At 70.9% G+C, this 112,741-nt stretch carries 97 protein-coding genes; 46 read left to right on the top strand and 51 right to left on the bottom strand.

Annotated features, from left to right (window positions below):
* Positions 1–128: 128 nt before the first annotated feature.
* Entirely contained in the window at positions 129–800 is a 672-nt protein-coding gene (locus AB0J64_RS26700; RefSeq protein ID WP_364032115.1) for a phosphatase PAP2 family protein, read from the bottom strand.
* Positions 787–1,509 carry a phosphatase PAP2 family protein gene (locus AB0J64_RS26695; protein WP_364032112.1) on the bottom strand — a complete coding sequence of 241 codons (723 nt, stop codon included), beginning with the start codon at positions 1,507–1,509 and terminating at the stop codon, positions 787–789. Before AB0J64_RS26695 ends, AB0J64_RS26700 begins: the two co-directional genes overlap by 14 nt.
* A gap of 74 nt (positions 1,510–1,583) precedes the next feature.
* Between AB0J64_RS26695 and AB0J64_RS26690 the strand changes: the two genes are divergently transcribed.
* Entirely contained in the window at positions 1,584–2,486 is a 903-nt protein-coding gene (locus AB0J64_RS26690; RefSeq protein ID WP_364032109.1) for a diacylglycerol kinase family protein, read from the top strand.
* Here AB0J64_RS26690 and AB0J64_RS26685 read toward each other — a convergent pair.
* On the bottom strand, positions 2,452–4,566 hold the full coding sequence (locus AB0J64_RS26685) for a SpoIIE family protein phosphatase (protein ID WP_364032106.1): 2,115 nt from the start codon (positions 4,564–4,566) through the stop codon (positions 2,452–2,454). The genes AB0J64_RS26690 and AB0J64_RS26685 overlap by 35 nt on opposite strands.
* 325 nt (positions 4,567–4,891) lie before the next feature.
* Between AB0J64_RS26685 and AB0J64_RS26680 the strand changes: the two genes are divergently transcribed.
* On the top strand, positions 4,892–7,405 hold the full coding sequence (locus AB0J64_RS26680; protein ID WP_364032103.1) for a hypothetical protein: 2,514 nt from the start codon (positions 4,892–4,894) through the stop codon (positions 7,403–7,405).
* A 140-nt stretch (positions 7,406–7,545) separates the two neighbouring features.
* Entirely contained in the window at positions 7,546–9,168 is a 1,623-nt protein-coding gene (locus AB0J64_RS26675; RefSeq protein ID WP_364032100.1) for an SMI1/KNR4 family protein, read from the top strand.
* A gap of 2 nt (positions 9,169–9,170) precedes the next feature.
* Here the strand turns inward: AB0J64_RS26675 and AB0J64_RS26670 are convergent, their stop codons facing one another.
* A complete protein-coding gene (locus AB0J64_RS26670) occupies positions 9,171–10,070 on the bottom strand; it encodes a hypothetical protein (protein WP_364032097.1) in 900 nt (299 codons plus the stop codon).
* A gap of 114 nt (positions 10,071–10,184) precedes the next feature.
* Entirely contained in the window at positions 10,185–10,553 is a 369-nt protein-coding gene (locus AB0J64_RS26665) for an STAS domain-containing protein (RefSeq protein WP_364032094.1), read from the bottom strand.
* Between the two features lie 222 nt (positions 10,554–10,775).
* On the opposite strand from AB0J64_RS26665, the gene AB0J64_RS26660 reads away from it, so the two are divergent.
* The gene (locus AB0J64_RS26660) at positions 10,776–11,117 is read left to right on the top strand and encodes a helix-turn-helix domain-containing protein (protein WP_364032091.1); all 342 of its coding nucleotides are present in this window, start codon (positions 10,776–10,778) and stop codon (positions 11,115–11,117) included.
* 9 nt (positions 11,118–11,126) lie between these two features.
* Here the strand turns inward: AB0J64_RS26660 and AB0J64_RS26655 are convergent, their stop codons facing one another.
* Positions 11,127–11,753 carry a helix-turn-helix domain-containing protein gene (locus AB0J64_RS26655; RefSeq protein ID WP_364032088.1) on the bottom strand — a complete coding sequence of 209 codons (627 nt, stop codon included), beginning with the start codon at positions 11,751–11,753 and terminating at the stop codon, positions 11,127–11,129.
* Between the two features lie 168 nt (positions 11,754–11,921).
* On the opposite strand from AB0J64_RS26655, the gene AB0J64_RS26650 reads away from it, so the two are divergent.
* Positions 11,922–12,422 carry a GNAT family N-acetyltransferase gene (locus tag AB0J64_RS26650; protein ID WP_364032085.1) on the top strand — a complete coding sequence of 167 codons (501 nt, stop codon included), beginning with the start codon at positions 11,922–11,924 and terminating at the stop codon, positions 12,420–12,422.
* Positions 12,423–12,438: 16 nt separating this feature from the next.
* Here the strand turns inward: AB0J64_RS26650 and AB0J64_RS26645 are convergent, their stop codons facing one another.
* Together AB0J64_RS26645 and AB0J64_RS26640 are read right to left on the bottom strand one after the other, a co-directional pair.
* On the bottom strand, positions 12,439–14,235 hold the full coding sequence (locus AB0J64_RS26645) for an alpha/beta fold hydrolase (RefSeq protein ID WP_364032082.1): 1,797 nt from the start codon (positions 14,233–14,235) through the stop codon (positions 12,439–12,441).
* Positions 14,232–14,828 carry a TetR/AcrR family transcriptional regulator gene (locus AB0J64_RS26640; protein ID WP_364032079.1) on the bottom strand — a complete coding sequence of 199 codons (597 nt, stop codon included), beginning with the start codon at positions 14,826–14,828 and terminating at the stop codon, positions 14,232–14,234. Before AB0J64_RS26640 ends, AB0J64_RS26645 begins: the two co-directional genes overlap by 4 nt.
* 293 nt (positions 14,829–15,121) lie before the next feature.
* Here AB0J64_RS26640 and AB0J64_RS26635 point away from each other — a divergent pair, with 293 nt between their 5' ends.
* Entirely contained in the window at positions 15,122–15,982 is an 861-nt protein-coding gene (locus AB0J64_RS26635) for an SAM-dependent methyltransferase (RefSeq protein ID WP_364032076.1), read from the top strand.
* 227 nt (positions 15,983–16,209) lie between these two features.
* Here AB0J64_RS26635 and AB0J64_RS26630 read toward each other — a convergent pair whose 3' ends face one another.
* Positions 16,210–17,046 (bottom strand): hypothetical protein, encoded by an 837-nt coding sequence (locus AB0J64_RS26630; RefSeq protein ID WP_364032074.1) that lies wholly within the window; start codon positions 17,044–17,046, stop codon positions 16,210–16,212.
* Positions 17,047–17,430: 384 nt separating this feature from the next.
* On the opposite strand from AB0J64_RS26630, the gene AB0J64_RS26625 reads away from it, so the two are divergent.
* A complete protein-coding gene (locus AB0J64_RS26625; RefSeq protein ID WP_364032071.1) occupies positions 17,431–18,687 on the top strand; it encodes a YcaO-like family protein in 1,257 nt (418 codons plus the stop codon).
* 36 nt (positions 18,688–18,723) lie between these two features.
* Complete coding sequence (locus AB0J64_RS26620) at positions 18,724–20,847, top strand: NACHT domain-containing protein (RefSeq protein ID WP_364032068.1); 2,124 nt, start codon at positions 18,724–18,726, stop codon at positions 20,845–20,847.
* Positions 20,848–20,883: 36 nt separating this feature from the next.
* Here the strand turns inward: AB0J64_RS26620 and AB0J64_RS26615 are convergent, their stop codons facing one another.
* Together AB0J64_RS26615 and AB0J64_RS26610 are read right to left on the bottom strand one after the other, a co-directional pair.
* Positions 20,884–21,159: a protealysin inhibitor emfourin gene (locus tag AB0J64_RS26615; protein ID WP_364032065.1), complete on the bottom strand. Its 276-nt coding sequence runs from the start codon at positions 21,157–21,159 to the stop codon at positions 20,884–20,886.
* A 6-nt stretch (positions 21,160–21,165) separates the two neighbouring features.
* Positions 21,166–22,572: a hypothetical protein gene (locus AB0J64_RS26610; RefSeq protein ID WP_364032062.1), complete on the bottom strand. Its 1,407-nt coding sequence runs from the start codon at positions 22,570–22,572 to the stop codon at positions 21,166–21,168.
* Between the two features lie 373 nt (positions 22,573–22,945).
* Between AB0J64_RS26610 and AB0J64_RS26605 the strand changes: the two genes are divergently transcribed.
* Positions 22,946–23,812, top strand: a complete 867-nt coding sequence (locus tag AB0J64_RS26605; RefSeq protein ID WP_364032059.1) for an LLM class flavin-dependent oxidoreductase — start codon at positions 22,946–22,948, stop codon at positions 23,810–23,812.
* 15 nt (positions 23,813–23,827) lie between these two features.
* On the opposite strand, the gene AB0J64_RS26600 is transcribed toward AB0J64_RS26605, so the two are convergent.
* From AB0J64_RS26600 to AB0J64_RS26585, 4 genes are all read right to left on the bottom strand, one after another.
* Complete coding sequence (locus AB0J64_RS26600; RefSeq protein WP_364032057.1) at positions 23,828–24,169, bottom strand: DUF1330 domain-containing protein; 342 nt, start codon at positions 24,167–24,169, stop codon at positions 23,828–23,830.
* 96 nt (positions 24,170–24,265) lie between these two features.
* Positions 24,266–25,762: a carboxyl transferase domain-containing protein gene (locus AB0J64_RS26595; RefSeq protein WP_364032054.1), complete on the bottom strand. Its 1,497-nt coding sequence runs from the start codon at positions 25,760–25,762 to the stop codon at positions 24,266–24,268.
* Positions 25,747–26,913, bottom strand: coding sequence for a CoA transferase (locus tag AB0J64_RS26590; RefSeq protein WP_364032051.1), 1,167 nt, complete (start codon positions 26,911–26,913; stop codon positions 25,747–25,749). Before AB0J64_RS26590 ends, AB0J64_RS26595 begins: the two co-directional genes overlap by 16 nt.
* Entirely contained in the window at positions 26,910–28,229 is a 1,320-nt protein-coding gene (locus AB0J64_RS26585; RefSeq protein WP_364032048.1) for an SLC13 family permease, read from the bottom strand. Before AB0J64_RS26585 ends, AB0J64_RS26590 begins: the two co-directional genes overlap by 4 nt.
* A gap of 97 nt (positions 28,230–28,326) precedes the next feature.
* On the opposite strand from AB0J64_RS26585, the gene AB0J64_RS26580 reads away from it, so the two are divergent.
* Positions 28,327–28,953 (top strand): GntR family transcriptional regulator, encoded by a 627-nt coding sequence (locus AB0J64_RS26580; RefSeq protein ID WP_364032045.1) that lies wholly within the window; start codon positions 28,327–28,329, stop codon positions 28,951–28,953.
* A 4-nt stretch (positions 28,954–28,957) separates the two neighbouring features.
* Here AB0J64_RS26580 and AB0J64_RS26575 read toward each other — a convergent pair whose 3' ends face one another.
* Positions 28,958–29,680 carry a hypothetical protein gene (locus tag AB0J64_RS26575; RefSeq protein ID WP_364032042.1) on the bottom strand — a complete coding sequence of 241 codons (723 nt, stop codon included), beginning with the start codon at positions 29,678–29,680 and terminating at the stop codon, positions 28,958–28,960.
* Positions 29,681–29,755: 75 nt separating this feature from the next.
* Between AB0J64_RS26575 and AB0J64_RS26570 the strand changes: the two genes are divergently transcribed.
* Positions 29,756–30,634, top strand: a complete 879-nt coding sequence (locus AB0J64_RS26570; RefSeq protein WP_364032039.1) for a LysR family transcriptional regulator — start codon at positions 29,756–29,758, stop codon at positions 30,632–30,634.
* Positions 30,635–30,744: 110 nt separating this feature from the next.
* Positions 30,745–31,668 carry an NAD(P)H-binding protein gene (locus AB0J64_RS26565; RefSeq protein ID WP_364032036.1) on the top strand — a complete coding sequence of 308 codons (924 nt, stop codon included), beginning with the start codon at positions 30,745–30,747 and terminating at the stop codon, positions 31,666–31,668.
* Between the two features lie 24 nt (positions 31,669–31,692).
* Here AB0J64_RS26565 and AB0J64_RS26560 read toward each other — a convergent pair whose 3' ends face one another.
* From AB0J64_RS26560 to AB0J64_RS26550, 3 genes are read right to left on the bottom strand one after another with little or no spacing between them, the layout of a single operon-like run.
* Positions 31,693–32,361, bottom strand: coding sequence for a response regulator transcription factor (locus AB0J64_RS26560; protein WP_364032033.1), 669 nt, complete (start codon positions 32,359–32,361; stop codon positions 31,693–31,695).
* Positions 32,358–33,530 (bottom strand): histidine kinase, encoded by a 1,173-nt coding sequence (locus tag AB0J64_RS26555; protein WP_364032030.1) that lies wholly within the window; start codon positions 33,528–33,530, stop codon positions 32,358–32,360. Before AB0J64_RS26555 ends, AB0J64_RS26560 begins: the two co-directional genes overlap by 4 nt.
* 23 nt (positions 33,531–33,553) lie before the next feature.
* A complete protein-coding gene (locus AB0J64_RS26550; RefSeq protein ID WP_364032028.1) occupies positions 33,554–34,138 on the bottom strand; it encodes a hypothetical protein in 585 nt (194 codons plus the stop codon).
* Positions 34,139–34,258: 120 nt separating this feature from the next.
* Between AB0J64_RS26550 and AB0J64_RS26545 the strand changes: the two genes are divergently transcribed.
* The gene (locus tag AB0J64_RS26545) at positions 34,259–35,383 is read left to right on the top strand and encodes an acyltransferase family protein (protein ID WP_364032025.1); all 1,125 of its coding nucleotides are present in this window, start codon (positions 34,259–34,261) and stop codon (positions 35,381–35,383) included.
* Here AB0J64_RS26545 and AB0J64_RS26540 read toward each other — a convergent pair.
* Positions 35,378–36,382 (bottom strand): hypothetical protein, encoded by a 1,005-nt coding sequence (locus tag AB0J64_RS26540; RefSeq protein WP_364032022.1) that lies wholly within the window; start codon positions 36,380–36,382, stop codon positions 35,378–35,380. The two genes, AB0J64_RS26545 and AB0J64_RS26540, sit on opposite strands and share 6 nt — an antisense overlap.
* A gap of 347 nt (positions 36,383–36,729) precedes the next feature.
* Between AB0J64_RS26540 and AB0J64_RS26535 the strand changes: the two genes are divergently transcribed.
* Positions 36,730–37,503, top strand: a complete 774-nt coding sequence (locus AB0J64_RS26535) for a trypsin-like serine protease (RefSeq protein ID WP_364032019.1) — start codon at positions 36,730–36,732, stop codon at positions 37,501–37,503.
* A 36-nt stretch (positions 37,504–37,539) separates the two neighbouring features.
* Here AB0J64_RS26535 and AB0J64_RS26530 read toward each other — a convergent pair whose 3' ends face one another.
* Together AB0J64_RS26530 and AB0J64_RS26525 are read right to left on the bottom strand one after the other, a co-directional pair.
* Positions 37,540–37,737, bottom strand: coding sequence for a hypothetical protein (locus tag AB0J64_RS26530; protein WP_364032016.1), 198 nt, complete (start codon positions 37,735–37,737; stop codon positions 37,540–37,542).
* A gap of 72 nt (positions 37,738–37,809) precedes the next feature.
* Positions 37,810–38,220, bottom strand: a complete 411-nt coding sequence (locus AB0J64_RS26525) for an organic hydroperoxide resistance protein (protein ID WP_364032013.1) — start codon at positions 38,218–38,220, stop codon at positions 37,810–37,812.
* An 83-nt stretch (positions 38,221–38,303) separates the two neighbouring features.
* On the opposite strand from AB0J64_RS26525, the gene AB0J64_RS26520 reads away from it, so the two are divergent.
* Both AB0J64_RS26520 and AB0J64_RS26515 read left to right on the top strand, forming a co-directional pair.
* The gene (locus AB0J64_RS26520) at positions 38,304–38,873 is read left to right on the top strand and encodes a TetR/AcrR family transcriptional regulator (RefSeq protein WP_364032010.1); all 570 of its coding nucleotides are present in this window, start codon (positions 38,304–38,306) and stop codon (positions 38,871–38,873) included.
* An 80-nt stretch (positions 38,874–38,953) separates the two neighbouring features.
* Entirely contained in the window at positions 38,954–40,396 is a 1,443-nt protein-coding gene (locus AB0J64_RS26515; protein WP_364032007.1) for a hypothetical protein, read from the top strand.
* A gap of 62 nt (positions 40,397–40,458) precedes the next feature.
* Here the strand turns inward: AB0J64_RS26515 and AB0J64_RS26510 are convergent, their stop codons facing one another.
* Positions 40,459–40,842 (bottom strand): VOC family protein, encoded by a 384-nt coding sequence (locus AB0J64_RS26510; RefSeq protein WP_364032004.1) that lies wholly within the window; start codon positions 40,840–40,842, stop codon positions 40,459–40,461.
* A gap of 214 nt (positions 40,843–41,056) precedes the next feature.
* Between AB0J64_RS26510 and AB0J64_RS26505 the strand changes: the two genes are divergently transcribed.
* Positions 41,057–41,983: an ATP-binding cassette domain-containing protein gene (locus tag AB0J64_RS26505; RefSeq protein ID WP_364032001.1), complete on the top strand. Its 927-nt coding sequence runs from the start codon at positions 41,057–41,059 to the stop codon at positions 41,981–41,983.
* On the opposite strand, the gene AB0J64_RS26500 is transcribed toward AB0J64_RS26505, so the two are convergent.
* Positions 41,980–44,547: a BTAD domain-containing putative transcriptional regulator gene (locus tag AB0J64_RS26500; RefSeq protein WP_364031998.1), complete on the bottom strand. Its 2,568-nt coding sequence runs from the start codon at positions 44,545–44,547 to the stop codon at positions 41,980–41,982. The genes AB0J64_RS26505 and AB0J64_RS26500 overlap by 4 nt on opposite strands.
* 504 nt (positions 44,548–45,051) lie before the next feature.
* On the opposite strand from AB0J64_RS26500, the gene AB0J64_RS26495 reads away from it, so the two are divergent.
* From AB0J64_RS26495 to AB0J64_RS26460, 8 genes are all read left to right on the top strand, one after another.
* Positions 45,052–45,663, top strand: coding sequence for a response regulator transcription factor (locus tag AB0J64_RS26495; protein ID WP_364031995.1), 612 nt, complete (start codon positions 45,052–45,054; stop codon positions 45,661–45,663).
* Between the two features lie 225 nt (positions 45,664–45,888).
* Positions 45,889–47,238 carry a MinD/ParA family protein gene (locus AB0J64_RS26490; protein ID WP_364031992.1) on the top strand — a complete coding sequence of 450 codons (1,350 nt, stop codon included), beginning with the start codon at positions 45,889–45,891 and terminating at the stop codon, positions 47,236–47,238.
* Positions 47,235–48,122, top strand: a complete 888-nt coding sequence (locus AB0J64_RS26485) for an ABC transporter ATP-binding protein (RefSeq protein WP_364031989.1) — start codon at positions 47,235–47,237, stop codon at positions 48,120–48,122. The genes AB0J64_RS26490 and AB0J64_RS26485 overlap by 4 nt, the downstream gene beginning before the upstream one ends.
* Positions 48,123–48,124: 2 nt before the next feature.
* Positions 48,125–48,943, top strand: a complete 819-nt coding sequence (locus tag AB0J64_RS26480; protein WP_364031986.1) for an ABC transporter permease — start codon at positions 48,125–48,127, stop codon at positions 48,941–48,943.
* Positions 48,940–49,449, top strand: a complete 510-nt coding sequence (locus AB0J64_RS26475) for a hypothetical protein (RefSeq protein ID WP_364031983.1) — start codon at positions 48,940–48,942, stop codon at positions 49,447–49,449. Before AB0J64_RS26480 ends, AB0J64_RS26475 begins: the two co-directional genes overlap by 4 nt.
* Positions 49,446–50,543, top strand: a complete 1,098-nt coding sequence (locus AB0J64_RS26470) for a peptidoglycan-binding protein (protein ID WP_364031980.1) — start codon at positions 49,446–49,448, stop codon at positions 50,541–50,543. The genes AB0J64_RS26475 and AB0J64_RS26470 overlap by 4 nt, the downstream gene beginning before the upstream one ends.
* Entirely contained in the window at positions 50,540–51,205 is a 666-nt protein-coding gene (locus AB0J64_RS26465) for an ABC transporter ATP-binding protein (RefSeq protein WP_344985854.1), read from the top strand. The genes AB0J64_RS26470 and AB0J64_RS26465 overlap by 4 nt, the downstream gene beginning before the upstream one ends.
* A gap of 74 nt (positions 51,206–51,279) precedes the next feature.
* Positions 51,280–52,470, top strand: coding sequence for an ABC transporter permease (locus tag AB0J64_RS26460; RefSeq protein WP_364031976.1), 1,191 nt, complete (start codon positions 51,280–51,282; stop codon positions 52,468–52,470).
* Positions 52,471–52,535: 65 nt separating this feature from the next.
* Here the strand turns inward: AB0J64_RS26460 and AB0J64_RS26455 are convergent, their stop codons facing one another.
* From AB0J64_RS26455 to AB0J64_RS26430, 6 genes are all read right to left on the bottom strand, one after another.
* On the bottom strand, positions 52,536–53,441 hold the full coding sequence (locus tag AB0J64_RS26455) for an oxidoreductase (RefSeq protein ID WP_364031973.1): 906 nt from the start codon (positions 53,439–53,441) through the stop codon (positions 52,536–52,538).
* A 7-nt stretch (positions 53,442–53,448) separates the two neighbouring features.
* Entirely contained in the window at positions 53,449–55,011 is a 1,563-nt protein-coding gene (locus AB0J64_RS26450) for an acyl-CoA dehydrogenase family protein (protein ID WP_364031970.1), read from the bottom strand.
* Positions 55,004–55,864 carry a MaoC family dehydratase N-terminal domain-containing protein gene (locus tag AB0J64_RS26445; protein ID WP_364031967.1) on the bottom strand — a complete coding sequence of 287 codons (861 nt, stop codon included), beginning with the start codon at positions 55,862–55,864 and terminating at the stop codon, positions 55,004–55,006. Before AB0J64_RS26445 ends, AB0J64_RS26450 begins: the two co-directional genes overlap by 8 nt.
* Positions 55,861–56,601, bottom strand: a complete 741-nt coding sequence (gene fabG, locus AB0J64_RS26440; protein WP_364031964.1) for a 3-oxoacyl-ACP reductase FabG — start codon at positions 56,599–56,601, stop codon at positions 55,861–55,863. The genes AB0J64_RS26445 and fabG overlap by 4 nt, the downstream gene beginning before the upstream one ends.
* Positions 56,598–57,920, bottom strand: coding sequence for a CoA transferase (locus tag AB0J64_RS26435; RefSeq protein ID WP_364031961.1), 1,323 nt, complete (start codon positions 57,918–57,920; stop codon positions 56,598–56,600). Before AB0J64_RS26435 ends, fabG begins: the two co-directional genes overlap by 4 nt.
* Positions 57,921–58,223: 303 nt before the next feature.
* Positions 58,224–58,991 (bottom strand): FadR/GntR family transcriptional regulator, encoded by a 768-nt coding sequence (locus AB0J64_RS26430; protein ID WP_364031958.1) that lies wholly within the window; start codon positions 58,989–58,991, stop codon positions 58,224–58,226.
* A gap of 114 nt (positions 58,992–59,105) precedes the next feature.
* Between AB0J64_RS26430 and AB0J64_RS26425 the strand changes: the two genes are divergently transcribed.
* The 4 genes from AB0J64_RS26425 to AB0J64_RS26410 are packed head-to-tail and all read left to right on the top strand — an operon-like array spanning position 59,106 to position 64,165.
* Entirely contained in the window at positions 59,106–60,455 is a 1,350-nt protein-coding gene (locus AB0J64_RS26425) for an extracellular solute-binding protein (RefSeq protein WP_364031955.1), read from the top strand.
* Positions 60,452–61,324 (top strand): sugar ABC transporter permease, encoded by an 873-nt coding sequence (locus AB0J64_RS26420; RefSeq protein WP_364031952.1) that lies wholly within the window; start codon positions 60,452–60,454, stop codon positions 61,322–61,324. The genes AB0J64_RS26425 and AB0J64_RS26420 overlap by 4 nt, the downstream gene beginning before the upstream one ends.
* A complete protein-coding gene (locus tag AB0J64_RS26415) occupies positions 61,311–62,243 on the top strand; it encodes a carbohydrate ABC transporter permease (RefSeq protein WP_364031949.1) in 933 nt (310 codons plus the stop codon). The genes AB0J64_RS26420 and AB0J64_RS26415 overlap by 14 nt, the downstream gene beginning before the upstream one ends.
* Before the next feature lie 20 nt (positions 62,244–62,263).
* Positions 62,264–64,165, top strand: coding sequence for a hypothetical protein (locus AB0J64_RS26410; protein WP_364031946.1), 1,902 nt, complete (start codon positions 62,264–62,266; stop codon positions 64,163–64,165).
* Between the two features lie 41 nt (positions 64,166–64,206).
* Here AB0J64_RS26410 and AB0J64_RS26405 read toward each other — a convergent pair whose 3' ends face one another.
* From AB0J64_RS26405 to AB0J64_RS26385, 5 genes are all read right to left on the bottom strand, one after another.
* Positions 64,207–65,412 (bottom strand): cytochrome P450, encoded by a 1,206-nt coding sequence (locus AB0J64_RS26405; protein ID WP_364031943.1) that lies wholly within the window; start codon positions 65,410–65,412, stop codon positions 64,207–64,209.
* Positions 65,413–65,479: 67 nt separating this feature from the next.
* Complete coding sequence (locus AB0J64_RS26400) at positions 65,480–66,985, bottom strand: glycoside hydrolase family 43 protein (RefSeq protein WP_364031940.1); 1,506 nt, start codon at positions 66,983–66,985, stop codon at positions 65,480–65,482.
* A gap of 19 nt (positions 66,986–67,004) precedes the next feature.
* Positions 67,005–67,826, bottom strand: a complete 822-nt coding sequence (locus tag AB0J64_RS26395) for a carbohydrate ABC transporter permease (protein ID WP_364031937.1) — start codon at positions 67,824–67,826, stop codon at positions 67,005–67,007.
* A complete protein-coding gene (locus AB0J64_RS26390) occupies positions 67,823–68,764 on the bottom strand; it encodes a sugar ABC transporter permease (RefSeq protein ID WP_364031934.1) in 942 nt (313 codons plus the stop codon). The genes AB0J64_RS26395 and AB0J64_RS26390 overlap by 4 nt, the downstream gene beginning before the upstream one ends.
* Complete coding sequence (locus AB0J64_RS26385) at positions 68,761–70,041, bottom strand: extracellular solute-binding protein (RefSeq protein WP_364031931.1); 1,281 nt, start codon at positions 70,039–70,041, stop codon at positions 68,761–68,763. The genes AB0J64_RS26390 and AB0J64_RS26385 overlap by 4 nt, the downstream gene beginning before the upstream one ends.
* A 201-nt stretch (positions 70,042–70,242) precedes the next feature.
* On the opposite strand from AB0J64_RS26385, the gene AB0J64_RS26380 reads away from it, so the two are divergent.
* The 4 genes from AB0J64_RS26380 to AB0J64_RS26365 all read left to right on the top strand — a co-directional run bounded on the left by AB0J64_RS26380 (position 70,243) and on the right by AB0J64_RS26365 (position 74,532).
* Positions 70,243–71,286 (top strand): LacI family DNA-binding transcriptional regulator, encoded by a 1,044-nt coding sequence (locus tag AB0J64_RS26380; RefSeq protein ID WP_364031929.1) that lies wholly within the window; start codon positions 70,243–70,245, stop codon positions 71,284–71,286.
* 141 nt (positions 71,287–71,427) lie between these two features.
* Positions 71,428–73,464, top strand: coding sequence for a family 43 glycosylhydrolase (locus AB0J64_RS26375; protein WP_364031926.1), 2,037 nt, complete (start codon positions 71,428–71,430; stop codon positions 73,462–73,464).
* Positions 73,465–73,807: 343 nt separating this feature from the next.
* Positions 73,808–74,161: a hypothetical protein gene (locus AB0J64_RS26370; protein ID WP_364031923.1), complete on the top strand. Its 354-nt coding sequence runs from the start codon at positions 73,808–73,810 to the stop codon at positions 74,159–74,161.
* A 17-nt stretch (positions 74,162–74,178) separates the two neighbouring features.
* The gene (locus tag AB0J64_RS26365; RefSeq protein WP_364031920.1) at positions 74,179–74,532 is read left to right on the top strand and encodes a YbaB/EbfC family nucleoid-associated protein; all 354 of its coding nucleotides are present in this window, start codon (positions 74,179–74,181) and stop codon (positions 74,530–74,532) included.
* Positions 74,533–74,540: 8 nt separating this feature from the next.
* Here AB0J64_RS26365 and AB0J64_RS26360 read toward each other — a convergent pair whose 3' ends face one another.
* Both AB0J64_RS26360 and AB0J64_RS26355 read right to left on the bottom strand, forming a co-directional pair.
* A complete protein-coding gene (locus AB0J64_RS26360; protein WP_364031917.1) occupies positions 74,541–75,452 on the bottom strand; it encodes a hypothetical protein in 912 nt (303 codons plus the stop codon).
* A 64-nt stretch (positions 75,453–75,516) separates the two neighbouring features.
* The gene (locus tag AB0J64_RS26355; protein WP_364031914.1) at positions 75,517–76,572 is read right to left on the bottom strand and encodes a LacI family DNA-binding transcriptional regulator; all 1,056 of its coding nucleotides are present in this window, start codon (positions 76,570–76,572) and stop codon (positions 75,517–75,519) included.
* 278 nt (positions 76,573–76,850) lie between these two features.
* On the opposite strand from AB0J64_RS26355, the gene AB0J64_RS26350 reads away from it, so the two are divergent.
* From AB0J64_RS26350 to AB0J64_RS26335, 4 genes are read left to right on the top strand one after another with little or no spacing between them, the layout of a single operon-like run.
* Positions 76,851–78,104, top strand: coding sequence for an extracellular solute-binding protein (locus tag AB0J64_RS26350; protein WP_364031911.1), 1,254 nt, complete (start codon positions 76,851–76,853; stop codon positions 78,102–78,104).
* Positions 78,101–79,030, top strand: coding sequence for a sugar ABC transporter permease (locus AB0J64_RS26345; RefSeq protein ID WP_364031908.1), 930 nt, complete (start codon positions 78,101–78,103; stop codon positions 79,028–79,030). Before AB0J64_RS26350 ends, AB0J64_RS26345 begins: the two co-directional genes overlap by 4 nt.
* Entirely contained in the window at positions 79,027–79,854 is an 828-nt protein-coding gene (locus tag AB0J64_RS26340; protein WP_364031905.1) for a carbohydrate ABC transporter permease, read from the top strand. The genes AB0J64_RS26345 and AB0J64_RS26340 overlap by 4 nt, the downstream gene beginning before the upstream one ends.
* Positions 79,855–79,861: 7 nt before the next feature.
* A complete protein-coding gene (locus AB0J64_RS26335; RefSeq protein WP_364031902.1) occupies positions 79,862–82,426 on the top strand; it encodes a glycoside hydrolase family 78 protein in 2,565 nt (854 codons plus the stop codon).
* Positions 82,427–82,470: 44 nt separating this feature from the next.
* Here the strand turns inward: AB0J64_RS26335 and AB0J64_RS26330 are convergent, their stop codons facing one another.
* The 3 genes from AB0J64_RS26330 to AB0J64_RS26320 form a co-directional block, all read right to left on the bottom strand.
* On the bottom strand, positions 82,471–84,720 hold the full coding sequence (locus tag AB0J64_RS26330; RefSeq protein ID WP_364031899.1) for a hypothetical protein: 2,250 nt from the start codon (positions 84,718–84,720) through the stop codon (positions 82,471–82,473).
* 104 nt (positions 84,721–84,824) lie between these two features.
* Entirely contained in the window at positions 84,825–85,025 is a 201-nt protein-coding gene (locus tag AB0J64_RS26325; RefSeq protein ID WP_364031896.1) for a ferredoxin, read from the bottom strand.
* The gene (locus AB0J64_RS26320; protein ID WP_364031893.1) at positions 85,022–85,642 is read right to left on the bottom strand and encodes a helix-turn-helix domain-containing protein; all 621 of its coding nucleotides are present in this window, start codon (positions 85,640–85,642) and stop codon (positions 85,022–85,024) included. The genes AB0J64_RS26325 and AB0J64_RS26320 overlap by 4 nt, the downstream gene beginning before the upstream one ends.
* Positions 85,643–85,929: 287 nt before the next feature.
* Between AB0J64_RS26320 and AB0J64_RS26315 the strand changes: the two genes are divergently transcribed.
* The 4 genes from AB0J64_RS26315 to AB0J64_RS26300 all read left to right on the top strand — a co-directional run bounded on the left by AB0J64_RS26315 (position 85,930) and on the right by AB0J64_RS26300 (position 89,950).
* Positions 85,930–86,541 carry a hypothetical protein gene (locus AB0J64_RS26315; protein WP_364031890.1) on the top strand — a complete coding sequence of 204 codons (612 nt, stop codon included), beginning with the start codon at positions 85,930–85,932 and terminating at the stop codon, positions 86,539–86,541.
* A 304-nt stretch (positions 86,542–86,845) separates the two neighbouring features.
* The gene (locus AB0J64_RS26310; protein ID WP_364031887.1) at positions 86,846–87,517 is read left to right on the top strand and encodes a response regulator transcription factor; all 672 of its coding nucleotides are present in this window, start codon (positions 86,846–86,848) and stop codon (positions 87,515–87,517) included.
* Complete coding sequence (locus tag AB0J64_RS26305) at positions 87,514–88,842, top strand: HAMP domain-containing sensor histidine kinase (protein WP_364031884.1); 1,329 nt, start codon at positions 87,514–87,516, stop codon at positions 88,840–88,842. The genes AB0J64_RS26310 and AB0J64_RS26305 overlap by 4 nt, the downstream gene beginning before the upstream one ends.
* 190 nt (positions 88,843–89,032) lie before the next feature.
* Entirely contained in the window at positions 89,033–89,950 is a 918-nt protein-coding gene (locus tag AB0J64_RS26300) for a DinB family protein (RefSeq protein WP_364031881.1), read from the top strand.
* 57 nt (positions 89,951–90,007) lie between these two features.
* On the opposite strand, the gene AB0J64_RS26295 is transcribed toward AB0J64_RS26300, so the two are convergent.
* Positions 90,008–90,991 (bottom strand): hypothetical protein, encoded by a 984-nt coding sequence (locus AB0J64_RS26295; RefSeq protein WP_364031878.1) that lies wholly within the window; start codon positions 90,989–90,991, stop codon positions 90,008–90,010.
* A gap of 250 nt (positions 90,992–91,241) precedes the next feature.
* Here AB0J64_RS26295 and AB0J64_RS26290 point away from each other — a divergent pair, with 250 nt between their 5' ends.
* Positions 91,242–94,130, top strand: coding sequence for a hypothetical protein (locus AB0J64_RS26290; protein WP_364031875.1), 2,889 nt, complete (start codon positions 91,242–91,244; stop codon positions 94,128–94,130).
* Between the two features lie 45 nt (positions 94,131–94,175).
* Here AB0J64_RS26290 and AB0J64_RS26285 read toward each other — a convergent pair whose 3' ends face one another.
* Positions 94,176–94,955, bottom strand: a complete 780-nt coding sequence (locus AB0J64_RS26285; protein WP_364031872.1) for a phytanoyl-CoA dioxygenase family protein — start codon at positions 94,953–94,955, stop codon at positions 94,176–94,178.
* Positions 94,956–95,051: 96 nt separating this feature from the next.
* Here AB0J64_RS26285 and AB0J64_RS26280 point away from each other — a divergent pair, with 96 nt between their 5' ends.
* The gene (locus tag AB0J64_RS26280) at positions 95,052–95,912 is read left to right on the top strand and encodes an AraC family transcriptional regulator (protein ID WP_364031869.1); all 861 of its coding nucleotides are present in this window, start codon (positions 95,052–95,054) and stop codon (positions 95,910–95,912) included.
* 42 nt (positions 95,913–95,954) lie between these two features.
* Positions 95,955–97,217, top strand: a complete 1,263-nt coding sequence (locus AB0J64_RS26275; protein ID WP_364031866.1) for an extracellular solute-binding protein — start codon at positions 95,955–95,957, stop codon at positions 97,215–97,217.
* A 28-nt stretch (positions 97,218–97,245) separates the two neighbouring features.
* Here the strand turns inward: AB0J64_RS26275 and AB0J64_RS26270 are convergent, their stop codons facing one another.
* Entirely contained in the window at positions 97,246–98,115 is an 870-nt protein-coding gene (locus AB0J64_RS26270; RefSeq protein ID WP_364031863.1) for a LuxR C-terminal-related transcriptional regulator, read from the bottom strand.
* Positions 98,116–98,200: 85 nt separating this feature from the next.
* Here AB0J64_RS26270 and AB0J64_RS26265 point away from each other — a divergent pair, with 85 nt between their 5' ends.
* Entirely contained in the window at positions 98,201–99,817 is a 1,617-nt protein-coding gene (locus tag AB0J64_RS26265; RefSeq protein ID WP_364031860.1) for an AMP-binding protein, read from the top strand.
* Between the two features lie 3 nt (positions 99,818–99,820).
* Here AB0J64_RS26265 and AB0J64_RS26260 read toward each other — a convergent pair whose 3' ends face one another.
* Positions 99,821–101,122, bottom strand: a complete 1,302-nt coding sequence (locus AB0J64_RS26260; RefSeq protein ID WP_364031857.1) for a M28 family peptidase — start codon at positions 101,120–101,122, stop codon at positions 99,821–99,823.
* 44 nt (positions 101,123–101,166) lie between these two features.
* Entirely contained in the window at positions 101,167–102,024 is an 858-nt protein-coding gene (locus AB0J64_RS26255) for an alpha/beta hydrolase (protein WP_364031855.1), read from the bottom strand.
* 148 nt (positions 102,025–102,172) lie between these two features.
* Here AB0J64_RS26255 and AB0J64_RS26250 point away from each other — a divergent pair, with 148 nt between their 5' ends.
* On the top strand, positions 102,173–102,781 hold the full coding sequence (locus tag AB0J64_RS26250; protein ID WP_364031852.1) for a TetR/AcrR family transcriptional regulator: 609 nt from the start codon (positions 102,173–102,175) through the stop codon (positions 102,779–102,781).
* Between the two features lie 52 nt (positions 102,782–102,833).
* Here the strand turns inward: AB0J64_RS26250 and AB0J64_RS26245 are convergent, their stop codons facing one another.
* The 6 genes from AB0J64_RS26245 to AB0J64_RS26220 form a co-directional block, all read right to left on the bottom strand.
* Positions 102,834–104,603, bottom strand: a complete 1,770-nt coding sequence (locus AB0J64_RS26245) for a CBM35 domain-containing protein (RefSeq protein WP_364031849.1) — start codon at positions 104,601–104,603, stop codon at positions 102,834–102,836.
* Between the two features lie 15 nt (positions 104,604–104,618).
* Positions 104,619–106,343, bottom strand: a complete 1,725-nt coding sequence (locus AB0J64_RS26240; RefSeq protein ID WP_364031846.1) for a carbohydrate-binding protein — start codon at positions 106,341–106,343, stop codon at positions 104,619–104,621.
* Entirely contained in the window at positions 106,340–108,472 is a 2,133-nt protein-coding gene (locus AB0J64_RS26235) for a discoidin domain-containing protein (RefSeq protein ID WP_364031844.1), read from the bottom strand. Before AB0J64_RS26235 ends, AB0J64_RS26240 begins: the two co-directional genes overlap by 4 nt.
* Before the next feature lie 10 nt (positions 108,473–108,482).
* A complete protein-coding gene (locus AB0J64_RS26230; protein WP_364031841.1) occupies positions 108,483–110,462 on the bottom strand; it encodes a glycosyl hydrolase family 28 protein in 1,980 nt (659 codons plus the stop codon).
* The gene (locus AB0J64_RS26225) at positions 110,459–112,348 is read right to left on the bottom strand and encodes a glycosyl hydrolase family 28 protein (protein ID WP_364031838.1); all 1,890 of its coding nucleotides are present in this window, start codon (positions 112,346–112,348) and stop codon (positions 110,459–110,461) included. Before AB0J64_RS26225 ends, AB0J64_RS26230 begins: the two co-directional genes overlap by 4 nt.
* The coding region (locus tag AB0J64_RS26220; protein ID WP_364031835.1) for a CBM35 domain-containing protein at positions 112,345–112,741 on the bottom strand (397 nt) is incomplete at its 5' end. The genes AB0J64_RS26220 and AB0J64_RS26225, both read right to left, overlap by 4 nt.

Raw genomic sequence — 112,741 nt, 5'->3', positions numbered from 1 at the left:
GGATGTCTTGGAGTGACACACCTCTTCTACAGCGGCTCCGCTGCTTTGTTCACCGGCTTTGACGAACAGCCCTAACTCTTAACTGAACGGCGTTGGTTCTAGGGCCGCCTGCCTCAGAGCCGCCCCGGTCACGCCGATCGGACGAGATCTGAGTGCGGGGTCCGGGCCGGCTGCCTCAGTATCGCCCGGGCGACCGCCACGACACAGGCGACCCCGAGCAGCAGCCCCCAGGTGACATCGGTGAGGAAGTGCATGCCGCGGTACAGGCGGGAGAAGGCGACCGTGAGCGGGGCGGCGATCCCCAGCACCCAGATCACGACCTGGAGCGCCCTGTTGCGGACGTGCATGGTCAGGACGAGCGCGACCCCGCAGTAGAAGGCGACGGCGGCGCTGACGTGTCCCGACGGAAAGCTGGAGGTGGGCGGGGCGGGGTCGAGGTGCTGTACGGGAGGCCGGTGCCGCCCGACGGCCTCGGTGACGGCCAGGAAGACGAGCGACTGGCTCCAGACGGCCGCGACCAGGAAGATCGATTCCAGCCAGCGCTTGTACACGAGCCTGAAGACGATCGCGGCGACCGCGGTGAGCGCCACGATGTAGGGCGTGTCCGACAGGCTGCTGCCGAAGTCGGTGAGCGTGTTCCACAACGAGGTGCGATCGGCGGCCAGCGACCGGCTCACCGCCGCCTCCCCGGTGGGCCAGGCGAGGATCAGCCTCCCCACGCCGTATGTCACCCCGCCCAGCACGAGCAGCGGTAACAAGAGCATCAACGCGTAGTACTTCACCAGCTCAGTCCTCGACATGCGTCACCCTCACCGACTCCGGTTCGACTCCTTCAGCCAGCGGCGAGGCGGGCCTGCGGCCCTCATCGCGCCGCCACGTCTCAAATCCCGCCACGGTGGCGGCGATCACCGCCGCCCCCAGAACGATCCCCGCGACCACATCGCTCACCCAGTGCACGCCGAGCGCGATCCTGGTATAGCCGACCGACAGCACGACGAACGAGGCGAGTGCCCAGGCCACGTACCTCCCCCATCGGGGCAGCACGGGCAGCAGCAGCAGGACGAGCACCCCCGCGCCGAGCGTCACGTTGACGGCGTGGCCCGAGGGAAAGGAATCGCCCGGGGCGAGTGCGACGGGGTCGGGCAGATGCGGCCTGGCCCGGGCGACGATGATCTTGAGCGCGAGGCCCAGCAGCCCGCCCACGGTTATGGTGGTCACCGCCCAGACGGCCAGCCGCGGCGCTCCCTTGTACAGCAGCCAGGCGGCGTACGCGATGACCGCGATCCGCCATGGCCACGGCCCGAACACGTCCGTCCACACGATGAGCAGCCGCGTCACACCGGGGTGAGCCAGCGCGTACCGGTGCAGTTCGTCGGCGACGTGTGCGTCCAGCCCGTTGACCGGCATCTTCGCCACGACCAGCAGCAGGCTGAACGGGATCATGATCAGCGCCACCGCCAATGAGGCTATCGCCAGCCGGAGCCCCAGCCGCCTTTCCTCGTTGCGCATTCCATGCTCGGTACCCGAGATGGAGGACTTGATTCCTCGGTCTGAACGGCGGCGCCGAGGGTAGTCCGGAGCGCATGTCCCCCACCAAGTCCCCCACCGTGGCGGTCGTCGCGCACCGCAAGAAGACTCTCGGCGCAGGCCTGGACAGGCTGCGTGTGCTCATCACCGAGCAGGACGTGGGCGATCTCCTCTGGTACGAGGTCGGCAAGAGCAGGAAGGCGCCCAAGAAGGTCCGCGAGGCGCTCAAGGAGGGCGCCGAGCTGGTGTTCGTCTGGGGCGGCGACGGCATGGTGCAGCGCTGCGCCGACGTGCTGGCCGGCTCGGGTGTGCCGATGGCCATCCTCCCGGCGGGCACCGGGAACCTGTTCGCCACGAACGTGGGCATCCCCGTCGACCTCGAGGAGGCGGTGCGGATCGGCTTCCACGGCCGCCGGGAGCGGCTGGACTTGGGCCTGCTGAACGGCGAGCACTTCGCGGTGATGGCGGGGGCGGGGTTCGAGGCCGAGATGATCGCCGACGTCGACGGGCAGGCCAAGCAGCGCCTCGGCAAGCTGAGCTACGTCAAGGCGGCCGTCCGGCACGTCGGCGGACCGCTGGTGCCGATGAAGATCAAGATCGACGGGGCAACCTGGTTCGAGGGAGAGGCGAGCTGCCTGCTGCTCGGCAACGTGAGCACGATCGCCGGCGGCATCGAGGCGTTCGACGATGCCCGGCCGGACGACGGCTGGCTGGAGGTCGGCGTCTCCACCGCCAAGGGCCCGATCCAGTGGGGGCGGGTGCTCGGCAGGATGTCCGCGGGACGCTCCGACGAATCCCCGCTCGTCCGGATCTCCCGCGCCAGGAAGGTGTCCGCCCGGTTCGGCGTTCCGCTGACGTACGAGCTGGACGGCGGAGATCGCGGGCGCACGAGCCGGCTCAAGGTCAAGGTGGTCCCGGGCGGGCTCACGGTCTGCCTTCCCCCGGACGCTCGCCCCTGAGCCGGTGGGCCGCCGGCCTGACACGGTGTTCCAGGAGAAGCAGTGCGATGTCGTCGGCGTGCTGACTGGTGTGCGGGGCATGGTCGAGGAGCGTCCTGCCGAGCTGCTCGATGCCTGTGGAGCCGTAGACCAGGTGGCCGGCCAGGTTGGCGATGGCGTGGTCCAGGTCGACGCCGGGCGTCTCGACGAGGCCGTCGGTGTACAGGGCGAGGAGGGCGCCAGGGGGGAAGGGCACCTGAAGCGTCGGGTAGTCGGCGTCGGGGTCGACGCCGAGCAGCAGGCCGGCCGGCACGTCGATGATCTCGGCGGGCATGTTGGGCGGCCGCAGCAGCGGCGGAGGGTGCCCGGCGCTGGCCGCGCGGAGCGTGCGCAGCTGCAGATCGACGTAGATGAGCAGGCAGCTGGTGAACAGCTCGGTGTCCACGTCGATGAGCAGGCGGTTGGTGTGCTTGAGCACGTCGCCGGGGCTGGCGCCGGCGACCGCGTTGGCGTGGATGGCGGTGCGCACCTGTCCCATGAGGGCGGCCGCCGTCATGTTGTGGCCTTGCACGTCGCCGATGACCGCGGCGGCCGAGGTGTCGGTGAGGCGGATCAGGTCGTAGAAGTCGCCGCCGATGCCGACGCCGCGGGTGGCTGGCACGTACCAGGCGGCCACGGCGAGGCCCGAGATCTCGGGCAGGCTCCGCGGGAGCAGTGCCTTCTGCAGGGAGTGGGCGAGCCGGTCCTTGCTGTCGTACCGCAGGGCCCGGTCCAGGGCGTGGGCGACCAGTCCCGCCAGGGCGGTGAAGGTGGCGCGCTCCTCGACGGTGAACGGGTGGGGCTCGTCGAAGGCGAGCAGGCAGATGCCGACGCCCTCGTCGTTGACCTCCAGCGGCAGGCACGCCCAGGCGGCCATCCGGTCGCACTCCTCGGCCTGCGGGTATCTCCGGCGCAGCTCGTTCACGTCGGCGAAGAACGCCGGCTCACCGGTCCGCGCGGCGTCGCCGGCGGGTGTGCCCGAGGTGATGGGCAGGCCGTCGAGCCGTTCGAGTGCGTCCTGACCATAGCCGCGGGCGCCGATGACCCGCATCCTGCTGCCCTCGGCAATCAGGATCGCCATGGCCTTGACCTTGAACATCGGCATGACATGGTCGGCGACCAGATCGATGATCTCCGGTACGTTGAGCGCCCGGGTCAGAGCCACCGCCAGCGGGAGGAAGCTGTAGAAGACCTCCGCCCGCGTCTGGGCCGCCCGGTCCGATTCCGGCTCGCTCATGTGGGCGGGGCCGACCTGGTCCACGTCGAGGGGAGCGACACGCAGGCTCATGCCGCTCGGGTCCGGATACATGCGGAACTCCACCATTCGGCCGTCGGGACATCGGACAACGCAGGAGGTCGTCTGCTGGCTGACCACGGCGGCGCGGCTGCGGTCCTCGAACAGGGGGTCCTTCAGCCAGGGTGCCACCTCCCACAACGGCCTGCCCAGCAGGCCCGTCACGTCCCCGTCGAAAAGCTCGGCCGCCGCGGCGCTGACGAACGTGATGCGACCCTCCAGATCCAGGGCGAGACAACCCACGTGGAGCTGATCGAGATAGCCGCAGACGACCGCCTCGGGATGTCGTTCGAGCGCTCGACGCGGCGGCGGCGCCAGGACGCGTGGTTCGCCGGCGTGGCTCGGCGCGCGATCGACCGACTGCTCGAGGATGGCGGCGATCTTGTCACAGGCCGAGATGAGGGTCTGCCTCTCATACGGGGTCAGCTCGCAGGCGTGCGACTCCGGCCAGATCAGGTAGAACACCCCCCACAGGCGCGAGCCGGTCGTGATGGGGGCGGCGGCGATGGCGAAGGAGTACGGCGCGGCGAGCGCGGTCGCCGGGAAGCGCCGGGCGAGATCTTCGTGGTCGGGCACCCAGACCAGCCGGCGTTCGCGGGCGGCGGCCGCCACCGGGGCGCCGGCGTCCAGCCTGACCCTGGTCCAAGGCTTGACGATCTGGGCCGGCAGGCCGACCTCCACGTCCATGACGAGGAGGTCTTCGGTTTCGGACAGGAGGTAGACGACGCCGATGTGGGCTCCGGACTCGCGTACCGCCTGGAGGAGCACCTCATCCGCCTCGTACCCCTGCCGTGGCGCCGGATAATCCGCTCCACCCTGCGACAACGGTGCCGCATGCGAAGAAAAACCCATATAACGACCGTAAGAGGGCCGCGCCTGAGGCAAGAGTCCCCATTGCCAGATCCTGGCCGCCAACTGGGTGGAAAATGGGCGATTTGCAATGTTCCACACATGCCTCCCAGAACCTCCGCGTAACAATCTTGCAAAGGACTCTTCACCAACCGTGTGTGACCGGTCACACTGATGTGACCGGTCACATGTCTCGTTTGACTTCCCTCGGGCGAATCCGTCCTGTTGCAGGAGAGAACCACCCATGCACCGACCCCCCGACGTCGTCACCGTCGACTTCGCGCAGCGCACCGGCCCCGTCCACGGCGGAGCGACCGGCATGCTCTACGGCCTGTCGGACCCGGGGGTGCCGGGAGATCCGCTCCTCGCCGGCGCCCGGCCGCGCACCGTCGCGCAGAAGGCGCCGGACGGCGACCAGCACCCCAACGGCGACGCCCTCGTGATCGCGGACGGCTTCTTCGCCGCGGGCGGCGAGGAGATCGTCGTCTACATGCAGGACGTCTACAGCCAGTGGCCCTATGAGAACCGCGGCATCGACGACTACCTCGCGAAGATCGACATGATGGTCCGCAAGGTCGTCCGGGAGCGGCCGCAGGACAAGGGCAGGTTCGTCTGGGTGCCCTTCAACGAGCCTGACGGCATCTGGTACCAGGACTGGGCGACCACCAAGGAGAAGTTCTTCAGCGACTGGCAGGTGGTGTTCGAACGCATCCGCTCGATCGACCCCGACGCCAGGATCGTCGGCCCGAACGAGGCCGACTACAACCCCGGCCGGCTGCGTGACTTCCTCACCTGGGCCAAGGACGCGAAGTGCGGCGCCGGGAACTGCCTGCCGGACATCATGAGCTGGCACGAACTGTCGCGCAGCCGGCTCGCCGACTACCGGGGCCACTACGAGCACTACCGCCAGATGGAACGCGACCTGGGCATCGGCCCGCTACCCATCAACATCGACGAGTACGGCAACCGCCGCGACATGTCCGTCCCCGGCCAGATGATCCAGTGGATCTCCCTGTTCGAGGACACCAAGGTCGACGCCGACATGGCGTACTGGACCTATGCCGGCAACCTCGACGACCACGCGGTGCGCACCCGGCAGGCCAACGGCGGCTGGTGGCTGCTGAAGTGGTACGCGGACCTGACCGGGCAGACGGTCAAGGCGGTCCCGCCGCAGCTGAGCGTCGCCGACACGGTCCAGGCGGTCGCGGCGATCGACGAGTCCGCCAGGCGCGGCACCATCCTGGTCGGCGGCGGCTCGGAGCCCGTCCGGCTCGACATCTCCGGCCTCGACCCTGCCCTCTTCGGCAAGCAGGTCGACGTCCTCGTGTCCAGGACCACCTGGACCGGGTACGAGGGCGACGCGCTCCAGCCGCCGGTCATCGCGGCGCGGCGCACCAGCGTGTCCGCGGGCAGGCTGCAGGTGGACCTGCCCGGCGGGGACGCGATGGCCGCCTACCGGGTCACCGTCGTCCCCGCCGGCGGCGCCGCGCCGGCGCCGGACGCCCCCTGGACGGTCTCGGTCGAGGCGGAGTCCGCCACGCTCCACTCGGCCCAGGCCTTCGCCCAGGACACGACGGCGGACCCCCAGCTGTACGCCACCTCCGGCAAGCGGGACGTCGGCGCCATGAACAAGGTCGACTCCGCTGTGACGTTCGCCGTCACCGTGCCCCGCGACGGCCGCTACCGGCTGGGGATCTACCAGGGCGCGAACAAGGTGCCCGGCAGGCACGCGCTGTTCGTGGACGGCGCTCTCGACCAGATCGTCCAGTACTCCGCGAACCTCGGCTGGACCTACCGCGGCCGCACCGACGTGGAGCTCCAGCTGACCGCCGGCACCCACCAGCTCTCCCTGCGCACCAGTGCCGACGGCACGAACCTGCTGCCGGGCAGCGACATCACGCTCGACAGGTTCGACCTCACCGAGGCCGGCGCGGCGGAGCGGGCGGCGTATCCCGCCGACGAGGCGCGCCTGTCCGGCGGCGCGCGGATCACGCGGCACGGCACGGGCCCCGCCATCGCCCTGGGCGGCGGCGCGCGTGCCACGTTCTTCGTCGCCGCGGGCGAGTTCGGCTACTACGACCTGGAGCTCGCCTACCGGGCACGCGAAACGGGCGGCCTCCGGGTGCTCGTGGACGGGCGTGAGATCCCGGGCCTGCGCGCACCGCATCCTGGCGAGGCTTCCTCGCGGGCCCGGGTGTATCTCCCGGCCGGCATCTCCGAGGTCGAAGTCGGCGGCCCGGCCGGCCTGGAGCTGCGCGGCCTCACCCAGGTACGGGCCGGGCAGGCGGACACGGCCGTCCACCGGGTCCAGGCCGAGCAGGCGCCGCGCGCCGGAACCGCGCAGGTGGTCGACGTCCCGGCCACGAGCGGCTCGAACGCCTCGGGGAACGCCTATGTCGGGCAGATCGGCAACGGCGCGGGCAACACCGTGACCCTCCCCCGCCCTGACGGGTTCGGTCCCGGCGAGTACGTCCTGACCGTGCATTACGCCAACGCGGACCGGAACAGCGGCCATCCGTACAACACGGACGTCATCAGCCGGTTCCTCGACATCACCGAGACCGGCGGCTCGACGACGCGCGGTGTGTTCCGGCACACCTACGCGTGGGACAACTTCTGGCCGCAGGCGACACCGCTCACGCTCACGACGGAGAAGGGCGCGATCGTCCTCGGCAACGCGAAGGCGTACGGGCCGAACATCGACCGGCTGGAGCTCGCGCGGCTGGTGCTGGAGGTCGACAACCGGCCGCACAACTGACCCGTACCGTCACCCGGCACACCCCTGAGGGACCTTCTCCCGGTTGTAGAGGGATCTTCTGTTCGGCAAGCACAGTCCTCACAATGATCAACCCATGTTAGAAAGGGGCTCGCGTTTCTGGGGACGAGGTGTGCTGGGTGATGGACGACGTGCTCCGTGCGATGGCCGAGAAGATCTCGGCGGGGGCGCCTTCCGGGTGGCGGCGGGCGGAGCTGCGCGGGTTCGCGACGGGCCGTGGTGGGTCGGGGCACCGCGGCCTGAGGTTCGAACCCGAGGGCGCGGGGGACGACATCGACGTGCACCCGGAGCTGACCGCGCTGCACGACCTCGCGGGGGCGCCGAACGGGCGGCTCACCGTCGAGCTGGTCGTCGAGGCCAGGGGCCGGTACGAGGCGGTGATCAGCCGGTCGCTGGAGCGCGATGAGGGAGAGGGCTTTCTGTACGTTCTCGATCCCACCGCGCTGCCGGCCGAGCCGGGCACGTTCCAGGAGGGCCCGGCGAACGCCACCCCCGCCGGAGACCCGCGCGAGGCGGTCGCCCTGCTCGGGGCGTACTTGAGCGAACGCGACCGGATCCTGGGATGGGACACGTACGCGCCGCCGCCCGCGCTTCCCGGGGCCCGCCGGGCCCGGCTGGAGGCCCGCCTGCCGGCTGCGCTCCCCGATGACCTGCGCGCCCTCTACACGCGGGTGGACGGCGACGGGGGCGAGGGCCTGCTGGACCGGCATCCGTGGTTCGGCCTCGAACTGCTGGAGAACCAGAGCAGGCGGGAGAACCGGTGGTGGGCGGCGGGCCGCGCCTGGCGCGACCACCTGGAGAGCCCGGTCATCAGCAGCGCGGGCGCGCCGCTGGCGGTGCGCCGGATGTCGGACCATCCGCGCTGGATCCCGTTCGCCACCAGCACCGGCGGCGACTTCCTGGCGGTGGACCTGGCGCCGGGACCGGGCGGGCGGCCCGGCCAGGTCATCCGCATGGGGCTGCACCACGACGCCGGCCCGGCCTACGTCGCCGATTCGGTGACCGGCCTGCTGCGGCAGCACGTCGACGCGCTGCGGGCGGGCGCCTATGAGGTGATGCCGAACGGGCTCTGGATCGACCTCGGCAAGGCGGGCCCGGACGCGCATGAGGAGTCGCGCTCGCTGACGGTCGCGGGCGCGGACGCGGCGTCCCTGCGGGGCATGCACCACGGGATCGAACGGTTATCGGTGGTCAACGCCCCTTGGGCCGATTTCGGGGCGGTACGAGGAGCGCCGGCGCTGTGGGAGGTGAGGGTGGAGAACTGCCCGGGAGCCGACCTGGCGCCGCTCCGGGACACGCCGGTGGAGCTGCTGGACCTGTCCATGGACACGATCGACCTGACGCCGCTGGCCGGCCACCCCACGCTGCGGATGCTGGTGCTGAGGACCGGGCGACCGGTGGACCTGACGCCGCTGCTGTCATGCCCCCGGCTGTACGGGCTGGATCTGTCCAGGGCGCCGATCCGCGACCTCAGCGTGCTCGGCGAGCTGCGGGGGCTGCTCTACCTGCGGCTGCGCCGCGGGCAGTGGCAGGAGCTGTGGAAGCGGGCCGGTCACCCGGCGGGGCTCGCGGCGGCCGGGCTGGCCGCGGAGCCACGCCGGGAGAAGGCCTGGTGGTGGTCGGTCGACAGGGCCTACCACGCCCGGGAGCCGTCACCGCGGACGGCGGCGGGCTGGGCGATGGACCTGGCCGGGGAGCACGCCGACGTGCTGGTACGCACGGGCCGCTACACCCGGTCGCGCTGAGGTCAGCCCCTCGTCGAGATCAGGTCCAGGGCGCGCTGGTGCTGCTCCGGCGAGGGTGCCCTGGTCCAGGTGATGCCGGGCTGGTTCTCGGCGAGCATGCGCGCCAGGACGGCGGACATGACGTCCGAGGGCTCGGCGTACGCCATGTGGGGGCGCATGCCGCGGTAGCCCTCGAGCACCCGGCCGTAGTCGTATATGAGCGTGTTGGTGAAGCGGCTGCGCTCGGCGTCGGCGCGCTCGAGCCCCTCCACGAACTCGGGCTCCGGCTCCTCGATCACCGCCTTGTAGATGTCGAGCCGGTTGCGGATCTCGCCGGGCGAGGCGTGGCTGTGCGCGTCGTCGTACATCCTCGACACGTGCCGCGGCATCTCCGTGAGCACGGTGAGCATGCCGTAGCCGCCGTTCTCGTCACCGTAGCCGCCGACGCCGCCGTCCACGCCCTGCGCGTGCGTGGCGTCCATCATCGCGCTCGAGAAGGCGTACTTGTCCAGGGCGTCGACCGGCTCCTCGAGCCAGTCGTCGTTCAGGTGCAGCACTCCCCCGGTCTCGGACTGCGCGGCACGGTCGAGGAGGTGCCGTACGGCGCCCGCCGGGTCGGCGAGCGCCTGCGGCCCCAGCGCGGCGAACTGCTCGGCCAGCAGGAACAGCGAGACCATCATCGACGGGTGGTAGACGCGCAGCGCCCCCTCCTCCCGGAACGGGTAGACCGTGCTCTCGTTGTCGTACGCCTCCAGCCCGGCCATGAAGGCCTGCTCCTGCTCCTCGGTGAGGATGAGCTCCCAGGCCCACTTGCGCTCCACGTGGAACTTGTAGAAGTCCTCGCCCCTGAGCGGGTCCCTGAACTTCCACCACAGGGCGACGCCGACGACGAGGGCGACGACGACGCCCAACGCTATCCACATACGAGATCGTCTCTCTTTCCGGTCCGGGGATCGGCCATAAAGAGCGGATCGTAGCGGCGAAGATCACCGCCCTACCGGAAAACCTGAGAAAACGATCAAATGGGGGCATGCGGGTCAGGGAGCCTCGGGCAGGCTCGCCACGTCGCCGTTGAGCGCCGCCGTGACGGCCTCTTCCACGGTGGGATGGATGTTCATGACGTCCTCCACCTTGGTGATCTGCAGCACGCGAGCCGGCATCGGATGCACGGCGGCCAGGTAGAGCCCCTGCGGGTGGGCGGCGGCGTTGAGCCTCAAAAGCGTGTGGAGGCCACTGCTGTCCATGAAGCTCAATCCACTCAGATCGAGCACCAAGGGCTGTCCGGACCGGCGCATCCGCGTGGTGTACGACTCGAGCCGGTCAGCGTTGCTACAGTCGATCTCGCCGGCCACGGTGATCAGCACACCCGTGATGAGCTGCCGGCACTCCAGTGTCAGAGGGGTCATGGCGAATCAGTGCGCCGGTAGCGCCTGCACAGCAGTGACGAGCATGGCGTCCTCGCAGTAGGTGGTCAGCATGGGATTGACGACGGCGAAGGGACCGTGTGGCAAGAATAATCCCCGAAGGGGGTTACCGGAAACCCGTTTCGCCATAAGATCTTCGGGTAAGCAGTTTTCGCCCGCTCCACGGGTTCGGCATCCCCTGGCGCGGAGGAGGCGAAGTGAGCCGTGAGTACATTCGATGACCGTCCCTCCACCTGGACATTCCTCACCCATCACGCCCGCGTGCTGGTGGAGATCGCCCGAGACCCCGAGGTACGACTACGCGACATCGCCGCCAGCATCGGCATCACCGAACGCACCGCCCAGAACATCGTGCGCGACCTCTACGAGGCCGGCTATCTGACCCGCACCCGCATCGGGCGGCGCAACCACTACACCATCAACCTCGAGCAGCACTTCCGCTACCCCACCGAGGCCGGCCTGCCCATCAGCCTGCTCATCGACATGTTCACGCAGCACGACATGCCCACCGCCGAGGCCACCTCCGGCGAGCCGCCCGCGTCCTGACCGCCGGGCTCAGCTCAGCAGTTCGCGGGCCAGCGCCTCGCGCCACCACCGCTCGACCCGATCGGGCGACCAGCCGCGCTCGGCGGTGAGCGTGGTGTAGACGTCGATGCTGCACAGGCCCGCGTAGACGTCGACCGCCGCCGCCACGTCCAGGCCCTCCCGCAGGACGCCCGCGGGCCACGAGGAGAACACCGCCGTGCGGGTCTCGTCGGCCCGCCTGCGACCGTCGCGGTAGACCTCCGCCAGCTCCGGCTCCGTACGGCCGGCCTCGCGCAGCAGCGTGATCACGTCGCCGGCGCGCTCGTACAGGCGCCGGTCGAAGCCTGCCATCGCGGCCAGCTGCCGCGCGGGATCGCGCTCCGCGGCCTCCAGCTCCGCGAGTTGCTGCGACGGATCGGCCGACAGGTCGGCCGCGTCGGCCAGCGCCCGGGTCAGCCCGCCCTTGTTGCCGTACACCGCGTAGACCGTCGGCACGGAGACCCCGGCCTCGCGCGCCACGTCGCGCACGGTGGTGGCGGCCCAGCCTTGATCGACGAAGAGCCGGCGCGCCGCGCGGGCGATCTCGGCACGTGTCTCCAGCGCCTGCGTCGTACGGCGCAACGAGTCGTACCGACGCCGGCCCACCTCTGCATCCATGCTCAGCACCCTAATGATTTACGCTAGTTATATTGAATATAGGACATGCATGGAGGCATCGTGCGCTTCTCCAGGATCAGCGGCGTCGCCGCCATCTGGTGGTCTGGATCGTGGGTGTACGGCATCCGCCTCGTCCGCGCGGCATGATCGCGGCCCTAGGGTGGGCTCATGGACCATGTCCTGATGACGGAGCGCCTGATCCTGCGTCCGGTGACCGTAGACGACCATGCCGAGCTGGTGGCTCACTGGACCGGCGCGGAGGTGCGGCGGTTCCTCTTCGACGGGGCGGTCCTGTCCCCGGCGGAGATCGGCGAGGTCATCGAGGACAGCGTGCGGGACTTCGCCGCGGCCGGCCACGGCCTCTGGCTGGTCCGGCAGAAGGACGGGACCGAGCTGGTCGGCACGGCCGGGCTGCGTCCGCTGGAGGAGCTCGGGCTCGAGGTCTTCTACAGCCTGGAGCCCGCCGCCTGGGGCAGGGGCTACGCCACCGAGGCCGCCCGCGCGGTGGTCGAATATGCGCTCGGCCCTCTCGGGCTTCCCGAGGTGCTGGCCGAGGTCGACCAGGGCAACGCCGCTTCGGTAGCGGTCGTCGAGCGGCTCGGCATGACGCCGTTCGCGGTGGTGCCCGGCCTGCTCGGGCCGATGACCCGTTACCGGCGCACCCCCTGACAGAGGCATTCGCGCGTCACGGCAGCTCCCGGATCGCTCCGGCCAGCTCCTCGGCGTGGGTGAGCTGGGGATGGTGACCCGCCCCCTTGATCGTCGTCACCCTCGCCCGGGTGCCGAGCGAGTCGAGCAGCGCGCGACCCTCACCGGTCAGCGGGTCGTCGGCTCCCACGATCACGTGTACGCGGCCCTGGTAGCGGGCGAGCGCGGCCCGGAGTTCGCCGCGCCGGCGCGTGCGGCCGGCGGCGGACAGCAGCCGCGCCACGTGGGCGGCCACGCGGCCTCGGCGCAGGTCCTCGGCGCTGGACGCGAGCCGTCCCGCATGGGCCGCGTCCCCGGTGAGCAGCCGCGACAGCGCGGCAGGACGCGCCCGGCCGAGGGCCAGGCGGGTCAGCGGGGCCACCCGGGTGGCGAGCCCACCGCGAGCCTGGAGGAAGAAGGGCGATACCAGGGTGAGCCGCTCGACCCGGTCGGGCCGCGCCAGAGCCGCCTCGACAGCGGCGGCGGCGCCGATGGAGTGGCCGACCAGGTGCACGCGGCCGGCCTCCTCGACCAGGGCGCTCAGCCAGGCGGGCAGGTCCCGTGGGCGCCCCGCGCTCATCCCGAGGCCCGGCAGGTCCACCACGCGGGCGTCGCCGAGCGCGGCGGCGACCGGGGCCCAGGTGTCGGCGTTGACGGGCAGGCCGGGCAGCACCAGGGTCGGCGCGCCCGGCTCACCGATCCCGAACGTCCGCACGCCCGCGTGCCACGTGAACCGCCGCACCGGCCCGGCGGGCGCGGCCCCGAACCGGTGGGCGGCCAGGTGGTCGGCCCATCGCAGGATCGACTCGGTGGTGGCGGGCAGCGCGAGCCCGTGACGCCCGGCGAACGCACGGGCCGGCCCCGTGGGATAGCGGTCTGACGACAGGAAGGTCAGCGTCTCCGGGTCCGTCCTGGTCAGCGCGGCCGGCAGACGCCGTATCAGAGACACGGGGACCTTCAGGCGCGGGACCTCGACCTGGTAGTGCCGCCCCACGAGCGAGAGCACCTCCGGCAGCGGCGGGGTGCCGTCGTCCAGGATCCAGTACGAGGCCCGCGCGGCTGCCGGGTCCTCGGGGAGCAGCGTCATGAAGCGCGCCAGGTAGTCCACGGGGATCACGGGGACGAACGTCCGCTCGCTCCCGGGCAGGGCCGCGAGCGAGCCACGCCAGATCTCCTTCAGGCTCGAGGCGAGCCCGATCTGCTGGTCGGACTCGCCGCTCGCGCTGTCCCCGATCACGCTGGAAGGGTTGACGACGGACCAGGGCACGCCCAGCCGGTCGGCGGTGGCCTGGAAGACCGCGTCGGACTCGACCTTGGACGCCTCGTAGGGGCCGAGGCGCTGGTAGGCACGTCGTACGAGGTCATCGCCCCACGGCACCGTCGCGGGGTCCTGGCCTCCCACGCGGTAGCCCGAGACGTGCACGAGCCGCCGCAGGTGAGGCAGCCGCGCGGCGAACGACACGATCGCCCGCACGCTGCCGACGTTGGCGTGCCGTGCCTCCTCTGCTGTCATCCCGAACCGGTAGGCGCCCGCGCAGTTGTAGATCTCGGTGACGTCCTCCCAGGCCGGCGCGTCGCCCTCGATCAACGCCGGCGCGTCGAAGTCGACGCGCACGTCGGCCGGGGCGGTGCGGCACCCGTGCTCGGCGAGCCACTCCCCCAGCCGGACGCCGGACCCGCTGTCGCGGGTCGCGGCGGTGACCCGGACACCGGCCTCGTCCAGGGCGAGGATGAGATGGCGGCCGACGAACCCGGTGGCGCCGAACACGAGAGCGTGCCTGTTCGCAGCACTCACGGGGTCTCCTTCGCGGGCGGCTGGTCGAGCAGGTCGCCGAGCACCTGGGCGGCGTCGCGCAGCGCCTTCACGTCGCGCCGGGCACGGGACACGATCACCGCGCCCTCCAGCGCGCTGACGACGGTCGTGGCGAGGGCGCGCGCCGCCGGAGGCGTGTGGCCCCGGCCCGCGAGGTGCTCGGTCATCGGCCCGATCCACGACTCGAAGGCGGCGGCGCAGGCGGTGCGGAGCCGTTCGCTGTGCGCGCCCATCTCCAAGGTCACCACGGAGACCGGGCAGCCGAGCCGGTAGTCGCTGCCGGCGAGGATCCCGATCAGGACGTCGACCACCCGCCGGAGCACGTCTCCCGGGCTCGCCGCCTCGGCGACCGTTTCGGTCACGAGCCCGCGGAACTGGTCGGCCGCCAGCTCGACGGCCTTCTCGCCCAGCGCCTCCTTGCCTTCGGGGAAGTGGAAGTAGAGCGACCCCTTCGGAGCCCGGGCATGCTCCGTCACCGTGGTGAGCCCTGTGCCGCTGTAGCCGCGCGCCTGGATCAGCTCGAGCATCGACTCCACCAGCCGCCCGCTCGTCCGCGCGCCCTTGTCCGTGACCATGGGTAGAAAATAGACCGGTCTATATATTCTCTGCAACCCGTGGCCGCCGGCCCGCCCTCCACCGGGCGCCACCCGACCCGCCCCGCCTGCGGGAACAGGGCCGCCAGCGGGCTCGACGATCAACGACCCAAGATCCCGACACGAAGATTCTGGTCACAAACATTTCCTGAAATAACCGGTCTACCGTATTGCCATTGACTGGAATTGTTGGAACATATGGTCATAGTCATCGAGTGAGGTCCAAAGATCGCTTACCGCAATCAGGTGGCGGCGAGGGGAAAGGGGCAACGCTCATGCACCAACGTGCTGTCCGAAACCTGGCCAAGCTCGATACGACGCAAGCCAGAATCACGCGGATCTTCGACGCGGCGGCGGGCGGGAAGAACAACTTCCTGGTGGACAAGGACATGGTGCGCCATTTCGATCAAGTAACTCCCGCCCTGACCACCGCGGCCCGCGCCGTGCTCCAATTCCTGTCCCGCGCGGTACGCCATCTGGCCGCCGCCGAGGGCGTGGACCAGTTCCTGATCGTGGGCAGCGGCGTCCCCAGCGGCCTTCCCGCCGGGCACCGGCTGCACGACATAGCGCGCCGCGCCTCGGCCGGCCCCGGCCCGCGCGTCGTGTACGTGGAGAGCAACCCGATGGTGATGACCATGGCGCAGGCCACCATCGAGCCCTTCAACGACCTGGTCCGCGTGGTGGACGGCGACGTGCGGGAGGTCGACGAGCTGCTCCGGGACCACGTGGTCCAGACTTTCCTCGACTGGGACAGGCCGCTGGCGGTGCTGCTGGTGTCGACGCACTGTCTCGACGACGACGAGAGCGCCCATTTCGCCGTCAAGCGGCTCCGGCACGCGGCGCCGAAAGGCAGCTTCCTGGGCCTGCTGCACACCACGTTCGACGGCATCCCGCCGGAGTTGCTGCCCGCCATCCGGAGCATGCTCGCCATGACGCTCCCCCGCCTGGCCATCCGCACCCGCGAAGAGGTCCGAGCCCTGCTCGACGGCCTCGACCTGATCGAGCCCGGGCTGGTGTGGGTCCCGCAGTGGCGCCCCGGCGAGCGCGACCTCGCCTGCCCGACCGAGCGCGATCTCGCCTGCCGCGACGAGCCCGCCTCCTCAGGGAATTACGGCGCCGTGGCCCGCATCCCCTGAGGACGGCGCACCGGCCAACGCTCTACCCGATTTATCGGCATATTTCATGATTGTTCGGGCCAGCACATCAGCCCCACCGGTCACGACCGTTACCGGAACGAGATTTCCGACGCCAGTGCGTCAATTGATGTCTATCTTATCGGTGGTGTATTCAGGCCATCCGGAAATTTTCATATGTGCGGCGTCTGAGGTCAATTGCCCGCAAGGCAAATGCAAGGATTTCCCGCCTATGATTCCGCCATGACAAACCGCGGCAGATCCAGCGCGTTGCCTCCATTTTGGCAACTGGGCCCTCGCCCGGCCGCGGCCCGTCGCCGTGGTCCACGTGGGCCCCGAGGAAGGGCGGTCGGCTCTGCCTGGCCTCCTGTCCGGAGCCGCCGCCACCGTCCTGGGGTGCGCCGGCGCCCTGATCGCCGCCGCCGCTGTCCGGCGGATGCGCAGGCGCGCTTCGGAGGATCCGACCGCCGTCGACGAGAGGGAATCCGCCTCCAGGTCCCGTCCGTCCGGTTCCTATCCGCCGTACCAACGCTCCGGCGCCGTTTCCGACCCGGCGTACCGCGCGCGCTCGACCAGCACGTGGGACGCGGCGCACCGCGAGCAACCCGGCACGGATCCCGCACGCCGCGCCGCTCGATGAAGTACTCGCGGGCGCCCTCCAGATAGGCGAGCGTCGAGTTGAGATCGCCGCGCAGGCGCCTGTCCTCGGCCTGGAAGGTCCGTTTGACGCCCTCCGCGAGCAGCGTCAGCGCGTGCGCCTCGATCTGGGCGGCCCGCAGCCGGTCCCGGTACTCTTCGCCGGGCGGCGGCTCGGCGCGGTCGAGCTCGCGCCCGCAGATCTCGCGCAGCCGCCGGTTCAGCTCGATGATCTCGTCGAAGGCCTCGCTCGCGGTGCTGAAGTTGAGGTATCCGGCGCAGAGATCGGCGAACGCGGCGATCCTGTTCTCCAGGTCTGATTCGACGGCGAAATAATCGTCGAACTCCGCCGGGGTGAGCGCGGCCATCAGCTCGTAAGAATTGACGCGCTCCTGCAATCGTTCGATCTCGTCGTAGTCAACTTCGGTCACGCGCCGCCTCACCAAATGGTCAACGACCCGAGCCCCCGCCCCGGGAATCAGAAATACATAATCGGCTCACGGCCGCGAAAAGTCCACCGGTTCCCCCACTCGGAAAAACACGATCAAGAAATGGCGCCCTAATCCCCCAGAGAGGCAAATATACCGACAAGTCACTTTTATGGCGCTTTGTCCGGGCCGGGATAGAATGGCGGCGAAAGACCCAAGGGGGAAGTCTCATGGGAAATCGGGTGGACTTCAAGACGTCCGAGTCGCTGGACAGAAGTGTCCAAGACCTGACCCAGGCCGAGCTGGACCGACTCGAAGAACTGCTGATCACCAACGATGGCGAACCTCGGCCGGTACCGGCATCCATGCGGTGAAGTGGAGCGGGCAGTGCCGCTGCGCGAGGCCGGAAGGCGCGCGGCGGCGGCACTGGCCGCCCTTGGGCTGCGGGCGGAGTCCGTGGACGTGAGCCCGGGCCGCGATCCGACCGCCTGGTGGTGCGAGCTGCTCGACGGCACGCCAGAGGGCCCGCCGGTCGCGTGCGGGATGGGCAAGGGACGCCCGGCGGAGGCCCGCGTGGGCGCGCTGTTCGAGGCCGTCGAGCACTACCTCACCGGCCCGGCCGGGTTCGACCCCACCGCCGTGGAGCCGGCCCTGCCCGCCGGGATCGCCGCAGGACCGCTGCGCGAGGACGCCTGCGCCCTGCTGCTGGGCCGGATGCCGGGGCGGCGGATGGCCTGCCTGCGCTATCGCGCCCTCGGCGGGAGACGGGAGACGCTGGTGCCGCTGTTCCTGTCCGCCCCGTGGTACGTGGAGACGGACGCCGTACGGCTGCGCGAAGTGGCCGGGGACGACTGCGACTACGCCCACCTCATGCGCTACAGCTGCAACAGCGGCTCGGCCACCGGCGTCACCGCCGCCGAGGCGCTGCTGCACGCCCTCAACGAGGCGATCGAGCGGGACTGCCTGTCCCTGCTCCTGGCGCGGGCCTTCCTCGCCGGGGACGGCTTCCGGCCCAGGCTGATCGACCCGGAGACGCTCCCGTACGGCCTGGCGCGAGCGCACGCGACGGCGGGGGAAGTGACCGGATCACCGGTCCACCTGCTGGACATCACCAGCGACGTGGGGGTGCCGACCATGCTGGCGTACACGGCCCCCACCTCCCGCCATCCGCACCGGCGCGGCGCGGGGACCTCGCTGAGCCCGGCCTACGCCGCCTGGCGGGCGCTCACCGAACTCGTCCAGACCACCCTCGGCGGGCGCCTCCCGGGAGTCCCTGCGCGGAGGGATCTGGCCGGGCTGGCGGCGTACCCAGCGCTGCACGCGTGCGGCCGGTTCGATCTCACCGGCCCCCTGCGCGAGGCGCACGTGGTCCCCTTCCCCCGGACCGCCGAGCCGGCCGCGCCGCCGTCCGGCCAGTTGCGGAAGGTGGCCGCGATGCTGGCCGCGCGGGGCCATACGGCCTACCACCGTAAGGTGCGCGCGCTGCCTGGTGGGGTCACCGCCGTGCATGTGATCGTGCCAGGCCTGGAGCGGTTCATGCTCGTCACGGACGGCAACCTGGTCCTGCCTGGCCGCAGGGGGCTGGCCGCCGCGGCCGGGAAGATGCTCGAATCAATACCGCCCGATCGACGGTCCCCTCAATAAGGTTTCCGGTTCATCGACCTTACGCGGGAGGTTTTCATGTCGGCACGATACTGGCAGCAGAACCGAAAAGCGAAGACGTCGGTAGTGCTGGTAGTCCTGCTCCTGGCCCTGGCCACATTCTTCCTGTCCAAGGCGAAGGAATGGGGGGTAGCGGCCGGATGCGCGACGCTCCTGGCGGCTGTGACGAGCACGGTAGTGCTGGGTAACCACCTGGTGCAGTTCCTGTCCTGGTGGCGCAAGCTTGGCGCGGCCGCGGCCGCGCCCACGTCCGCCGACGTCGCCACCGCGAAGGACGTCCTCGGGGGGCTGGTGACCCAGCGATGGCGCGACGAGACGGTCCTGCGCTCGCTGGGCGATCCCGAGCCCATGCCGCTGCCCTGGCGCTCGGCCACGCGCCGTGAGCTGGCCGACCGCCCCGAGATCATCGCCAAGGACACCGAGGCCTTCCCTGGCTCGGACGTGCACATCGCGGACATGGCACGTAACTTCCGCGCCCTGCCTTGTCGCCGGCTGGTCATCCTGGGCGGTCCGGGCACCGGGAAGACGACCCTGGCGATGCAGCTCATGCTCGAACTCCTGCGCACACGGGAGCCGGAGGAGCCCATCCCGGTGCTGCTGTCGGCCGCGCGCTGGGACGACCGCGTCCATCGGCGGCTGCAGGACTGGCTGGCCGCGAGTTTGGCGATGGACTATCCGGCGCTGTGCACCGAGGGCCTCGGCGTGGACATGCCGGACACGCTCGTGGCCCGAGGCGAGGTGCTGCCCGTCATCGACGGGCTGGACGAGCTGCCCGACACCGCCCGCGCGGACATGCTGACCGCGCTGAACCGGTCGATGTACGAGACCGACCAGCTCATCCTCACCTGCCGTACGGAGCAGTTCGCCGAGTCCGTCGAGGAGATCGGCGACGCCCTCACGGCGGCGGCGGTCATCGAGCCGCAGCCCATGTCCCCCGCCGCGGCGGCCGACTACCTGGAGGCCTGCCTGCCGCCGGTGCCCCATTCCGTCTGGCCCCACGTCCTGGAGGAGCTGCGTAAGGGCGCCGCTCCCGCCCTGTCCGAAGTCACTTCGACGTCTCTGGGGCTCTGGCTGGTCCGCGCCACCTACATCGGCCCGCGGGTGGATCCGAGTCCGCTGCTGGAGCTCGGACGCGGCAGCGCGGCCGAACTGCACGACCATCTGTACGACCAGCTCATCCCCGCCCTGGTGAGCACCCGCACGCCCGCCGACGGCCCACCCCAGCCGTTCCGGCCGCAACACGCGTGGACGGCGAAGCAGGTCGACCGCTGGCTCACGTACCTGTCCCGCCAGCTAGCGCGCAACGAGGAGGACCCGCGCGACGTGGCGTGGTGGCATCTGGCCCGCTACGCGTCCAGCCGCACGGTCCGGACCGGGGCCGCCATCGCGATCGGGGCCGTGGTCTGGCTGGCCTTCGGACTGCTCACAGGGGACCCTGGCCTCGGCGCGGTGATCGGGCTGTTCTCCGCGCTCGTGGTCGAAACCTTGATCGGTTCCTGGTTCACCGAGTCGCCCGGCCACGCCGACTTCCACCTGCGCGGCAGGCTAGCCGAACTCTTTCCCGCTCTCTGGGACGGGCTGATCGTCGGAGCCCTGGGGGCCATCGTCGGGTGGCTCATGCCCTACGCGAGTAGGGCGAGTAAGGCGCAGGAATATGCCCCGATATCCTCGGCGCAAATCGGTTTGCTGTCCTTCGTCGGATTCGTCGCCCTACACAGCTTGATCCGCTGGGTCGAGAGTCCCACCGCCGACCTGACGGCGAGGTCCCCGCGCTCGACCTGGCAGGCCGACAGGAACCTGACCGCCATCAGGATCCTCGGCGGGCTCGCAGTCGGGATCGCCACCGCGGGCGTCCTGCGGTATTCGGGGATCCCCTGGGACATGTCGATCCTGGTCGGCCTGGCGCTGGGCCTGCTGTTCGGGGTCATGGTGGGCCGCCACCACGCCTGGCTGGCCTACAAGCTGACGATCCCCCGCCTGGCCACCAAGGGAAGGCTGCCTCTGCGGGCCATGGACTTCCTGGACGACGCCCATCGCCTGGGCCTGCTGCGCACCGAGGGGCCGTACTACCAGTTCAGGCATATCGAGCTGCAGCAACATCTCGCGCGGGAGCGGGGCGCCTCACCGGGAGGCGGCGCCTGAACCGGGGTTGCCGGGTCAGGCGCCTCGCGTGAAGGGTCACTGGCGCAGCAGTGCGGTCAAGGGCCCCGCCAGGCTGGGCGGAGGGTCTTCGGGCACCGTGTAGACCTTGCCGAGACCGTCGCCGACGGTGATCCGGTAGGTCATCAGGTCGGCGCCCACCTCACCGGGCTCCTGGGCCATGGCGGCCTCGATCGCGGACAGCGCGTCGTACACCTTGGCGGCCTCCTGTTCGGGGAGGTCGTCGGTGTCGTACGCGGCGACGGTCTGCTCTATGCCGGCGAAGCCGCCGGTGCTCTCGATCTTCACACGCATGGGCGGTTACTTGAAGGCTTTCTTGAGTGCGGCCAGCTGAGCGGCCAGGATGTCGTCGTCGCCCAGGTTGCCGGTGGTGGTCAGCTTGTCCTTGTCGATGATCTGGAACTCGGGCAGTTGCATCGTGCCGCAGCACATCGACCGGTCCTGGACGGCGCGCAGGCTGGCGGACGACGTGTCGGCCGGCTTCACGCTGGTGACGTCCTTCGCGGTCTTGCCGTCGCCGGTGTAGTCGGCGTTCTTGAGGTCCATCTTGCCGGAGAGCATCTCGGTGAACGGCGTGGGCGAGGTGACCACCTCGCGGAAGGCGAACCGGTTGCGGATGAACGTCCGGTAGATGACGGGGTCGCCCTGGGCGGCCGAGATCTGCAGCATCTGGTTGACGACGTCGGTGTACGTGGCCCCGGTCGCGGGCGCCTTCACGATGGCGTCGAACAGCAGCTTGCACAGCCTGTCCGCGACCTCCATGAGGATCATGGTTGGGCTCTTGAGCTTGTCCTGCTTGATGCATTCGTGCGCGTAGATGTCGGCGAGCACGTCGTAGATGCCGCCGGTGAAGACCTGCGAGACGGCGTGCACCTCGTTGCCGACATCGCTCAGCTTGAGGTCGTTGTCGGCGTTGCGCAGCCCGAACGGCATGCCGAGCGCCTGCCCGAACTGCTCGGCCAGGCTCGACAGGAAGGACCTGGCGTGCAGGTTGGCCTTGGTGAGCGCGACGAGCGCCTCGGCCTGGTCCGGCATCGACAGCGCCAGGAAGATGGCGGTCAGGTCGCCGAACGACTCGTGCAGGCCACCGGTCTGCGGCGGGTTCCCCGCGCTGAGCCAGCCCGGCTTGAGGCCGTCGAGGATCGCGTGCCCGGTCTCGTGGGCGACGATGTCCAGCGAGCGGCAGGTGAAGACCTGCTGCGAGGAGCCGGTCGGGGCGAAGTAGAGGAACTTCAGCGCCTTGGCCGTCCTGCTGTAGAACGCGTTGGCGCCGGCCCCGGCGCGCGGGAAGACGGTCAGCCGCTCGATGTTCCCGCCGGTGTTCCAGGCGAACGGAATGGGCGTGCCGCCGTTGTGGCGCTCGTACATCATCATCGTCTCCCGGACGACCGCGTACGTGTGCGCGCAGTCGAACTCCGGTGAGTTGGGGACGAAGATGAAGTCGCCGTTGATGTTGCGTGCCACCGGTGTGGTGCCGGTCAGCTCCGTGGTGATGCGGGCGTCGGTGGGCCCGTTGAGCACCGGGCTGGGGATGAAGATCCCCCTGACGCCCAGCTCGGCGACGGTGGGGTCCTGCTTGTAGATGAGGATCCGGGGCCCGACGATCGGTGGGACCGGAATCGGGATCGGGGGCGGGAGCGGGCCCGGAATGGGCGCCGCCTCCATGGTGAAGGGCGGCTGGAGCAGCCGCTTCGTGTAGTCGGCCACGGCTGCTCCCGTGACTTCACGGTATTCAGGGACGTCTTTTTCCCTGAGTTCCTGAACAATCATCGATTTTCTCCCCATATGCGCGCAAGGACTCGGATGATGAGCCCTCCGGCGCCTGTGACGAAAGTTGATGCCTACCCACGCGCATTCACGGAGAAGTTCGCAAACATTCCAAATGGATAGCGACAATCTCAGACGCGCTTCTCGAATCTTCCCCAGCATCGGATAAGCACTGGCACATGGGAGTTCAAAGGTTTCCGCTGGGCCGCGGCGATCGTTCATCGCGCATGAGCGTTTCGTTCAGGGCTCGCCTGTTCCTTCCCGGTTAGGTTGACCTGCATGAACGCAAACCTGAGCGGCCATCGGTGAAGCCGTGCGGATCGGAATCGGACTGCCGTCAGCCGTGCCGGGAGCCGACGCCAGGTCCATCGGGCCATGGGCGGCGGAGAGCGAGCTTCGCGGCTTCCGATCGCTGGGCGCGTTCGATCGGCTGGTGTACGACAACCTGGACCCCCTGATGGCGCTGGCCGCCGCGGCGGCCCGTACCGAACGCGTCGAGCTGGTGACCACCGTGCTCAACGCCGGCTACCGCGGCAACCCCGTCGTCCTGGCCAAGCAGATCCACTCGCTCGAACGGCTCTCCGGCGGGCGGCTGACCGTGGGGCTCGGCATGGGCGGCTGGGCGGAGGACTACGCGGTCAGCGACGTGCCGATGACCGGCCGGGGCGCGGCGCTCGAGGCGACCCTGGCCACGATGCGCACAGTGTGGCGCGGCGAGGTGACCGGCCCGGCCGGCTCCATCCCCGCACTGCCCCCGGCCCGCCCGCAGCTCCTGCTCGCCGGCTTCGTGCCCGCCGCCTTCACCCGGGCCGCCACCCTGTCCGACGGCTGGGTCGCGCCGTCCTTCGGGCTGCAACTCCTGAAAAGGGGCGTCAACGCCGTACGCCGGGAGTGGGCGCAGGCCGGGCGCCGGGGACGGCCGCGGATCGTCGTGGAGCGCTACTTCTGCCTGGGGCTCGGCGCGGCGGAGACCGCCGACGCGTACATCGCGCGCTACTACGGCGACCTGTATCCCCAGGTCCGTCACGACGTGGTGACCGATGTCGATCACCTGCGCGCGGAGATCGACCGCGTCGCCGAGGCCGGGGCCGACGATCTGGTGCTGCTCCCGTGCTCGAGAGAGTTCGAGCAGATCAGCCTGCTGGTGGACGCCCTGGACCGGGCGGGCCGCAGGCCTTGAGAGCGGCACACGGGCTCAGACCCCGTTGGCCCGCATTTCGGCCGCCATCGCCGCCGAGTCGTGGTCGGGCTCAACTCCGTCGACCAGCACCAGGTCACCGGGGATGTGGTCCGCACGCAGGCGCCGGATGTCCTGATAGGCGGGCGAGTCGTACCACGCGCGGGCCTGCTCGATCGACGGAAACTCGATGATCACCAGGGCGCCGGGCCACTCGCCCTCGCGCACCTCCACGGGCGCCCCGTGCACCACGAACCGGCCACCGAACGGGTCCAGCGTGGCCTGGATGCGCTCCATGTACTCGTACACCTCCTCGTGCGGCTCCGCGGGAAGCAGGTGGGCGAGGGCGTACGCGGTCATGGCTTGCTCCTTCGTCAGCCGGGCCGCCGTCCGGCGGCCTCGATGACCATGCTGCCGTCATGACGTAATCGAGTCGATTACCTCAGAGGTAGCGCGTCACGCGACCTCGCCGTCGAGTGCGGTGCCGAGGGCCCGGTATCGACGCAGGCGCCTCGCGAGCAGTTCGGGACGCCGGGTGTGCACCATGGCGAGGAGTTCGCGCTCCAGCTCGCGCCCGACGCGGCGGCAGAACGCCTGCGGCTCCTCGGCCGCGTCCGGGCGTTCGGCGACGATCCGGTCGGCGATGCCGCCGGCGACCAGGTCGGCGGAGCGGACGCCCTGCGCGGCGGCCAGCTGCGGCGCGTGCTCGACATCGCGGTGCACGATGGCGCTGGCGCCCTCGGGCGGCAGCGGGGACAGCCAGCCGTGCTGGGCGACGAGGACCCGGTCGCACGGGATGAGCGCGAGCGCGCCGCCGCCGCACCCCTGACCGAGGATCACCGACAGCGTCGGCGCTTCGAGGGTGACGAGTTCGGACAGGCATCGGGCGATCTCGCCGGCCAGCCCGCCCTCCTCCGCCTCCGCGCTGAGCGCCGCGCCGGGGGTGTCGATGACGGTGACGAGCGGCAGGTCCAGCTCGCGGGCCAGCCGAAGGCCGCGCCTGGCCGCGCGCAGGGCCGCGGGCCCCATCGGCCCCACCTCCGCCTGGGTGCGGCGGTCCTGGCCGAGCAGCACGCAGGAGACGCCGCCGAAGCGGGCCAGCGCCAGGTAGAGGCCCGGGTCCCGCTCCCCCGCGCCGGTCCCGCTCAGCGGCAGCACGTCCGAGGCGGCGTAGCGGAGCAGCTGCCTGACGCCGGGCCGGTCGGGCCGCCTGGAGCGCGTGATCGACTCCCAGGCGGGCACGTCCGGCAGCCGTCCCTCGGACGGAGTCTCGTCCCAGGCCGGCTCCGCGGGCGGGGCCAGCAGGATGCGCAGCGCCCGGTCGGCGATGCCGGCCAGCGCCTGCGGCGGCAGCACGGCGTCGACCAGGCCGTGCCGGTACAGGTTCTCGGCGACCTGGACTCCCTCCGGAAACGCCTCGCCGTACAGGGCCTGGTAGACGCGCGGGCCGAGAAAGCCGATCATCGCGCCGGGCTCCGCGGCCGTGACGTGGCCGAGCGAGCCCCACGAGGCGAGCACGCCGCCGAAGGTCGGGTTACGCAGGTAGACCAGGTACGGCAGGCCCGCGGCCTTGTGCTGCGCGACCGCGGCCGAGATCTTCACCATCTGCAGGAACGCCACCGTGCCCTCCTGCATCCTCGTGCCGCCCGAGGCGGGCGCGGCGAGCAGCGGGAGCCGCTCTCCGGTCGCCCGTTCCACGGCCGCCACCATGCGTTCCGCGGCGGCGACCCCGATGGATCCGGCGAGGAAGCCGAACTCGCAGGCGACGACGGCGACCCGGCGGCCGCGCAGCAGCCCCTCGCCCGTGATCACCGCCTCGTCCAGGCCCGTGCGCCGTCTGGCCGCGGCCACGTCGGGGTCGCTCGCCGGGCCGAGCGGCTCGTCCCAGCTGCGGAACGAGCCGTCGTCGAGCGCGAGTTCGACGAGTTCGAGCGCCGTCAGCCGGCCAGCCATGCGCGGATCTCCTCCTCGTCGGCGTTCAGCACGGGAGGCGGGGCGTGATCGGCCCGGGTGGTCTCGACCTCGCCGTCCGGCCCCGTGGGGTCGAAGAACCGCAGCGGCGGCCCCGGCAGCGTGACCTCGCCGATGCTCTCGTGCTCGACGTCGATGAGCAGGCCCTGCGAGCGGGTCTGCGGCCAGCCGTACACCTCGTCGAGGGTGCGCACCCGGCCGGCGGGCACGCCCGCGGCAGCCAGCCGCTCCAGCAGTTCGTCCGGGCCGAAGGCGGCGAAGACGGCTTCGACCCGCTCGACCAGCCGGCCGCCGGCCGCCACCCGCTCGGCGTTCGTGGCCAGGCCCGGCTCCTGCGGGTCCAGGCCGAATTCGGCGCAGAAGCGCCGCCACAGGCTCTCGCTCCCGACCGCGATCTGCACCTGGCCGCCCTCGCAGCGGAACAGCCCGTACGGGGCGATGGACGGATGATGGTTGCCCTGCGCCCGCCCGACCTCGCCGGCCACGGTCCAGCGCGTGCCCTGGAAGGCGTGCACGCCGACGATCGAGGCAAGCAGCGAGGTCCGCACCACCTGGCCGCGCCCGGTCCGCTCGCGCTCGAGCAGCGCCGACACCACGCCGTACGCTCCGTACATGCCGGCCAGCAGGTCACCGATCGGCACGCCGACCCGCTGCGGGTCATCCGGTCCCGACCCGGTGAGCGACATCAGGCCGGCCTCGCCCTGGGCGATCTGGTCGTAGCCGGCCCGTCCCGCCTCGGGACCGTCGTGCCCGAAACCGGTGATGGACAGCACCACCAGCCGCGGGTTGAGCTCGAGCAGGCGGGTGGTGGTGAAGCCGAGCCGGTCGAGCACGCCGGCGCGGAAGTTCTCCAGCAGCACGTCCGCCTTGCGGATCAGCGCCTCGAGGGTCGCCCGGCCCGCGTCGTCCTTCAGGTCCAGGGCGATCGACTGCTTGTTGCGGTTGCACGACAGGAAGTACGTCGACTCAGACCCGGCGAACGGCGGCCCCCAGCCGCGGGTGTCGTCGCCGCTCCCCGGCTGCTCCACCTTGATCACGCGGGCGCCCAGGTCACCGAGCATCATCGCGGCGTGCGGCCCGGCGAGCGCCCTGGTCAGGTCGACGACGACGTAACCCGCAAGCGGCCCGCTCATGACAGACTCCCAGGCACGACGAGGATCGCCCAGCACAGCACCGGCGCGACGACCATGATGGTCATACCCCACGTCATCAGGCGTTTGAACACGTTGTCGCGTTCGTCGGCGTCGGCGTTCGCGACGACCAGTGCGCCGTTGGTCGAGAACGGGCTGCAGTCGACCACCGAGGCGGAGATCGCCAGCGCCGTGACCAGGCCGACGGCGCCGACCTGCCCGGTCTGCAGGAACGGCACGGCGAGCGGGATGAGCGCCCCGAGGATGCCGGTCGTCGAGGCGAAGGCGGAGACCACGGCGCCGATCAGGCAGATCAGGAACGCGGCGAGCAGCGGGGTGCCGACGTGGGCCACCCCGTCGCCGAGCCACTTCACCGTGCCCTGGTCCTCGAGCAGCGAGACGTAGGTGACGATGCCGCCGACCAGGAGCACCGTACCCCAGCTGATCTTGTCGACGGTGCCGCGGGCCGCGGAGGGGAAGATCAACGTGAGCACGACCGCCACCGCCAGCGCCAGGAAGCCGATGTCGAGGTCGAAGACGAGCGCGCCCACGGCGAGCACGGCCAGGCCGACCAGCGTGAGGGAGCGCTGCGCGTCGAGGCGGGGCAGGTCGTCGCCGGCGGGCTCCGGTTCGCTGTCACCGGCGGACCCGCCGACCCCTACGCCCACCCCCGCGGGCGCCATCGCGGGCACCTTCGGGGACTCGCGGTCGCGACGCAGCAGCTTCGCGCCGCCCAGGGTGAGGAAGCCGATCAGGCTGATCAGGGCGCACGCGCCCATCGCGCTGAAGAAGAGCACGGCCGGGTTGCCCGGCAGGTGGCTCTTGTCCACCACGCCGTTGGTGATCGCGCCGAAGATGCCGATCGGCGAGAAGCTTCCGCCGGTGGCGCCCTGGACCACCATCAGGCCCATCATCACCGGGTTGATCCGGTAGCGGGCCGCGAAGCCCATCGCCACAGGGGCCACGATGGCGACCGCGGCCGGGCTGGCGGCGCCGATCGCCGTGATCGCGGCGCACACCACGAACATCACCCACGGCATCAGCGCGACGCGGCCGCGCACCGCGATCACGGCCCGGTGCACGATCCAGTCCACGGTGCCGTTGTTCTTGGCCAGCGCGAACAGGTACGTGACGCCGACCAGGATGACGAACAGGTTCGCCGGGAACCCGCCGAGCACGTCGGTGACCTTCACACCGAACACGGCGGTGCCCACGACGAAGGCGGCCACGAGCGCGAGCGCGCCCATGTTGATGGAGCGGACCGTGGCTATCAGGAAGACCAGCACCAGCACGATCAACGCAATGACTTCCGCCGACATCGGCGACTCCTCGGGTCAGTGACAGTCCGGTTACGGGGGGATTTCCGGATTGGCCTAGCCTCTGCTCCACTGCGCCGTATGTCAATAGACTGTCGCCGTGACCAAGAAGCGCCCCCAGAGCTCCGTGGCCCCCGAGCGGCTGGAGCGCCCCCGCCTGTATGTGCAGCTGGCCGAGCACATCGCGCGCTTCATCGAGGCTCAGGGGCTCTCCCCCGGCGACCGCCTGCCGCCCGAGCGACGCCTGGCCGCGGAGCTCGGCGTCAGCCGGGCCACCCTGAGCCGCGCCCTGGTGGCGCTCGAGGTCCAGGGCAAGGTGGAGGTTCAGCACGGCAACGGGGCCGTGGTGCTCGCGCCGGCCGCCGAGGAGGCGCGACCGGACCTGTCCTTATTCCTGGTGGGGCGGGACCGGGGGGAGATCGCGCGGGCCAGGGAGGCCGTCATGTCGGGGCTGGCGCGCAGTGCGGCGGCACATCCCGACCGCAGCCTCCGGCTCGCCCTGCTCGACGCTGACGGCCGCCCGGTCCGCTTCTCCGACACCTGGCCGTGCGTGCGCAGGCTGGCGGGCGACAGCTTGCTGGCCGACCTCGACGATCTGCTGGCCGGGTCCGCGCCCCTGGACGACGCCCGGATCCCGGCCGACCGCCTGGCGGCTCTCGCCCGGGCCGTCGTGGTCGGTGACGCCGACGCCGCCGCTGCCGCCTGCGCCCACCTGCTCCAGCCGTGAGCGTTCAGACGGTGGCGCCGCGGGCGGCGTGCGCGACGGCCGCCGCCGCGAACGCCCGCACGATGGGGTGGCACAGGTCGCCGTCCCCTGCCAGCTCCGGCTGGAAGAGCGTCACCAGGTAGAAGGGGTGCTCCGGTAGCTCCGCGACGCGGATCTCGCCCTCGTCGTCGTGGCCGGTGAAGCGCATCCCGTGCGCGCGGAGCGTGTCGGCGTACGAGGCGTTCATGCCGTACGCGCAGTGGTAGCGCTCGACGGAGCGCTCGGTGCCGAGGATCTGCTCCACCCTCGAGCCGGGCTCGACCAGCACCACGCCCTCGTGGCCGACCAGCGAGCAGGCCAGCGGCACGACGATCTGCTGGTCGGCGTCCGGCGTGGTCTCCGCGTTGCTCGCTCCGGCGATGCCGCAGACGTGGCGCGCGTACTCCAGCAGGGCGTGCTGGAACCCGCCGCAGGTGCCGAGCAGCGGGACACCGCGCTCGCGGGCGGTGCGGAGCGCGGACAGCGCCCCCGCCTCGCTGCGGTACGGGGTGCCGGGCAGCACCCACACCCCGTCGAAGCCCTCGACGCCGGTGTCCGGCACGTCGTCGGTGGCCATCCAGTACGCGTCCAGTGCCAGCCCGTCGTGGGCGCGCAACGTCTCGATGAGGTGGGGGATGCGGGTGTGCGAGCGTACGTGTGGCGAGCGGTCCCCCACGAGGGCCACCCGCGCGGTGCGAGTCTCAGGCATGGCTCTCATCCTCGTGACACAGCGCCGATAAGGCCAACGACTGTTTCTCCTCAGTCCATTAGCGATACTGATGCCGTGGACCCTCACCTGATCCGGACGTTCGTGACCGTGGCCCGCTGCGCGTCCTTCTCCACCGCCGCCGAGGAGCTGGGGTACACCCAGTCCGCGGTGTCCCAGCAGATCGCGGCCCTTGAGGCCGACCTCGGCGTGCCGCTGCTGAGCCGGCGGCCGGTGACGCCCACCGACGCCGGCCGCCGGCTGCTGGAGCACGCCGCGCCGATCCTGCTGCGCCTGGACGCGGCGCGCGCCGACATCCGCCGGGCTTCCGGCGCGCCGCCCGCCCACCTGCGGGCGGGCGCGTCGCCGCTGGCGGACAGCGGCCGCCTCGCCGAGGCGCTCGTGCGGGTGCGGCAATCGATGCCGCGCGTGTCGGTCGCGCTGTCGGTGCTCGGGCGCGAAGAGGTCGTCACCGGCGTCGCCCGCGGCGAGCTGGACCTCGGCCTGGTCGACGGCGTGACGGCGCCCAGCGACCCGCTGCGGTTGAGCGATGCCGGCGCGCTGACCACCGCCGTGGTCGGCGAGAGCCCGCTCGCGGTCGCGCTCCCGGCCGGCCATCCCCTGGCCGGTCGAGCCACCCTGCACCTGGACGACCTCGCGGACGCCTGGTGGATCGACGCCCCTGATGCCGCCACCCCGCTCGCTCAGCTCCGGGCGGTGGCCCGCGCCGACGGCTTCCGTTCCGCCTTCGGGTACGACGGCGCGGAGCTGTCCGTGCTGCTGGCGCTGGTGGCCGCCGGCGCCGGGCTCGCGCTGCTGCCCGAGTCGGTGGCCCGCGACCGGCCTGACGTGGCCGCGGTACGCCTCGCCGCCCCGGCTCCGGTGCACCGCACCGAACTGGTGCACGGCAGCCTCACCGGTCCCGCCGCCGCCTGCGCCCGCCTGCTCCAGCCCTGAGCCCGTCCGCCTCGCCTGGTGGCCGGCACTTCATGGGCGGGCAAACAGGCGGTACAGGGACCGGGGCCGGCGACGCGCGGTGAAGTGCCGCGCCGCTACGTTGGGCGGGGATGAGTGAGGTGAGCCCATTGATCCTGGTCACGGGCGCCGCCGGCAGCGTGGGAGCGGTCGGCCGGACCGTCGTGGAGACGCTGCGGCGTCAGGATCTCCCGGTCCGGGCGCTGGTCCATCGCGAGGACGAGCGCGCCGAGGCGCTGCGGGCCACCGGCGCCGAGGTCGTCGTCGCCGACATGACACGCGCCGCCGACGTCGTCCCCGCCGTGGACGGCGTGAGCCGGGTGTTCTTCAGCATGAGCGTCTCCCCGTCCTACCTGGAGGCCGCCCTCACCATGGCCACCGTGGCACGCGAGAGCCGGGGCATCGAGGCGTTCGTCAACCTCTCGCAGATGACCGTCTCAGGGATGACCACCACGAGCACGGAGGAGTCCCGCCAGCAGCGGCTGCACTGGCTCGCCGAGCAGGCTCTCGTGTGGTCCGGGCTGCCTCTCGTCGTCCTGCGGCCCACTGTGTTCCTCGAGCATCCGTTCTTCACCCTGTTCGCCGCCGCCTCCATCGCCGAGAACGGCGAGATCCGCCTGCCGTTCGGGCCGGCGCGCACGTCACCGGTCGCGGCGGGCGACGTGGCGGACGTGGCCTCGACCGTCCTCGCCGACCCGGCTCCGCACCTCGGCAAGGTGTACGAGCTGACCGGGCCGCGCTCGGAGGACATGAACGCCATGGCGGCGGAGTTCTCCGAGGCCCTGGGGCGGCGCATCACCTATGTGGACGTGCCGCTGGAGCGGTGGCTCGAGCAGGATCTCCGCAAGGCGAAGCTGCCGGAACACCTCGCCGACCACATCGCCACGATGGCGCGGCTCCACGCGCGGGGCCGCTACGCCCGCCTCACCGACGACGTCGAGACGGTCATCGGCCGCCCGGCGACCGGCGTCAGGGACTTCGTCGCGGGCCATGCGGCTCTCTACGGCCCCAGCTGATCGCCGCCGGCCCAGGCGGGTGCGTCAGTGTGCGTCGCCGGGGACGATCAGGCCGGTCTCGTAGGCGGCGATCACCGCCTGGGCGCGGTCGCGCAGCCCGAGCTTGGTCAGCACGTTGCTGACGTGCGTCTTCACCGTGTGCTCGCTGACCACCATGGTCTGCGCGATCTCGGCGTTGGACAGGCCGCGGGCGATCATCCGCAGCGTCTCCTGCTCGCGTGCCGTGAGCACGGCGAGCCGCTCGGACGGCGGCGCGGCGGGCCGGGCGGCCGCCCTGGAGGTGAACTCGGCGATCAGCTTCGTGGTCACCGACGGCGCGAGCAGCGACTCGCCGGCGGCCACCACCCGTACGGCGTGGACGAGGTCGTCGCGGCGGACGTCCTTGAGCAGGAACCCGCTCGCCCCCGCGCGCAGCGCGTCGTAGACGTAGTCGTCCAGGTCGAACGTGGTCAGCATGAGGACGCGGCAGCCGCTCTCCGCGCACACGATCCTGGCCGCCTCGATCCCGTCCATGACAGGCATGCGGATGTCGAGCAGGAGCAGGTCGGGAGCATGGTCGCGGACCGCCGCGACGGCCTGGGCGCCGTCGCCCGCCTCGGCGACGACCTCGAAGTCCGGCTGCGCGCCGAGGATCATGCTGAACCCGGCGCGTACGAGCTCCTGGTCGTCGGCGACCACGATGCGCACGCTCACGCCGCCACCGCCCGGCCGGTCACGGGCAGCCGTACGAGGACCCGGAAGCCCGGCCCGTCGGTGCGCCGGCCGATGTCGGCGGTGCCGCCGCAGGCCGCGGCCCGCTCGCGGATGCCGATCAGCCCGTTGCCGCCCGAGGGCAGCGAGGACGCGGAGCCGCCGCCGTTGTCGGTGATGTCGATCATGAGGGTGCCGTCCTGCCAGGCGAGTCTGATGTCGGCGCGGGTGGCGCCCGCGTGTTTGACGATGTTGGTGAGGGCTTCCTGGGCTATCCGGTACGCTGCGACCTCCGCGTCGGGAGGCAACGGCCCGGGTTCGCCGGAGGTGGAGTATGCCACGTCGAGCCCGGCGGCCCTGACCTGGTCCACCAGGTCGGCGACCGCGGCGATCGTCGGCTGTGGCGCACGCGGGCCCTCCTCCTTCTTGAGGACGTTCAGCAGCCGCCGGAGCTGGACCATGGCGTCGCGGCCCGCGGCGGCGATCGCGTCGAAGGCCGCCTCCGCCCTGGCCGGGTCGTTCCTGACCACCACCGGTCCCGCCTCGGCCTGGACCACCATGAGGCTGACCGCGTGGGCCAGGATGTCATGCATGTCGCGGGCGATCCTGGCCCGCTCGCGTTCGGCGGCCCGCTCGGCCTCGGCCTCGCGTTCGCGGGCCAGCTTGGCGGCCCGTTCCTCCAGGGCGGCGGCGTGGGCGCGGGAGACGGCGGCGGCCCGGCCGATGGCGTACGCGGCGACGAAGAGCACGACTCCGCGCATCGCGGTCTCGTACGAGCCCACCAGGAGCAGGCCGCCGCCGACCGCGAAGGCGATCATGATCCGTCTCGGCCATCTGGCGGAGTGGGCGGCCACGGTGTAGAGCGCTATCAGCGCGCCGTACCAGATGGGCTGGGCGGCCACGGCGTCCACGGCGTCGTAGCACGCGCCCACGCCGAGGCTGACCACCAGGACGGTCACGGGCGCGCGCCGCCGCCAGACCAGCGGCACCGTGGCGGCGACCACGACGACGTAGCCCCACCAGTGCCAGGGACCGCCGCTGGGGTTGTCGCGGGTCAGGAGCGGCCACATCTGCACGACCAGCACCAGGCCGGCCAGCGCGGCGTCCAGCCAGATCGGCGGCAACGCGCTCGACCACCGCCGGACCGGCGCCAAGAACCTCAGATCAGACACAAGGCCCAATCCTGCCTTCCTTGTCACGCGAGGGCGGCGGCGGGCCTGGGCGCGGTGCCGGCCGCCCGGGCGAGCGGGATGAAGGAGATGAGCAGGCAGACGGACCCGAGCGGGATGAGGTCCAGGTCGATGAACGGCAGGACGAGGTAGGCCAGCACCAATGCGGGCGTCCACGCCTTGACCCGGCGCATGACCGCGAGCTGCCCGACGAGGGCCAGCTGGCCGACGTAGAAGAGGATCGGCACGGCGTCGTAGACCACGAACGACACCCCCGGGACCTCCTTGACCTGCTCGAACAGGCCGCTCATGGCGGCGTGGTCGGCGGACAGGAACCCGACCGCGATGTCGATGCCGAACTGCGCGAGCAGCGCCACGACGCCCGCGGTCCCGACCACCGCGCTCACCGTGGCCAGGGTGTTTCCGCCGGCCATCCGCCGCATCTGCCAGAAGATGTGGACGAACAGGACGAGAGCCGCCATGAACGCGAGATGGCCGGTGGTCCACGCGAGGCCGGGCCCGCGACTGCCGTCGAGACCGTCGAGGATGCGGATCGCACCGTAGGCGAACACGAGGACGGGCGCGGCGATGAAGGAGAAACGGGAGTTCATGGCGGAAATTCTCCGGCTCGCCGGGGGTGGCGGGCATCGCCGGTAGGGGCGATTCCGGGGCTCACTCTCAAGAGTGAGTACGAATCGGTAGTACCGGTCTTATGGCCTAGAATCCGACGAATGTTCCCCGCCCCCGCCCGGCTGGCCTGGTTGGACGCCCTGCGGGGGCCGGCAGCGCTGGCCGTCACCATGCACCACGCCGGCTGGACCTTCGTTCCGGCCCTCTGGACGGAAGTGGACCGCCGGATCGATCTCGGCACGTGGGGCGTGTTCGTGTTCTTCCTGGTCAGCGGCTACATCATCCCCGCCTCCCTGGAACGGCGCGGCGACCTGCGCGCCTTCTGGACCGGCCGGGCCTTCCGCCTCCTCCCCCTGCTGCTCGCCGCCTGCGGGCTCGCGCTCGTCCTCGCTCTCGCGGGCGTGTTCCCCCTCGAGCCGACGCTCGGCGAGCGCCCTCTGCCCGTGGTGGCGCTCGGCAACCTGACGATGCTGCAGGAACTGCTCAACCTGCCGGCCGTCGTCAACGTGACGTGGACGCTCTCGTACGAGATGGCGTTCTACCTGATGAGCGTCGCGCTGTTCGAGACCCGCCAGGCGCACAGGTCGGCGGGGATCGCCATCGCACTGGCGCTGGCCGCCGTGCCCCTGGGGCTGCTGCTGCCGGGGGCGACGATCGGCGGCCGGGCCGACCTGGCCGCCGCGCTGCTCGCCCTCGCGGTCGTCGCGGCCGTCGCGGTGACCGCGCTGGGGCGCGGCAGGGCACGTACGGCGGCCGCGGTCGCGGGCGGTCTCCTCGGGCTCGCGCTGGTGGTCCTGGGCAGCCGGGCCGGCACCTGGCAGGGTGTGATCATCCTGGCCACGATGTTCGCGGGAACGGCGGTGCACCGCGCCGAGCAGGGAGCGATCTCCTGGCGCACGGCCGCGGCCGCGGTGGCGGTGGTGCTGGCGTGCGGGGTCCCCGCCAAGGACGATCCGGCCTGGGCGCCGGCGATCGTCCTGGCGTACGGCGCGTTCGCGCTGGCGTTCGCGCTGCGCCGACGGGCCTTCCCGCGCTGGCTGACGGGCCTCGGCGTGATCAGCTTCTCCCTCTACCTGCTGCACCCGATCCTGCTGCACGTGGTCCCGCACCTGGCGCTGTTCTACCTGGCCCTGATCCCGCTCAGCCTCCTCACCTACCACCTGATCGAGGCCCCGGCCCAGCGCCTCGGCAGGCGTCTGGCCGGCCGCGCCACGGAGCACTCATGACGCCGCGTACCTGCGGATCTTCGGCACCGCCTGGTCGCGGCGGGCCGCCTCCAGCCTGACCCGCTTCTTCAGCTCCTTCCTCTGCCGGAGGAACGACCGGGCGCGGTCCCGGTTGCTGCCGGCCAGACTCCAGTCGTTGAGCGCCCGCTCCACCTCGACCTCCAGCCGGTCGCCCGCGCCGCTCCCCCGTCCCACCAGCATGACGTGCTCCTGCCCGCCGGTCTCCGAATACCGGTGGAACGTCAGGCATACCGGCCCGGGCACGACCGTCACTCCGGCGGGCAGCAGCAGGTCGAAGCCGCGTTCGGTGCGGACGGCGGACCGGGCGCGCACCGGCAGCGGGAGCCCGTCGGCCACCGTCGACACGACGGGGACGCCGAGGCGCAGCGCCCGGTCGGCGTGGGGCCGCCAGTCGGCCGGCGGGACCGATCGGCTCGGCAGTCGCGGCCCCGACGGCGGCAGGTCGGACCGAGGGAAGGCCGCCTCTCCCAGGCGGGTCCAGGTGCGGGGCTCGCGGGCGAGGTCGCCCTCGGGCCACCAGGTGACGCGCTCGGGTGTCACCTCGATGTAGATGCGGGCGAAGTACCAGGCGAACCGCTTGATCAGGAACCAGGGCAGGCCGTCGAACGCGCCCGGGGTCTTGGCCATCGACTCGCGTACGTACCGGTCGGTGTTGCCCTGCAGGTCGGCGTCGCGTACGGTGGCCCGGCCCTGGACGAGCACCATGGGCGGCCGCTCGAGGCCGCTGCCCGTGGGGTCGGAGTACAGCAGCGCCACGCGCGGGTCCCGGCGGGCGCGTTCGGCCTTGTCGGGGTAGGACAGGCCGGTCGTGACGTCGAGCGTCCCGTCCCGGCCGGCGTACGGCGTGACCGGCCAGGTCACCGGGCGTCCGGCGCGGGTCAGCGAGGTGTACTCGCAGACGAGCGAGCGGTCCAGCACCTGCCGGACCTCCGCGGGCACGGTGACGAGCGTCGGCGAACGACCTTCGGTGATCATCATGGTGTCTCCCTCCCATCCTTCGGGAGACAGCGTGCGGCACGTCTCTTCCCCACGACTTGGCGCGCGCTTGGCGGCCTCTTGCGGCCCAGTACAGCCTGGTGCTCGCCGCCTGCAGCCGCGACGCCGCCCGTTTCCCGACCCCGACCGCTTCGGCCCCGACCGCTTCGGCCCCGACCGGCAGGACAACCAGCACCTCGAGTTCGATGCCATCATCCCGGCATAAACGGAGGGTCGTTTTCCCTCGACGCCCGTCCTTCATGCGACCTGTCACGGCGCTCTGACAGGTCGTAAGTAGATTTTTTACTCATATGTGTCATTTGCGAGGTATCGCCCTCTAAACTTCATGGATGCGTTATGTCCCTTTTGCCCTGATTGCCGCTGCGTCGCTCGCGTTCAGCGCGACGCCCGCGGTGGCCATCACGAACGGCTCGGCCGACGGTGGGACGCACCCTGAAGTAGGGGCTCTCGTCGCCAAGAAGCAGTACGAGGACGGCACATGGACGTACTGCACGGGCACGCTCATCTCGCCGACGGTCTTCCTCACCGCCGCCCACTGCGGGGGGCACAAGCTCAAGACCGCCCGGGTCACCTTCGCCAGCCAGTACAAGCCCGGGACGCCCGTCTACACCGGCCGTTACATCGCCGACCCGCGCTACAACGGGAAGTCCAGCAACCACGACATGGCCGTCGTGGTCTTCAAAACGCCCATCCCGGGCATCACGCCCGCTCAGCTGCCGACTGCCGGGCTGCTCGACCAACTCAAGGCCAACAAATCCCTTAAGTCCGCAGGTTTCACTCCTGTCGGATACGGCTCGCTGCTCCCGGTAAAGAAGGGGCGTCACCAGCAATTCAAGTACACCGACGCGCGCCACCAGGCCACCATTTCCTTCAAGGGCCTGTCGCGCAGGTGGCTTGACCTCTCCCTGTCCGCCAAGGGCGACGGGAGCACCTGCTTCGGTGACTCGGGCGGACCCAACTTCCTGGGCGGACCTGACTCGCACCTCCTCGTGGCCACCACGATCAGCGGTGCCGACGACGCCTGCAAGGCGACGAACTACGACTACCGCCTGGACAGCGCCACGGCCCGGCACTTCCTCGGCAAGTACGTCACCCTGCCCTGACCCCGTCCACGCGAGCGCCCGGCACGGGGATCGCGCTCAGCCGTCCTGCGCGGGCGAGCGAGGCGATTCCACGTCGTCCGGGCCCGCGCCGGCCACGGGAACGGGCGCCGTCACCTGATCGGCCCTGGGCTGCGGCACCTGATCGACGAGCGTCTGGATCGCCGTCCTGCGCCGCTCGATGCCCGCCGCGTCAATGCTGATCCGCCGTCTGCCCCGGCTCTTGTCATCCGCCACGGTCGGGAGCGTACTGATCCGGAGACCAAGGCCGGGTCACGAGCACGCCCGCATTCCCCCGGCCGGCCCGGCCTACTCGATGACCAGGTTGACCGGGATGTTGCCCCGGGTGGCGTTGGAGTACGGGCACACCTGGTGGGTGGCCTCGACGAGCTCGCGGGCCGCCTCCGGCGAGAGGGTGTCGGGCAGCTCCACCCGGAGCGTGGCGTCGAGCTGGAATCCGCCCTTGCCGTTGGGCGAGAGGCCGATCTCGGCCGTGACCGACGCGTCCGAGACGTCGAGACCCTTGCTCGAGGCCACCAGCCGCATCGCCGAGGCGAAGCAGGCGGCGTAACCGGCGGCGAAGAGCTGCTCGGGGTTGGTGCCCTCGCCGTCGCCGCCGAGCTCCTTCTGCAGCCCCAGCTTGACGTCCAGCTTGCCGTCCGAGGTGACCGCGCGGCGGTCACGCCCGGCGGAGGTCGCGATGGCGGTGTAGATGCTCATGTCCATTGCCCCTTTGTTCTAGACAGACCTGTCTGTCTGCCAACGAGAGAAGACTAGACAGATCTGTCTGGTATCGTCAACTCGTGAGCGCAGAAACGTTGAAAGGCAGCCGCCCCGGCTCGGCGCGCACCCGCGTCCTGGAGACCGCGACGCGCCTGTTCTACGCGGAGGGCGTCCACTCGGTCGGGATCGACCGGATCATCGCCGAGGCGGGCGTCGCCAAGGCGACCTTCTATCACCACTTCCCGAGCAAGGACGACCTGGTCCGCGCCTATGTGGAGGAGCAGAGCTCACTGCAGCGCACCCTGGTCGCCGGGATGCGTGCCGGCTCGCCGCGCGAGCAGCTGCAGGGCATCTTCGCTTTCATGTGCGACTTCGGCGCCGGTCCCGGCTACCGCGGCTGCCCCTTCGTCAACACGGCGGCCGAATATCCCGATCCGGCCCATCCCGTACGGCAGGCCATCGCCGATCACCGCCGCTGGAACCGCGAGGTGTACCGCGACCTGCTGGCAGCCGACGGCCACCCCGACGCGGAGCGGACCGCCGACATCCTCCTGCTGCTGCGGGACGGGCTCGTGGTCGGCTTCGACCTCGACGACCCCGCCACGGTCCGCGCCGCCGTCATGGAAGCCCTCGCCAGAGCGATCGGATGAGGCCAGCGGCGGCGATCTTTGACAGGCGGCTGTCCGTCTCTTGGTCTTGACGGCCGCATGATCGGGAGAGAAGTCCGATCATGCAGATCACAGCTGTCAAGCCGCGCGGCGGAGCCGGCCTTGGTCACCGCGGCCGGTGGTGGCGGCTCTGCGGGATCGCCCTGCTGACCGCCGCCGTGACGGCGGTCCCGGTGCAGGCAGCCGATCGTCCGGCAGCCCCGGCACGGCCGGCTCTTCGGGCCGCCGCGTTGCCGCCCGACGGGGCGTCGACCGGCGGCCTGGACGGGTTCACCCCGATCCTGTACACGACCACGCCGGACACCGGTTCGATCCCGCAGGCGTGGTTCATCGCCCATCACGCCAAGAACTTCCAGGCGCCCAAAGTGAGTTGCGTGATCGTGTCCTCCGGAGAGCTGTGCGGGGACGCGAACGGGAATTTCACGGAGTGGCCCAAGCGGCTCAGCATCGGCACTGGCCCTCTGGGGAGCGAAACCAGTTATCTGCTGGCCACGACGCAGCTCCCGCAGTTCGTGACCGATGGACTCGACTCGCGGGTGGTGCGCTACCCCGTTGTGACCGTGGAGCCGGTTGCCGGCTTCCCCAACGGCTCCGTCGGGGTGGGGTGCCTGAACATGCAGTCGCAGACCAACTGCGGCTACACGCCGTTGGCGCCGAAGACCGACATCCCAGGAGTGAGCAATGTCAACGGCCTGACCGGCTTCGTGCAGGTGGGTGACTCCCTGTACGGCACAGCCACCGACGGCCGGCAACTGTGCTACCGCATCACCGTCGGGGGCGCCTGCCCCGGCCAGCCGTTCGCCGGCAACACCCCGCCCAACAACGACAGAGCGTTTCTGGGCCCCAGCGACTACCGCGGCACCACCTCGGTGATCGACGGCAAGATCTACATCACCTCCGACGGCTCCGACCGCGCCCGGACCACCTGGCCGCACCCGGTGACGCTGACCTGCTTCGACCCGGCTTTCAACGTCCCCTGTACAGGTTGGACACCCGTATTCGTCCAGTACCGTGATGCCTACCGCATCCTGGCCATCTTCCCGCGCTACAGCCCGGATGGCACCGTCCAGCCAGGGGTCTGCACGATCGCCGGCAACAAGACCCCCGCTCCGCCCATCGTGAACTGCTACGACGGGACCGGCAACGGGGCGCCCCCGCCGCTCGGCCTGAGCGAGGTGTTCCCCGCCGGAGGCGCCCGCAGCGTGGTGTTCCAGCCGTTGACCATCAAGCTGAGCGACGACCTTCGCACCTACTTCCCCTTCTACACCGAAGATCGCACATACCTCGGACAGACAGTCTGTTACAGCTGGACCTATGCGACCGCGTGCGAGCGATCAGGTGATCTTCCCGGTTTTCCCAACCCTCTCTCACATTGGAACGTCAACGGCGGAGACACCCACAACTACGGCTACGCCTACAGCCCCGCCCGCGCCTGCGTCTACGGCGGCGGCGACACCGGCTATGTCTTCGGTTTCAACCCCGTCACCGGAGGCACCGGCTGCTGAACTCGACACTCGGGCTCTCAGCCGGCCAGGGGCGCGACGGCGCGCATGCGCTCGATGCGGCCTCAGCGCATGACGCAGAACTCGTTGCCCTCGGGATCGGCCATGGTCACCCACGCGTCGTGCTCGGCCAGCACGCGTGCGCCCAGCCCGGCCAGCCTGCGCACCTCCGCCTCCGTGTCGTCGGCCGTGAGGTCGAGATGCAGGCGGTTCTTGACCACCTTGGGCTCGGGCACGAGCGTGAAGAAGAAGCGCGGCCTGACCCCGGGCCCGGCCTCCACCAGCACGCTCGGATCGTCCTCGGGATCGTCGATGCCGTTGCTCCGCAGGCGCGCCAGCTCGGCCTCGTCGTACGGGGCCACCTGGTAGCCCTCGAGCGCCTGCGCCCAGAAACGGGCGAGAGAGGCGGGATGCCGGCAGTCGATGACGATGTCGTGGATGCGCGCCATGATCACATACTGTCACCGTCCCCCGACCGCCACCACTGCGCTCCGGAATCGGTCGTGCCGCGACGGTATTGACACCCAGTTGAGCCGGTGTTTACATGTGGCCCCAAGCTGTGATCTACGCGATTGCGCCGACTCGGGGAATTGCGGGCAATTTCCATATGGCGCCCCCAACCCTCGGCTGGCAGCGGAATGGGGCGCGCTGAGTATGAGGCCGATGCTGCGAGCAGAGAACCTCACCAAACGATTCGGCTCACTGGACGTGGTGAGCAATGTCAGCTTCGCGGTGCGCGCGGGGGCCGTCACCGGCTTTCTGGGGCCCAATGGGGCGGGCAAAACGACGACGCTCCGCCTTTTCCTCGAGCTCGTCCATCCCACCTCAGGCTCGGCGCTCATCGACGGCCGGCCGCTCCACGAGTGGCCGGCGCCCGGCCGCAAGGTCGGCGCGGTGCTGGACGGCCATTGCGCGCACCCCGGCCGCCGGGCCATCGACAGCGTGCGCTGGGCGGCCCGGCTGGCCGGCGCCGGAGCGGACGCCGAGGGGTTACTCGGCCGGGTCGGCCTCGCCGAGGCGGCCGGCCGGCGCACCGGTGCCTTCTCCCGCGGCATGCTGCAGCGTCTCGCGCTGGCCATCGCGCTGGCCGGCGACCCGGAGATCGTGATCCTGGACGAGCCCATGAACGGCCTCGACGCCGAGAACATGGCCTGGATCAAGACCGTCCTGCGCGGCTTACGCGACGAGGGGCGCACCGTGTTCATCGCCAGCCGCCTGCTGGCCGAACTGGAGGACCTGGTGGACGATCTGGTGGTGATCGCGCAGGGCAACGTCGTGGGCAGCGGCTCGGCCGGGGCCTTCATCGACCGCTTCCAGCCGCAGGCCGTCAGCGTCCTGTCGGACCAGCCGCAGGCCCTGGGGATCGCGGTGAGCCGGGCCGGCGGGCAGATCCTCGACACCAACGGGCAGCGCGTCCTGATCAGCGGCCTGACCTCCATCCAGCTGGACGAGATCGCGCACGACGCGGGGATCGCGCTGTTCGGCGTCACCGAGGAGAGCGGACCGAGCGCGGCTCTGAGCCCGGACCTGGGCCCGGCTGTGCACACGCCCGTCGCGGACGTGGCCGGCATCGTGGGCGAGGTCTGCTAGACCCGGTCCTCACATGACCGTCCCGGAGCCCCCGAGGCCCCCGTCCTCAGAGTGCCCTGGGCAGCCAGGCCGTTGCCGTGGATGAAGGCGCGGGCCATCTTGGCCCTGGACGCGGTGCGCTGCATCCCCGAGACCCGGGCGATCTCCTCAGCGGTCGCCAGGTCGTCGTAGGCGGCCTTGGGGTCGCCCAGCAGGATCCGCGTCGTACCCAGATCCAGGAGGATGTCCGACTGCACCACCCGATCGCCGATGTGGATGGCGATCTCCAGTGCCTCGATCAGCTTCGGGTAGGCCTTCTCCGGCGTCCCGGCCTTGGCCGCGTGCATGGCCACCGCGCGGCGGATGCGGGCCTCGCTGCGCAGGCTGCCCGCGTCGCGGCACAGGCCGAGCGCGCGGTCCAGACAGTCCTTCGACGCGGCCCTCTCCCCCGTGCTGTGCAGCACCGACGCCAGCCCGACCAGAGCCTCGGCCTCGGCGATCACGTCGCCGCTGCGGTGCAGCGCCGCCACCGCCTCCTGGTAGACCTCCCGCGCCGTGATCGGGGCCTGGTTGACGCGGTCGAGGTCGCCGACCAGGCGCAGGGTCAGCCCGCGGCCGTGCTCGTCGCCCAGGCGCCGGAAGATCTTCAGCGCCTCCTCCAGGTGACAGGCGGCGCCGGTGTGGTCGCCTACCAGCAGGGCGCGGTAGCCCAGGGAGTACGTCAGAACGGCCTGGCCGCGCAGGTTGGCCGCGTTCCGGACACTGGCCAGGGCGATCTGGTGCGACTCCAGCCAGACGTCGAAGCGGGCGCCCGCCTCGAAGAGCGCCAGCGGCGCGATGGCCAGCTCCCAGCAGGTCTCGGGGAAGGCCACGGCGCGGCGTACGAGGGCGAGGTTGATGTCGATGTTCGCCTCGAACCAGGCCGAGCCGCCGCCCGTCCACGCCCGGGCCGCGGCGGGCCGGTAGCGGGGCGCCGTACCGCGCGGTATCGAGTTGTCCTTGCCGCGCATCGAGGCGTGGGCGGCGTCGGTCATGGCCAGCCAGCCGCCGAAGGCGCGTCCCACGGCCGCGATCAGGTCCCGCTCGTCATCCTCCATGCGGGCGCGGGCGTCACCGAAGCCGAGCAGCAGCTCGTGGCAGTGGTAGCGCTCGCCGCCCGCGAGTGCGGTGACGAAGTGGGTCTCGGCCAGCTCCTCCAGCAGCACCTCGGCGGTGTCCACGGACACGTCCGCGAGCGCGGCGGCGAGCGGGGCGGTGAGTTGGGTGATGCCCAGGAAGCCGATCCTGCGGATGAGTGACCGCGACTCGGCGGGCAGGGCCTCGTATCCGGCCATCAGCGCCGGAGTGATGCTCTTGCCGCCGTACCGCAGCTCGCCGAGGATCCTCGCCGGGCAGGACAGGCGTTCGGCCAGGCGCTGCAGGGTCAGGTGCGGCCGGGCGGCCAGCTTGGCCGCCACGATGTCGAGGGCCACCGGCAGCCCGGCGCACAGCTCCACGATCCGGTTGGCCGCCGCGGGCTCGGCCTGCATCCGCTGCCGGCCCGCCCCCGTGGCCAGCAGGGTGCGCGCGGCCGGGGCCTCCAGCCGGGAGACGGTCACCGTGAGGGCGTCGCGCGGCAGGGCGAGCGGCGAGCTGCTGGTCACGAGCACGGCACAGCCGGCGTGCCCCGGGAGGAAAGGCTGTACCTGCCCGGGGTCGGTCACGCCGTCCAGCACGATCAGCACATGACGTACGGCCAGGACGCTACGCAGGAAGGCGGCACGCGCTCCGACACCCTCGGGAATCTCCTCGGCCGCCACTCCGAGCGCCGTCAGGAAGCCCGCCAGCACCTCGCCGGGATCGCTCAGATCGTCGGCGAACAGCTGCCCGTCGGGGAAGCGACCGGCCACCCGGTGCGCCGCCTCCAGGCTCACCGTGGTCTTGCCGACGCCTCCCGAGCCGGTGACCACCACCAGGGGTGAGGTCCCCCGCTCGGTCAGTCCCTCGATGATGCGGCGTACCTCGCCGTCCCGCCCGGCCAGCACGCCCGGACGGGCGGGCAGCTGCCTGGGCAGGTCCATGACGGGATGCGGCAGCTCCAGCGCGGAGTCCTGGCGGAGGATCTGGAGCCTCAGGTCGCGCAGCGTGGGGCCGGGATCCGTGCCGAGCTCCTCCCGCAGCTGCTCCTCCAGGTCGGTGAAGGCCTGCAGCGCCTCACTGCCCCGCTGGGAACGGTAAAGGGCGATCATGAGCTGGGCCCAGAAGCGTTCCTTCAGCGGGTGCTGGTCGGTCAGGTGCTGGAGCTCTGCGATCACCGCGCGGTGCCGTCCGAGCGCCAGGTCCGCGTCGATGCGGGCCTCGACGGCGGCCAGCCGCCGTTCGTTCCAGACGGCCGCCTCCGTGACGAACGCCTCGCTGTCCAGACCGGCAAGCGCAGGTCCGCGCCACAGCTTGAGCGCGGCGTCCAGGGTCTTGGCGGCCTGGGCGTGGTCGCGCTTCTCGGCCAGCAGACACGCCTGGTCGTACATGCGCATGAACACGAAGGCGTCGATGCCGTCCTCTGCCGCCTCAAGCTCGTAGACGTTGTCGTGCACGTCGATCGTCACACCGCTGCGCCTGAGTTCGCCGACACCCCGGTGGACCTGATTTCGGGCACTCTTTGTAGGGGAGTCGCCATAGATCGCGTCAATGAGGCTGTCAACCGATGCCGAGCGCGTGGGGCTCAGCAGCAGATGGGCCAGCACCGCACGCGATCGACGGGTGGCCAGCCTGATCTCACTTCCCTGTCTCCATATTGTCGGTTGCCCCAGGATTCCGTAGTGCATCAAGAGCACTTGTCCCCTCCGTCGCTCCCCGACCATCTCCCACACGGATAGCTATGTCGTCGTTTCGGGCGTACTCACCTCGGTTGTCACAAGTGTGAGGATCACGACTTGCAGCTGACTTTCGGATCACCTTAATGCCCGTCGTCTTGGCGACCTCTCAGAGGCGTTTTTCCTGCAAGGAGCGCTAAATATACGTTTGTCGCTTTCGCTGCATGATAGATGTCACATCGCCCCAATGACATAGGCGCCTACCGGGCAAAACGGCTCCAGAGTCAGACTCCTGGTATGTCCACAGAGTCGCCTATCCGAGTTCTCCTCGCCATCGACGAGCAGCAGACTCGGCGGGTGCTGGCCGCCCTGCTCAGCCTGGAGGAGGGCATCCAGGTCATCGCCGAGATCGGACATGGGGACGACGTCGTCGACGCGGTCCGGCGGTACCGGCCCGACGTGGCCGTCATCGACGCCGAGCCGCCCGGCAGCGACGGCCTGACCGCCGCCGTGCTGATCGGCGGCCGCTGCGCGATCGTCGTTCTGACCAGCTTCGGCAGGCCGGGATACCTTCGCCGGGCGATGGCCGCGGGGGTGGGGGGTTTTCTCGGCAAGGACGCCTCCGCCGACGAGCTGGCGGCGGCGATCCGCAAGGTGGCCGCCGGCGGCCGGTATCTCGACACCGAGCTCGCCGCCGCCTCGATGACGACAGCGGACAGCCCGCTCTCCGAGCACGAGCGCGACGCGCTGCGCCTGGCAGGTGGCGGGGCCACGATCACGAAAATCGCCGTCGAGCTCCACGTGTCCGAAACCATGGCACGCGGGCTCGTCTCCAGCGCGATGACCAAACTCAACGCTGAGGGCCATCACGAAGCCGTCCACACCGCACGGCGACAGGGCTGGCTGTGACGCGATCCGACAACCACATCCAGACAAGTCGCACAGACGCGGACGGGAATCATGCACGGCGAGCGCGATGAACGGTTTCAGCGCGACACCAACGACGAGGTCACGGTGGAAGTAAACGGGGAAGAAGTCGGCCTGGATCCGGATCGCACGCGTACCATCCGCTATCCGCCGCCGAACCTGTCCAAGGGAGCGGACGAACCGTCTCCGTCTGTTCCTGAGCCTCCCATGTGGTGGCAGGAATCGGGGGACGGCCATGACCGGCGGCTCGGACATTTCGCTGCCGACGACGCTGACGGGGAGCTCACGAGGAAGACGCCGCCCATCGACCCTTTGAGCTCGCTCCAAGGGCTGGGGTCCTTCCCCCCGCCGCCCACGCTCAACCCGCCGGTCTGGAACCCACCGGCGTGGGAGCCGCCGGCCTGGACGCCGCCGACCGGGGGCCCGCCTCCGGCGCCGGCCGTCCCGGGCTCCGCTGACGTACCGACCCCGCCGGAGCACCCGCGCCCGGAGGCGCCGGCCGCGCCTGAGGTGCCGGTCTTCCCGCCGCCTCAGCACGGCGAGCCCGAGGTGCCGGTCTTCCCGCCGCCCCAGCACGGCGAGCCCGGGCCGCCGCCCCCTGCGGACATCCCGCCGGCCGGCACGTCCTCGGAGAGCCTGCGCCCCGACCGGCTGCTGCGCACGCGACGCCGCCCGCCTGTCGGTGGCTGGCGCAGGGCCGTCTTCAACCTGACCGGCGGCCTGATCCATCCCCAGGACTCCAAGGCGGAACGACACCGCCAGGAGCTGATCGAGCGCATCAGGCAACCGGTCGCCGCGGGCCACTTCAGGGTCGCGGTGATGAGCCTCAAGGGCGGCGTGGGCAAGACGACCACGACCATCGGCCTGGGCGCCACGCTCGCCCACCATCGGGGCGACCGCGTCATCGCGGTCGACGCCAACCCGGACCGGGGCACCCTGTCGGAGAAGCTCCGGGTGGAGTCGCCGGCCACCGTACGGCACCTGCTCAACGACCGCGCGGGCATCTGGCGCTACGCCGACGTGCGCTCGTACACCTCCCAGGCGCCCTCGCGGCTCGAGGTGCTGGCCTCCGACCGGGATCCCGCCATTTCCGAGGCGTTCAACGCCGACGACTACCGCGCGGTCGCGCAGATCCTGGAGCGGTTCTACTCGATCGCCATCACCGACTGCGGCACCGGCATGCTCCACTCCGCGATGAGCGCGATCCTGGACATGTCCGACCAGATCGTCCTGGTCAGCCCGGTCACCGTGGACGGCGCCAGGTCCGCGTCGGCCACCCTCGACTGGCTGCAGGCCCACGGTCACCAGGACCTCGCCGCGAGCGCCGTGGTGGTGCTGTCAGCGGTGAAGAACCCGCGGAGAAGCGCCGTCAACATCAACGAGCTGAAGGACCACTTCACCAAGCGCTGCCGGGCGGTGATCGGCGTGCCGTTCGACCCGCACCTGGAGCAGGGCTCGGAGGTCGACCTCGACCTGCTGCGCACCGCCACCCGGGACATGTACCTGGAGGTGGGGGCCACCATCGCCGACCGCTTCGGCCCGGGAGCGGCCACATGACCTCCCTGCTCAGCGTCACCGACCTGTCCAGATCGCCGGGCCTGGAGGAGGTGTCGTTCACCGTCGAGCGCGGCGAGGTCGTCTGCGTGGTCGGCCCGCCGGGCAACGGCGGCGCCACGCTGATGGAGTGCCTGGCCGGCACGGGCGAGCCGGACGCGGGCCACATCGAGCTGCTGGGCGTGACGGTCGGCCCCGGTGACCGGCGCCCGCCGGGGCTGGGCGCCGCCCTGCGAGGTGAGGCCCTCCCGGCCCGGATGAAGGTCGCCGAGGCCCTGCGGCTGCTCTCCCGCCTGTACGGGACGCGCGGCCTGCCGGGGCGCCTGGTCGACCTGCTCGACCTGGAGCCGCTGCTGCCCAAGCGCTTCGGCCGCCTCACCGACGGCCAGCGCAGGCGGGTCATGATCGGCCTGGCCCTCGTGGGCAACCCCGAGCTGGTCCTGCTGGACGACCCGACCGCCGGCCTCGGGGAGGGCAGCAGGCGCCGCATCGAGCAGGCCGTCGACGAGGTGCGCGCCGCTTACGGCGGCGTCTGCGTCGTGCTCGACGACCTGGCCCAAGCCGAGCGGCTGGCCGACCGGGTGGTCCTGCTGCGCGCGGGCCGCGTACTGGCCGAGGGCACGCCGAGCCGGCTGATCAAGCTGCTCGGCTCGACGTACGTCATGGGCGTGCCCCCGCACCTGCGGGTGGACCGGCTCCGTGACGTGCGGGTGCTGCGCGGCGCGGCCGCCACCTACCTGTACGGCTCGCGCCCGGCACTGGAGGCCGCCATCCAGGACCTGTCGCCGATGAGCGGCGACCGGGTCTGGTCGATTCGCCCGCCCACGCTCAGGGACGCCTATCTCACGCTGTCGGCCGTGCCCGAGCCTGCCGCCTTGGAGGCATGAGGATGGCCGCGACAACCTTGACCGAACGGCCCGCGGGTGACGTGCGGGTGACCGGGACGGTGTGGACCCTCGTACGCGCGCAGCTGGCGCTGCTGCTGCGCACGCCGGTCGTGCTGGCGGCCGTGTTCGCCCTGCCGTTCGCGGTGCTGCTGGTGCTGATGCTGGTCATCGGCTTCCGCTTCCCCACGATCGAGTTCGGGGCGATGCCGGGGGTAAGGGTCATCGACCGGCTGGTGCCCGAGATGGCCGGGACGGTCGCCGCCGCGGCCGGGATCCTGGTGATCACGCTGCACCTGTCCGAGACGCGGGCCACCGGGATGCTCAGGCGGCTGCGGCGCACCCGCATGCGGGAGGCGTCGTACCTCACGGCTCAGGCGATCGTGGCCGGTGCGCTGGTGGCGGCGTCCACGCTGCTCTTCATGGTCGTCACCTTCGTCGTTTACGGCCTGCCCCGCTCCTGGCACCCGCTGTACCTGGCGGGCGCGCTGCTGGTGGTGACGTACTGCTCGGTCAGCGCCGGGCTGCTGCTCGGCGGCCTGCGGATGTCGCGCACGGGGGCCAGGGTCGCCGCGCCGCTCTGCTTCGCGCTGCTGTTCCTCGGCAGCGGGCTCGGCGTGCCGCGCGAGGGCTGGGAGGGCGTGGCGCCGTGGTTCTACCAGGTCACCACGGTCAACCCGCTGGCCCAGCTCAACGATTTCGTCTTCCACGCCTATCAGGGGCGGCTGGCGGACACCTGGCCCGCCGTGGCCGGGCTGCTCGCCACCGCCGTCGTCGTGAACGTCATGACCAGGCGGGTCTTCGACTGGGAAGGTACGTCATGAAACGAGTACTGGCAGGCATGGCCGCGCTCGTACTGCTGGTCGGCGGGTGCGCGCAGCGGGACGAGCGGCACCCCATCGCGATCGCCATCGCCGGCACCCCGCAGGCCGCCGTCGCCAAGAAGGCCGCGCCCAAGGCGGCGCCGACGGCGGCGGGCGACGCGAACGACGCGATGCTCAAGCTCGCCCAGTGTCTGCGCCAGAACGGCATCGACGTGCCCGACCCCGGCTCTCCCGAGGAGAAGACGTGGAAGTACACCGGGGATCAGGCGACCTTGGAGAAGGCCGTGAAGGCGTGTGAGAAGTACGCCTCCCAGATCCCCAACCCCCTCAATGACCCGAAGGCCCGCGACCAGCTCATCCAGTACGCGCGGTGCATGCGGGAGCAGGGCATCGACATGCCCGACCCGCCCCAGGTCAACAACAACCTCGACCCCGACGACCCGAAGCTGCAGAAGGCGGCGGAGGCCTGCGCCAAGCTGATACCGGGGATGGAGGGCGGCCAGTGAACGGGGCACTCAAGGGAGCCTTGGCGGCCCTGGGCACCGTGGTCGTCGGCAGCGCGGTCACCGCGGGCGGCGTGTTCGCCTCGGCGGCGCTGTTCGACACCGGTCCGCAGGCGAAGGTGGCGCCCACGCCGACCGCGCGGCCTGTCTCGGCGGCCACCGCGGCGATCACGCGCGGCGACCTGGTGGACGAGGAGAGCGTGGACGGCAAGCTCACCTACGCCGACAGCCGTACGATCAAGTCAGCGTCCGGGGGGACGATCACCAGTCTGCCGGCGGAGGGCCAGGTCATCAGGCGCGGCAAGAGCTTCTACGCCGTGGACCGCCGCCCGCGCGTCCTCATGTACGGCAAGCTCCCCGCGTACCGGACGCTCAAGGACGGGGCCAAGAAGGGCCCGGACGTCAAGCAGCTCGAGCAGAACCTGCGCGCCCTCGGCTTCGGCCGCGGCGTGACGGTGGACAACCGCTTCACCGACGCGACGGCCCGTGCCGTACGGCGATGGCAGAAGAAGAACGGGATGGAACGGACCGGGAAGGTGACCACGGCGGACGTCGTCTTCCTGCCGGAGGCGGTCCGCGTCGCCAAGACGAACGTGGAGGTCGGCGACCAGGTCGGCGCCGTGCGGCCGATCCTGGACATCACCGCCACCGACCGCCTGGTCCGCATCAACCTGGACGCCGACAAGCAGGACCTGGCCAAGAAGGGCAGGAAGGTCACCGTCAAGCTGGCCGACGGCAGGGGCGTCACCGGCAGGATCAGCAAGGTGGCCAAGGTCGCCCAGGTGGCCAAGGGCTCCGACAACCAGGAGAAGAGCGCCACGGTCGAGGTCGAGATCAAGGTCGCCGCCAAGTCTCTCGGGTCGCTGGACGAGGCGCCGGTGACCGTCGAGCTGACCAGGCAGCGGGCCGAGAACGTGCTCACCGTGCCGGTGGAGGCGCTGCTGGCGCTGCCCGAGGGCGGCTACGGCATCGAGATCGTCGATCAGGGCGCGGCCAGGCGGGTGCCGGTGCGGACCGGCGCGTTCGGCAACGGCCGGGTCGAGGTGAGCGGCCCCGGGCTGGCCGAGGGCGTGAAGGTGACGGTGTCGGGCCGATGAACGTCCTGGAGATCCGCGGCGTCAGCAAGACGTACGGCCGGGTGCACGCGCTCCGCAACGTGGACCTGACCATCCGCAAGGGCGAGATGGTCTCCATCGTCGGCCCGTCCGGCTCGGGCAAGTCCACGCTCCTGCAGATCGCGGGCACCCTCGACCGGCCGACCTCGGGCACCGTACGGGTGGCCGGCTACGATGTGAGCACGCTGTCCGACAGCCAGCTCTCGGCGCTCCGCGCCCGCTTCATCGGCTTCGTCTTCCAGCAGTTCCACCTCTCCCCCAGCCTGTCCGCGCTGGACAACGTCGCCGACGGCCTGCTCTACACCGGCCTGTCCAGGCGGCAGCGGCGGGAACGGGCCGAGGTGGCGCTCGACCTGGTAGGGCTCTCCCACCGCCTGGGCCACCGGCCGAACCAGCTGTCCGGCGGGCAGATGCAGCGGGTGGCGGTCGCCCGCGCGGTGGCGGGGCGGCCGCCGCTGCTGCTCGCCGACGAGCCCACCGGCAACCTGGACTCCGAGGCGGGCGCCGAGGTGCTGTCGCTGTTCCGGACGTTGAACGCGCGGGGCATCACGATCGCGATCATCACGCATGACACCGAGGTGGCCATGGCCTGTCCGCGGCGCATCCGCGTACGCGACGGCCTGGTCAGATCCGAGGTCTCATGACGGCGGGACCACGCGGACGGCGGGGGGATTCATGAGCACGGCGGGGATTTCGTGAGCACGCTGCGGGGGGATTCATGAGCACGGCGCTGCGTCCGGCGCGGCTGCGGACGACGGACATGGCCCGGCTCGGCACCTCGGGCCTGCGTGCCAGGCCCGCCCGGGCGATCCTCGCCGCGCTGGGCATCGCGATCGGCATCGCCACCATGGTCACGGTGGTCGGCATCTCGGCCTCCAGCCAGGCGAAGCTCCTGCGCCAGCTCGACGAGCTCGGCACCAACCTGCTCAGGGTCTCCCCGGGCGACAGCCTCTTCGGCGACAAGGTCAAGCTCTCCAAGAACGCCGCCGAGATGGTCAAGCGCATCGACGGTGTCACCAGCGCGAGCCAGACCGCCGAGACCGGCACCACGGTCCGCCGCAACGACCTCATCCCCAGCGGCATCTCGCTGGGCATCACGGTCCAGGCCACCAGCCTCGACCTGCTCACCACGCTCGACGGCCGGGTCCGCCAGGGCACCTGGCTCAACGCCGCCACCGAACGCCAGCCCGTGGTGGTGCTCGGCGCGGTGGCCGCCGAACGGCTCGGCCTGCTCACCCCCAACGCCCAAGTCTGGATTGACAACAGGTGGTTCACGGTCATCGGCGTCCTGGACAAGACACCGCTGGCCGAGGAGATCGAGCGGTCGGCGCTGGTGGGCTTCCCCGCGGCCAAGGAGTACCTGAACCATGACGGCCACCCCACCACCGTCTACGAGCGCTCGGCCGACGAGGCGGTGGAGAGTGTACGGGCGGTGCTGGCCCGCACGGTCAGCCCGGAGAACCCGAACGAGGCCAAGGTGAGCCGGCCGTCGGACGCGTTGAAGGCCAAGGCCGCCGCGGCGGGCGCGTTCACCGGGCTCATGCTCGGGCTGGGGGCGGTCGCCCTGTTCGTCGGTGGCGTGGGGGTGGCCAACACGATGGTGGTCGCGGTGCTGGAGCGGCGCAGGGAGATCGGCCTGCGCAGGTCGTTCGGGGCCACCAGGGCTCAGGTACGCAACCAGTTCCTGGTCGAGGCGCTGCTGCTGTCGGCCTTCGGCGGCGGGGCGGGGGTGCTGCTGGGGGCGCTGGCCACGTTCGTCTATGCCCAGCTCAACGGGCTGCCGACGGTGGTGCCGCTGTGGGCGCTGGGCGGCGGGCTGGGCATCACGGTGGTGATCGGCGCGCTGGCGGGCATTTATCCGGCGCTCCGCGCGGCCCGCGTCCCTCCGACCGTGGCCCTGAGCGCCTGACAGCGTTTCGACCGGCGGGACGGGCGCAGGCCGGCGAACGGGGCAGCCGCCGTGTGGAGTCGCGGTCAGGCCGCCTTGTGCACGGCGTCCAGGGCCGCCAGCTGCTCCGCCGGCAGGCGCAGCGCCCCCGCGGCCACGTTCGCGACCAGGTGGTCAGGGTCGCCGGTGCCGGGGATCGCCAGCACGTGCGGCCCGCGGTGCAAGGTCCACGCCAGCCGTACCTGCGCCGCGCTGACCCCGAGCTCGCGGGCGACGTTCAGCACCGTGTCGCTGTCGGCGCCGCTCGCGCCCGCCTCGCGGCCGGCGGCGGCGATCGCGAAGAACGGCACGAACGCCACTCCTTGCTCACCGCAGGCGCGGACGAAGTCGTCCCGCCCCGGCCGGACGCCGATGCCGTAGGAGTTCTGCACGCACACCACCGGGGCGATGGCCTGGGCCTCGGCGAGTTGGTCCGGGCCGACGGCGGACAGGCCCAGGTGGCGGATCAGCCCGGCCTCGCGCAGCTCGGCCAGCGCGCCGAAGTGCTCGGCGACGGAGCCGGGACCGGTCACGCGCAGGTAGACCACGTCGAGGTGGTCGCGGCCGAGCTGGCGGAGGTTCTCCTCGACCTGGCCGCGCAGCTGACCCGGGGTGGCGGGCGGCAGCCATTCGCCGGAGGAGTCCCGGGCGGGTCCGACCTTGGTGGCGATGACCAGATCGTCGGGGTACGGGGCGAGCGCGTGGTTGATGAGCTCGTTGGCCGAGCGCAGCGGCGAGAAGTAGAACGCGGCGGTGTCGATGTGGTTCACGCCCAGCTCCACCGCCCGCCGCAGCACGGCGATCGCACGGGCGCGGTCCATCGGGACGGCGTCGGCCGTGAGCGCCTGGCCGTGCTGGGCCAGCCGCATGGCGCCCAGGCCGACGCGGTTGACCGTCAGGTCGCCCAGCTGCCAGGAGCCCGACGCCGCCGCGGTGATCTGTTCTGAGGACATCCGGAGATTATGGCCGCTCGGTGGCGTGTGCCGTCAGGCGGCGGGCGATGACGCGCAGGGCGAGCACCTCGTCGGCGCCCTCGAAGATGGACAGCACCCGGGCGTCCACGAACAGCCGCGAGACGCTGTACTCCTCCGCGTACCCGTAGCCGCCGTGCAGCTGCTGGGCCTCCCTGGTGACCCATTCGGCCGCCCGGCAGGCGAGCTGCTTGACCTGCGCGGCCTCCAGCTGGCCGTCGCCGCCCGCCACGGCGCGGGCCGCCGCGTACGTGAAGGCGCGGCACGCGGCGATCAACGCGGCCATTCTGGCGATCTTGGTGCGGGTCAGCTGGTAGCCGTCGAGGGGCCGGCCGAAGACCGACCGCTGCCGCGCGTAGCCGACGGCGCGCTCGAGCGCCGCCTGCATGACCCCCACGGCCCGGGCGGCGGTCTGCAGCCGCGCGTTGGCGAACGCCTGCATCTGCAGGTAGAACCCGCGCCCGAGGCCCTCGTCCAGGCCGATCAGGTTCCCTGCGGGGACGCGCCAGCGGTCGAAGCGGACCTCGAACGAGTGCATGCCCCGGTAGCCGAGGGTACGGATCGCGCGCCCCTCGACGGCTCCGCCGCCCTCCTGGGTGAGCCGCCATTCGTGACCGGTGAAGGACGGCTTCTCCACCACGAAGAGCGACAGGCCGCGATGTCCTGACGGATCGGTGCGGGCCAGGACCAGGAGGTAGTGCGCGCGGCCGGCGAAGGTGCACCAGGTCTTGACGCCGTTCAGCACCCATGCGTCGCCGTCCCTGACCGCGGCGGTGGTGATGGCGGCGACGTCGGAGCCGTGGTTCGGCTCGGTCACCGCGACCGCGCAGAGCCTGTCGCCCGAGGCGATCGGCGGCAGCCAGCGCCGCTTCTGCTCCTCGGTGCCGCCACGGACGATCGCGGTGGCGATGATCTCAGGGCGGGTGATGAGCGAGCCGGCGGCGCCGAGCGAGGCGCGGGAGAGCTCCTCGGTCACCACGACCATGCTGAGCAGGTCGCCGCCCTCGGCGGCGCCGCCGTACGCGGCCGGGATGGACAGCCCGAAGCACCCCATGTCCGCGAGCCCGTCGATGATGTCGGCCGGGATGTCCTCGTCGTCGCGGTGGATCCGGTCCGCGACCGGGACCACCCGGTCCTCGGCGAACTCGCGGAAGGCCGAGCGGACCAGCCGCAGCTCGTCGGGCAGGTGCCGCGGCCCCGCCTCGCCGGTGGCCATGACCCGCTCGGCCACGCGTTCCAGGAACGCCGGGTCGCGTCCGGCGGCGAGGTGGGCCTCGACGCGATCCAACGCCGTCCTGCCCACGCCCCACTGGGCCTGCCTGCCGGTCATCCGGCCGGCCAGGTCGGCGGCGACGTCGGCGGCGTACAGCAGCGCCAGGTCCGCGTCGTGCTCCAGGAGCTCGGCGGCCGCCGCGACCGCCGACGAGATCGACGCCACGTCGTACGCCACAGCCTGGTCCTGCTCCCCGGGGGCGAGGTGCGCCGCCGCCTCGGCGACGACGGACCGCAGCACGTCGACGACGGCCCGCGCGCCGGTGGCCGCGTCACCCATGGCCGGTGCCCTCCTGGTCGATCGTCAAGGTGCTGTGGGGCTCGGGATCCGGCCCGAACACGCCGAGAGTGAGGGGTTCGGCGTCCTCGACCCGTCGCAGCCGCGCGGGCCGGCCGCAGAAGAGCGGCCTGCGGTTCCTGTGGCGCATGCGCCGGACCCGACCGGTGTGCCCCTCCAGGCGCAGCATCTCCGCCAGGGCGAGCGTCATCAGCGGCCCGTGCACCACCAGGCCGGGATAGCCCTCCACGCGGGTGGCGTACGGCCAGTCGTAGTGGATGCGGTGCGGGTTGGACGTCGCCGCGCTGAACCGCATCAACAGCGTGGGGTCCGTGGCGAGATCCCACGCCCATTCCCCGGCCCGGGTCAGGGGCGCGCCGGCAGGGTCCAGGACAGCCGGCTCCATGGCGGGGGCGACGGCTCCGGAGTCGCGGTAGACGAGGTCCTGCCGCTCCTCGATCGCCAGCCGGCCGCTCTCGTCGTACAGCCTGATGGCGACCGCCACGACGACCAGCTTGCCCGAGCGCCCGGACTTCTCGGTGACCGACTCCACGGACGACTCGCGGCGCACCGTGCTCCCCACCGTCAGCGGCGCGTGGAAGACGACCTCGCCGCCCGCGAACATCCGCCGCGGCAGCTCCACCGGAGGCAGGAACGACCCGCGCGCCGGATGCCCGTCCACCCCGAGCGCGGACGAGACCGGCCAGCGGGCCAGTGCGAGCCAGTGCCACAGCGGCGGCAGGGCGTCCCCCGGGCCGGCCGCGGGCGTGCCGTCGTCGAACAGGGCCGACAGCGCCGCGACGGGATGGGGGTCGAGCGTCTCGGTCGTGACGATGGTGTGCGGCGCCCAGCTCACATGAACCGCCCGCCGGTGACTTCCAGCACCGCGCCCGTCATGTAGGAGGACAGGCTGGAAGCCAGGAACAGCGCGACGGTGGCGACCTCGTGCGCCTCGCCCGCGCGCCGCATCGGGATCTCGGCCATCTTCTGGTCCCACGCCTTCTGCGGCATCGCCTCGGTCATGGCCGTACGGATCAGGCCCGGCTGGATGACGTTGACCCGCACGCCGTGGTGCGCCAGCTCCTTGGCGGCGGCCTTGGACAGGCCGACGATGCCGGCCTTGGCGGCGGAGTAGTTGGTCTGGCCCACCAGGCCGACCTTGCCCGACAGCGAGGAGATGTTCACGATCGCGCCGCTCCCCTGCTCGCGCATGATCGCGGCCGCCTTGCGCGTGCCGTTCCAGGCGCCCTTGAGGTGTACGTCGATGACCTGGTCGAACTGCTCCTCGGTCATCGTCCGCAGCGTCGCGTCACGGGTGATCCCGGCGTTGTTGACCATGACGTCCAGCGAGCCGAAGGCCTCCAGCGCGGCCCCGATCAGGGCGTCCATGTCGGAGGCGTTCGTGACGTCGCACCGCACGGCGCGGGCCACCGCGGGGCCGCCGAGCTCCTTGGCCGCCGCCTCCGCGGCGTCCAGGTTCAGGTCGCCGAGTACGACCTTCGCGCCTTCCTTGACGAAGACCTCCGCGATGGCCAGGCCGATGCCCTGGGCGCCGCCGGTGACGACCGCGGTCTTGCCGGCGAGTAGCGTCATGGTTGATCAGCTTCTCTCGTTCGTGGGTCGCGATCTCGTTGATGCCCGCCCGGGTCCCGGATGACGCCGTTCTCCCGCAGCTTCGCGAGCTCGGCGGCGGACAGCCCGAGCTCGGCGCGCAGCACCTCGCCGGTGTGCTCGCCGACCTGCGGGGACGTCTCGGGCGGCGTCTGCTCCCCGTCCATCACCACGGGCGATCCCGGCGCCCAGTGCTCGCCGACCCCGGGCTGCGTGACCTTCCCCATCAGCGGGCTCTCGGGCAGCAGGGCCGCCAGCTCGGCGAAGCTCCGGTACGCCGACCACAGCACGCGGGTGGCGCGCAGCGCCGACTCGGCCTCGGCGCGCGTACGCGTCCCGAACCAGCCGGCGAGCAGGTCGCCGAGCAGCTTGCGGTGCCGGTAACGTACCGACTCCTCGCCGAAGTCCACCCCGAGTGCGCCGGCCAGCGCGGAGACCACCTCGGCGAGGCCGGTCGCGGCGAGGAGGTCCTGCCAGTGCCGGGCGGTGAGCGCCACGACCATCAGCCGCCCGCCGTCGGCGGTGGCGAAGTCGCGGCCGAAGGTGCCGTAGACGTAGTTGCCGCAGCGCTCGCGCGGGGTGCCGCTCAGCTGTGCCTCGGCGAGGTAGCCGAGGTTCCCGGCGGTCGCCAGCGCGACGTCCTCCAGCGCGACGCGCACCTGCTGCCCCTCGCCCGTCAGCAGGCGGTGCCGCTCCGCGGCCAGCAGCCCGACCGTCACGTAGAGGCCGGCGGCCAGGTCCCAGGCGGGCACCACGCTGTTCACCGGCTGCGCCGCCTCCTCCGGGCCGGTCAGCAGGGGGAAACCGGTGGCCGCCTGCACGGTGTAGTCCACGGCGGTCTCGCCGTTCCTGCGGCCGGTGAGCAGCACGTGGATCACGTCGGGGCGGCGCTCGCGCAGCGCCTCGAAGGCCAGCTCCGGGTGCCGTCCGGAGTTGCTGACCACGATCCCGCCGCGCCGCCCTCCGCTGACGACCAGGTCGGCCACGAGCCGGCGGCCCCCCTCTGACGACAGGTCCACCTCGATGGCGCGCTTGCCCTTGTTGAGCCCGGACCAGTACAGGCTCGTCCCGCTCTCGGCCAGCGGCCGGCGGGTGCGGTCGGGGGCGCCGCCGATGGGCTCGATCCGGATCACGTCCGCGCCCAGCTGCGCCAGCGTCATCCCGCTCAACGGGGTGGCCACGTACGTCGAGATCTCGATGATCCGCATGCCGCGCAGCGGCCGCGAGCGCCGCGGCCCGGTCGCGTCCGTCACCGGCCCCCTCTCCTCGGAGGCCGTGTCCCCGAACGCTTCGCTCTCCACCGTGGGTCTCCTGGCGTGGTCGTGGGCCGGTCAGCGGTCCGATTCGGGCGCGCGGCCCGGATCGGTGACCAATGCCATGATCCACCCGAGTCCGGGACTCAGGCCAGACCATGCCTTCGACGCGTGTTGGGCCGGAGGCGAGGGTGGGAGCGCCTCCGGCCGACGTGGCGGCGTGCGCCGGCTCACGTGCACCCGAGGAAGGTAGCTCCCAGCCGTCCTACGGCACCGCGCAGAAATACCGGCACCGGCTGTGCCCCGCGTCATCGCCCCCTGGCTACGGGAGTCCTACGCCGTGGCGCCCTGTCAGGGTGTCGGGCGGCGGCGGGTCCAGGAGTCGGTGATGTGCCGGCGCATCGCCGCGGCCGCCGCTTCCGGGTCGCCGGCCGCGATCGCGTCCTTGATCGCCTGGTGTTCGTCCAGCGTCTGCCGCATCACCGCCTCGTTGTACTCCCCGTGGTAGAGCATGCTGGTCCGGGCCTTGTCGTGGATGCTGTTGACGATGGCCCGCCCCAGCCGGTTGCCGGACGCGGCCATGATCATGTCGTGGAAGCGCACGTCCGCCGCGGCGAAGTCGGGCGTCGAGGCGAGGTTGGCCCGCATGACCGCGAGCTCGGCGTCGATGCGCTCCTCGTCACCGGGGGTGCGCGCCAGGGCCGCGGCGGCGGCCATCTCGGCCTCCAGAGCCGTGCGTACGGCCACCAGCTCGTCCAGGAACGTCACGTTCTTGTCGTGCGCGATCACGGCGGTGAGCACGACGTCGTCCAGCAGGTTCCACTGACGGGGGTCGGTGACCTGGGTGCCGCGGCCGTGCTCGATCCTGACCAGGCCCTTCTCCTGGATCACCTTGACGGACTCGCGGATCACCGTCCGGCTGACCCCGAACTCCTCGCAGAGGTCGGCCTCGGGCGGCAGTGACGCGCCCGGCCGGAGCGCGCCGCGGACGATGTCGTCGACGAGCTGCTCGACCACGGTGGTGCCCAGTTTGGCCCCGCGAACGCGGCGCGGCGGCCGCTTTGCGGCCCCGCCCGGCGGCGGCGCATCCCATGGATCCGTCGTCGCTTGCTCAGTCAACGCAACCCCCATCCGCGCGTTCGGTGAACGCCCCTCAGTCTAGGCCATTGTGAATACGTCACACGTATGATGTCATATCCCCGAAACACGGCGGTCACGTCCGAAGGAAGCCCTATGAGACGACGCACCCACCTGGCGGTCACCGCTGTGACGGCCCTGCTCGCCGTCGCGGCCTGCGCGCCCCCGAACGCCCCGACCGCCGCGAAGCCCACCGGCTCGTCCGGTTCCCCGTACGGATTCGCGACCGCCGAGCAGAAGGACGGCAAGCTCCTGGTGTGGGTGGACTCCACCCGGCTCGACGCCGCGAAGGCGTACCAGAAGGCCCATCCGGCCGCGCAGCTGGACATCGTCACCTACGACGGCAACGCCAACGGCTCCAACACGCTCAAGACCAAGGTGCAGCTGTTCGACCGGGCCGGCGAGGGCTGGCCGGACGTGGTGTTCACCACGGACAACAACACGGCGTCGTGGGCCTCGCAGGGTGACAACGCGTTCGTCGCCCCGCTCGACAAGGGCCTGCTGGACGACGCCACGCTGAGCGGCTTCGCCAAGGGCGCGCTCGACGTGTGCACGGTCGGCGGCACGGTCTACTGCCTGCGCAACGACCTGGCGCAGGTCGTGCTCTGGTACAACAAGAAGCTGCTCGCCAAGTTCGGCTACACCGTGCCCAGGACCTGGGAGGAGTATCAGGCGCTGGGCGAGAAGGTGGCCGCCGAGCATCCGGGATACATCGTCGGCACGGCCGGCGACGCCTGGGCGCCGGAGATCTACATGTGGGGCGGCGAGTGCCCGGCGAACCAGGTCACCGGTCCCAAGGCGATCACCGTCAAGGCCACCGACCCCAAGTGCGCGCGCACGGCGCGGATGATGGACAAGCTCGTCGCGAACAAGACCATGTCGATGCTGCCGCTGTTCGGCCCCGAGTTCGCCAAGAGCCAGGGCGACAAGGTGCTCATGCTGCCCGGTCCGGCCTGGTACGGCGGCGCGGTCTTCCAGGGCACGCTCAAGACGCCGAAGGGCGAGCTCGCGGTGGGCGAGGCCCTGCGCTGGTCCGACCAGAGCACGCCGGTGACCGGCAACGTCGGCGGCGGCACCTGGTGGCTGTCGCGGCACACCGCGCACCTGGACGCGGCCAAGGACTTCGTCAGCTGGGTCACCACGGCCGACGCGTACCAGGTCGAGCTCTCCCCCGGATACCCCGCGTACGCGCCGGCCGCGACTAAGTGGATCAAGAAGCAGCAGGACAGCGGTTACTACGCCGGCGACATCGCGGGGCCGATCGCCGCGGCGGCCGGGCAGGTGTGGCCCGGCTGGGGCTCGCCCGAGTTCAGCCAGGAGGCGGTCTGGGCCAAGACCGTGATCCCCGGCCAGACCGCGGGCAGGACGGTCGAGTCGCTGCTGCCGGAGTGGCAGACGGCCATCGAGCAGCAGGCCCAGGTCTTCGGCTACCAGGTCACCAAGTGAGCGCATCGAGGCTGCGGCTCTCCGCCGGGCACGTCTTCGTCTCCGGTTACGTGGTGCTGCTCGTCGCCTTCGGCATCGTGCCCACGGTGTACGCGCTCAACCTCGCCTTCACCGACGCCCACGGGGTCTTCGCCGGGTTCGCCAACTTCGTCAGGACCGCCCAGGACTACCGGTTCCTGGCCGCCGTCGAGCACGTGGTCACGTACCTCGTGCTCTGGCTGGTCACGCTGACCGTGCTGGTCCTGCTGCTCGCGCTCCTGGTGCACCGGCTGACCGCGGGCTGGTCGCGGGCCGCGCTGCGGTTCGTCTACTACGTGCCGGGAGCGCTGGCGGGCGCGTCCAGCGTGCTGCTCTGGCTGTTCATGCTGGACCCGTCCGTGAGCCCGGTCGCCGCCCTCGTCCGCCGGGTCTGGGGTGACACGTTCGTGCAGGTGGTCTCGCCCGGCCACCTGCCGTGGATCTTCACGCTGATCGCGTTCTGGACCGGCGCGGGCGGCTGGATCGTGGTGATGTACGGCGCGCTCAACACCATCCCCCACCAGCTCATCGAGGCCGCGCGGGTGGACGGCGCCGGGCCGGTGCGCACCGCGCTGCGGGTGCAGCTGCCGATGCTGCGCAAGTGGATCGTCTACATGCTGATCCTCTCCCTGGCGGCGGGCACGCAGCTCTTCGTCGAGCCGCAGCTCATCTCGCAGGCCAGTTTCGGCGTGGTGGGCACCGACTACTCCATCAACCAGCTCGCGTACCTGTACGCCTTCAACCAGAACGACTTCAACGGCTCCGCGGCGATCGCCGTCGATCTGCTCATCGTGGCGCTGTGCTGCGCCGGGCTGTTCGTCGCGCGGGGAGGTCTCTTTGACACTGACTGAGCTGCGGCCGTCCCCGCTGGGCCGCCGCGCCGCTCCCCCGCCTCCCACGGGCATCGCGACCCGCGTCGCCCGGGTGCTCGTCGCCGTGTTCCTGCTGGCCTTCGCGCTGTTCTTCGTCGTCCCCATGCTCTGGCTGCTGCTCGCCTCGACCAAGAGCCCGGCCGACCTGATCCACGGGAACGCGCTGTCGCCCGGCTCGCTCGGCTCGCTCCTGACCAACTGGCGGCACCTCATGTCCTTCCAGGACGGCGCGGTGCTGGACTGGCTGGGCAACTCCGTCATGTACGCCGCGCTCTCCGTGGCGCTGACCCTGCTCGTCAGCGTCCCCGCCGGGTACGCGATGGCGCTCATGCGCTTCACCGGCCGGCGGCTGCTGCTGATCGTCACGCTGGTCGTGATGCTGATGCCGGGCACCGCGCTGGTGCTGCCGATCTTCCTCGAGCTCAGCTACGTCGGGCTGGTCAACCAGGCGGCCTCGGTCGTGCTGCCGATGTCGTTCTTCCCGTTCGGCGTCTACCTCACGTACATCTACTTCTCCACCAGCGTGCCCGGCGAGCTGCTCGACGCGGCCCGGCTGGACGGGTGCGGCGAGAGCGCGACGTTCGTGCGGGTGGCGCTGCCGCTGGCCAAGCCGGTGGTCGCGCTCGTCGCCTTCTTCAGCTTCGTGACGAACTGGAACAACTTCTTCCTGCCGTACGTCATGCTGCCGGACAGCGACAACTACCCCATGCAGGTCGGGCTCACGCAGATGCTGGCCGCGACCCCCGCGTTCAATCCCGTCGTCGGCGCCAACGCCGAGGTGCAGCCGCCCGAGCTGGTGCTGGCGACCCTGCTGTCCATCGCTCCCGTGCTGCTGGTGTTCCTGTTCTCCCAGCGCTTCCTGGTCGCCGGGCTGACCGCCGGCGCGACCAAGGGATGACCGCCTCTTCTAGGAGTTTCATGACCGTCGTCAAAGCGAGCGTCCCCGTGCTCGACCCGCCGGCGTGGGCGCTGGCTCAGCGTGCCCTGTTCGACCTGCTGGACGGCGGGTGGCGGCTGTTCTCCGCCCGGTACGGCCGGCCGGACGGCTCGCTGCGTTACTCCGGCCGGCTCTCCTCCCGCGACGGCGCCGACGACTTCTTCGAGCCGTTCTTCAACTGGCCGCAGCTCTACCTGCTGGGCGGCGCGGACGACCTGCTCGAGACCAGCGCCAGGCACTGGCACGGCGTCGTCGGGCAGATGACCGGGCTGGGCATGTTCGCCGACGAGTTCGAGATCGGCTACGACTGGTTCCACCAGGGCGAGAGCCTGCTCTTCACGTACTTCCTGACCGCTGCGGACCCGGCGGCCTGGGCCGGGCGGGCGACCAGGTTCGCCGACCTCTACCTCGATCCGGCCAAGGGCAACTACGACCCGGCGCACCGGATCATCAAGGCCCCGCACAACGGCAGCCGGGGAGCCAGGGAAGGCGTGTCCGACTCGCCCGCGTACCCGTGGACCCCGGCGGAAGCGGCCCAGTACGGCTACCCGCTGGACTGGATGGTCCCGGACGGCGCGCCCGTGCCGCCGCTAGCCGAGGACCCGCGGCTGGGCGCCGAGATGCAGCGCCGCCTCGGCCGGGGCGACGCGGTCGGCAACCTCAGCGTGGCCGGCCTGGTCTGCAACGCCTACCTCGTCTCGGGAGAGGAGCGCTACGCCGCCTGGCTGCGCGAGTACGTCGGGGCCTGGCAGCGCCGGGCCGAGGAGAACGGCGGCGTCGTCCCCGACAACGTCGGCCTCGACGGGGTGGTGGGCAGCGGGCTCGACGGGCGCTGGTACGGCGGCCACTATGGCTGGACCTGGCCGCACGGCATGTACAGCATCGGCCAGGCGGCGGCCGTCGGCGCGCTCAGCGCCGCCCTGGCCACGCGGGACGACCGGTACCTGGACCTCGTCCGGTCGCTGCTGGACGCGGTCATCGCCCGGGGCGTGACGCTGCCGTTCAGCGAGAGCGACTCGGCCAACCAGGGCCGCTGGCGCGCCCACCTCGGCCCCGACGTGGACGTGCCGACCCTGCTGGTCCCCTACCGGCACAGCGACAAGGGCTGGTTCGACTACAACCCGGTCCAGACCTCGGTGCCGCTCGCGCTCTGGCACCACACGGGCGCCGCGGAGGACCGCGCCCGCCTGGACGCGCTGCGCGCCGCGACCGGCTACGACTGGGCCACCGTGCGGCCGTTCCGCGACAAGGAGGAGGCCGGGCACGAGGAGCCCTGGTACGCGTACCTGTGCGGGGACAACCCGGACTATCCCGAGCGGATCCTCGCCGCCGCGCACGCCCAGGCCCGCCGCCGCATCGCGCTGCTGCTCGCCAACGCCGACCGCGACCTGCCCGAATCGGACATCCACCTCTGGCAGAACGTCAACCCCGTGGTGACCGAGGCCCTGGCGCAGCTGATGTGGGGCGGACCGCAGGTCGTCTACAACGGCGGCCTGCAGCAGGCCAGGGTGCGCTACTTCGACGCCGAGCGCCGCCGTCCCGGTGTGCCGGAGCAGGTGGCGGCGCTGGTCACCTCGATCGAGCCGGAGGCCACGGTGGTCACGCTCGTCAACCTGTCCGCCACCGCCGACCGCGTGCTGGTCGTGCAGGCGGGCTTCTTCGGCGAGCACGAGATCCTCGGCGTCACCGCCACCGGAGCCGCGCCCGGGTGGACCGGGCACGACACCGAGTACGTGCACCACGAGCCGGTGCGGTCGGTCACGGAGGCGGCTGTGAACGGGCCGCACCTCACGGTCGAGCTGCCCGCCGGCACCACGGTCACCCTCACCCTCCGGCTCCGCCTCCACGCCTACCCGCCGTCCTATCGGTGGCCGTGGGGGTGAAAGCCCCGGCCGGCGCGGAGACCCGCGCCGGCCTCACGAGCTCACCAGGCGACCCAGACGTCCTGGAGCCCGCCCGACAGCAGTCCGGTGCGCAGGCGCAGCTCGTCGGCGCTGTCGCGCAGGCGCAGGGTGGGCAGCCGGCGCGTGAGCGTGCCGAGCACGACCTGCAGCTCCAGGCGGGCCAGCGGCTGGCCGAGGCAGTAGTGCGCGCCCACGCCGAAGCTCAGGTGCTGGGCGGCGTTCTCGCGGCGCGGGTCGAACCGTTCGGGGTCGTCGAACTTGCGCGGGTCCCGGTTGGCCGCGGGCCGGCACGGGATCACGGTGCCGCCCGCGGGCACGACGGTGCCGCTGAGCTCGGTGTCCTCGGTGGCGACCCGGGGGAAGCCGATCACGCTGAGCGTGGTGTCGAGCCGCAGGACCTCCTCGACGGTGCCCGGGATGAGCTCGGGGTCGTCGATGACCGCCTGGTAGCGCTCCGGCTCCGCCAGGAGCATCGCCGTCATGATGGCGATCATGTTGGAGGTGGTCTCGTGCCCGGCCAGCAGGAGCGCCATCACGGTGGTGATCAGCTCTTCGTGGCTGAGCCTGCCGTCCTCGCTGTCGGAGATCTGGGTCAGCTCGCTGAGGAGGTCGTCGCCCGGGTTCGCCCGCTTCTCCTCGACCAGGGCCGAGACGTACGCGCCGAACTCCTCGTACGTCTGCCGCACCTCCTCCTGCGTGTAGCGCGTCAGCGTCAGCATGACCTGCGACCAGTGCGCGAACTTGTCCTGGTCCCGGCTGGGGGCGCCGACCAGGGCGCAGATGACCCGCACCGGCAGCGGCAGGCCCAGCCCGGCCGACAGGTTGGCCGGCGAGCCGGACTTCACCAGGTCGTCCACCAGCTCGTCGGCCATCCGCTGCACCCGGGGCCGCCACGTCTCCATCTTCCGGATGGTGAAGGACTTGTTGAGCAGCCGCCGCCACCGCAGGTGCCCCTCGCCCTCCCGCACCCTCGAGTCGCTGTTGCGGGCGAAGATCCCGCCGTCCTCCGTCGTGGAGATCCGCGCGGCGCCCTCGCCGCCCCGCCGGAAGCGACCGTCCGCGAGCACCGAACGGACGTCCTCGTAGCGGGTCAGGAGCTGGGCCGTGTCGCCGCTCGGCAGCCGTATGTGGGCCACGGGACAGCGGTCCTGTAACTCGGCCCACTCCTGCGGCGGCTCCAGGGCCTTGTCCCGGGAGAAGGGGTAATCGGGCATGGTCTCAGTCATGACGCCCTCTATGTAGTTGACAATTCACCGCCAACCATAAGGAGGCCGCCTTAGTAAGGCAAGGACCTTAAAACCGATAGTCGAACCAGTCGAAATCGGCGCTCCCCTCCGTGACGTACATGCCGATCACCCGTCCCGTGAATCCGGTGGCCACCTCCGTGGACAGGTACCGGCCGTCCAGCGAGGCCAGCAGGGCGCCGTCGGCGGAGAAGCCGATGGTGTCGGGCCCCCTGGCGCCGACGCCCGTCGGCCCAGTGGTCGACTCTGTGGTCGGCTCTATGACGGAGGGCGGCAGGACGTCGCGGGTGCGGATGTCGAGGGCGAGGGTGAGCGGCCCGGGTGGCACCGGTCGCTCGGCCACGCACTGGCGCAGCGGGCCGATGCGCGCGATCACCCGTGCCCGCCCCTCGCTCACCTCCAGGTCGTAGTGGTGCGCCTCGTCCATGCGTACGGACAGCCCGGCCGTGCCGGATCCGGGATCGAGGCGGGCGGAGATCCGGCAGTCGTGGTGCTGCTGGCGGCGCCCCACGAAGGTGTGGCCGGGCCGGTCGAGGGTCGGCCCGGTGGCATGCAGGGTCAGCCAGCCGGGGCGCTCGCCCAGCGACCAGGACCCGTCGGGGCGGCTGCGCGGCGAGATCCAGTACGGCGCGAGCGCGCCGGCGTCGAAGTCGTCGCGGTACGGCTCTTCGGGCAGCGGATGCCAGGCGGCGGGCGCGGGGTGGCGTTCCTCGACGGGACCCACGACGGGCCAGCCGTCCTCCCACCGCACGGGGGTGAGGAAGGTCTCCCGCCCGAGGACCTGGTACTCGGGCGAGTAGCCGCGCGGTCGGGCGCCGAGCAGGACCATCCACCAGGTGCCGTCGGCGGCCTGCACGAGATCGGCGTGGCCGGTGCTCTGGATGGGCCGGTTCGTGCCGCGGTGCGTCAGGATCGGGTTGACCGGCCCGGGCTCGAAGGGGCCGCGCGGCGAGCGGCCGCGGGCGATCGACACGGCGTGGCCGCGCTCGGTGCCGCCTTCGGACATGAGCAGGTACCACCAGCCGTCCACCTGGTAGAGGTGCGGCGCCTCCGGATACTTCCCACCGGTGCCCGACCAGATCGGGTACGGCCCCTCCAGGACCTTGCCCGTCGCCGGGTCGATGCGCGCCACCTGGTTGCCCGAGGTGGTGCACCAGCACGAGCCGTCCTCGTCCCAGGCCAGGTCGGGGTCGACGCCGGGCAGGTCGATCCAGACCGGGTCGGACCAGGGGCCTTCTGGGCGTTCGGCGGTGACGACGAAGTGGCCGCCCGCTCCCACGTTGGTGGTGATCATGTAGAAGCGGCCGTCGTGGTGGCGGATCGTCGGCGCGAAGACGCCGCCCGAGGCGGGCACGTCCGCCGGCAGGTCCAGCTGCGAGGGCCGGTCGAGCACGTTGCCGATCTGGCGCCAGTGCACGAGGTCCCGGCTGTGGAAGATCGGGACGCCGGGGACGTACTCGAAGCTGGAGCAGACGAGGTAGTAGTCCTCGCCGACCCGGCACACGCTCGGATCCGGGTGGAACCCGGGCAGGACCGGGTTGTCGTAGACGTTCACGTTGAGCCTTTTCGAAAGGTCAGCCCTTGAAGGCGCCGTCCATGATCCCGGCGACCATGCGGCGCCCGACGAAGATGAACAGCACCACCAGCGGCAGCGTGGCCAGGAACGAGCCCGACATGGCCAGGCCGAGGTCGATGTCCAAGCTGTTCTGCAGTGCCTTGATGGCGATCTGCGCGGTGTACATCTCGGGCGACTTCAGCACGATGAACGGCCACAGAAAGTCGTTCCACGAGTAGACGAAGCCGAGCAGCCCGAGCACGAAGGCGGCCGGCCGCACCAGCGGGAACGCGATGCGCCAGTAGATCTGCCAGCTGTTCGCCCCGTCGATGCGGGCGGCCTGCAGGATCTCGTCACTGATCGTCGAGGACAGGTGCTGGCGCATCCAGAAGATGCCGAACGCGCTGGCCAGACCCGGGACGATGAGCGCCTGCAGCGTGTCCACCCAGTTCAGCGAGGAAATGATCATGTACTGCGGGATGACCGCGAGCTGCGTCGGCACGGTCATGGTCAGCACCACGATCAGGAACAGCACGTTCCGCCCCGGGAAGCGCAGCTTGGCGAAGGCGAAGCCGGCCAGCGAGCAGAGCACCGCTTGCCCGACGCCGATCGTCCCGGCCACGATCAGGCTGTTGATGACCGAGCGCACGAACGGCACCGTCGAGAACACCAGCCCGGCCAGGTGGAAGAAGTTGCCGCCCGGCACGATCTTGGGCGGCAGCTGGGTGGCGGTCGCCGAGTCGGTGGTGGCCACCACGAACATCCAGTACAGCGGGAAGAGGCAGACGAGCGTGGCCAGGCCGATCAGCAGGTAGGTCCACCAGCGGATCCGATCGTTCATGACTTCCCCGGGCGGATGCGGGTGGACAGGACGTAGTTGAGCGTGGCGAACAGGATTATCAGGACGAACAGCGCCACGCCGATGGCGGCGCCGTAGCCGAACTGGAACTGACCGAAAGCCTGCTCGTAGAGGAACAACGTGAGCGTCTGGCACTGCCGGATCGCCCCGCAGGTCGTGGAGCGGGACATCAGCAGGGGCTCGGTGAAGATCTGCAGGCCGCCGATCGTCGAGGTCACGATCGTGAAGACGATGACCGGGCGCAGCGACGGGAGGGAGATGTGGCGGAACTGCTTCCACCCGCCCGCGCCGTCCACCGCCGCCGCCTCGTAGATCGCCCGCGGGATCGCCTGCAGCGAGGCCAGGTAGAGCAGCGTCGTGTAGCCGAACCAGCGCCACGTCACCATGACGGCGATCAGCAGGTGGCTGCCCCACACCGACTGCTTGAAGTCGATCGGCCCGATGCCTGCGAAGCCCAGCACCCAGTTGAGCAGGCCGTAGTCACGGTCGAACATCTGGGCGAAGACGATCGCGGTGGCCGCCACCGAGGTGATGTACGGCACCAGCATCGACATCCGGAAGAACACCGCCAGCCGCAGCCGGGCGTGGTTGAGCAGGTGCGCCACGCCCAGCCCGAGCAGCAGCTGCGGCACAGTGGACAGCAGCCAGATGCTGAGGGTGTTCCACAGGGCGTTCGAGAACCGGGGATCCCCGAACAGGCGGGTGAAGTTGTCAAAGCCGACGAAGACGTGCTCGCCGATGGGGTTCCAGTCGAACAGCGCCACGTAGAACGTGAACAGCAGGGGGACGAGCCCGAACACCGCGAAGATCAGGAAGAACGGCGCGATGTAGGCGTAGGGGGCGATGCGCTCGCCGAGGGTCTGCCGGACCCGTGTCGTGATCGCGGGCGCGTCCGCGACCCTGTCGAGAGTCGCGGTCACTTGCCGATCGCCGTCTTGATGTTGGCCAGCGCCGTGTCCCAGGCCTTGGCGGGGTCACCCTTGCCCTGCTCGACGCTGGTGATGGCGTTCAGGAACTCCTGGCCGATGGCCGCGCTGTCCGGGCCGATGTAGAACGGCTTGAGCCCGAGCAGCGAGTCGGTGTAGATCTTCCCGATCGGCGCGCCGGAGAAGAACTCGTCCTTCTTCCCGGTGAGCTTGGGGTCCTTGTACACCGACGGGGTCGTGGGCAGCGAGCCGGAGTCCACGAAGTGCGTGAGCTGGCCCTGCGGCGACTGCATCTTGGAGATGTAGTCCCAGGCGGCCTTGGCGTTCTTGGCGCCCTTGGGGATGGCCAGGTAGCTGCCGCCCCAGTTGCCGGCTCCGCCGGGGATCGTGGCGATGTCCCACTTGCCCTTGGTGTCGGGGGCGTTCCTGCGGATCTGGCCCAGCAGCCACGACGGCGCGGAGATCACCGCGAACTGCCCCTTGCCCATGCCCGCGCTCCAGCCCTCGGTGAACGAGGTCTGCTTGGCGCTGATCCCGGCCTGCACGGCCTTGAGCGACAGGTCGAAGGCCGTCTTGACCTGCGGGCTGGTGCTGTAGACGACGTTGCCCGAGGGGTCGTAGTACTTCTGCGGACCCTGGTTGACCGCCTGGTAGAACACGCTGGTCTCGGCGTTGTCGATGAATGCCTTGCCGGTCTTGGCGACGTACTTCTTGCCGGTCTCGATGAACGCGTCCCACGTGGGCCAGAGCTTGCCGACCTCCTCCCGGTCGGTCGGCAGCCCGGCCTCCTTGAACAGGTCCGTCCGGTACGCGACGGCCATGCCGCCCACGTCGGTCGGGATGCCGATGATCGTGCCGTCCTTGGCGGTGCTCTGGCTCATGACCCAGTCGAGGTAGTCGCCCTTGATCTTGTCCGCGCCGAGCTGCCGCAGATCGTAGAAGTTCTGCGGCTGCTGCACGAACTTCGGCAGGTCGTCGCCCTGGATGAGCACCAGGTCGGGCACCTTGCCACCGGCCAGCGCCGTCGTCAGCGCCTGCGCCGTCTCGGTCGAGCCGCCCACCTCGGTGAGCTTCACCTGCACGCCCGGGTTGACCTTGTGGTACTCGTCGACCGAGGCCTTCTGGTTGATCCCGGAGAACGACCAGAACTCGAATGACTTGCCGTCACCGGACGGCTGCGACGGGGTGCTGCCGGAGCCGCCTCCGCAGGCGGTGGCGGTCAGGGCGATGGCCGCGGCAATCACGGCTGGGGTTGCGATACGGAACTTCACGGTTGTCTCTTCCGGGTGGGGAGGTCAGGAGCGCGGTGGCCGGCAGGGTGCACGCTGCGCTCCTTGGGCAGGGTCCGCAGCTTGCCTGAAACTTTCGGTTCCAGGGCCGATCGTTAATCGGGGACTCTAAGCAGGCATGACGAAACCCGTCAAGAACACAGGCGTAAGATCCCCGAAATCAATCGGGCTAGACTGCGCCCCATGAACGCGACCGAGCAGCCGTTCGACGCCGACGCCACACCCGCCCGGCCGCTGACCATCACCGAGCTGGCCGAGCTGGCCGGCGTGTCCACCGCGACCGTCTCCAAAGTGGTCAACGGCCGCTCCGAGGTCGCCCCCGAGACGCGCTCCCTCGTCGAGGGGCTCATCCGCCGGCACGGCTACCGCAGGAAGCGGCGTCGTGTCAGCCCCGCCGCCCTGGTGGAGGTGGTCATCCACGCGCTGGGAGGCGACTACCCGGTCGAGATCATCAAGGGGGTCGGGCAGGTCGCGCGCCAGCACAACCTTGCCGTGGTGATCTCCGACGCGCCGGACCGCGAAACCCCGGGACGCGGCTGGATCGAGGGCGTGCTGAGCCGCCGCCCCAGCGGGGTGATCGGGGTGTTCTCCGGGCTGACCGAGGACCAGCGCGAGCAGCTCGTCACCCGTGACATCCCCATCGTCCTGGTCGACCCGTCCGGCGACCCAGGACCGGGCTTCCCCTCGGTCGGCGCGGGCAACTGGAGCGGCGGCCTGTCGGCCACCCGCCATCTGCTCGACCTCGGCCACCGCCGCATCGCCATCATCACCGGCCCCGACTGGGCGCTGCCCAGCAGAGCCCGCCTCGACGGCTACCGCACCGCGCTCGACCTGGCCGGGCTGGCCGCCGACCCCGAGCTGATCGGTTCGGGGAACTTCCTCATCGAGGGCGGCCGCGCCCAGGCCCACCGGCTGCTGCGCCTGCCTCAGCCGCCGACCGCGATCTTCGCCGCCAACGACGGGCAGGCCACCGGCGTCTACCGCGCCGCCCACGAGCTGGGCCTGCGCATCCCGCACGATCTCAGCGTCGTCGGCTTCGACGACCTGCCCTCGGTGGAGTGGATGAACCCGCCGCTCACCACCGTCCGCCAGCCGCTCTGCGAGATGGCCGTCGCGGCCACCGGCATGCTCATGAAGCTCGTGCAGGGCGAGCCGCTGCCGCAGAGCCGGGTCGAGCTGGGCACCGAGTTGATCATTCGGGGCAGCACCGCGCGCCCGGCCGGCTGACCGAAACTTTCTGGATTATTGCCGTACGTATCGAGGGTTGACAGCCCTCTCGCAGCTCCCTAACGTGGCGCAGATCGCGGCCGTCGTCAGCCTCGAAAATGGGAATGTTAGCGTTAACAGAGCAATGGGAGGAGGGCGCAGATGCCATCCCGCGGCTCCTTGCAGGCGTACGACCGCGTCGTCCTGCCGCCGGTCCTGGTCTCGGGCACGTCCATCGGGCCGGACGCGGTGCTGAGCACCGGCCACCCGGACCTCGAGGTGCGCGAGGGCGTGATCACGAGCCGGTCGGCCGGCGCCGTCCAGGCGACGATCTCCGTCGCGGGCGCCGAGGGCTTCGCCGTGACGGTGCTCCCCGAGGCGTCGACCTCCCATGTGGTGAGCTACACGCGCGAACCGGACCCCGATCCAGCGGTGTACAGCGCGCCGCTCGCGTTCAGCATGCACCTGGCCCTCTCGTCACCGGGCGACGAGGTGAGGCCGCTCAACGACGACCACGGCGTGCTCTTCCCGCGCGCCGTCATGACGGACGTCCTGGACGTGCGGCGCATCCGCACGCTGGCCGATCCCCACCTCTTCCACACACCGGCCGGGTACGGCGTCGTGGCCACCCCGTGCCTGCCGGACGGGACCCCGGAACCGTACGTTCTGATCTGCACGACGCCCGACCTCGTCCACTACGAGGAAGTGGGCGTGGTCGATCTCGGCACGGGCGGCCGCGTCTCCCGGCCCCGCGCGGTCTATGACGGCGCCCGCGACGAGTACGTGCTGTGGTGGACGGACGGCGCGGGCGAGCGGATGTTCACCACCATGAAGACGCTCGACGCCGAGCCGCTGCCCGCCCGTCCCGGGTCCCCGCTCGTGCCGGCCTCCGAGCCGCCCGCACTCGGCGAAGGCCGCCGGGCCGCCTCCTGTCTCCCGGTGGACGAAAGCACTGCCGACCGGCTCGCCCGCCGGTTCCAGCGCGTCAGGAACGTGGCGGTCGTCGTGCCCGAGCTGCGGGTGAACGCCGGCGAACGTACGGATCCGCCCGCGGCCCGCCTGTCGTACTCCGACGGCTCGACCGCCGACCGGCCCGTCGACTGGGACACCACCGGCGTGGACTGGGACACGCCCGGGGAGTATCCGATCACCGGCCGCGTCCGGCAGCGGGAGTACGCCTTCCCCTTCATCCCCGAACGCGCCGACCCGGCCGTGCTGCCCTACCGGGGGCGCTACTACTTCATCGCCACCGACGACGCCGGCGGCGACTGCGTCAACACCACGCGCCTGCTGATCCGGGTCGCGGACACCGTCCAGGACCTGGCCACCGCGGCCGACCACGCCATCCTCACCGTGGGACAGGCGGGGATCGGCGGCTGCTTCTGGGCGCCGGAGCTCCACGTGATCGACGGCCGCCTGCACTGCTTCTTCTCCCCCAGCGTCGGCGCGGCGAGCTGGGACCGCGTGCAGAGCCAGGTCATGCGGCTGCGGGCGGACGGCGACCCCGTGCTCGCCGCGGACTGGGAACCGCCCCGGCCGGTGCTCAAGGCCGACGGCAGCCCGCTCCAACTGGACCGGGACCACCCCGGCATCTCCCTCGACATGACCTACTTCGAGGACGCCGGCCGCGGCTACGTCGCCTGGTCCCAGCGCTACATCACGGATCGCGTGGGCGACGCCGAGATCTGGATCGCCACCGTCGATCCCGCCGACCCGTGGCGGCTGACGAGCGATCCCGTCCGGCTGATCAGCGCCGAGTACGGCTGGGACCTCAACGACGCGAACGTGGCCGAGGGACCGTTCGTCGTGCGGCACGGCGACCGGATCGTCATGACCTACTCCGGCTCCGCCGTCGGCCCGACTTATGTCATGGGCCTGGCCACCGCCGCGTCCGGCGGCGACCTGCTCGACCCGGCGAACTGGACCAAGCTCAACGCCCCCGTCCTCGCCACCGACCCCCGCACCGGGGAGTGGGGCCCGGGACACAACACGTTCAGCCACGACGAGGACGGCCTGCCGCTCGTCGTCTACCACGCCCTCACCGCCCCGGACGCGAAGGGGAGGAACACCGCCATCCGCCGGGTGCACTGGGCGGCCGACGGGCGTCCCGTTCTCGACATGCGGCCGGACGAGGAGGTCGCCCCGCATCTCAGAACCGTGTCCACCAGCGTCCGAGTCATCAGGCCAGTATCCCTGTAGGTAATGTAGGAACATGCCTGAGACAGAGCCCTCCACTCCGCCCCCATTACCCACGGCGTCGCCCACCCCTACCCCCACGGGCACACCCAGCCCGACTCCGACATCCCCCAGCCCCACGCCGTCGGCGCCCACCCCGAGTCCGACGCCCCCAAGCCCTTCACCCACCACGTCCGCACCCACTCCGACGCCCACCGGACCGTCCCAGCCGTCGCCGACTCCTTCCGCTCCCACGTATCCGGCCCCCACGTATCCGGCCCCCACGTATCCCGCTCCCACGTATCCGGCTCCCACGTATCCCGCCCCCACCCCGTCGCCGACCTCGCCCGGTCTCGCACGCCCGGGCATGCCGCCCACCGAGGTCCACGGGAGCACCTTCACGAGCGCGGCCGGCGGATTCACCACCGAGCACGAGGAACTGGCGAGGGATGCCCGCGGGATTCTCGACGCCATCTCCGCACTGGGCGATTTCGCCGGCACGGACGAGGCGGGGAACACGTTCAGGCAGGGCTATTCCACCGCGTTGAAGAAAGCGGAGACGTACGTCAACGCGCTGCGCGACGTCTATCCCAGCGTCGCCGAACGGCTGTCCGGCATGAAGACCAGCTTCGACGTCGCGAACTGGGCCACCATCGAATCCCTGCCGAAAGTGTCCGACCCACCCGAGTACTCGGAGTCGGACGGAAAGCTCACCCCCTGACCTCTTCTGGAGACCTGATGACCACACCGGACGACGGCGCGCCCTTCCTCGACGAGGAGATGCGCCGCTTTCTCGCCGAGTTCCAAGCCGACATCCGGCCGCTGGAGCAGTTGCAGGAGGGCCTCAATGCCGTCCGCGGCCGAGGTGAGGCGGCCCATGGCCAGGTGACGGCCGAGGTGCTGGCGAGCGGCGCGCTCGGCGGCCTGCGCATCGACCCGAGAGCGATGCGACTCGGCGCGGACGCGCTGGCGGAGGCGGTGCTCGCCGCCGCGAACGCCGCCGCCGCGGACCTGACCGCGCAGATGGAGAAGATGATGACGGACGGCCTGACCCCGTTCGCCGAGGAGGTCAGGCGTTTCAACCAGGGCTAGCCTCATGCTCACGGGATACCGCGCCAGCGCCTGAACTGGTCCTGGCCCGCGGCGACACCCAGCTTGGCGAGCATCTGCTCCCAGGTGGGCCGCAGGCTCAACGGATCGTCGATCACGTCGCCGGGCCGGTTGAGCGCGTTCGCCGTCATGCTGAAGATGGTGGATCCGGTCAGGAACACGATGGCATTGCGCGCCGCCTTGTTCTCCGGCAGCAGGTTGGCGGCCTTTCCGAAATTGGCTGGATCCACATGGTAGAAGACCATGGCCGCCGCGAAGTTCTTCACCATGTACTCGCCGCGGTCGCCCCACGACCCCATGTCCTCGCCCCTCGCCAGCTTGACCCCGTCGACGAGCAGCTGGTCGAGGGCCGTGTAGGCGAGGCTGCCGCCCACGGCGTAGACGAACCGCTTCCCCACTTCATGTTCGAGCATCTTGACGAGCAGCCGCGCCTGCGTCTTGCGCCTCGCCCAGTTGATCAGCGCCTGGACCTTCCTGTCGATCGCCGGCCAGCAGAAGAACATCAGCAGCTCCAGCCACTGGATCATGGCCATGGTCCGCAGCGCGTGCTGGGTCTGCTCCAGCATGTCCGCGTAGTCGTCGACCGCGTCGGCCAGCCCGCGGATGTAGGCGGACACCTCCGGCGGATAGGGCGCGACCTCGTCGTTGAAGTATTTCCTGAAGGCGTCGATGCCCGCGCCTGACATGGGCGGCCGCCACACCCTGCTCGCGGCCTCCTCCACGTCGTCCAGGCTGCCGTCCACCCGCCTGGCCAGCTGCCGCAGCAGCTGCGCGGCCTCGCGCGCCTTGGCCGGGTCGCCGTCGGGGTAGGCGACGGCCAGCATCTGCATGACCACGGCGCCGACACCGGCGGCGGAGAACATGAACCCCGCGATCGGCAGGGACTTGGGGGACGGACTCACGTAGCAGACCCTTTCTCTCTCACTATCGACTGCCACGTTAGCCCCAAAGCCGACGTAAATCTCCCTATTTCAGGTCGGTTATGACGCGAGGCGGCGCGGTGGAGCGGCGGGTGACCAGAGTGGGGGTGACGGAGAAGCGGACCGCGGACGTGCGCCCCTCGATGATGCGCTCGAGCAGCAGCCGCCCGGCCGTCTTGCCCATGATGGCCCCGTCCTGGTCCATGCTCGTCAGCGAGATGTGCGCGAGCGCGGTCACGCGGGCGTTGTCGTAGCCGGCCACCGATACGTCGCCGGGCACGGCGAGCCCGGCCTCGTGGATGGCCGCGAGCGCGCCGAAGGCGGCCTGGTCGGACCCGGCGAAGATCGCGGTAGGGCGGGGGGTGCGGGCCAGCAGCTCACGGGTGGCCTGGTAGCCGCCCTCCTCGGTGTAGGAGGTGGCGACGACGGCGATGTGCTCGGCCAGGCCGTGCTCGGCCATCACCCGCTCGTACGTCCTGGCCCTGATGGTGTGCAGCCACGCGACGGAGCGGGACGGGCCGCTGTCCTTCTGCGAGATGTGCGCGATGCGGCGGTGGCCGAGCGCGATGAGATGCTCGACGGCGAGCTCGGCGCCCACCTCGTCGTCGTCGAGCACGGAGTCGTAGACCGCCGAGCGGTCGTGGCGGCCGAGCACGACGGTGGGCGTGCTCCTGGCCGTCTCCTCGAGCCGGGACCTGGCGAGGACCGGGGCGACGATGAAGATGCCGTCCACCTGCCGGTCCACCAGGGCGTCGATCGCGCGGCCCTCGGAGTCGGGGTCCATGGTGCCGCCCTGGACGATGATCGCCTGGTAGCCGGCGCCGGCGATCTGCTCGTCGAGGCCGTCGAGGATGTCGGCGAAGAACGGGTTCCTGATGTGCGGCAGCACCACGCCGATGGTGAACGTGCGCCCCCGCATGGCCCGGGCCGCGGCGTGCGGGCGGTAGCCGAGCTCGTCGATGGCCGCCTGCACCTTGGCACGCATCGCCTCGCTGACGCCGTAGGCGTTGCGCAGCACCTTCGACACCGCTGTGGTGGAGACCTGGGCGTGGCTGGCCACATCGCTTATCGTCACCCGCCGCCGCCCGTCACGCGTGACCATCTGGCGCACCTCGTTCGACTAGACGCGACCCGATTGTACGAGCTCAGGTCAGCTGCCGCGATGGGTAACGATACCCATCTCAAAGGTCCGACGATCCCAGGCCGGGGGCCCCACGTGGATCACGATCGGGGACCGTTCCTCAAATCGAGCCTTGACGCCGTACCACGTAACGCTTACGTTAACTGGAATCGGGGGGCGTTAAAACGATTCAACGGACCCGGAGGGGCGTTGTGAAGACCTCTCATCGCACACTGGGAGCGGCACTGGCCGTTCTCACGATGACTGCCCTGACCTCCTGCGGCTCGGGCTCCGCGCCGGCTGCCGACGGCACGGTCACCCTGAAGTTCCTCATCGACAACGGACAGGGAGCCGTCGACTCGGCCAAGGCGATGACGACCGCGTTCATGCAGGCCAATCCCAAGATCAAGATCGAGACCGAGACGCGGCCGGCCGGCAGCGAGGGCGACAACATCGTCAAGACCAAGCTCTCGACCGGCGACATGGACGATGTGTTCCTGTACAACTCCGGGTCGCTGCTCCAAGCACTCAACCCGTCCCAGACCCTGGTCGACCTCACCGGCGACCCGGTGCTGCAGAACGTCCAGAAGGACTTCCTGCCGGTGGTGACCCAGGGCGGCCACGCGTTCGGCGTGCCCTTCGGCACCGCCATGGGCGGCGGCATCCTCTACAACCGCAAGGTCTACGAGAAGCTCGGTCTGCAGGTGCCCAAGACCTGGGACGAGTTCATGGCCAACAACGCGAAGATCAAGGCGGCGGGGATCAGCCCCGTGGTCTCGACGTTCAAGGACACCTGGACCTCGCAGCTCTTCGTGCTGGGCGACTTCTACAACGTCCAGGCCGCCGTGCCGAACTTCGCCGCCGACTACACCGCGGGCAAGGCCAAGTTCGCCACCACCCCGGCCGCCACGGCCGGGTTCCAGCATCTTGCCGACGTGCACGCCAAGGGCTACCTGAACGAGGGCTTCGGCTCGGCCACCGCCGACCAGGGCATGAAGATGCTGGTGGAGGGCAAGGGCGCGCACTATCCGATGCTCAGCGCCCAGTTGCCGCCGCTGGTGGCCTCGATGCCGCAGGCCGCCACTGACGTCGGCTTCTTCGGGATCCCGGGCACCGACCCCGCCAAGAGCGGCGCGACGCTCTGGGAGCCGGGCGCCGTCTACATCCCCAAGACCACCAAGAACCTCGATGCGGCCAAGAAGTTCCTGGCCTTCGTCGCCTCTCCGGCGGCGGCCGACGCGGTGAGCAAGGCCGTGCAGCCGGCCGGTCCGTACCGGATCACCGGCGCCAAGCTGCCCGACGACGCCATCCAGGCCGCCAAGGACCTGCAGGCGTACATCGACAGGGGCGCCACGGCGCCGGCGCTGGAGTTCGTCTCGCCGGTCAAGGGCCCGTCGCTCGAGCAGATCACCGTCGCGGTCGGCTCCGGGCTGACGCCGCCCGCCGAAGGCGCCGCCCAGTACGACAAGGACGTGGAGAAGCAGGCCAAGCAGTTGGGGCTCGCGGGGTGGTGACCGAGCAGGCGGCCCAGCCACGGCAGGGATCCCGCGTCACGCCAGAACCGGGGGCCGCCCGCCCGGTCAGGCGCAAGTCCGCCTACCCGTACGCGCTCTACCTGCCGGCCGCCGTCGTGTACCTCGTCATCTTCCTGGTGCCGACGGTCATGGCCTTCTATTTCGCGCTCACCCGCTGGACCCTGTTCGACAGCACCTTCGTCGGCCTGGACAACTTCCGCGACTTCCTGTCCGAGCAGAACCTGCGCATCGGCTTCGTCAACACCCTCTTCTACGCGGTCGTCACCAGCGGCCTGAAGGTCGTCCTCGGGCTGCTGCTCGGCGTGCTGCTCACCTCGAAACTGCGGCTGCGCGGCTTCCTGCGCTCGGTGGTGTTCTTCCCCGTCCTCGTCTCCACGGTCGCGGTCGGCATCACCTTCAGCGCGCTGCTGCGGCCCGACACCGGCCTGGTCAACAAGGCGCTGGCCCTGGTCGGGATCGACGGCCCCGACTGGCTCGGCGACGCGAGCACCGCCCTGCTCTCGGTCGCCCTCGTCGACGTGTGGAAGGGCGTCGGCATCGCCACCGTCATCTACATCGCCGGCATCCTGTCCATCCCCCGCGACTACTACCAGGCGGTGGCGGTGGACGGCGGCGGCGCCTGGCACCGCTTCCGCCACGTCACGCTGCCGCTGTCCTGGCCCGCCACCTACTCGGTGATCATCCTGTCGTTCATCGGCGGCCTGCGCTCCTTCGACCTCATCTGGACGATGACGCGCGGCGGGCCCGGCTTCACCAGCGACACCATCGCCTCGATCATCTACAAGCAGTACCAGGCCGGCTTCTTCGGCCTGTCCACCGCGGGCAACGTGCTGCTGTTCGTCGTCGTCACCGCCATCGTCGTCCCGCTCAACTACTTCCTCGGCAAAAGGCAGGTGGCCGCATGACAGTCCTGCGCAGGCTCGGCGCCGAGGCCGTCGCCCTGGCCCTGGCGGCCGTGATCTTCCTTGTCCCGTTCGCCCTCATGCTGCTCACCGCGGTCAAGGACCAGACCCAGGCCACCGACCTCGACTTCGCCTGGCCGGCGAACTGGCCCGTCGTCCAGAACCTCACCGAGGTGATCGAGGCCCGCGACTTCGTGCTGCTGCGCGCGTACGTCAACAGCACGGTCCTGACCGTGGCGTCGGTGGCGCTGATCGTCGTCTTCGCCGCGATGGCCGCGTTCGTGCTGCAGCGCCGCGCGGGCCGGCTCGGCTCGGTGGCCAACTTCCTGGTGCTGTCCGGGCTGATCATCCCACCCGCGATCGTGCCCACGATCTGGCTGCTGCAGGCGCTCGGCCTGTTCAAGACGCTCCCTGGGCTGATCCTGATCGAGGTGGCCTTCAACCTGGCGTACGCGGTGCTGCTGTTCCGCGCGTTCATCGCGGCCATCCCGCGCGAGCTGGACGAGGCCGCCATGATCGACGGCTGCACCGGGCTCACCCTGTTCTTCCGGGTGATCTTCCCCTTGCTCCGGCCGGTCACCATCACCGTGGTCCTGACCACGTCGGTGGCCATCTTCAACGACTTCGTCAACCCGCTCTACTTCACCCCGGGCGACGAGAACGCCACCGTGCAGGTGACCCTCTACAACTTCCAGAGCCAGTACAACACCCAGTGGAACCTGCTCTTCATGGACATCGTGCTCATCACGATCCCTCCGTTGCTGCTGTTCATCTTCTTCAATCGCAAGATCGTCGCCGGCATGACCGCCGGCGCCATCAAGGGCTAGGAGACCCGTGACCTTCGTGCATGTCGAAGCGCCCGCCTTCGAACACCACCGCGACCCCCTCGGCATCGGCGAAAGCGCTCCCCGCCTGTCCTGGACCGTCACCACCGACATCCCCGGCTGGCAGCAGGAGGCGTACGAGATCGAGCTCAGCGACGGCACGACCACCGGACGGGTCGAGTCGGCGGAGTCGGTGCTCGTCCCCTGGCCGGGCGGCGAGCTGAGCTCGCGCGAGCGCCGGGGCGCCCGGGTGCGCGTGCACGGCCGCGACGGCTCGGCCGGCGACTGGAGCCCCTGGTCGTGGGCGGAGGCCGGCTTGCTGGACCCGGCCGACTGGCAGGCGGGCACGGCCGCGCCGCCGCTGGAGCTGCTGGGCGTCCCCGACGGCCCCGCGCTGCTGCTGCGCCGCGACTTCACCGTGCGCGGCCCGATCCGGCAGGCCCGTCTGTACGTCACCGCGCACGGCATCCACGAGACGGAGATCAACGGCCGGGTCGTCGGCGACGACGTGCTGGCCCCCGGCTGGACCACCTACGGCCACCGCCTGCGCTACCGCACGCACGACGTCACCGAGCTCCTGGCCGAGGGCGCCAACGCGATCGGCGCCACGCTCTCCGACGGCTGGTTCCGGGGGCGCATCGGCTTCGCGGGTGGCAAGACCGCCGTCTACGGCGACCGTACCGCGCTCATCGCCCAGCTCGAGATCACCTACGCGGACGGCACGACCGACGTGGTCGTCACGGACGGGAGCTGGCGCTGCGCGAGCGGCCCCGTCACGGCGGCCAGTCTGTACGACGGCGAGAAGCACGACGCCCGGCTGCTACCGGCCGGCTGGTCGGAGCCCGGCTTCGACGACGCCTCCTGGCTGCCCGCCGACGCGCTGCCGCACGACCCGGCCCTGCTCGTCGCGCCGGTCGGCCCGCCGGTCCGCCGGGTGGAGACGCTGGCCCCGGTGGAGGTGCTGACCGGGCCGGACGGGGAGACGATCCTCGACTTCGGCCAGAACATCGCCGGCCGGCTGCGCATCCGCGTCCAGGGCCCGGCCGGGCACACCGTCACCCTCCGGCACGCCGAAGTCCTGGAGAACGGCGCGCTCGCTCTGCGGCCACTGCGTCACGCGGACGCGCTCGACGAGTACACGCTGCGCGGCGACGGCGCGCCCGAGGAGTGGGAGCCGCGCTTCACCGTGCACGGCTTCCGCTACGCGCAGGTGGACAACTGGCCGGGCGAGCTGGACCCGGCCGACGTCCAGGCCGTGGTCTGCCACACCGACATGCGGCCCACCGGCGATTTCCGCTGCTCCGAGCCGCTGCTGAACCGCCTGCACGACAACGTCCGGTGGAGCATGCGCGGCAACTACGTCGACCTGCCCACCGACTGCCCCCAGCGCGACGAGCGGCTCGGCTGGACCGGCGACATCCAGGTCTTCGCCCCGGCCGCCGCGTTCCTGTACGACTGCGCGGGCCCACTGTCGTCCTGGCTGGCCGACCTCTCCGCCGACCAGGCCGAGCACGGCACGGTGCCGCACTACGTGCCGTGGGTGGAGCTGGTGTTCGGCACCTCCCCCACCGCGGCCTGGGGCGATGCCGCGGTCCTCGTGCCGTGGACGCTCTACCAGCGTTTCGGCGACCTCGGGCTGCTGCGGCAGCAGTACCCGAGCATGAAGGCATGGGTGGACCAGATAGCCGGGCTGGCCGGCGACGACCACCTGTGGGACGAGGGCTTCCAGTTCGGCGACTGGCTCGACCCGGCCGCGCCGCCGGACGACCCCGGCAAGGCCCGTACCGACCACGCGCTCGTCGCCACCGCCTACCACGCCTGGACCGCCGGCATCCTGGCCGAGACGGCGGCCCTGCTGGGGCACTCCGCCGACGCCGAGCACTATGCCGCGCTCGCGGGGTCGGTGCGCGAGGGGTTCCGCCGCGAGTTCGTCACGCCGTCGGGGCGGCTGGCCTGCGACACCCAGACCGCCTACGCCCTGGCCCTGACGTGCGACCTGCTGGACGGGCCCGCGCAGCGGGAACGGGCCGGGCGGCGCCTGGTCGAGCTGGTCGCGGGCGACGACCACCGCATCGGCACCGGCTTCGTCGGCACCCCGCTCGTCTGCGACGCGCTCTGCTCGGTCGGCGCGTACGATACGGCGTACGCGCTGCTGCTCCAGCGCAACTGCCCGTCCTGGCTGTACCCGGTGACGATGGGCGCCACCACCATCTGGGAGCGGTGGGACAGCCTGCTGCCCGACGGCTCGGTGAACCCCGGCGAGATGACGTCCTTCAACCACTACGCGCTCGGGGCGGTGGCCGACTGGCTGCACCGCACCGTGGCCGGCCTCGCCCCGGCCGCCCCCGGCTACCGCCGCCTGCGCATCGCTCCCCGGCCGGGCGGGGACCTGACCCACGCCTCGGCCGACCTCGACACCCCGTACGGTCCGGCGTCGGTCTCCTGGACCAGGGACGGCGGGACGCTCACGGTCACCGCGTCCGTGCCGCCGGGGACGGTGGCCGAGATCGACCTTCCGGGGGCGGCCCCGCAGGAGGTGGGCTCCGGGACCCACACGTTCACCACGACGGTGTGATCGCTTCCCCGGCCCGTCGAGATCGTCCGGCGGGCCGGGGGTGATCAGGGCCGCCGGGCGGGCTTGCGATAGGTGATGACCTTGTCGCCGGGCGCCGGATAGGCCATGATCAGCAGCCGCTGGGTCCCGTCCTCCTCGCCCTTCCCCGGTAACCAGGCGTAGTGGACACGGATGCGGTAGTGCCCCTTGCGGCCGTGGAGCGACAGGTCGGGCAGCCGGCCGCCGCCCAGGCCGTCCGAGAGCACCAGCTGCCCGCTCGGGCTCTCGTACCCGACCTCGACCACGTGCTCCCAGCCCTTGGTCTCCACGGGAGGGCGGCGCGCGTAGGTCTCCAGAGCCACGCACACGTGGTAGTCGGGGTCCGTCATCACGACCAGGTGGCTGGGGCCGGCGGCGACCAGGCCGTTGTCCAGGCTCCTGTCGAAGACCCCGTCGTCGGCGGGGTCGGCGCCGTCCTCGGTCTCCTCGTACATCTCCCACCCGATCTCGGGCCACTCCGGCTCCTTGAGCACGGTCGACTTGGCGGGCTTGATGAGGGGGCGGTGGCGCGGGGCCGCGTCGCATTTGCGCCGCTCCTCCGCCTGCGACTCCGCGAACTCGCGATCCTGCGCGGCGCGCAGGGCCTTGGCCGCCGCGTCGGCGCTCGGGCAGATGCCTGCGAGCGTCCAGGTCAGGCTGCGGGTGTCCAGGCGGAGGTGGGCCAGCTCCTTGGGGTCGTTGCGGGTGTAGACGGCGCACAGGCGGCGTCCGTGGGCGAGCAGCACCTGGTCGGGGGTGGTGGCGGCGAGATCGAGCAGGCGGCTGTCGCGGACCGCGCACACGAACGCCCGCGGGCCCGCGAGCTCCCCGTCCTCGCCGTACCGATCGCACTCCTTCGCCGTGGTGACCGGGCCGCGGGCCAGGTCGGCCGCCGGGATGGCGCACAGCGCCACGGCCACGGCGAGCAGGTAGTGCGGGCGGCGGCGGGCGGGGACTGCGGCGTACAGGAGGAACAGGATGAGGGCGGACCCGGCGAGCGCGAAGCTGTACCAGAGCGGTGAGATGCCGAAGAAAAGCCGGCCGTCCTCGCCCTCGGTGAGCAGCCACTCCGGGTGGATGTGCTCGGCGAAGGTCACGAAGTCCGGGTCGTACACGCGGTCCGTGCCGGGCCGGTACGTGAGGGCGGAGACGGCACCGGCCACGGCGGCCAGGCTCAGGGCCGTCATGGTGACGCGCAGCAGGCGGCGGGTCCTGCGCACCACCGCGACCAGGACCAGCACGGCGGGGGCTCCCACTCCGACGAGCACGTCGAGGATCACCCAGGCCGTGCTCGCCAGTTCGCTCGTGTGCTCGCGGACGAAGCTCTCCACCGCGCCCCTGGGGCCGATCCACAGCGGCATCCGCTGCGCGAGGTTGACGGCCGCCGGGATCAGCGGGAGCGCGACGGCCACGGCCGCGAGCGGCCAGGAGCGCGACGGCGCCCGCTCGGGCGCCACCCTGGCCGAGGGACCCGACGGGACGGGGTTGGCGAGTTCGTGGGCGGAGCGGGCGTCCCACACGATCCCGAAGACGCTCACCGAGGTGATGACCGTGTCGAACAGCAGGCTGTAGTCCAAGTCGCCGTACACCTCGAGGGAGATGCCCGAGGGCGTCAGGAACCAGAGCACGGCCACCAGGGCGCCGATCCACACGGTGCCCCTGCTCCAGCGGGCGTCCCTGGCCTGGCCCACCAGGGTCAGCACGAACCAGAGCATCCAGAACGTGCCGTCCAGCCCGGCGGCATCGCTGATCTTCACCAGGTCGGTCAGCTCGAACCCGTAGCCGATGTTGCCGACGATCCCCGCCAGGGCGCTGAGCGTGCCCGCCGCCAGCGCGAGGAGCCGCCACCATCGAGTGAGGACCCCGGCGAGGACAGGGAAGTACAGCCAGACGACGGCCAGCTGGATCGCGCAGCCGACCAGACTCTGCCACCACGCGTACGGGATCGGCAGTCGGAAGAGCAGCGAGCTCGCGACGCTCGCGTACAGGGCCACCCGCAGCAGCGCGACCCACCTGCCCCTGCCTGTCAGCTCCCCGGTGGCGCGCCCGCGCAGCACCTGCCACAGGGCCCAGCCCTGCACCGCGCCGACCGCCACCATGACGAGATCCACCCACCACACGGCGGGGATCGGCATGAAGCCCCACTCCCCCGCCACGAGCCGCAGGAGCAGCCGGGGTTCACGGGTGACGAGCGCGACGACGCCGAACGCGATGACCACGGCCACGTAGGCGGCGGCGAGCCGTGCGGCGATCCTGCCGAAACGGTAGCGACGCACGGGACATCCTCGGGGACGACTCGGATCGGGCAAAGGCGCCCAACCCTAGCGAGCCGCCCTGAAGATGATCAAGACTCGTTCTCGTAACGGCCGGAGCGGCCGTCTCACGGCTCCTCGACGATGTCGATCGCCCGTTCCGGGCAGTTGGCGACGGCCAGGCGCGCCGCCTTCTCCTCCTCCGGCGGCACGACGCCCTCACCGATCACCTGCCCGTAGCCCTCGCCGTCCTCGGCGAACAGGCCGGGGGCCAGGTCGTAGCAGCGGCCGTGTCCCTGGCAGCGCTCAGGATCGATGCGTACTTTCACTGTGCGTGCTCCGCTTCCGTGTGCGGTGTTGCCGGTGGGGCGAATGCGGCCACGACGCGGGTGAGCACCGCCGACCACTCCTCGTCGTCCACCGCGTGCAGGTTCGGCGTGATGAGTGCGCTGCCCATGGAGAGCAGCAGGCAGAAGTGGGCCAGCGCGTCCGGGGGCAGGGCGGGGTCCAGCTCGCCGCCGGCCTGGCCCGCGCGTACCAGGTCGGCGAGCCAGTCGGCCCGCTCGCCCAGGTAGTCGCGCATCGGGTGGGCGACCTCCTGGTCGCGGCGGGCCGCGACCAGTGCCTCGACGATCAGGTGGCCGGGAGCCCCCTCACGGCGCGGCAGCCAGCGGCCGACGATGAGGAGCAGCTCCGCGACCGACCGGTCGGGGGCGGCGGCGAGCAGCTTGGCCAGCATCAGCGGCCCGTGCGCCTTCAGCGCGGACACGAGCAGGTCGGCCTTGGAGCTGAAGTGCGCGTACAGCGCGCCGTTGCTGACGCCGGCCGCCGCGGCGATGTCGGCGACGCGCGTGCCGTCATAGCCGCGCTCGGCGAACACCTCGGCGGCCGCCTGCAGCAACCGTTCACGCGTCTCAGCTGCGGTGACGCCCGCTATGCGGCCCATGGAGCTGAATTTAAAGTTCCTTCATTTCGTACGTCAAGACAAGCGCCGAGGTCGCGCCGGTCCAGGTTGCGCGGCGAGGCCGTCCGGTCCGGCTGGCCGCACCTGGAGGAGGCGTACCGGGTGGGCGAGTACGTGCTCCCCCGCCTGAGAGGTGTCCCCGTCTCCTGAACCTCTGCCTTCTACGGCTTCTCTAAGGTTCGCCGACGGCTCTGTGAAGGTCGGCCGGGTTGGCTTGGCAGCAGCCACCGGCCGGAGGTGCCGGCCGGGCGGTCGGGAGGAGAAGCGACATGGACCGACGAAAGGCCGGCCTGGCCGCCGGGATGGTCGCGGTACTGGTGCTCGGCGGGTCGGGGGCAAGGGCGGCCACACCGTCGCAGGGCGTCACCGACGATCCGTGCGCGAAGGCGGCGACGTGCTCGCCTTCCGACATCGCGAAGATGAAGGAAGAGGAGGCGGCGAAGGCCGAGGCGGCCCGGACCCGGGGTGCCGATCCCGGCAAGGACGGCTCGACCTGCTCGGCCGACGTGAAGCAACCCGCGTCCATCGATTCAGGGAAACTGGCCCAGGCACTGGCCGATACGCTGGGCGTCGGGCTCGACCGGGCTGCCGCCGCCGTGCAGGAGCTTGACCTGCTCTCCCAGAAGGGCGGGATGAAGCCGGACTCGCCGGAGTTCGCGGCGGTGGCTGAGCGGCTGGGTGTGCCGGCGGATCGGCTGAACCAGGCGCTGCGCGCGATCAAGCAGGCGTTCGCGCCTCCGAGGGACGGCACGCCGGACGGCATCGCCAGGCCGGACCTCAAGACACCGGACCCCAAGGCACCGGACCGCTTCGAGACACCGGACCCCAAGGCACCGGACCGCTTCGGCACGCCGGAGCCTGCCAAGACGCCGGGCTCCTGAGCCCGAAGGACAGCCGGACGGGCGACCGGCCGCCGAGAGCTTCACCCAGGAGCCGGACGGCGCCACGGGAGCTCGCGAGGGCTGGGCGATGGCCATCCTGCCCGGCTGTCCGAACCCACGTGCGGCGTCCCCCATGCCTCGAGCGGCCGGCCGGCCCCCGGCGCACGGCCTCAGCCGGAGGCGCGAAAGGCCGTGAAGCGGCGAGCAGCCGACGGGGACCCGCGTAAGGTCGTGAAGCGGCGAACAGCGGGCGGGCGCTCGCAAAGGGCTGGGCGGCGGCGGCCTGGGCGAGGAGAGTGTCATCATGCACGTCCTAGTGGCCGATGACGACGAGGCGGTGCGCCGCTCGCTGGCGCGTGCGCTCGCCCGCGAGGGCTACCACGTGAGCACCGCCGCCGACGGCCTGCGGGCGCTGGAGGCGGCCGGCGGCGGGCGGCAGGACGCGGTGGTGCTGGACATCATGATGCCCGGGCTGAACGGGCTGGAGGTGTGCCGCCGGCTCAGGGCCGGTGGAGACCGTACGCCGATCCTGATGCTCACCGCCCGCGACCTGGTCGCCGACCGGGTGGCCGGGCTGGATGCCGGGGCCGACGACTACCTGGTCAAGCCGTTCGCGCTGGAGGAGTTGCGGGCCCGCCTGCGCGCCCTGCTGCGGCGCAGCGGCGCGGCGGAGGAGGTCCTGCGCTTCGCAGACCTGGAGCTGGACACCGCGGCCTGCCGGGCCTCCCGCGGCGCGCGGGTGCTCGACCTGACCAGGACCGAGTACACGCTGCTGAAGGTGTTCCTGCGCAACCCCAACCGGGTGCTGAGCCGCGGCGTGATCTTCGACGCCGTCTGGGGGTACGACTTCGGCCCGTCCTCCAACGCGTTGTGGGTCTACATCAGCTATCTGCGGGCGAAGCTGGAGGCCGGAGGCGAGCCGCGATTGATCCAGACGGTGCGCGGGCTGGGGTACGTGCTGCGGGAGGAGCCGTGAAGCTGCGGACCAGGGTCGCGCTGGCGGGGGCGGCCGTGGTGGCGGCCGCGCTGCTGGCAGCCTCGCTCGTGCTGTATCCGTCGATGGCGTCCGGGCTGGCCGGGCAGCACGACGGCGAGCTGGTGCAGGCCGCCGGGCAGGCCCCCCGCCTGCTGGAATCGTTCAAGGCCACCGACGCGCCCCTGCCCACGCGTCCGGTCAACGTGGGGGACACGCTGCTGCAGTTCTTCCCGGATCCCGTGGGACCAGGTCCGACGGCCGGTTTCGTCCCGCTTACCGTCCAGGACGTCACGGTCGCGTGGGGCAAGAGCAGCCCGTACTTCCAGGACGTGACCTACGACGGGCTGCGCTACCGCGTCTACACGGCTCCGCTGACCCAGATGGGCCAGGGGCTGGTACGCACCGCGTTCGCGCTGGACCGGGACGACGCGACGCTGGGCAGGCTGAAACTCCTGCTGGCGGCGCTGACGCTGGGCGGCGCGCTGATCGCCGGGCTGGGCGCGCGGCTGCTCGCCGGGCGGGTGCTGCGTCCCATCGGCCGCCTGACCGAAGTGGTCGAGCACGTCACCGCCACCCGTACGCTCACCGCCGGCGGCCTGGACGGCAGCGGGCGCGACGAGGTGGCCCGGCTGGCCCGGTCCTTCGCCACGATGACGGGCGCGCTGCACGAGTCCCTGCTGGCCCAGCGGCGCCTGGTGGCCGACGCGTCGCACGAGCTGCGTACCCCGCTGACCAGCCTCATCACCAATCTGGAGCTGCTGGGGGAAGGACGCGGCACCGCCGATCCGCAGGCCCCCGCCCTGGTGCGGGAGGCCCGCGCGCAGGCCGGGGAGCTCCGGGTACTGGTCAACGACCTGGTGGAGCTCGCCCGGTACGGCGACACGCAGATCCACCTCGAGGACATCCGCCTCGACCTGGTGGCAGAGCGTGTGCTCGCCAGGGCGGAGACGCGCGCGCCCCATGTGCGGCTACGGGCCGAGCTCACCGAGTGCCTGGTGCGCGCGGACCCGGACGCCGTCGAACGCGCCGTCGCCAACCTCGTCGACAACGCCGTCAAGTGGAGCCCGGCGGGGGGCGAGGTGCTGGTGCGGGTGGACCCCTCGGGCACGCTGTCGGTCGCCGACCAGGGGCCCGGCATCGCGCCCAAGGACCTGCCGTTCGTCTTCGACCGGTTCTACCGCGCCGATGAGGCCCGCTCGCTGCCCGGCTCGGGGCTCGGCCTGGCTATCGTGCGGCAGATCGCCGAGGCACACGAGGGCACGGTACGGGCGGAGCCGCTCCCACAAGGGGTCCGGCTCGTCCTGTCACTCCCCCTGGCGACCTGACACAAAACCGGCGCAGGAGGTCGTCCGACGCCTGCCGGGTCTCTGCTCCACCGGTGGGCGATGTGGTCGCCTCCAGCCCCAGCACATCGAACGCGGACACGAGCCTTTCGCGGTCGAGCATGGGGGGAAGCAACTCCTCAGGATCGGGCCGTGACCAGGTCAGTACTGGAGTGCGCGTAGCGTGCCGTCCATGGCGACACTTCTGGACAACCTGGTGGACCTGTCCGACTTTGCCTGGCAGCGCCTGCGCGACCGGCTGGAGGGCCTGACCGAGGAGGAGTACCTCTGGGAGCCGGTGCCAGAGTGCTGGACGATCCGTCCCGGCGCGGACGGCTCGTACGAAGCCGACGGGGCACTGCTGCCGCCCGAGCCGCCGCCGTTCACCACGGTGGCCTGGCGCGTCACGCACCTGATCGACGTGCTGCAGGCCGAGCGGACGGCGACCTGGTTCGGGCACCGGCCATCACCACAGGACGGGCTGCCCGGGGTGCCGGGCACCGCCGCCGACGCATTGCGGGCGCTGGAGCATGCCTATGCCGTGTGGCGGCGGCGGTTGGCCGGCCTGAGCGGGGACGATCTCGCCCGGCCCATGGGGCCGATCGCGGGACCGTACGCCGAGCAGGACGGCACCGCCTTCGCCCTGCACATCCTCGACGAGCTCATCCACCACGGAGCCGAGATCGGCGTCGTGCGCGACTTCTACCGTCAGCTCGGGCCGCAGGACCCGTTCGTGCTCACCTGTTTGCGCGGCGAGCGAGCGGAGATCGACGCCATGCTCGAGAAGGACCCGGCGCTGCTCGCGCGCATGCGTGCCGAGCGTCCCGCCCTGCTGGTCGAGGCGGCCGCGCTGCAGCGCTGGCCCGCGGTGGACGTGCTCGTCGAGCTGGGCTTCGACGTCAATGCCCGCTCCGCGTCCGGCCGGGTCCCGGCCCACTACGCCGCCGCCACCGGCCAGGTCGAGACCCTGCGGCTGCTGGTCGGGCGCGGCGCCGATCTGACCGTCACCGATTCGATGTACCAGGTCACCCCGCTCGGCTGGGCCGAGTGGTTCGGCCAGGAGGAAGCCGCCGACTACCTCCAGCGGCAGCAGGCCGCCGGCACGGCCTGACACCCGGATGCACTCCGGCCCCCGCTGCCGACCGATCAGCTCGCGGGGGCCGTGAGGTCAGGCCAGTGGCTTCGACTCGTCCAGCTTGGCGATCTGGGTCAGTGCCGCCTTGTACTTCTCGGCCAGTTCCCGGATCTTCGCCCCGTACGTGGCGACGTCGGCGTTGACGATGTTGCGGGCGTTGGTCGCGTCCCACTTGGCCGGCAGGTCGTAGTCGGCCAGCTTGTGGTTGCCGCGGAACATCCCGTCCCGCATCCCCAGCACCATGATCCCCGCCGCGACCGCCGGCTTGGCGGCGTTCTCCGGGCCGGCCACCAGGTCCAGCTTCGCCAGCGAGGCCAGGTTGCTGAACTTGGCGTAGTTCGCCCGACCGGTGACCTGCACGTAACCCCGGCCGATGAAGACCATGAAGTCGCACTTCCTGGCCGCCTTCTTGACGGCGACCGGCTGCGCGTCCGGGTAGGCGGTGCCGTTCCACAGGGCGACGTCCTCGGCGGTGCTGATCTCGCCCGCGTCCTTCAGCGCCTTGCCGGCCTTGATGTTGCCGGCGAGCGTGTTGTAGCTGCTCTTCTGGCCGGGGATGGCGTTGAAGAAGTACGCGTCGCGGGTGAACACGGTGTCGGTGGAGATGCCGTTGGAAAGCTCGGTGGTGTACCTGCCCATCGCCGACTCGTGGTGCGCGGTGGCCAGGACATAGCTGACCGGGTTCAGGTCCGCCACGCCGTGGGCCGCGCAGGCGCCGAGTATCGCGTTCAGCGCCGTGCGCGCGGTGGCCGCGCCGTTGACGGTCTGGGCCACCGGCAGCGCCCTGTTGACCGCGACGCCGACGACCGAGTGGGGATCGGCCGCGGCCTCCACGACCCGCGCGGCATCACGGAACGCTCCAGAGAGGGCGAGATCGTAGACGGTACGGACCGGGATGGTGGCGAGCGTGGCCTCGGCTGCGTCGGAGACGCCGAGCAGCACGCCGGGACGGGACTGCAGGACCTCGCGGAGCTCCAGGTGAGCGAACTCCGTCTTCACATGGACGGTGTACGTCATCGCAGGTCGCATTCATGGAGTGACTGCCAACGCTCCCATATCGCGGCCGTTGAGCCGGTCGTTTCCCGTATCGCGTGTCCGGGACCGGACAATCCTGTGCGAACTCCGGTCAGTCGGCGCGCGGCCGCCTCCAGGTACGCCCGTGCCGGTTGAGTAGTCCCTTACTCAGGTGCGAACCGCGCCACCCCGGCGACTCTGAGGCAATCGAGTCATGTGACGGGGAGGTGCAAGTGTGAGAGCTTTACGCAGAATGCGGCTTTGCGCGAAGTCGCTGGCGGTGACGCTCCTGGTGCTGGCCGGAGTGGCGCTCGTGGGCGTCACTCCGGCCCAGGCGGACACCCACAAGGTCACCGTGAGCCTGTACAGGGTGGTCGAGCTGTCCTGCAACGAGGGCGACGGCGAGGCCTGCGGGAACGACTACTATCCGAAGTTCAACATCGACAACCAGGGCCTGTTCGACGGCCGGGACGATTTCTGCTGCGCCCACGGGAAGGACTTCACCACCAACTGGGTCCACCAGGCCACCGTGGACGAGTCGCACAACCGGATCGCCATCCATCTGGAGCTGTGGGACCAGGACGACCTGACCCAGGACGACGTCATCCACTGGGTCAAGGGCAGGGACTACCTCGATCTCGAGTTCGACCTGTTCACGTGCGTGTTCACCGGCAGCGGCCTGACCACACAGCAGGGGGCGAACCTGCCGACGCTGGCCGGGGAGAGCGAGGGCACCGGCGACGACTCGGCACGGGCGTACTTCACCATCAGCACCCCGCACTGCAAGGACGTGCTGAACGAGACCGACACCGACGGCGACGGCATCATGAACGGCTGGGAGACGCCCACGGGCGGCCTCGACGTCAACGGTGACACCCTGATCGACCTGCCGCTGGGCAAGGCGCCGTACAACGCTCTGCCGTACCGCAAGGACCTGTTCGTCGAGGCGGACTACATGACGGGATTCGATCCGCAGAACGGGGCGCTCGACGACGTCGTCCAGGCGTTCGCCGCCGCGCCGGTCGATCCTGATCCCGATTCGCCGGGCGGGTTCCGCGGGGTCACCCTGCACGCGATGAAGGGCGAACAGGTGCCGCTGGTGCACGACATCCTGTTCAAGACCGACGGCGGGGGCACGCAGGACGACTTCAACGACCTCAAGGGACGCCACCAGGTGCCCGGTGAGTGCCCGGGCTTCTTCGGCACCCCCGACGACCGCAGGAGCCCGAACTGCGCGAACATCCTGAACGCCAAGCGGCAGGTGTTCCGCTACATGATCTTCGGTGACACCTTCAGCGAGGACACCAAGTCGTCCGGCTCCTCCGAGTGGGACCCCGCGGGCCCCACGGGCGGCAACGACTTCATCGTCACGATGGGCGCGCTCAGCTCCACGACCATCAACAGAGCAGGCGGCCGGCGCAACGCCGAGGCGGCGACCTTCATGCACGAGCTCGGCCACACGCTGAGCCTGGGCCACGGCGGCGGCGACGCCATCAACTGCAAGCCCAACTACCTCAGCGTGATGAACTACACCCTGCAGTTCGCGAACATGGACTCCTCGCGCCCGCTGGACTACTCCAGCGCGGTCAGGGGCACCGCGCTCACCACGCCGCTCAAAGAGGCCGGCCTCGACGAGAACAAGGGCGTGTACGGGACACCCCATCCCACCCGCAACATCGTGTACGGCCTCAAGGGCAAGCCCAAGGTCTGGCCCGCCAACGACGGCCGCATCGACTGGAACGGCGAGAAAGGCGACAAGGAGGTCAACATCCCGGCTGACATCAACGTCATCGACTCGATCAAGCGGTGCGACACCGCCAGTGCCGGGGAGACCCTGAACGGGTTCGACGACTGGGCCAACATCCAGTACAACCCGCGGCTCGACGTCGGCTTCTTCGCGGACGGCGTGCGGCGCAGCGTGCCGGAGGAGCTGACCCAGCAGACGATCCTGGCCATGACCCAGAAGGCCGACCTGAAGGTCACGAAGTCGGCCGACCAGAATGAGGCCGGCGGCGGCGACACCGTGAGCTACACGGTGGACGTGACCGACCTCGGGCCCGGCACCGCGACCGGCGTCTCGGTCACCGACACGCTGCCCGACGGCACCACACAGCAGCGCTCGCTGCCCGACCTGGCGGGCGGGGCCGTCCACACCGTCGCGCCGAAGTTCACCTACCAGGTGCCGTGCGACACGGCCGACGGCACGGTGCTCACCAACCGCGTCACCGTCGCGGGCAAGGACACCGACGGCGTGCCCGACCCGTACACCAGGGACAACGCCGCGCAGGCCACGACCACGGTCCGCGCGCCGGTGCTGACGGCGGGCATGACGGCGACGGCCGCGGTGAACGCCGGGGAGGCGATCACCTACACCGTCACGTACGCCAACACCGGCGGCGGCGCCGCCTCGAACGTCGCTGTCACCGGCACGCTGCCGGCCGGCGTCTACTACAGCCAGGCGCTCGACCAGGGCGCCGGGCCGAAGCCGGACTCGGTGACGCTCAACGCCGACGGCACCAGGACGCTGGTCTGGAAGGTGGGCACCCTGCCCGCCGCCTCCGGCGACAAGAAGATCGTCTTCACGGCGCGGCCGACGCTGCTGGCCACCGCGGGCACCGCGTACACCGGCCAGGTGTCCGTGGCGTACCGGAACGCCGGCGGGGCCTGCGGGTTCGCACCGGTCACGGCCTCGGCGGCGACCTCGGTGACCGAGGTCGCGCCCAGCAGGACGCCGCTGCTCTCCACGGTATGGGCGCTCCGGAACGACCTGCGCACCGCGGAGGTGCTGGCCCGCGTCCAGGCCACCGACACCCGCTTCGACGGCGCCGACGGCTCCACGCCCGACGGCGCGCTGTCCCAGCAGGAGGCGTCGGCGGTGCTGACGCTGCCGGTGACGCAGCCGCGCACACTCCAGGCGGAGCTGCTGGCCACGGCGTTCAACCTGGCCACGCGCCGGATCAACGCGGGCACCGCGGTCGACACGATCACCATCCGCCGCCTGGGCCTGAGCGCGGTCGGCGACGCCGTCCGGTACGCCCAGGCCACTCTGGCCCAGCCACCGGGCCTGGGCAACCTCGTCCGCTACACCGACAGCACGCTGGCCCTCACCGAGATCAACTCGGGCGTGGCCGAGCGCTACTAGCGGACCCCTGAGCGCCGCCCGGCCTCCGGGCGGCGCTCTTCCCTGTCAGGCCCACTTTCCGGAGTCCGCGAACGGCATGTGCTCGCCTTCCACGTACACCGGGAACGGCTGGTACACGTTGACGCCCGGCTGCCCGCGCAGCAGCAGGGCGGAGACGAACGGCTGCTGCTCGCTCGTGATCCGGGTCGAGGTCGGGATGTAGCGGATGGTCAGGCCGCAGCGGCGGCGCGGCGAGGTGTTGGCGTTGGAGGCGTGCAGGATGTTGGGGTGGTGGACCTCCACGTCGCCGGGCGCGAGGACGAGGTCCACGGCCTGCGACTCGTCCACGGTCACCGCGCTCTCCGAGCCGAGCACGTTGTCGATGTCGTCGCGCTGCCGCAGCTCGTGCAGGTCCTGCCGGTGCGAGCCGGGGATCACGCGCATGCAGCCGTTCTCGGGCGTGGCCTCGTCCACGGCCAGCCAGAGCGTGACGACGCGCATCGGCTCCAGCGGCCAGTACGCGCCGTCCTGGTGCCACAGGACCGGTTTGCCGGAGAAGGGCGGCTTGCTGATGTAGTGCGAGGCGAACAGCGCGATGTCCGGGCCGACGAAGAGCTCGGCGAGGTCGAGCAGCCGGCCGTCGCTGACCAGCCGCACCCAGAAGGGGTCGCCGGCGACCAGCTCGGTGCCCAGGTCCTCGCCGAGCCGGTCCGGGTGCCTGGCCTGGAGCCAGGCGACGTGCTCGCTCGCCTCGGCGATCAGGCCGGGGTCGAGGACGTCGCGGAAGATCGTGTAGCCGTCGCGGTCGTAGTCCTGGAGGGTCCGGTCGACTTCCGTGATCACCATGTGCTCCTTGTGCGAGGTGGGCGTCGATCCGGATTCTTCGGTCTTCGGGCCGGGAGTTACTAGTACTCGCCGCTCCATAAGTATTAATTTCCTGACATGCCGACCGTCCTGCGCTGGGCCGAGTTCGCGGCCGGCCTGCCGTACCACGCGGCCCTGGTGCCGGTGAGGGGCAGCCGCAGGGACCGGCCCGAGCCGCACAGTCACGCGGACTTCCACGAGCTCGTCTTCGTGACCGCGGGGACGGGCGCGCAGAGAGTCGGCGAGGCGGAGCTGCCGCTGCGCGCGGGCGACGTGGTGCTGGTACGCCCGCACGACCGCCACGAGTTCTCCTCGACCGACGGCATGCGCTTCGTCAACATCGCCTTCCCGAGCGAGCGCTGGCGCGCCTTCGCCGACCTGGCGGGGCTCGCGGGGCCGGCGGACTGGGATCGCCGTGAGCTCCCGCTGTCGGCGCGCACCGAGCTCGACGGGCCGGTGGCGGCGGAGTTCGGCCGCGTACTGGGCGCCTATCCGGGCGTGCCCCGCGTCCTCGACCTGGTCGGGCTCTGGACGGCGGTTGTCCCCCTGCTGGAGCGCGCCGACGGCACGGCCGTGGACCCGCGGCCCGGCTGGCTGGTGTCGGCCTGCGCCGCGATGAGCCGCGAGGAGAACCTGCGGGAGGGCCTGCCCAGGCTGCTGGCGATGGCCGCGGTCAGCTCGGGTCACCTGGCCCGCTCGATGCGCAGGCACTACGGGTGCACACCGGTCGCGTTCGTGGCCGGACGCCGGCTGGAGCACGCCGCCCTGCTGCTGGCCACGACGACGGAGGGCATCGGCCGGATCGCCCAGCGCTGCGGCTTCTCCGGCCAGTCGTACTTCGGCCGGCTCTTCCAGGAGAGGTACGGCATGGCGCCCCGACGTTACCGGGAGGTTACGCGGCGGGCGGTCGTCCCTATGGACACCCAAGATATCAAGTGATTAGATGACTCAACCCCCCAAAGATCGAAGAGGAGGCCGGGCATGATCCGGTCACTTGGTATCGCCGCCGCCGTCTGCCTCGCCCTCGCCGCCTGCTCCTCCGGCGGGTCCACCCCGAAGCAGGCCGCCGGCAAGACGGAGCTGAAGCTCTACAACGACAAGGGCGCCTGGAGCAAGTACTTCGACGAGATGGGCAGCCTGTCCAAGCAGCAGATCGGCCTGTCGATGAAGCCCGTCGGCTACACCGACGAGCCGACGTACCAGGCGTTCATCAAGGCGTCCTTCCGCACGGACGTGAAGCCCGACCTGTTCACCTGGACGACGGGCGGCCGGCTGGCGGAGATCGTCGCCCAGAAGCAGGTGTCGGAGACGACGCCGATCTGGCAGGAGGCGATCAAGAACGGCGACCTCTCGGCGGATCTGGCCAAGTACTACACGGTGGGTGGCAAGCAGTACTGCGTGCCGCTGAACGCGGCGTACTGGGGCATGTTCTACAACAAGTCGATCTTCGACAAGTATCAGCTCAAGCCCCCGACCACGTGGGACGAGCTGGTCAAGGTCGCCGACACGCTGAAGAAGAACGGGGTGACCGCGTTCTACCACACGTCGGTGCTGTTCTCCTTCGTGTGGTTCGAGCAGCTCCTCGCCGGCACCGACCCCGACCTCTACGACCGTCTCGCGACCGGGCAGGCGAAGTACACCGATCCCGGCGTGGTGGACGTGATGAAGCGGTGGAAGTCGATGATCGACGCCGGTTACTTCACCAACCCGGGCGACAAGACCGACCCGGGCGACGTGCTCAAGACCGGCAAGGCGGCGATGGTGTCGTTCGGCACGTGGTTCAACACGAGCATGACGCAGCGCGACCTCAAGGCGGGCACCGACTACGGCTTCTTCGTCATCCCGAACGTCAACCCGGCCCTGCCCAAGACCTCGATGATCTTCGAGAGCGGTCCGCTCTGCTCGCTGGCCAAGGCGCCCGACCCCGACGCCAGCATGAAGTACCTCAAGTGGTGGGTCGGCTCGGCCGCGCAGGAGAAGTGGTCCACCGCCAGGGGCGACGTGTCGGCCAACCCGAAGGTGGCCATCGCCGACCAGGCCATCGCCGAGGTCAGCAAGGCGGCGGGGAGCGGGGAGTATCGCCTGGTCAACCGCTATTTCGAGGCCACGCCGCCGCCCGTGCTCACCGCCGCGCTGGACGGCTTCGGCGCCTTCGTCGTCAAGCCGGACACCTATCAGAAGGTCCTCACGGACATCCAGGCCGCCGCCGACGAGTACTGGAGCACCCACCAGCAGGGGAACTGACCGGCGCCGCGCCGTGCGGAGGCCGGGGTCAGGGCAGCAAGCCGCGGCGGCGGGCGGCGACGACGGTCTCCATGCGGGTGTGGGTGCCCAGCTTGCGCATGGCGTTGCGCAGGTAGCTCTTGACCGTCTCCGGCCGGATCCCGAGCCGGACGCCGGTCTCCGCGTTGCCGCAGCCCACCGCGACCAGGGCGAGGACGTCGAGCTCGCGCGGCGACAGCAGGCTCGCCCGATCCGGGGCGGCCCGGCCGTTCGAGCCGGCCAGCCGGTCGCAGACGTCCTGGAGGCGGGCCCGGATCCCGTCGTCGGCGACGTCCTGCGTGATGGCCCTGAGCTCGGCGTGCGCCTGGCGGACCGCCTCCCACTCACCGGCGGTCGGCGACTCGCGGGCGGCGCGGGTGATCGCCGCCGTCTCCATCTCGGCCAGCCGGCGCTCCACCTCACGCCGTACGGACAGCTCGAAGCCCAGCCGCAGGGCGACCTGCGTCATGGCGTCCACCACGCGGTCGCTGATCGACAGCGGCTCGCGGATCCCGCCGTACAGGACGCCTGACACCGCGCCGTCCACGGTGACCGGCACGGCCGCGATGGCCCGCAGGCCCTCGACGTTGACCGGTGTGTCGTACTCGTGGCTGATGCGCGGGTCGGCGGTGTAGTCGTCGACGGCGCCGGGCCGGGCGGTGGTGATCACCCGGCCGCCGAGCCCGTTGCCCGAGCTGACGACGAGGCCGCGCAGCACGCCGGTCAGGGTGCCGCTGAACTCCGTCAGCGTGACGCCGTGAGAGCGGCTCCCCACCAGGCCGCCGAACGCGACGGGCAGCCCGGTGGCGCGCCGCAGCCTGCCCACGGCAGTCTGGAACGTCTCACGTTCACGGGCGGCGGGCGCGTGCGGTGCGGCCATGGCACCAGCATGGACCAGGCCTGGCGGCGAGAGCCACCCCCGAACGGGGGTGGCGGGGAGCCGGATACGGGGGAATCCTCCGGGCATGGCTGACGCACTGCTCTCGTACGCCTCGGGCGTGTCCGAGGTCCCCCTGCTGGGCGAGACGATCGGGGAGAACTTCGAGCGCACCGTGGCGCGCTTCGGCGGGCGGGAGGCGCTGGTGGACGTGGCGGCCGGGCGCCGCTGGACCTACGCGGAGCTGGACGCCGCCGTGAACGAGGTGGCGCTCGGCCTGCTGGCCCGCGGCATCGCCAAGGGCGACCGGGTGGGCATCTGGGCGCCCAACTGCGCGGAGTGGGTGCTCGTCCAGTACGCCACCGCCAAGATCGGCGCGATCCTGGTCAACGTCAACCCCGCGTACCGGGCCCACGAACTGGCCTACGTCGTGAAGCAGTCCGGCATGCGGCTGCTGATCAGCGCGGTCGCGCACAAGACCAGCGACTACCGGGCGATGATCGGGGAGATCGGGTTCGAGGACGCCGTGTTCATCGGCGAGCCGGGATGGGACGAACTGGTCGAGAACGGCAGGCGCGGCGACCCGGCGGCGCTGCGGGAACGGGCGGCGCGGCTGGCGTTCGACGACCCGATCAACATCCAGTACACGTCGGGGACCACCGGCTTCCCCAAGGGCGCCACGCTCTCCCACCACAACATCCTCAACAACGGCTACTTCGTCGGCGAGCTGCTCGGCTACACGGAGGCGGACCGGGTGTGCCTGCCGGTGCCGCTCTACCACTGCTTCGGGATGGTGATGGGCAACCTCGGCGCGACCTCGCACGGCTCGTGCGTCGTGCTGCCGTCGCCGGGGTTCGACCCGGAGGCGACGCTGCGCGCCGTGCAGGAGGAGCGGTGCACGTCCCTGTACGGGGTGCCGACGATGTTCATCGCCGAGCTCGCCGCCCTGCCCGGGTCCGGAAATTTCGACCTTTCGACCCTCAGAACGGGCATCATGGCGGGCTCCCCGTGCCCCGTCGAGGTCATGAAACGCGTCGTCAGCGAGATGAACATGACCGAGGTCGCCATCTGCTACGGCATGACCGAGACCTCACCGGTGTCCACGATGACCCGCAGGGACGACGGCCTGGCCCGCCGCACCGAGACCGTCGGCCGCGTCATGCCGCACATCGAGGTCAAGGTCGTCGACCCGGAGACCCGCCTGGCCGTCCCCCGGGGCGAGCCGGGCGAGCTCTGCACCCGCGGCTACTCGGTCATGCTCGGCTACTGGGGTCAGCCGGAGGCCACGGCCGAGGCCGTGGACGCCGCCCGCTGGATGCACACCGGCGACCTGGCCACCATGGACGACGACGGCTACGTCAGCATCGTGGGCCGCATCAAGGACATGGTCATCCGCGGCGGCGAGAACATCTACCCGCGCGAGATCGAGGAGTTCCTGTACGGCCACCCGGACATCGGCGACGTCCAGGTGATCGGCGTGCCCGACGAGAAGTACGGGGAGGAGCTCATGGCCTGGATCGTCATGCGGCCGGGCGCCGAGCCGCTGACGGCCGAGCGGATCAGGGAGTTCTGCGCGGGCCGGCTCGCCCACTACAAGATCCCCCGGTACGTCCACGTGGTGGACGCGTTCCCCATGACTGTCACGGGCAAGATCCGCAAGGTGGAGATGCGCGAACGGGCCGCCGCCATCCTCGGCCGCTCATGACCGTCATGAGGGCTCGCGGGCGCTCCAGCCCGCGGTGCCCTCGACGATCCTGACGGCGGCGCGGGCCAGCGGCTCCAGCCCCGCCACGTCCACCTTGTCCAGGGTGTCGGCGGAGTCGAACAGGTACATCGGCGCGGACAGGAAGTGCACCAGCGGCACGCCCTCCGGGTGGAAGTAGGCGCCGTCGGTCGGCGGCATCGGGGAGAACACGTCGGGCGGGAGCACGAACGAGCGCCGCAGGTCCTCGGCGACCAGCGCCTCGTGGACGAGCCTCTCCAGCTGGGGCCGCCTGGAGGTGAACCACCAGCGCGGCTCCGGATCGCCGGTCGGCACCAGTTCGCCGTCCACGCCGACACATCGGAGTGCGGCGTGCTCCAGGTGGAGCTGGAGCACGACGTCCGGGAGCATGGCCCGGTTCTCCTCGATGAACGCCCTCGTACCGGCGGCCAGCGCCATGTGACCGGCGGTGAGCAGGAAGACCAGGTTGTGTGGGCGCTCGCGGGCGGGCACGGAGGCCCAGTGGCGGGCGGCGGCCAGCACGAGCGCGACGCCGGTGGCGTCCTCGACGGCCGACGCCCAGGGCGCGTCGTGGTGCGAGCCGACGATCACCCACTGGTCCGACGCGCCCGGCAGGGTCCCGATGACGTTGTGCGAGACGGCGGGGCCGGTCTCCGCCTCGACGGTGAGCACGCCGGTGCGCGGCCCCTCGTCCATCAGCGCGAGCACCTGCCGGGCGTCGCGACCGGACAGCCACACGGCCGGGATGTCCCTGGGCTGGGCGTCGTAGGGGGCGTAGTAGTCGCGGGTCTCCCACGGCACGCCGGTCAGCCCGCCCGCGAACCCCGCCGCGCCGTCCCGCATCGCGCCGTGCAGCACGTCCAGGTAGTCGAGTTGGAACGGCAGCACCTGCGTGAGCGAGTCGAACACGCCTTCAGGGTCGTGCCAGGCGGTCGCCAGGTCCCTGACGTACGACTGCGGCAGCTCCGTGAACGCCGTCTCGGCCACCACGATCGCCCCCGGCGCGACCTCCCTGCTCAGCGGCGCCCGCACCTGGGCCTTCGCCCGCGTGTACGGCAGCGCGAACGCCTCGAACCCGGGCCCGCCCTCCACCGCGAGGGTGGCCCTGACCGGCTTCCAGTACGGCAGCTCGACGGGCGCCAGCCGCACACCCTCCAGCCCGAACTCCTCGAAACGCTCGGCGGCCCACGCGGCGGCCCAGTCGTCGGCCGGATAACCGGGGCGCCTGATGCCCCGCTCGGTGATGGCCTGAATCCACGCGACCATCTCAGCTGCACTCGGAATCATCGCCCCACCTTCCCTGGCGACACGCCCCCCGCGGTGGACGGCCCTTAGCTGAGGTTCTTGAGTGCCTGGTTCTGCCAGGCGGTGTTGGTGGGCAGCTCGGGTGCGGAGCCCGCGAAGGCGCCGCGGGCGAGCGCGTCGTCGCGTAACCGGTACATGAGCCAGGCGGTCAGGTAGCCGAGGAAGCCGCCGCCGCCGTTCTGGATGTCGTTGTGGCCCGCGCCCTTGAGCAGCGCCTTGCCCGCCGCGCCTGGCACCTGGTCGTAGTAGCCCTGGACGGCGGCGGCCGAGGAGATGAGCCAGTCGTTCGCGCCGCTGAGGAAGAGCACGGGGCAGGTCAGCGCCGCGACGGAGAACTCGTCCCCCGCGCCGACCCAGACCTGGGCGGGCAGCGCGATCGGCACGACCGTCGTGATCAGCCCGGCGGAGTGGTTGGTGGCGTTGACCGAGCCGCCCGCGCCCTGGGAGTGGCCCACCGCCGCGACCCTGGTCACGTCGAGCTTACCGGCGAAGACGCTGCCGGAGTCCGAGTTGAGCCCGACGAGGTGCTGTGCGGCTGCCAGGATCTCGGCTCCGGTGCCCGTGGTGGTGTCGGTCGAGGCGACGACGGCGAAGCCCCAGGAGGCGAGCTGGTTGAGCACGCCGGGGTAGTTGTCGGGGGTGGCGTTGGTGCCGTTGCCCCAGGTGACGATCGGGTGCGCGAATCCGCCCGCGCCCAGGTCGGCGGGGTAGTAGAGCCGGTGGCCGCCGGAGGTGCCGGTCGCGACCGCGTGCGGGCCGCGGGCCGCGAAGTGCGACTCGACGGCGCTCGCCGCCTCCGCGGACGTCGTACGGGACAGGACGCCCGCCGCCAGGAGGCCCGCGATGCCCGTTCGGAGCGCGCGCCGCCGAGTGATGTGTTCCATGGTCACCTCGCGGGGAAGGGTTTGGAGACATGAACGTCTCCTAACCGAAGCGAAGTACGATCGGTGAGCGATGTCAAGGGATCAACAGAACGAAGTTCCGATCGCTGAGCCGCTCCCCCGGGGGCGTCACGGGCTCTCGCCGGAGACCGTGCGGAGCTCGCAGCGGGAGCGGCTGATCGAGGCGATGCTGCAGCTGGTGGCGCGGCGCGGCTACGCCGCCACGACCGTGCCCGACGTGATCGCGGCGGCCCGGGTCTCACGCAACGCCTTCTACCAGCAGTTCGCCGACAAGGAGGGCTGCTTCCTTGCCCTGTGCGAACGCGACCTGCCGGAGCTGATCGAGGAGATCCGCACGGCCGCCGCCTCGCCGGACGACTGGCGGGTCGCGAACCTGCGCGGGCTGCGGGCGTATCTACGCTGGTGGCAGGAGCGCCCGGCCTACGCGCAGGCTTACTTCGTGGAGCTGCCGCGCGCGGGCGAGCGGGCGGTGGCCCAGCGCGACCGCGCCTACCACCCGTTCATCGACATGGTCACCGCCATGGCCGCCAGGGCCAGGAAGGCGGACCCCGCGCTGCCACCGCTGTCCGCCACGACCGCGCGGCTCATCGTGTACGGGGTCACGGCGTTCGTCGAGGCCGAGGTACGCGAGGGCAGGGTCGCCGGCCTGCTGTCCTGGGCCGAGGACCTGCATGACTACATGGTCACGCTGCTCACCGCCCGGCCCACCGTGCGCAGCCGTACAAAATGGGTGTTGTGAAGGGCGTGCGGCCCACCCTGGGAGAAGCGGCGGGCCGCACGAGACAAGCCGGTCAGTTCTGGTCGAGGAAGCGCTGGGCCAGCGTGCGGCCCAGGGTCACCGCCTGGGAGTGGTTCTCGATGGTCTGGACCTTGGTGTCGGAGCCGGTGAAGACGATGTAGGTGACGCCGGTGTCGGTGCCGCCGTTGCTGGGGTCGGGGTTGATGCCCAGGTCCGCGGCCGTCCGGTAGGAGGCCTCGCCGATGATGCCGCTCGGCCCCGTGTCACCCATCACCGCGTACTCCACCTGCCCGTTGTAGACGATCGCCACCACGGTGCCGCAGCCGATGCCCTTGGTCCGGTAGTCCCAGATGGAGCTGGAGCTGGGCACCACCATGTACGCGAGCTGCGCCGCGTTGAGCGGCGAGTCGCCGCTGGTGTGGCAGAACGTGTCGGCCTGGAAGCAGCAGTCGGTGTCCTCGTTGCACTGCGACGTGCGGACTCCGTCGCAGTCGATGTCCATGTCGCCCTTCCAGAACACCGCGCCGGTCTTCTGGCAGACCGCGACCGTCGCCGAGCTCACGTCGGAGTCCGTCTTGTACTTGCCGTTGGAGATCTGGCTGCACGACGTCACCTTCGCCAGGAGCTGGTCGGCCGTCGGGCCGGTGCCGCCGCCACCGCCGGTCGTGCCGCTGACCGCGGTGCTGTGCCCCGACTCGTTGCCGGCCGCGTCGAACGCGGTGACCGTGTACGTGTGCGTGGACCCGGCGGTGAGCCCGCCGATCGTGGCGCCGGCGGTCGGCGTCGTGGTGACCACGGTCGTCCCCTCGTAGACGCGGTAGCCGGTGACGGCCACGTTGTCGGAGGAGTCGGTCCAGGCCAGCGAGATGCTGGAGGCCGAGGTGCCGGTGACGCGGACGCTCACGGGCACGGTCGGCGCCTGCCCGTCGGGGCCGCCGGGGCCGCTGACCGAGAGCCGGTCCACGTTGGGGCCGCCGTTGGCGGTGGTGGCGGTCGCGCGGACGGTGTTGACGCCGGCGTTCAGCGTGGCGGTGATCTGGGCGTCCGCCCAGGTGTCCCAGTTGGCGGTGGCGGGGAAGTCGCGCGTGGTGACCGTGCCGTTGACGTCGATGCTCATCGGGCGGTTGGTCGACGTCCCGTTGGCGTAACGCAGGGTGAGCGTGTGCGAACCGGAGTCGGCCACGTTGACCGTCCACTCGATGTAGCCGCCGGTCGTGTTGACGTAGTCGACGAAGCCGGAGCCGGTGTATCCGGTGTGGTTGGTCGCCACCGCGGCCTGTGACAGCGTGGCGGCCTCCGCCTGGTACTCGGTCGCGGGCGCGTCGGCCACGGTGACCTCGAGGTAGTCGAGGTTGGGGTTACCGCCCGAGTTCGCGGCCGTGAGGCGGATGGTGTTGTCGCCCGCGTTGAGCGTCGCGGTGAGGGTCGAGGTGGCCCACGTGGTCCAGGCCCCGGTGGTGGCGAACGAGCGGCCGGCCGAGACGACCGTGCCGTTCACCGAGACGTCCGCGGTGCGGGCGCTGGTCGTGCCGTTGGCGAAGCGGATGGCCAGCGTGGCGGTGCCCGCCGCAGGCGCGTTGACCGTCCACTCCGTGTACGGGCCGGAGGCGTTGTCGCTGTTGACGAAGCCGGTGCCGGAGAACCCGGCGTGGTTGGACTCGACGACGCCCTGCGAGATCGTCGCGTTCTCGGCCTCGTAGCGGACGGTCGCGGCCCGGGCGGGCAGTGCGACCAGCGCTGTGACGGCGAGGCAGGCGGCGGCCAGGACGATCAGGGGGCGTAAGCGCGCGAAAGCGGGTAAGCGCAGACGTGGGGGGTGCATGGGCGCTCCTTCCGGTCAGGAGAGGTCGAGGTAGTCGACGTTGGGGCCGCCGTTGGCGGTGGTGGCGGTGGCTCGGACGGTGTTGGCGCCGGCCTGCAGGGACACGGTGAACGTGGCGTCCGCCCAGGTGTCCCAGTCGCCGGTGCCGGGGAAGTCCCGCGTGGTGGTGGTGCCGTTGACGTCGATGGTCATCGGGCGGTTGGTCGACGTTCCGTTGGCGTAACGCAGGGTGAGTGTGGCGGTTCCGGCCGAGGCGGCGTTCACCGTGAACTCCACGTACGAGCCCACCACGTTGTCGCCGTTGACGAAGCCCGTCCCGGAGTAGCCCGCGTGGTTGGACTCGGCGGCGCCCTGCGAGATCGTCGCGTCCTCGGCCTCGTACCGTTGCCCCGCGTTGGGCCGTACCCGGATGAGGCGGGTCTCGCCGGGCCGCAACGTGGCGCTGTAGGAGGAGCTGACGGTGCCCTCCGACGCGCCCGACCACAGGTTCGTGACCGCGGCCGGTCCGCTGAAGCCCACCTGTGACCAGGTGACGCTCACCGTGGAGTTGCCCGACGTGCCGGTGTTGTAGAGCGCGACGATGTAGTCGCCGTTCGACTCCCGCTTGCGCCACACCTGGTTGACGCCGCTGTTGACGACGCGCTGCGCGGCGACGCCGTCCTGGTTGACCGCGATGAGCCGGTCGTTCTTCAGCATCGCCAGGTCGACCGAGGTGAGCGCGGTCAGGTCGGTGCCGAGCAGCAGCGGGCTCGCGGCCATCGCCCAGTGCGTCATGTGCGAGCGGCGCTGGTCGGCGGTGAGCCCGACCTGGTCGCCGTTGCCGATCTGCAGCGAGTCGTAGTCGTTCCACCCCCCGGGGCCGGCGTACTGCTGCCAGGAGGCGGCCGAGTTGAACCGGCTCACGACGTGCGACCAGTCGGTCAGCGGGTAGCCGCTGCCGTTCGGCCCCGAGCCGCAGTAGCACTCGACGTCGCCCTGGGTGCGCCAGCTGTTGGCCAGCCGCTTCCAGGTGGTGGCCTGGGCGATCGGCAGGTTGTTGGAGAGCGCGAAGTTGATCGGCCGGCCGGTCTGGCGCAGCGCCTTGTCCCACGCCTCCACGTCGGCGACCGTGGTCGCGTCCACGCCGTCGATCTTGAGGTAGTCCACGCCCCACGAGGCCATCTGGTTGGCCCACGAGTTGATGAACGCCTGCGCGCCCGGGTGGGAGTACTTGAGCCGGTACATGTTCTTGCAGTTGTAGTTCTTGTGCGTCTGCGTCGTGTCCGCAATGTCCTGCGCGTGGTACGACGTGCCCTCGATGGGCTTGTTGGCGGTGACGGCGTTCTTCGCGATGCCGGGGGTGACGTAGAAGCCGAACTTCAGCCCCTTGGCGTGCACGTAGTCGGCCAGCGCCTTGATCCCGGACGGGAACTTGGCGGTGTCGACCGCCCAGCGGCCGTAGTTGTCGACGACGAAGCCGTTGGAGTCGCACTTCTGGTAGAAGTCGTCGAGGTTGACGTAGACGTAGCCCTTGTCGGCCAGGCCGCTGCTGACCAGCGCGTCCGCCTGCGCCTTCATCTTGGTCTCGTCGGGCCAGCGGCGGACGAAGCTCCAGCTGCTCCAGCCCATCGCGGGCCTGATCGACAGCCCGTTGTCCGAGGCGGCGGCCGGAGCGGCGCCGGCGGGGACGGCCAGGCACGCGGCGACGAGCGCCACGGCCGCGAGCGCGCCTTTCGCACGTCCCGAGCGTGCGCCCTTCATGAGACACCTCCCGTGGTGACGTCGATGTAGTCGAGGTTCGGGTTGCCGCCGTCCGTCGTCGCGGTCACCCGCAGTGTGTTGGCCCCGGCATTGAGCGGGACGGTGAACGTGTCGGTCGTCCAGGTGGTCCAGTCACCGGTGCCGGCATAGTCGCGGGTCTGGGCGGCGCCGCCGTTCACGGCGATGGCCGACGGCCGGTTGGTCGACGTCCCGTTGGCGTAACGCAACGCGATCGTGGCGGTTCCGGCCGCGGGCGCGTTCACGGAGAACTCCACGTACGAGCCGGCCACGTTGTCGCCGTTGACGAATCCCGTCCCCGAGTACCCCGCGTGGTTGGACTCGGCGACGCCCTGCGAGATCGTCGCGTTCTCGGCCTCGTAGCGGGTGCCGGACGGGGCACTGCCGCCCGCGTACTGGCCGCCGACCCACGCCTCGTCCACCCGCCAGCGGGCGACGCCGTGGTGCCCGGTCTTGCTGAGCCGGACATAACGGGCGGTGACGGCGCTCAGGTCGATGAACTGCACGCCGCGCGCGTTCGGGACGGTCCCGGTCTTGACCGCGCTCCCCCAGTTCGAGCCGTCGTCGCTGACGTGCACCTGGTAGTCGGAGATCCGCGCGGAGCCGGACGACGGGTAGACGGTGGAGTCCTCCCGCTGGTTGACGGCGAGGTACTGGATGCGCTTGGCCGAGCCCAGGTCGAAGGTGAGCCGCGCGGGCTCGGCGGCGTTGCTGTCCCAGTAGGTCAGATAGTCGCCGTCGCCCGCCGCCGACGCGCCGTGGCCGCTGGTGGACGAGCTCGCCGAGAGCGTGACGCCGGTGTAGATCCCCTGGCGGCCGCTCGAGATCACCTTGAAGACCGTGTCGTACGTGTCCCAGCTGCCGATCCCGCTCAGCGTCAGCGTGCCGCCCGACTGGGTGAACGTGACGGGCGCGCCGGTGCGCAGGTTCGTCACCGAGGTGATCCGGTAGCCGTTGTCCCGCAGCGACAGCGTGCTGCCGGACGGCGGCGTGAGCACGTGGACGTAGTGCCGGTCGGGGTCGTTCTTGGCGACCGTGGTCACGCCGTGCGCGCCGTTGTTCCAGAAGCCCGGCTTGAGCCCGCCGAACATGTAGCCGCCGCCCTCGGTGCCGCCGAGCGACTCCCAGATGGCCGAGAGGTAGGTGTTCGCGAAGTTGTTGAAGTCGGCCTGCTGGGCGGGGAAGCGGCCGTTGACCATGGCGGTCTCGGCCATGAGCGCCTTGACCGACGAGCCGGCGTTCGTGATGAGCCGGCCGAGCGTGAGCTTGCGGTCCACGGCCTGGTCGGAGCCGCCGTACCACCAGGGCCCGCCGGTGGGCAGCTTGAAGTCGGCCTCGATCAGCCGCGGCAGCGCCGTGTAGATCGCCTGCGGGTAGTCGTACGACGGCGTCATGCCGGTCTTCTGCTCGTTGCTGATCATGTCCATGATCGGCGTGTCTTCGTTGTTGTTCGAGATCGTCATGTCGGGGCGCTGCTGGTAGATCTTGGCGTAGAGGTCGTTGCGCTCCCAGTAGGCGTTGTCGTTGTCGATCCAGAACCCGGCCAGCTTCGGGTAGCGCTTCATCTGCTCGAAGAACTGCAGGTAGCTGAACTCGCCGAACCCGTCGCGGGTGGTCAGGTCCACGCTGTGGCCGACGTAGCTGGAGAAGGCCGAGGAGTTGAGCCAGTCGCCGGAGCTGAGCCCCTCGTTGTGCCACTGCGGGTCGTCGGTCATGTAGTTGATGACCTTCAGTCCCTGCGCGTCCGCGGCGTCGATCAGCTCCCCGAGGAAGTCCCGCGTGGTGCGGCAGGAGCCGGGGATCTCGCTCGGGTACGGCCGGGCGTACCCGAGCCTGCTGTGGAAGGTGGCCAGCACGATGTACTGGGCGTGCAGCTTCTTGGCCTCGTTCACCCAGTAGGAGGCGCTCCAGCCGCCGTTGGTGACGTCGGCCTCCCACGCGCTGCAACTGGTGTGCTGCGGCGAGGTCCGCTCGCCCCAGTGGAGGAAGAGCCCGGCGATCGAGTTGCGCAGGAACGCCTGGCGCGGGTGCTGCAGGTCGGCCCGGGCCGGAACGGCGGTGAGGAGGCCGAGCAGGAGCGCTAAGACGGCGAGCGTCGCCGTGCGTTTCATGGTGCGTCTCCTAGGATCCAGGGGTGAACGCGGGGTCGCTGGAGATGGCCACCCGATCCAGCCGGGCGCCGTCCTCTCGGTAGGCGAAGGTGATCGTGCGTGCTCCGGCCGCCAGGTCGTACGTGATGGGCAGCTTGGCCCAGTGCCAGGAGGTGCCGATCGGGATGTTGTTCCAGTTGCTCCACGTTCCTGTGCCGGAGCGCACCCAGAACGAGTCGTCTCCGTCGTTGGCGGCGATCACCCGGGCCCAGACGGCGAAGGTGCCGCCGCGCGGGAGGTCGAACGCGAGCGTGGCCCAGCCGGTGGCGGGCGCGCTGGACTTGCTGTTGTTGCCCGCGGCCACGCTCACGTACGAGCCGCCGGACGCGGTGGTGTCGGCCGCCGTCTGCATCGGCGCGGTGATCGTGCCGGACTCCGCCTCGGCGTACAGGCTGACCGGGTCCTCCCCGATGGGCGTGGAGTTGGTGGCCCGCACCCGCAGCGCGCCGCCCGAGGTGTCGGCGCTGTCGCGCACGGCGTAGCCGTTGACGCCGCTGAACCCGGCGTCGTACGCGCTGCCACTGCCGCGTTGCGCGACGACGCCGTTCAGCTGAACGTCGGAGGCGTCGTCGGCGATGACGTACGGCCGGTTGTCGTTCTCGTCGAACCTGGTCTCGCCGTTGAGCGTGATGCCGGTGGCGTGCCGGATCCAGTAGCCGTACGAGGGGCGCGCACCGTAGTCGCGCGGCGGGTACGTGGTGAGGTACTCGCCCGGCACCCTGCTCGCCTCCGAGGCGGGGTGGCCGCCGGGGACCGTGAGGTCCACGTTCTGGAACGTGATGCCGGGGCCGAGGTCCACGGACGGCGTGCCGGTCAGCGTGCTGGTGTAGTCGGACGCGCCGACCGTGCTGGTGACCACGGGCGCGGTCAGGTCGGTCCCGGTGACGTTCGAGATCGTGATGTTCCGGATCCGTCCGGCGGGCGGCGAGCCGGGGCAGCGCTTCCGCTCACCGATCTTGAAGAAGAAGGGCGACGTGGTCTTGGTGAGCGTCACGTTGTCGTAGTGGACGTCCTCGATGACCGCGCCGTCCATGGAGACGATGCCGATGCCGGCCTTGCCGGCGCCCAGCACGGTGATGTTCTCGAACCGGAAGTCGCGGAAGCTCCCGCAGGTCTCCGAGCCGAACTGCAGCGCGTTGTTCTCGTGCGAGTAGACGGTGGTGTCGCGAACGCGGACGTTCTGGCTGGTGTAGGTGTGGCCGAGGGCGTAGTCGCTCTTGAACACCAGGGCGTCGTCGCTCGCCTCGATGCGGCTGTTGGTGACGGTGACGTTCCAGCTGTTGATCAGGTTGATGCCGTCGCGCACGCCGCTGCTGGCGTAGACCGTCTTCAGGTTGTCGATCGTGATGTCGTGGCAGCCGTTGATCAGCGCGCCGAAGTGGCCGCCGCGCCGGAACGTGACCCCGGTCAGGCTGATGTCGGAGCACTCGGTGAGCGTGAGCGCCTTGTCGGCCTCGCCGGAGTCCGGGTTGCCGGTGATCAGGTTGCCGTCGCCGTCGATCGTGCCGGTGCCGGTGATGTGGAAGTCGCTGATGCCGCTGCCCCACATGAGCGAGTTGTGGAAGTGGCTGTGGCCGTAGTCCTGGTAGTCGTCGTTCGCGTTGGACTCGGGCGCGTCCATGCCGCTGCTCGCCGCCAGGAGGGTGGAGCCGGCGTCGAGCCTGAGCGTGACGTGCGACTTCAGGTGGATCGTACGGGCCCGGTAGCGGCCGGAGGGGAAGACCACGGTGCCGCCGGGGGCGGCGCTCGCGGCGTTGATGGCGCGGTCGATGGCGTCGTCGTCGTTGGTGGAACCGTTGCCGGTGGCGCCGTAGTCGCGCACGTTGAACTCCGCGAGCACGCCCGCGGTCCGAGACGCCGATCCGGGTCCGGAGGCCGCGCTCGCGGGCTGGGATGACAGGCCGAGCAGGGCCGCGGCGCACGCCGCCAGGGCTCGGCGAAGGGCGATCATGGCTGGATCTCCACGTAGTCGAGGTTGGGCAGGCCGCCGGACGTGGTGGCGGTGAGCCGGACGGTGTTGGTGCCGGAGACGAGGGGCACGGTGACGGAGGCGGACGTCCAGGTCGTCCAGGCGCCGGTGCCGGGCGCGTTGACGGCGGAGCCGACGGCGGTCCCGTTGACGGTGACCGCGAAGGGCCGGTTGGTGCTCGTGCCGTTGGCGTACCTGATGGTGAGGGGCCTGCTGCCGGCCGCCGCCGCGCTCACCGCGAACTCGACGTACGCGCCGGCCACGTTGTCGGAGTTGACGAACCCGGTGCCGGAGTAGCCGGCGTGGTTGGACTCGACGGCGCCCTGCGAGATCACGGCGTCCTCGGCCTCGTAGCGCGTCCCGGCCGGCGGCTGGGTGGTGGAGATGTCCTTTCCGTTGACGAAGACGCCGGACAGCACCAGGTTGTCGACGTTCGACGCGGTGGGCGTGGCCGTCGTGATGCCGGTGAACGTGCTGTTGGAGATCGTGACGTTCTTGATGTGGTCCGTCGAGCGGCCGTCCAGGTCGTACGCCTGCGCCGCGCCGTCGATGGTGAGCCCGTCGGCGGTGAAGTTCTGGACGACCGGCGGCAGGGAGCCCGACGTCTCGTAGTTGAGCGTGACGTAGAGTGCGCTGCGCTCCAGGTCGTGGCCGGTGATGCGGCGCAGGTGGACGCCGTCCACGTAGCCGCCGCGGTTGAAGCTGGTCTTGACGTAGAGGGCGTACTTGACCGGGTAGCGGCCGGGGAAGTCGGGCGCGTTGCACTCGCAGTCCTCGGCGAACACGTCCCGGACCCCGCCCGACATCTCGCTGCCGATGGTCACGCCGCCCCATCGGCCGCTGAACTTGCAGTTCTGGACCACGATGTTCTGCGAGGGCCGGCCGACGCGGCGGCCGTCGCGGTCGCGGCCCGACTTGACGGGGACGCAGTCGTCGTTGGTGTTGAACCTGCAGCCGGTGATCAGCACGTCGGTGCACGAGTCGGGGTCGCAGCCGTCGCCCTGGGAGTTGGTCGAGTAGAAGGTGACGTTCCTGACGGTGACGTTCGTGCAGTAGACCGGGTGGAGGGTCCACATCGCCGGGTTGCGCAGGTTGACGCCTTCGACGAGCACCGCGGTGCAGTTGTAGAGGCCGATCAGGTTGGGCCGCAGCTTGTGGCCGTCACCGAACTGGCGCTGCGCCACCGGATGGTCGTTCGCGCCCCACTCGCGGAGCTGGTCGCGGTCCGCGCCGCCGCTTCCCCACGACGACCAGTCACCGGCGGGCGCGTTGCCGTCGATGGTGCCGGTCCCCGTGATCGCGATGTTGGTCTGGCCGTTGGCGTAGATGAAGGGCGAGTAGTTGTAGCACTCGATCCCCTCCCAGCGGGTGAGCACGGTCGGCAGGTACGAGCCCGGGTCCGTGCGGAACCTGATGGTGCCGTTCACCTGGAGGTTGACGTTCGACAGCAGGTGGATCTTGCCGGTGCGGAACGTCCCGGACGGCACCACCACCCGGCCGCCGCCCGCCGCGGCGCACGCGGCGATGGCGTCGCGGAACGCGGCCGTGCAGTCGGTGCTGCCGTCGCCGACGGCGCCGTAGGAGGTGATGGGGAAGGCGCGGTCGGGGAAGGACGGCGGGACGATCCTCGACAGGATCTCGGGCACGCGATCCCAGGGCGAGGCGGCCGAGCCCGCCGCGCCCGCGGCGACGGGCTCGGCGTTCGCGGGCCCGCCGGCGGCGACCGGCCCGGTGTTCGCGGGTCCGCCCACGGCGACCGGCCCGGCGTGCGTGGACCCGCTCGCCGCGCGGGCCATGGCGGAGGACGCGAGCAGGGCGCCGCCCGCCACGCCTCCGGCCTTGAGGAGGTCGCGACGGGAGATCGTCATTGGAGCACCTCCAGGTAGTCGAGATTGGGGCAGCCGCCCGCCGTGGTGGCGGTGAGGCGGATGGTGTTGGCGCCGGCGGCGAGGTCGGCGACCACGCTCCGGGAGGTCCACGAGGTCCAGGCGCCGGTGCCGGGGAAGGACAGGCCGGAGGCCACCACCCGGCCGTTGACGGCCAGGTCAGCGGGGCGGTCCGTGCTCGTGCCGTTGGCGTAGCGGACGGCGAGCGTGACGGGGCCGGCCGCGGCGGCGTCGTGCCGCCACTCCACGTAGGCGCCGGCCACGTTGTCGGAGTTGACGAACCCGGTGCCGGAGAACCCGGCGTGGTTGGACTCGACGACGCCCTGCGAGATCGTGGCGTTCTCCGCCTCCAGCCGGGTGGCGACGGCCTGCACC

The organism is Nonomuraea sp. NPDC049695 (assembly GCF_040674955.1).
GTDB lineage: Bacteria > Actinomycetota > Actinomycetes > Streptosporangiales > Streptosporangiaceae > Nonomuraea > Nonomuraea helvata.
The sequence above is the reverse complement of the archived record's forward strand: the minus strand, read 5'-3'. Positions and strand labels throughout refer to the sequence as shown.

Bases quoted from the DNA above. Each gene is read 5' to 3' on its own strand.
- AB0J64_RS26690 (WP_364032109.1), top strand. From the start codon at position 1,584: ATGTCCCCCACCAAGTCCCCCACCGTGGCGGTCGTCGCGCACCGCAAG.
- AB0J64_RS26375 (WP_364031926.1), top strand. From the start codon at position 71,428: ATGCCATCCCGCGGCTCCTTGCAGGCGTACGACCGCGTCGTCCTGCCG.
- AB0J64_RS26280 (WP_364031869.1), top strand. From the start codon at position 95,052: ATGCCGACCGTCCTGCGCTGGGCCGAGTTCGCGGCCGGCCTGCCGTAC.
- AB0J64_RS26700 (WP_364032115.1), bottom strand. From the start codon at position 800: ATGTCGAGGACTGAGCTGGTGAAGTACTACGCGTTGATGCTCTTGTTA.
- AB0J64_RS26680 (WP_364032103.1), top strand. From the start codon at position 4,892: ATGCACCGACCCCCCGACGTCGTCACCGTCGACTTCGCGCAGCGCACC.
- AB0J64_RS26565 (WP_364032036.1), top strand. From the start codon at position 30,745: ATGAGTGAGGTGAGCCCATTGATCCTGGTCACGGGCGCCGCCGGCAGC.
- AB0J64_RS26275 (WP_364031866.1), top strand. From the start codon at position 95,955: ATGATCCGGTCACTTGGTATCGCCGCCGCCGTCTGCCTCGCCCTCGCC.
- AB0J64_RS26600 (WP_364032057.1), bottom strand. From the start codon at position 24,169: ATGACCGCGTACGCCCTCGCCCACCTGCTTCCCGCGGAGCCGCACGAG.
- AB0J64_RS26255 (WP_364031855.1), bottom strand. From the start codon at position 102,024: ATGGAACACATCACTCGGCGGCGCGCGCTCCGAACGGGCATCGCGGGC.
- AB0J64_RS26635 (WP_364032076.1), top strand. From the start codon at position 15,122: ATGCACCAACGTGCTGTCCGAAACCTGGCCAAGCTCGATACGACGCAA.
- AB0J64_RS26590 (WP_364032051.1), bottom strand. From the start codon at position 26,913: ATGAGCGGGCCGCTTGCGGGTTACGTCGTCGTCGACCTGACCAGGGCG.
- AB0J64_RS26350 (WP_364031911.1), top strand. From the start codon at position 76,851: ATGACTGCCCTGACCTCCTGCGGCTCGGGCTCCGCGCCGGCTGCCGAC.
- AB0J64_RS26320 (WP_364031893.1), bottom strand. From the start codon at position 85,642: ATGGGCCGCATAGCGGGCGTCACCGCAGCTGAGACGCGTGAACGGTTG.
- AB0J64_RS26575 (WP_364032042.1), bottom strand. From the start codon at position 29,680: ATGCCTGAGACTCGCACCGCGCGGGTGGCCCTCGTGGGGGACCGCTCG.
- AB0J64_RS26475 (WP_364031983.1), top strand. From the start codon at position 48,940: ATGAAACGAGTACTGGCAGGCATGGCCGCGCTCGTACTGCTGGTCGGC.
- AB0J64_RS26315 (WP_364031890.1), top strand. From the start codon at position 85,930: ATGGACCGACGAAAGGCCGGCCTGGCCGCCGGGATGGTCGCGGTACTG.
- AB0J64_RS26225 (WP_364031838.1), bottom strand. From the start codon at position 112,348: ATGACGATCTCCCGTCGCGACCTCCTCAAGGCCGGAGGCGTGGCGGGC.
- AB0J64_RS26675 (WP_364032100.1), top strand. From the start codon at position 7,546: ATGGACGACGTGCTCCGTGCGATGGCCGAGAAGATCTCGGCGGGGGCG.
- AB0J64_RS26270 (WP_364031863.1), bottom strand. From the start codon at position 98,115: ATGGCCGCACCGCACGCGCCCGCCGCCCGTGAACGTGAGACGTTCCAG.
- AB0J64_RS26235 (WP_364031844.1), bottom strand. From the start codon at position 108,472: ATGAAACGCACGGCGACGCTCGCCGTCTTAGCGCTCCTGCTCGGCCTC.
- AB0J64_RS26465 (WP_344985854.1), top strand. From the start codon at position 50,540: ATGAACGTCCTGGAGATCCGCGGCGTCAGCAAGACGTACGGCCGGGTG.
- AB0J64_RS26410 (WP_364031946.1), top strand. From the start codon at position 62,264: ATGACCGTCGTCAAAGCGAGCGTCCCCGTGCTCGACCCGCCGGCGTGG.
- AB0J64_RS26365 (WP_364031920.1), top strand. From the start codon at position 74,179: ATGACCACACCGGACGACGGCGCGCCCTTCCTCGACGAGGAGATGCGC.
- AB0J64_RS26595 (WP_364032054.1), bottom strand. From the start codon at position 25,762: ATGGCTGGCCGGCTGACGGCGCTCGAACTCGTCGAACTCGCGCTCGAC.
- AB0J64_RS26300 (WP_364031881.1), top strand. From the start codon at position 89,033: ATGGCGACACTTCTGGACAACCTGGTGGACCTGTCCGACTTTGCCTGG.
- AB0J64_RS26540 (WP_364032022.1), bottom strand. From the start codon at position 36,382: ATGATGATCACCGAAGGTCGTTCGCCGACGCTCGTCACCGTGCCCGCG.
- AB0J64_RS26510 (WP_364032004.1), bottom strand. From the start codon at position 40,842: ATGGCGCGCATCCACGACATCGTCATCGACTGCCGGCATCCCGCCTCT.
- AB0J64_RS26240 (WP_364031846.1), bottom strand. From the start codon at position 106,343: ATGAAGGGCGCACGCTCGGGACGTGCGAAAGGCGCGCTCGCGGCCGTG.
- AB0J64_RS26285 (WP_364031872.1), bottom strand. From the start codon at position 94,955: ATGGTGATCACGGAAGTCGACCGGACCCTCCAGGACTACGACCGCGAC.
- AB0J64_RS26640 (WP_364032079.1), bottom strand. From the start codon at position 14,828: ATGGTCACGGACAAGGGCGCGCGGACGAGCGGGCGGCTGGTGGAGTCG.
- AB0J64_RS26380 (WP_364031929.1), top strand. From the start codon at position 70,243: ATGAACGCGACCGAGCAGCCGTTCGACGCCGACGCCACACCCGCCCGG.
- AB0J64_RS26490 (WP_364031992.1), top strand. From the start codon at position 45,889: ATGTGGTGGCAGGAATCGGGGGACGGCCATGACCGGCGGCTCGGACAT.
- AB0J64_RS26245 (WP_364031849.1), bottom strand. From the start codon at position 104,603: ATGCACCCCCCACGTCTGCGCTTACCCGCTTTCGCGCGCTTACGCCCC.
- AB0J64_RS26290 (WP_364031875.1), top strand. From the start codon at position 91,242: ATGCGGCTTTGCGCGAAGTCGCTGGCGGTGACGCTCCTGGTGCTGGCC.
- AB0J64_RS26695 (WP_364032112.1), bottom strand. From the start codon at position 1,509: ATGCGCAACGAGGAAAGGCGGCTGGGGCTCCGGCTGGCGATAGCCTCA.
- AB0J64_RS26455 (WP_364031973.1), bottom strand. From the start codon at position 53,441: ATGTCCTCAGAACAGATCACCGCGGCGGCGTCGGGCTCCTGGCAGCTG.
- AB0J64_RS26425 (WP_364031955.1), top strand. From the start codon at position 59,106: ATGAGACGACGCACCCACCTGGCGGTCACCGCTGTGACGGCCCTGCTC.
- AB0J64_RS26460 (WP_364031976.1), top strand. From the start codon at position 51,280: ATGAGCACGGCGCTGCGTCCGGCGCGGCTGCGGACGACGGACATGGCC.
- AB0J64_RS26395 (WP_364031937.1), bottom strand. From the start codon at position 67,826: ATGAACGATCGGATCCGCTGGTGGACCTACCTGCTGATCGGCCTGGCC.
- AB0J64_RS26650 (WP_364032085.1), top strand. From the start codon at position 11,922: ATGGACCATGTCCTGATGACGGAGCGCCTGATCCTGCGTCCGGTGACC.
- AB0J64_RS26665 (WP_364032094.1), bottom strand. From the start codon at position 10,553: ATGACCCCTCTGACACTGGAGTGCCGGCAGCTCATCACGGGTGTGCTG.
- AB0J64_RS26525 (WP_364032013.1), bottom strand. From the start codon at position 38,220: ATGAGCATCTACACCGCCATCGCGACCTCCGCCGGGCGTGACCGCCGC.
- AB0J64_RS26310 (WP_364031887.1), top strand. From the start codon at position 86,846: ATGCACGTCCTAGTGGCCGATGACGACGAGGCGGTGCGCCGCTCGCTG.
- AB0J64_RS26585 (WP_364032048.1), bottom strand. From the start codon at position 28,229: ATGTCGGCGGAAGTCATTGCGTTGATCGTGCTGGTGCTGGTCTTCCTG.
- AB0J64_RS26485 (WP_364031989.1), top strand. From the start codon at position 47,235: ATGACCTCCCTGCTCAGCGTCACCGACCTGTCCAGATCGCCGGGCCTG.
- AB0J64_RS26655 (WP_364032088.1), bottom strand. From the start codon at position 11,753: ATGGATGCAGAGGTGGGCCGGCGTCGGTACGACTCGTTGCGCCGTACG.
- AB0J64_RS26405 (WP_364031943.1), bottom strand. From the start codon at position 65,412: ATGACTGAGACCATGCCCGATTACCCCTTCTCCCGGGACAAGGCCCTG.
- fabG (WP_364031964.1), bottom strand. From the start codon at position 56,601: ATGACGCTACTCGCCGGCAAGACCGCGGTCGTCACCGGCGGCGCCCAG.
- AB0J64_RS26370 (WP_364031923.1), top strand. From the start codon at position 73,808: ATGCCGCCCACCGAGGTCCACGGGAGCACCTTCACGAGCGCGGCCGGC.
- AB0J64_RS26355 (WP_364031914.1), bottom strand. From the start codon at position 76,572: ATGGTCACGCGTGACGGGCGGCGGCGGGTGACGATAAGCGATGTGGCC.
- AB0J64_RS26480 (WP_364031986.1), top strand. From the start codon at position 48,125: ATGGCCGCGACAACCTTGACCGAACGGCCCGCGGGTGACGTGCGGGTG.
- AB0J64_RS26535 (WP_364032019.1), top strand. From the start codon at position 36,730: ATGCGTTATGTCCCTTTTGCCCTGATTGCCGCTGCGTCGCTCGCGTTC.
- AB0J64_RS26550 (WP_364032028.1), bottom strand. From the start codon at position 34,138: ATGAACTCCCGTTTCTCCTTCATCGCCGCGCCCGTCCTCGTGTTCGCC.
- AB0J64_RS26265 (WP_364031860.1), top strand. From the start codon at position 98,201: ATGGCTGACGCACTGCTCTCGTACGCCTCGGGCGTGTCCGAGGTCCCC.
- AB0J64_RS26340 (WP_364031905.1), top strand. From the start codon at position 79,027: ATGACAGTCCTGCGCAGGCTCGGCGCCGAGGCCGTCGCCCTGGCCCTG.
- AB0J64_RS26515 (WP_364032007.1), top strand. From the start codon at position 38,954: ATGCAGATCACAGCTGTCAAGCCGCGCGGCGGAGCCGGCCTTGGTCAC.
- AB0J64_RS26230 (WP_364031841.1), bottom strand. From the start codon at position 110,462: ATGATCGCCCTTCGCCGAGCCCTGGCGGCGTGCGCCGCGGCCCTGCTC.
- AB0J64_RS26615 (WP_364032065.1), bottom strand. From the start codon at position 21,159: ATGCGTGTGAAGATCGAGAGCACCGGCGGCTTCGCCGGCATAGAGCAG.
- AB0J64_RS26670 (WP_364032097.1), bottom strand. From the start codon at position 10,070: ATGTGGATAGCGTTGGGCGTCGTCGTCGCCCTCGTCGTCGGCGTCGCC.
- AB0J64_RS26545 (WP_364032025.1), top strand. From the start codon at position 34,259: ATGTTCCCCGCCCCCGCCCGGCTGGCCTGGTTGGACGCCCTGCGGGGG.
- AB0J64_RS26450 (WP_364031970.1), bottom strand. From the start codon at position 55,011: ATGGGTGACGCGGCCACCGGCGCGCGGGCCGTCGTCGACGTGCTGCGG.
- AB0J64_RS26620 (WP_364032068.1), top strand. From the start codon at position 18,724: ATGTCGGCACGATACTGGCAGCAGAACCGAAAAGCGAAGACGTCGGTA.
- AB0J64_RS26495 (WP_364031995.1), top strand. From the start codon at position 45,052: ATGTCCACAGAGTCGCCTATCCGAGTTCTCCTCGCCATCGACGAGCAG.
- AB0J64_RS26505 (WP_364032001.1), top strand. From the start codon at position 41,057: ATGCTGCGAGCAGAGAACCTCACCAAACGATTCGGCTCACTGGACGTG.
- AB0J64_RS26295 (WP_364031878.1), bottom strand. From the start codon at position 90,991: ATGACGTACACCGTCCATGTGAAGACGGAGTTCGCTCACCTGGAGCTC.
- AB0J64_RS26260 (WP_364031857.1), bottom strand. From the start codon at position 101,122: ATGATTCCGAGTGCAGCTGAGATGGTCGCGTGGATTCAGGCCATCACC.